The sequence below is a fragment of the Candidatus Sphingomonas colombiensis genome (assembly GCA_029202845.1).
In the GTDB taxonomy this organism is placed as follows: Bacteria; Pseudomonadota; Alphaproteobacteria; order Sphingomonadales; family Sphingomonadaceae; genus Sphingomonas; species Sphingomonas colombiensis.
This window is the reverse complement of sequence record CP119315.1, coordinates 1,606,823-1,700,000: the sequence shown is the minus strand read 5'-3', so window position 1 is coordinate 1,700,000 and position 93,178 is coordinate 1,606,823. Positions and strand designations below refer to the sequence as shown.

The 93,178-nt window shown below is 65.8% G+C and carries 86 protein-coding genes, 1 tRNA gene and 4 pseudogenes (2 of these 91 cut by a window edge); 38 read left to right on the top strand and 53 right to left on the bottom strand.

Annotated features, from left to right (window positions below):
• On the top strand, positions 1–322 hold the 3' end of the coding sequence (locus tag P0Y64_08155) for a lipopolysaccharide biosynthesis protein (GenBank protein ID WEK44742.1). It extends 1,145 nt beyond the left edge of the window; the window shows 322 of its 1,467 coding nt (coding positions 1,146–1,467); the start codon falls outside the window, past its left edge; it ends in the stop codon at positions 320–322.
• Positions 323–518: 196 nt separating this feature from the next.
• On the opposite strand, the gene P0Y64_08150 is transcribed toward P0Y64_08155, so the two are convergent.
• From P0Y64_08150 to P0Y64_08085, 14 genes and pseudogenes are all read right to left on the bottom strand, one after another.
• Positions 519–3,131 carry a DEAD/DEAH box helicase family protein gene (locus P0Y64_08150; GenBank protein ID WEK44741.1) on the bottom strand — a complete coding sequence of 871 codons (2,613 nt, stop codon included), beginning with the start codon at positions 3,129–3,131 and terminating at the stop codon, positions 519–521.
• Between the two features lies 1 nt (position 3,132).
• Positions 3,133–4,548: a site-specific DNA-methyltransferase gene (locus P0Y64_08145; GenBank protein ID WEK44740.1), complete on the bottom strand. Its 1,416-nt coding sequence runs from the start codon at positions 4,546–4,548 to the stop codon at positions 3,133–3,135.
• 211 nt (positions 4,549–4,759) lie between these two features.
• Entirely contained in the window at positions 4,760–5,062 is a 303-nt protein-coding gene (locus P0Y64_08140) for a hypothetical protein (protein WEK44739.1), read from the bottom strand.
• A 554-nt stretch (positions 5,063–5,616) separates the two neighbouring features.
• Positions 5,617–7,200, bottom strand: coding sequence for a YfjI family protein (locus tag P0Y64_08135; protein ID WEK44738.1), 1,584 nt, complete (start codon positions 7,198–7,200; stop codon positions 5,617–5,619).
• Between the two features lie 182 nt (positions 7,201–7,382).
• Positions 7,383–7,550 carry a helix-turn-helix domain-containing protein gene (locus P0Y64_08130; protein WEK44737.1) on the bottom strand — a complete coding sequence of 56 codons (168 nt, stop codon included), beginning with the start codon at positions 7,548–7,550 and terminating at the stop codon, positions 7,383–7,385.
• A 132-nt stretch (positions 7,551–7,682) separates the two neighbouring features.
• Positions 7,683–8,465: a hypothetical protein gene (locus tag P0Y64_08125; protein WEK44736.1), complete on the bottom strand. Its 783-nt coding sequence runs from the start codon at positions 8,463–8,465 to the stop codon at positions 7,683–7,685.
• A gap of 184 nt (positions 8,466–8,649) precedes the next feature.
• A pseudogene (locus tag P0Y64_08120) lies at positions 8,650–9,872 on the bottom strand (integrase arm-type DNA-binding domain-containing protein).
• Positions 9,873–10,053: 181 nt separating this feature from the next.
• Positions 10,054–10,129, bottom strand: a tRNA-Val gene (locus P0Y64_08115).
• Positions 10,130–10,173: 44 nt separating this feature from the next.
• Complete coding sequence (locus P0Y64_08110) at positions 10,174–11,190, bottom strand: hypothetical protein (protein WEK44735.1); 1,017 nt, start codon at positions 11,188–11,190, stop codon at positions 10,174–10,176.
• A 63-nt stretch (positions 11,191–11,253) separates the two neighbouring features.
• Positions 11,254–12,720: an NAD(P)(+) transhydrogenase (Re/Si-specific) subunit beta gene (locus tag P0Y64_08105; protein WEK44734.1), complete on the bottom strand. Its 1,467-nt coding sequence runs from the start codon at positions 12,718–12,720 to the stop codon at positions 11,254–11,256.
• 96 nt (positions 12,721–12,816) lie between these two features.
• Complete coding sequence (locus tag P0Y64_08100; protein ID WEK44733.1) at positions 12,817–13,116, bottom strand: NAD(P) transhydrogenase subunit alpha; 300 nt, start codon at positions 13,114–13,116, stop codon at positions 12,817–12,819.
• Between the two features lie 3 nt (positions 13,117–13,119).
• Positions 13,120–13,491 carry a hypothetical protein gene (locus P0Y64_08095; GenBank protein WEK44732.1) on the bottom strand — a complete coding sequence of 124 codons (372 nt, stop codon included), beginning with the start codon at positions 13,489–13,491 and terminating at the stop codon, positions 13,120–13,122.
• Complete coding sequence (locus P0Y64_08090) at positions 13,488–14,609, bottom strand: NAD(P) transhydrogenase subunit alpha (protein ID WEK44731.1); 1,122 nt, start codon at positions 14,607–14,609, stop codon at positions 13,488–13,490. Before P0Y64_08090 ends, P0Y64_08095 begins: the two co-directional genes overlap by 4 nt.
• 5 nt (positions 14,610–14,614) lie before the next feature.
• A complete protein-coding gene (locus tag P0Y64_08085) occupies positions 14,615–14,740 on the bottom strand; it encodes an aa3-type cytochrome c oxidase subunit IV (GenBank protein WEK44730.1) in 126 nt (41 codons plus the stop codon).
• Between the two features lie 158 nt (positions 14,741–14,898).
• Between P0Y64_08085 and P0Y64_08080 the strand changes: the two genes are divergently transcribed.
• Positions 14,899–16,320, top strand: a complete 1,422-nt coding sequence (locus P0Y64_08080) for a sigma-54 dependent transcriptional regulator (GenBank protein ID WEK44729.1) — start codon at positions 14,899–14,901, stop codon at positions 16,318–16,320.
• A gap of 127 nt (positions 16,321–16,447) precedes the next feature.
• Here the strand turns inward: P0Y64_08080 and P0Y64_08075 are convergent.
• The 6 genes and pseudogenes from P0Y64_08075 to P0Y64_08050 form a co-directional block, all read right to left on the bottom strand.
• Positions 16,448–17,147 (bottom strand): annotated as a pseudogene (locus tag P0Y64_08075) (HAD family hydrolase).
• A 7-nt stretch (positions 17,148–17,154) separates the two neighbouring features.
• A complete protein-coding gene (gene folP / locus P0Y64_08070) occupies positions 17,155–18,210 on the bottom strand; it encodes a dihydropteroate synthase (protein ID WEK44728.1) in 1,056 nt (351 codons plus the stop codon).
• A 47-nt stretch (positions 18,211–18,257) separates the two neighbouring features.
• Positions 18,258–19,382 (bottom strand): site-specific DNA-methyltransferase, encoded by a 1,125-nt coding sequence (locus P0Y64_08065; GenBank protein ID WEK44727.1) that lies wholly within the window; start codon positions 19,380–19,382, stop codon positions 18,258–18,260.
• Positions 19,383–19,716: 334 nt separating this feature from the next.
• Positions 19,717–20,325: a ribonuclease HII gene (locus tag P0Y64_08060; GenBank protein WEK44726.1), complete on the bottom strand. Its 609-nt coding sequence runs from the start codon at positions 20,323–20,325 to the stop codon at positions 19,717–19,719.
• Positions 20,313–21,494 (bottom strand): bifunctional hydroxymethylpyrimidine kinase/phosphomethylpyrimidine kinase, encoded by a 1,182-nt coding sequence (gene thiD / locus P0Y64_08055; GenBank protein ID WEK44725.1) that lies wholly within the window; start codon positions 21,492–21,494, stop codon positions 20,313–20,315. Before thiD ends, P0Y64_08060 begins: the two co-directional genes overlap by 13 nt.
• Before the next feature lie 7 nt (positions 21,495–21,501).
• Complete coding sequence (locus tag P0Y64_08050) at positions 21,502–21,726, bottom strand: DUF1272 domain-containing protein (GenBank protein WEK44724.1); 225 nt, start codon at positions 21,724–21,726, stop codon at positions 21,502–21,504.
• 66 nt (positions 21,727–21,792) lie between these two features.
• Here P0Y64_08050 and P0Y64_08045 point away from each other — a divergent pair, with 66 nt between their 5' ends.
• Positions 21,793–23,082: an amidohydrolase family protein gene (locus P0Y64_08045; protein ID WEK45010.1), complete on the top strand. Its 1,290-nt coding sequence runs from the start codon at positions 21,793–21,795 to the stop codon at positions 23,080–23,082.
• A gap of 55 nt (positions 23,083–23,137) precedes the next feature.
• Here the strand turns inward: P0Y64_08045 and P0Y64_08040 are convergent, their stop codons facing one another.
• Together P0Y64_08040 and glmM are read right to left on the bottom strand one after the other, a co-directional pair.
• Positions 23,138–23,767: a DUF2238 domain-containing protein gene (locus tag P0Y64_08040; protein WEK44723.1), complete on the bottom strand. Its 630-nt coding sequence runs from the start codon at positions 23,765–23,767 to the stop codon at positions 23,138–23,140.
• Positions 23,768–23,793: 26 nt separating this feature from the next.
• Positions 23,794–25,146, bottom strand: a complete 1,353-nt coding sequence (glmM, locus tag P0Y64_08035) for a phosphoglucosamine mutase (protein WEK44722.1) — start codon at positions 25,144–25,146, stop codon at positions 23,794–23,796.
• A gap of 82 nt (positions 25,147–25,228) precedes the next feature.
• On the opposite strand from glmM, the gene P0Y64_08030 reads away from it, so the two are divergent.
• The 4 genes from P0Y64_08030 (at position 25,229) to P0Y64_08015 (ending at position 29,963) form a co-directional block, all read left to right on the top strand.
• Positions 25,229–26,491, top strand: coding sequence for a cation:dicarboxylase symporter family transporter (locus P0Y64_08030; GenBank protein ID WEK44721.1), 1,263 nt, complete (start codon positions 25,229–25,231; stop codon positions 26,489–26,491).
• A 69-nt stretch (positions 26,492–26,560) separates the two neighbouring features.
• Positions 26,561–27,367, top strand: coding sequence for a Coq4 family protein (locus P0Y64_08025; protein ID WEK44720.1), 807 nt, complete (start codon positions 26,561–26,563; stop codon positions 27,365–27,367).
• Between the two features lie 159 nt (positions 27,368–27,526).
• Complete coding sequence (recF, locus tag P0Y64_08020) at positions 27,527–28,570, top strand: DNA replication/repair protein RecF (protein ID WEK44719.1); 1,044 nt, start codon at positions 27,527–27,529, stop codon at positions 28,568–28,570.
• Positions 28,571–28,649: 79 nt separating this feature from the next.
• Positions 28,650–29,963: an MFS transporter gene (locus P0Y64_08015; protein WEK44718.1), complete on the top strand. Its 1,314-nt coding sequence runs from the start codon at positions 28,650–28,652 to the stop codon at positions 29,961–29,963.
• 22 nt (positions 29,964–29,985) lie between these two features.
• Here P0Y64_08015 and P0Y64_08010 read toward each other — a convergent pair whose 3' ends face one another.
• Positions 29,986–30,624, bottom strand: coding sequence for a choice-of-anchor C family protein (locus P0Y64_08010; protein ID WEK44717.1), 639 nt, complete (start codon positions 30,622–30,624; stop codon positions 29,986–29,988).
• A 289-nt stretch (positions 30,625–30,913) separates the two neighbouring features.
• Between P0Y64_08010 and gyrB the strand changes: the two are divergent.
• Positions 30,914–33,401 (top strand): annotated as a pseudogene (gene gyrB, locus P0Y64_08005) (DNA topoisomerase (ATP-hydrolyzing) subunit B).
• A 40-nt stretch (positions 33,402–33,441) separates the two neighbouring features.
• On the opposite strand, the gene P0Y64_08000 reads toward gyrB, so the two are convergent.
• The 3 genes from P0Y64_08000 to P0Y64_07990 are packed head-to-tail and all read right to left on the bottom strand — an operon-like array spanning position 33,442 to position 36,958.
• On the bottom strand, positions 33,442–34,527 hold the full coding sequence (locus tag P0Y64_08000) for a copper resistance protein B (GenBank protein ID WEK44716.1): 1,086 nt from the start codon (positions 34,525–34,527) through the stop codon (positions 33,442–33,444).
• Positions 34,524–36,305 carry a copper resistance system multicopper oxidase gene (locus tag P0Y64_07995; GenBank protein ID WEK44715.1) on the bottom strand — a complete coding sequence of 594 codons (1,782 nt, stop codon included), beginning with the start codon at positions 36,303–36,305 and terminating at the stop codon, positions 34,524–34,526. Before P0Y64_07995 ends, P0Y64_08000 begins: the two co-directional genes overlap by 4 nt.
• 53 nt (positions 36,306–36,358) lie before the next feature.
• On the bottom strand, positions 36,359–36,958 hold the full coding sequence (locus tag P0Y64_07990) for a TetR family transcriptional regulator C-terminal domain-containing protein (GenBank protein ID WEK44714.1): 600 nt from the start codon (positions 36,956–36,958) through the stop codon (positions 36,359–36,361).
• An 82-nt stretch (positions 36,959–37,040) separates the two neighbouring features.
• On the opposite strand from P0Y64_07990, the gene P0Y64_07985 reads away from it, so the two are divergent.
• Genes P0Y64_07985 through P0Y64_07975 form a run of 3 tightly spaced genes read left to right on the top strand, consistent with a single transcriptional unit; the run spans position 37,041 to position 40,515 of the window.
• On the top strand, positions 37,041–38,213 hold the full coding sequence (locus tag P0Y64_07985; protein WEK44713.1) for an aromatic ring-hydroxylating dioxygenase subunit alpha: 1,173 nt from the start codon (positions 37,041–37,043) through the stop codon (positions 38,211–38,213).
• 26 nt (positions 38,214–38,239) lie between these two features.
• A complete protein-coding gene (locus tag P0Y64_07980) occupies positions 38,240–39,850 on the top strand; it encodes an NAD(P)/FAD-dependent oxidoreductase (protein WEK44712.1) in 1,611 nt (536 codons plus the stop codon).
• 2 nt (positions 39,851–39,852) lie between these two features.
• Positions 39,853–40,515, top strand: a complete 663-nt coding sequence (locus tag P0Y64_07975; protein ID WEK44711.1) for a DUF1275 family protein — start codon at positions 39,853–39,855, stop codon at positions 40,513–40,515.
• Here the strand turns inward: P0Y64_07975 and P0Y64_07970 are convergent.
• Positions 40,491–41,762: an amino acid permease gene (locus P0Y64_07970; protein ID WEK44710.1), complete on the bottom strand. Its 1,272-nt coding sequence runs from the start codon at positions 41,760–41,762 to the stop codon at positions 40,491–40,493. The genes P0Y64_07975 and P0Y64_07970 overlap by 25 nt on opposite strands.
• 408 nt (positions 41,763–42,170) lie before the next feature.
• On the opposite strand from P0Y64_07970, the pseudogene P0Y64_07965 reads away from it, so the two are divergent.
• A pseudogene (locus P0Y64_07965) lies at positions 42,171–42,560 on the top strand (cell wall hydrolase).
• Positions 42,561–42,891: 331 nt separating this feature from the next.
• Here the strand turns inward: P0Y64_07965 and fghA are convergent.
• From fghA to P0Y64_07950, 3 genes are all read right to left on the bottom strand, one after another.
• Positions 42,892–43,728: an S-formylglutathione hydrolase gene (gene fghA, locus P0Y64_07960; GenBank protein WEK44709.1), complete on the bottom strand. Its 837-nt coding sequence runs from the start codon at positions 43,726–43,728 to the stop codon at positions 42,892–42,894.
• Between the two features lie 82 nt (positions 43,729–43,810).
• On the bottom strand, positions 43,811–44,917 hold the full coding sequence (locus P0Y64_07955) for an S-(hydroxymethyl)glutathione dehydrogenase/class III alcohol dehydrogenase (GenBank protein ID WEK44708.1): 1,107 nt from the start codon (positions 44,915–44,917) through the stop codon (positions 43,811–43,813).
• Positions 44,918–44,957: 40 nt separating this feature from the next.
• Positions 44,958–46,190, bottom strand: coding sequence for an FAD-dependent oxidoreductase (locus tag P0Y64_07950; protein ID WEK44707.1), 1,233 nt, complete (start codon positions 46,188–46,190; stop codon positions 44,958–44,960).
• 138 nt (positions 46,191–46,328) lie between these two features.
• Here P0Y64_07950 and P0Y64_07945 point away from each other — a divergent pair, with 138 nt between their 5' ends.
• Both P0Y64_07945 and P0Y64_07940 read left to right on the top strand, forming a co-directional pair.
• A complete protein-coding gene (locus P0Y64_07945; GenBank protein ID WEK44706.1) occupies positions 46,329–47,003 on the top strand; it encodes a response regulator transcription factor in 675 nt (224 codons plus the stop codon).
• A 2-nt stretch (positions 47,004–47,005) separates the two neighbouring features.
• On the top strand, positions 47,006–48,352 hold the full coding sequence (locus P0Y64_07940; GenBank protein WEK44705.1) for an ATP-binding protein: 1,347 nt from the start codon (positions 47,006–47,008) through the stop codon (positions 48,350–48,352).
• Between the two features lie 56 nt (positions 48,353–48,408).
• Here the strand turns inward: P0Y64_07940 and P0Y64_07935 are convergent, their stop codons facing one another.
• Complete coding sequence (locus P0Y64_07935; protein WEK44704.1) at positions 48,409–50,832, bottom strand: TonB-dependent receptor; 2,424 nt, start codon at positions 50,830–50,832, stop codon at positions 48,409–48,411.
• A 577-nt stretch (positions 50,833–51,409) separates the two neighbouring features.
• A complete protein-coding gene (locus tag P0Y64_07930) occupies positions 51,410–51,838 on the bottom strand; it encodes a MarR family transcriptional regulator (protein ID WEK44703.1) in 429 nt (142 codons plus the stop codon).
• A gap of 80 nt (positions 51,839–51,918) precedes the next feature.
• Here P0Y64_07930 and P0Y64_07925 point away from each other — a divergent pair, with 80 nt between their 5' ends.
• From P0Y64_07925 to P0Y64_07915, 3 genes are read left to right on the top strand one after another with little or no spacing between them, the layout of a single operon-like run.
• Positions 51,919–53,076, top strand: coding sequence for an HlyD family secretion protein (locus P0Y64_07925; GenBank protein WEK44702.1), 1,158 nt, complete (start codon positions 51,919–51,921; stop codon positions 53,074–53,076).
• Positions 53,073–54,653, top strand: a complete 1,581-nt coding sequence (locus P0Y64_07920) for a DHA2 family efflux MFS transporter permease subunit (GenBank protein ID WEK44701.1) — start codon at positions 53,073–53,075, stop codon at positions 54,651–54,653. The genes P0Y64_07925 and P0Y64_07920 overlap by 4 nt, the downstream gene beginning before the upstream one ends.
• 11 nt (positions 54,654–54,664) lie before the next feature.
• The gene (locus P0Y64_07915) at positions 54,665–56,086 is read left to right on the top strand and encodes an efflux transporter outer membrane subunit (GenBank protein ID WEK44700.1); all 1,422 of its coding nucleotides are present in this window, start codon (positions 54,665–54,667) and stop codon (positions 56,084–56,086) included.
• A 139-nt stretch (positions 56,087–56,225) separates the two neighbouring features.
• On the opposite strand, the gene P0Y64_07910 is transcribed toward P0Y64_07915, so the two are convergent.
• Positions 56,226–57,626, bottom strand: a complete 1,401-nt coding sequence (locus tag P0Y64_07910) for a short-chain fatty acyl-CoA regulator family protein (protein ID WEK44699.1) — start codon at positions 57,624–57,626, stop codon at positions 56,226–56,228.
• A gap of 162 nt (positions 57,627–57,788) precedes the next feature.
• Here P0Y64_07910 and P0Y64_07905 point away from each other — a divergent pair, with 162 nt between their 5' ends.
• Positions 57,789–57,944, top strand: a complete 156-nt coding sequence (locus tag P0Y64_07905; GenBank protein WEK44698.1) for a hypothetical protein — start codon at positions 57,789–57,791, stop codon at positions 57,942–57,944.
• Positions 57,945–58,037: 93 nt separating this feature from the next.
• Positions 58,038–59,633: an isocitrate lyase gene (locus P0Y64_07900; protein ID WEK44697.1), complete on the top strand. Its 1,596-nt coding sequence runs from the start codon at positions 58,038–58,040 to the stop codon at positions 59,631–59,633.
• A gap of 153 nt (positions 59,634–59,786) precedes the next feature.
• On the opposite strand, the gene P0Y64_07895 is transcribed toward P0Y64_07900, so the two are convergent.
• From P0Y64_07895 to P0Y64_07875, 5 genes are all read right to left on the bottom strand, one after another.
• Positions 59,787–61,154 carry an L-serine ammonia-lyase gene (locus tag P0Y64_07895; protein ID WEK44696.1) on the bottom strand — a complete coding sequence of 456 codons (1,368 nt, stop codon included), beginning with the start codon at positions 61,152–61,154 and terminating at the stop codon, positions 59,787–59,789.
• Positions 61,155–61,220: 66 nt separating this feature from the next.
• On the bottom strand, positions 61,221–62,537 hold the full coding sequence (locus P0Y64_07890; protein WEK44695.1) for a HAMP domain-containing sensor histidine kinase: 1,317 nt from the start codon (positions 62,535–62,537) through the stop codon (positions 61,221–61,223).
• Complete coding sequence (locus P0Y64_07885; GenBank protein WEK44694.1) at positions 62,537–63,205, bottom strand: response regulator transcription factor; 669 nt, start codon at positions 63,203–63,205, stop codon at positions 62,537–62,539. The genes P0Y64_07890 and P0Y64_07885 overlap by 1 nt, the downstream gene beginning before the upstream one ends.
• Positions 63,206–63,247: 42 nt before the next feature.
• Positions 63,248–63,517 (bottom strand): hypothetical protein, encoded by a 270-nt coding sequence (locus P0Y64_07880; protein ID WEK44693.1) that lies wholly within the window; start codon positions 63,515–63,517, stop codon positions 63,248–63,250.
• A 99-nt stretch (positions 63,518–63,616) separates the two neighbouring features.
• The gene (locus P0Y64_07875) at positions 63,617–64,129 is read right to left on the bottom strand and encodes a hypothetical protein (GenBank protein ID WEK44692.1); all 513 of its coding nucleotides are present in this window, start codon (positions 64,127–64,129) and stop codon (positions 63,617–63,619) included.
• A gap of 190 nt (positions 64,130–64,319) precedes the next feature.
• Between P0Y64_07875 and rph the strand changes: the two genes are divergently transcribed.
• Positions 64,320–65,033 (top strand): ribonuclease PH, encoded by a 714-nt coding sequence (gene rph, locus P0Y64_07870; GenBank protein WEK44691.1) that lies wholly within the window; start codon positions 64,320–64,322, stop codon positions 65,031–65,033.
• Complete coding sequence (gene rdgB / locus P0Y64_07865) at positions 65,030–65,656, top strand: RdgB/HAM1 family non-canonical purine NTP pyrophosphatase (protein ID WEK44690.1); 627 nt, start codon at positions 65,030–65,032, stop codon at positions 65,654–65,656. The genes rph and rdgB overlap by 4 nt, the downstream gene beginning before the upstream one ends.
• Positions 65,657–65,765: 109 nt before the next feature.
• Here the strand turns inward: rdgB and P0Y64_07860 are convergent, their stop codons facing one another.
• A complete protein-coding gene (locus tag P0Y64_07860; protein ID WEK44689.1) occupies positions 65,766–66,635 on the bottom strand; it encodes a 3-hydroxybutyryl-CoA dehydrogenase in 870 nt (289 codons plus the stop codon).
• A 75-nt stretch (positions 66,636–66,710) separates the two neighbouring features.
• Between P0Y64_07860 and P0Y64_07855 the strand changes: the two genes are divergently transcribed.
• Complete coding sequence (locus P0Y64_07855; GenBank protein ID WEK44688.1) at positions 66,711–66,869, top strand: hypothetical protein; 159 nt, start codon at positions 66,711–66,713, stop codon at positions 66,867–66,869.
• 12 nt (positions 66,870–66,881) lie between these two features.
• On the opposite strand, the gene P0Y64_07850 is transcribed toward P0Y64_07855, so the two are convergent.
• The 13 genes from P0Y64_07850 to P0Y64_07790 all read right to left on the bottom strand — a co-directional run bounded on the left by P0Y64_07850 (position 66,882) and on the right by P0Y64_07790 (position 77,515).
• A complete protein-coding gene (locus tag P0Y64_07850) occupies positions 66,882–67,790 on the bottom strand; it encodes a flagellar motor protein MotB (protein ID WEK44687.1) in 909 nt (302 codons plus the stop codon).
• 2 nt (positions 67,791–67,792) lie between these two features.
• A complete protein-coding gene (motA, locus tag P0Y64_07845; GenBank protein WEK44686.1) occupies positions 67,793–68,656 on the bottom strand; it encodes a flagellar motor stator protein MotA in 864 nt (287 codons plus the stop codon).
• A gap of 125 nt (positions 68,657–68,781) precedes the next feature.
• Positions 68,782–69,672, bottom strand: coding sequence for a flagellin (locus tag P0Y64_07840; GenBank protein WEK44685.1), 891 nt, complete (start codon positions 69,670–69,672; stop codon positions 68,782–68,784).
• Positions 69,672–71,018, bottom strand: coding sequence for a flagellar hook-associated protein FlgK (gene flgK / locus P0Y64_07835; GenBank protein ID WEK44684.1), 1,347 nt, complete (start codon positions 71,016–71,018; stop codon positions 69,672–69,674). The genes P0Y64_07840 and flgK overlap by 1 nt, the downstream gene beginning before the upstream one ends.
• Positions 71,018–71,359, bottom strand: a complete 342-nt coding sequence (locus P0Y64_07830; GenBank protein WEK44683.1) for a rod-binding protein — start codon at positions 71,357–71,359, stop codon at positions 71,018–71,020. The genes flgK and P0Y64_07830 overlap by 1 nt, the downstream gene beginning before the upstream one ends.
• Positions 71,356–72,504, bottom strand: a complete 1,149-nt coding sequence (locus P0Y64_07825) for a flagellar basal body P-ring protein FlgI (GenBank protein WEK44682.1) — start codon at positions 72,502–72,504, stop codon at positions 71,356–71,358. The genes P0Y64_07830 and P0Y64_07825 overlap by 4 nt, the downstream gene beginning before the upstream one ends.
• Positions 72,504–73,190 (bottom strand): flagellar basal body L-ring protein FlgH, encoded by a 687-nt coding sequence (locus P0Y64_07820; protein WEK45009.1) that lies wholly within the window; start codon positions 73,188–73,190, stop codon positions 72,504–72,506. The genes P0Y64_07825 and P0Y64_07820 overlap by 1 nt, the downstream gene beginning before the upstream one ends.
• 17 nt (positions 73,191–73,207) lie before the next feature.
• Positions 73,208–73,996, bottom strand: a complete 789-nt coding sequence (gene flgG, locus P0Y64_07815; GenBank protein ID WEK44681.1) for a flagellar basal-body rod protein FlgG — start codon at positions 73,994–73,996, stop codon at positions 73,208–73,210.
• Positions 73,997–74,008: 12 nt separating this feature from the next.
• Positions 74,009–74,761, bottom strand: a complete 753-nt coding sequence (flgF, locus tag P0Y64_07810) for a flagellar basal body rod protein FlgF (GenBank protein ID WEK44680.1) — start codon at positions 74,759–74,761, stop codon at positions 74,009–74,011.
• 26 nt (positions 74,762–74,787) lie between these two features.
• Entirely contained in the window at positions 74,788–76,050 is a 1,263-nt protein-coding gene (locus tag P0Y64_07805; protein ID WEK44679.1) for a flagellar hook protein FlgE, read from the bottom strand.
• Positions 76,051–76,070: 20 nt separating this feature from the next.
• Positions 76,071–76,757, bottom strand: a complete 687-nt coding sequence (locus tag P0Y64_07800; protein ID WEK44678.1) for a flagellar hook capping FlgD N-terminal domain-containing protein — start codon at positions 76,755–76,757, stop codon at positions 76,071–76,073.
• A 3-nt stretch (positions 76,758–76,760) separates the two neighbouring features.
• Complete coding sequence (flgC, locus tag P0Y64_07795; protein WEK44677.1) at positions 76,761–77,168, bottom strand: flagellar basal body rod protein FlgC; 408 nt, start codon at positions 77,166–77,168, stop codon at positions 76,761–76,763.
• Positions 77,169–77,170: 2 nt separating this feature from the next.
• Positions 77,171–77,515, bottom strand: a complete 345-nt coding sequence (locus P0Y64_07790) for a flagellar basal body protein (protein ID WEK44676.1) — start codon at positions 77,513–77,515, stop codon at positions 77,171–77,173.
• Positions 77,516–77,732: 217 nt separating this feature from the next.
• Here P0Y64_07790 and P0Y64_07785 point away from each other — a divergent pair, with 217 nt between their 5' ends.
• The 8 genes from P0Y64_07785 (at position 77,733) to P0Y64_07750 (ending at position 83,831) form a co-directional block, all read left to right on the top strand.
• Complete coding sequence (locus P0Y64_07785; GenBank protein ID WEK44675.1) at positions 77,733–78,407, top strand: MotA/TolQ/ExbB proton channel family protein; 675 nt, start codon at positions 77,733–77,735, stop codon at positions 78,405–78,407.
• A complete protein-coding gene (locus P0Y64_07780; GenBank protein WEK44674.1) occupies positions 78,404–78,952 on the top strand; it encodes a flagellar motor protein MotB in 549 nt (182 codons plus the stop codon). The genes P0Y64_07785 and P0Y64_07780 overlap by 4 nt, the downstream gene beginning before the upstream one ends.
• Entirely contained in the window at positions 78,949–79,449 is a 501-nt protein-coding gene (locus P0Y64_07775) for a flagella basal body P-ring formation protein FlgA (GenBank protein ID WEK44673.1), read from the top strand. Before P0Y64_07780 ends, P0Y64_07775 begins: the two co-directional genes overlap by 4 nt.
• 63 nt (positions 79,450–79,512) lie before the next feature.
• Positions 79,513–79,815, top strand: coding sequence for a flagellar biosynthesis anti-sigma factor FlgM (gene flgM / locus P0Y64_07770; protein WEK44672.1), 303 nt, complete (start codon positions 79,513–79,515; stop codon positions 79,813–79,815).
• Complete coding sequence (locus P0Y64_07765) at positions 79,802–80,116, top strand: flagellar protein FlgN (protein ID WEK44671.1); 315 nt, start codon at positions 79,802–79,804, stop codon at positions 80,114–80,116. Before flgM ends, P0Y64_07765 begins: the two co-directional genes overlap by 14 nt.
• A 53-nt stretch (positions 80,117–80,169) precedes the next feature.
• On the top strand, positions 80,170–81,021 hold the full coding sequence (locus tag P0Y64_07760; GenBank protein WEK44670.1) for a lytic transglycosylase domain-containing protein: 852 nt from the start codon (positions 80,170–80,172) through the stop codon (positions 81,019–81,021).
• Between the two features lie 6 nt (positions 81,022–81,027).
• The gene (gene flhA, locus P0Y64_07755) at positions 81,028–83,088 is read left to right on the top strand and encodes a flagellar biosynthesis protein FlhA (protein WEK44669.1); all 2,061 of its coding nucleotides are present in this window, start codon (positions 81,028–81,030) and stop codon (positions 83,086–83,088) included.
• A complete protein-coding gene (locus tag P0Y64_07750) occupies positions 83,085–83,831 on the top strand; it encodes a FliA/WhiG family RNA polymerase sigma factor (GenBank protein WEK44668.1) in 747 nt (248 codons plus the stop codon). Before flhA ends, P0Y64_07750 begins: the two co-directional genes overlap by 4 nt.
• Before the next feature lie 175 nt (positions 83,832–84,006).
• Here P0Y64_07750 and P0Y64_07745 read toward each other — a convergent pair whose 3' ends face one another.
• A complete protein-coding gene (locus P0Y64_07745) occupies positions 84,007–84,843 on the bottom strand; it encodes a flagellin (GenBank protein WEK44667.1) in 837 nt (278 codons plus the stop codon).
• A gap of 260 nt (positions 84,844–85,103) precedes the next feature.
• On the opposite strand from P0Y64_07745, the gene P0Y64_07740 reads away from it, so the two are divergent.
• The 8 genes in view from P0Y64_07740 to P0Y64_07705 are tightly spaced (at most 40 nt apart) and all read left to right on the top strand, a layout consistent with a single transcriptional unit that may run on beyond the window.
• Complete coding sequence (locus P0Y64_07740; GenBank protein ID WEK44666.1) at positions 85,104–86,366, top strand: sigma 54-interacting transcriptional regulator; 1,263 nt, start codon at positions 85,104–85,106, stop codon at positions 86,364–86,366.
• The gene (fliE, locus tag P0Y64_07735; GenBank protein WEK44665.1) at positions 86,363–86,725 is read left to right on the top strand and encodes a flagellar hook-basal body complex protein FliE; all 363 of its coding nucleotides are present in this window, start codon (positions 86,363–86,365) and stop codon (positions 86,723–86,725) included. Before P0Y64_07740 ends, fliE begins: the two co-directional genes overlap by 4 nt.
• A 1-nt stretch (position 86,726) precedes the next feature.
• The gene (gene fliF, locus P0Y64_07730) at positions 86,727–88,442 is read left to right on the top strand and encodes a flagellar basal-body MS-ring/collar protein FliF (protein ID WEK44664.1); all 1,716 of its coding nucleotides are present in this window, start codon (positions 86,727–86,729) and stop codon (positions 88,440–88,442) included.
• Complete coding sequence (gene fliG, locus P0Y64_07725) at positions 88,439–89,446, top strand: flagellar motor switch protein FliG (protein ID WEK44663.1); 1,008 nt, start codon at positions 88,439–88,441, stop codon at positions 89,444–89,446. The genes fliF and fliG overlap by 4 nt, the downstream gene beginning before the upstream one ends.
• Entirely contained in the window at positions 89,439–90,191 is a 753-nt protein-coding gene (locus tag P0Y64_07720; GenBank protein WEK44662.1) for a FliH/SctL family protein, read from the top strand. The genes fliG and P0Y64_07720 overlap by 8 nt, the downstream gene beginning before the upstream one ends.
• A 7-nt stretch (positions 90,192–90,198) precedes the next feature.
• Positions 90,199–91,527 carry a FliI/YscN family ATPase gene (locus tag P0Y64_07715; GenBank protein ID WEK44661.1) on the top strand — a complete coding sequence of 443 codons (1,329 nt, stop codon included), beginning with the start codon at positions 90,199–90,201 and terminating at the stop codon, positions 91,525–91,527.
• A 32-nt stretch (positions 91,528–91,559) separates the two neighbouring features.
• A complete protein-coding gene (locus tag P0Y64_07710; protein ID WEK44660.1) occupies positions 91,560–91,979 on the top strand; it encodes a hypothetical protein in 420 nt (139 codons plus the stop codon).
• 40 nt (positions 91,980–92,019) lie between these two features.
• On the top strand, positions 92,020–93,178 hold the 5' portion of the coding sequence (locus tag P0Y64_07705; protein WEK44659.1) for a flagellar hook-length control protein FliK. 458 nt of this gene lie beyond the right edge of the window; only the first 1,159 of its 1,617 coding nucleotides appear in the window; the start codon lies at positions 92,020–92,022; its stop codon lies beyond the right edge, outside the window.

The following is a 93,178-nucleotide window of genomic DNA, read 5'->3' as shown; positions in this document are numbered from 1 at the left end:
GATCGCGGTGCGCTGGGATGCAATCGGGCTCGGATGGGCATGGATTTGCGCTTATCCGATCTATCTCGCCTTCACCTGCTGGCGCTCCCTCCCCATAATCGGCGCGAGCTTCCCGCGAATGGCTGCGGCAATCGCACCGCCGCTCGCCGCGGCCACGGCGATGGCGGCGGCGGTGCTGCTGGTCGATGCGAAACTGCCCCCGCTTGCGCCCGGATTTCATCTGGCGGTGCTCGTCGCGGTGGGCGCGGCGATCTACGGCGGCGCGTTGCTGACCTTCGCGCGCGGCACGATCATCGAATTGGTTGCGTTGATTCGGCACTGATCCGCGCGCCGGCAGGCGCGATGGCGGTGACGCACTCGAAAAGACCGTCGAAAATGGCTGATTTCAGTGGTTGACGGGCGGGAGATATTTCAAAATACCCCCAATCATACCCCCAGATGCGCCGGTTGGGGGTGAACAATAGCGGCCAGATCGCAGCGGGGCGCCAGAACGACCACGGCGCCTTGAGCCATCGCGGCTATCTGCCCGCACCGATCTTGTGCAGGATTTGTTCGGTCACGCCACGGCCAGCGGCATCGCGCTTGACGGCCATGAGGAACAACAGGCCGCCGCCGCTCGTTTCTTCCGCCTTGCGGCCGATATTGTCTTTCTCGGCTGAATCCTCATCCAGCCTGCCCTTGTACTCGATCAGCAATTGCCGCCCGTCCTCCAGCTCGGCCACAAAGTCAGGGTAGAAATAGTCGGTCGACGTCGGCAGCCGATAGGCGCCATAGGTCCGATCGACGTTGCGCACCCAATGCTTGACCGCGCCCAGCCGGTCGATCGCCTGGGCGCATTCGAATTCGTCGCCCTGTGCCTTCAGGTCGCCGATCGCAGCATAATAATGCTTCTGGAAGCGGAAGCTGCCCTGATAGGGGTTTCGGGCATCATAACGGTTCGGATCGAAATAGTGCAGCATGGGGCCGGCGGCTTCAGGAACGCCCATACCGCCAAGGAATAGCTGAACGCCGCGCTTGCCCGTCTCCGCGCGCAGATGCGCCACGCGCGCCACGACAGCGCGCTTGAGCGCATATTTGCCGCGCACCAGCGCCGCCAGCGGAATGCCCCTGTCCTGCACCAGCGCGACGACAACGCGCCGGCAATATTCGAGATAGGTTTCCTGCCCCGTATGCGCCTGCCGCGTCTGCCGATCGAGAAAGCGGGCCAGCGCCGCCTCATTCCAGTTCGTCGCCCCGTCCAGCGCCAGTTCGAGCGTCGTCGCCACATGGCTGTAAACGAGGCGGTCGCCGTCGATATCGAATTCATAGCTGTCGGGCTGTTCGGTGACATTGAAGCCCGGCAGGTCCGCGCCTTGCGACAGCAAATCCCAGCCCGCCAGATCGATGAACGATTCAGGGTAAGCCAGATCGAGTTCGCCCTGCACGACGATTTGCAGTTGCGGCACGGCGAAGGGCACACCGCGCGCGGCCGGTGACTTCGCCGCTTCGGCCTGGACGATATGGCGCTCCACCGCCTCGCGCGCGCCGGGCGCGAGCGCTTCCATCGCCTTGCCGATCTCGCGCTTCACCTCGTCGCTGGCGCCGGAATCGATCACCGCCAGCACCGCGCCTTGCCCGTCATCGGCCATGCGCAGCGCCTGCCGCGCCGCGACACTCCAGCCGCTCGTATCGGGACGTTCCTGCACCGTCAGCCGCACCGGCTCGGGCGCGCGGTAGAGCGGTCCGATATCCCCGCCCTCCAGTGCGAATTGCTCGGGCATTTCCAGAATGGCCTCGCGCGCGCTGCGCTCGTCGAAGCCCATTTCGGTTAGCCGGTCCATCAAGCCGTTGGCCGCCGCCGCGAAGCTCGCTTCGGAAACATGGGCATAGGCCCGGTTCAACTCTTCGGAAGCGCGCCGGGTGGCAAAGGGCATTCGCAGCACGCGGCCCAGCAACTGTTCCACCGCGCCCGCCGCGCGGATGCTGGCGAGCGAGCAGAACACATAGGCATAGGAGCAATCCCACCCCTCTTTCAGCGCCTGCACGGTGATGACATGCTCCACCTTGCAGGCGGCATCGAACAGGTTGACGCCATCCAGCCCGCGCTGATCGCCGGTGGCGATCACGATCGCCTCTTCGGGAATGCGCTCCACCTCGATCAGATGCGCTTTCACCGCATCAACCGTGGCCTCGTTGCCTTCGGCGGCGGGCATCGCCTGATACAGCGTGATCGGGCGGATTCCCGCCGGGTCTTTCGCGGCGATGCCCGCGAGCCAGGCGCGGTTCTGCACGGCATGGGCGATCGCCTGTTGCCAGCTGCCATGCTGCGACAGATGCACCGGCATCTTGATCATGTCCTCCGCCTTCAATTCCATGGCGGTGGCGGCGGCGATGACATTGGAGCGCGGCTTGGGCGTCGCGGTCAATTCGATGATCGCCGACGGATTGAGCCGCGCTTTCGTGCCGCCCGACAGCCCGGTCATGAAATTGTGCGCCTCGTCGAGGATCATCAACGGCCGCTGGCGGTGCAACACATTGGCGAAGGACAGCGCGATTTCGCCCCGGCGTGGCCCCTTGTCCACCACGTCCAGCCCCTCGCCGGCGCGGGCGTCGCGGAAATGATCCTCCAGATTTTCGTCGTCGGCATAGACGTTGCGGTCAGACTTATCCTCCACCCGGAACGCCTGATAGGTGGCGACGATCACCACGGTCTTTTCCAGAAAATCGCGGGGCCGGATTTGCCGCCGCTCGGCAATGTCGAACACGGCCACCGCTCCGCCAAAGGCTTCCTCCAGCGCGATGCGATAGGGGTGGCGCGGCTGCTTGAGCGCGTCCAGCGTCTGCACCTGAATGGCGTTCGACGGCACCAGCCAGATCACCGGCACCACGGGCCGATCCATATAGGAGTCCGCCGCCACCTTGATCGCGTGCGCCGCCAGCAGCGTCTTGCCGCCGCCGGTGGGGAGGCGCAGACAGCAGTACGGCGTGCCCTCCAGCCCCTCCACCGGGGTATAGCCGCCCCGCGCATAACTGCCCAGATCGGCCCTGGCGATGGTTTCGGCATAGGCCTGCGCAGGCGATTTCACCCGCGCCGTGCTCAGAAATTGGCGCAGGGCCTCCAGCGCGCGGCGCTGATATCGCTTCAGTTCCATGTCAGCGCGCCTTCACGTCATAGGGGGTTTGCTTGAAGGTAACGCCTTCCGCTGCCAGCCGCGCTGCGCCGATGCGGCTCGCCTCGCCATAGATGGTCAGCGGCCCATCATGCCCGGCCAACTGACGGATCGACGCCAGCAAGGCGCCGGTCAGCACATTGCCGCCCGACACGCTCTTGTCGCCCAATATGCCGTTATAGAGCAGCGCAAAGCCGCGCCCGCCGTGATTGCCCAGGAAAGGACTGTCCGCCGCGCCCCGGTAGGGCAGGCCGGCTTCGGAAAACCACACATGCGCCGCCAGCGCGGGGAACTTGATGCCGGGGCGCAGACGGCCCTCGTCGTCGAACACTTCTTCGCCCAGCCGGTAAAAGGCAAAGCCGCCGCCGCCCTGCCAGTTCACCGCGCGGGAAATACCGCCCTGTTCGCCGTCGATCACCTTGACCATGCGCGGCGCGCAATGGGTGACGGCATGGTCGCCCATTTCCACGCCGATCCAGCGGCGGCCCATCTTGTGCGCGACGGCGGCGGTGGTGCCGGAGCCAAGGAAGGAGTCGAGCACGAGGTCGCCGGGGTTGGTGGCGATGTGGAGAATGCGTTCAATCAGGCGTTCGGGCTTTGGTGTTCCAAAGCGCTCGTCGGCGAACAAGGCAAGCCCTTCGATCATCGCCTCTTGCGTATGGCCGACGTCGTCGTAACTCCATACGCTTCTCGGCACGACGCGTCCTGCGGAGGATAAGAGCTTCTTGAAGCGGGGCACTGTTCCTCGGCCTTCTCGTCCCCAATAAACGAGATTGTTACGGACATTTTCTTCGTGCCGATCTTTACCAAACGCCCACACGCGTGTCCGTCGCGGCCAAATTTCCTCGCCGGTCGTGGGGTTGATGACGGCATAGTATAGGTTTGGACGCTCATCCGCTGTCTTTGCACACGTGTATGCAGTCGAGTTCCAAGGCCCGCGTGCATCGTTGTCGGGATTTGTATAGTTCCCCGCCTGAGTTGCCGTCATTGGCAAACGATTGGGCCGCCATTCTGACCCATCTCTCGCATAAACTATTACGTTTTCATGGTCGCCGCTGAACCAGATTGCATCATTCGCAGGAGAAACTTTCTTCTGCCAAGCCGCTGCGACGACAAAATTCCGTCGCCCAAACACTTCATCCATGACAACCTTGAGGTAATGTCCCTCATTGTCGTCAATCGATACCCAGATGCTGCCATCCTCGGCCAGCAGATCACGCAGCAATTCCAGCCGGGGATAGATCATCGCCAGCCATTGGGTGTGCTCCAGATTGTCGTCATAATGTTCGAAGGCGCTGCGGGTGTTGTAGGGCGGATCGATATAGATGCATTTCACCCGCCCCTTGTAATAGGGCAGCAGCGCCTTCAGCGCGTCCAGATTGTCGCCCTGAATCAGCATGTTTCCAGCCGCCGGATCACCATGCGACAGCGCCGGGTCCGCCTCCAGCAGCCGATAAGGCACGACGCCCGCGCGCTTCAGATCATCGTCGCGCGTCAACCACGTCAAACTCGGCATTCAGGCACTCCCCGCTGATCGCCACGACCTAGCAGCGCGCGTGGCCGGACGCCAAGGGGCGTGCGCCTCGGCAACGCCGACGCGAAGCCAGGGCCTATGGCATCCCCACCATGCCCGGATAGGGTTCGTCACCACCATAAACGATATGCAGATCCGGCCTTTCGCCGCGTACCAGATCGGCAATCTGGCGCCCGATCCTATCGTGCAGGTCGAACAGGAAGCGCGGTTCCTCGTGCTCGACCTGCCAGCCCAGTTCCTCATAATGCGCCTGCCATGCGCGAAGCGCGAGGCACAGCGCAGGCGACAATCCCAGCGCTTCAGGCTCAAGAGCGCTCCCGCCCCTCGTCCAGAGGCCATCGGCCATGAAATCGCAATCGACGCGCACGAAATTGTCCATGCCCCCTCCCTATCTCGACGAGCACCATAAACGACCCCGCACCGGCGCAGCCGCCCCGTTAATCGAAAGCCGAAACAGCGTATTTCCTCCCACATAATAATGCAGTCGATAAGGCACGGCGCGCGCTTCAGATCATTGTCGGGCGTCAACCATGTCAAACTCGACATTCAGGCATTCCCCGCCGATCGGGGCAGGCCCAGAAGCGGGCGCGGCCGGACGGCAAAGAGGCTACCGCCCACTACTCCCGGCAACCGCCGACGCCAGAAGTCCCGCCTCGATCATGATCCTTCCCGCTCGATCGAGGCACCCTCGTCACGTCATGGAAAAACGACCCAAACCAAAATCGCAAGGCATAAAGACTCAGGTAAAACTTTCACGCGGCGCGCTGCCGCACCGCATACGCCGTCTAACCGTCAGGAGGACCCGAAGGGGGGGAACGGGGGGATGCGAGGTCGATAAGCCAGCAGATTTCTGCGTGAGTATCCCCGGCGGTCACTGACAAAACCGACAAAACCTGTCCGGGAGCGGTTTCGTCAGTTTTGTCGGCTCCTCGCCTAAGCATTTTCGTCCCCGCCACCGCGCTGTCCGGCATAGGAACGGGTCAGCGCCCTGGAGTTCGGACGGTAGAGCTTGGACGGCCTGCCGCCCCCCGGTCCCGCATCCGGCGTGTCGCTCGTCAGCCAGTCCGCGTCGCAAAGCGCCTTTAGCCCGGCTTCCACCCGCTCCTTTTGGGCTAGCCCGCTCCAGCCCTTGCGCTGTATGTCCCGCGCGGTGAACGGCCGGGGCAGGTGGCCCCGCGTCACCCGCCGCCATATCGCACGTGCGGCACTGGCATTATCGAGCGACAAGGCCCCGTAGGCGCGCCGGGCATGGCTTTCGAGATAGTCGCCCCAGCGCACCGCCATGTCCAGCGCGTCACGACTGACCGGCCCCGCCGCGTCACTGGCGATATGACACAGCAGGGCGAGCCGGGGCACAAGCCCGCGATATTTGGCAAGGTGCGCCATCAGCGCCGGCTCCAGATCGCCGCCGCGCAGCTTCTGTTCCAGCCCTTCTATCCATCGCGAAAACAGCGTCTGCGCGTCTGGTGCGAAACGAAGGAACGGGAAATGCCCCGGCCCTGCCGTATCATCCCACTCCGCGCGCAACTCCTGCGTATCGAGGTCGGCAATATCGCGGTGGAAACGCCATGCCACCTGCCTCGCCGCGCTCAATGCCGCACGGTCGCATTCGACATAGGCGCCGGCGAAATCAGGCCACGCAAGCAATTGCAGGCGCTGCACCATGCCATCGTTGAAGCGTTGCAGGCTGTCCGCCATGTAACGAGCAAGCCGGTCAGGCTGCGTGGTGCCGAACAACGAGATATTCACCGCCGGGATGCGGATCGTCCCCCGCGCGATGCGATCGAAGGTGTAGCTTTCGCTTCCGTTCCAGCCGCTCAGGAAAAAGCCGCGCGCGCTGGCCCGTTCCTCGCGATCCAGATCGGCGAACAGACTTAGCAACTCATCACGATGCACCATCACGCCCAGCGGATTTGCGGCGCATATCTCGCCCAGCTTTTCCGCCGTGGCGTCGCTCGTGAGAAAACGCCGCTCGGTCGGGGCATCGGGAGCGGGAGCCGTCCGCATCGCGGCCATGGCGTCACCGCCCGCCTTGATAGCCTTGCGGGCCGCGCTCTCCGCTACCTCGCTGGCCAGCTTGTGCACACGCTTGGCCAACTCATGCTCCGCCATCGCTGCCGCGTTCGCTTGTGCCGCTCCGCTTTCCAGCGCCCTCAACGGCCCCAAGGCTTCGGATGCGGCCGGGCTTTTCTTTGCTCCGGGCGGCGCGACTACACACCCCCAGAGGTTCCCGGCCTCCTGCCAGTCGGTATGTTGTTGCGGACGGATGCCGACGCGGCGGCCGATTAGGCCGCCGGCAGCGACAAGCGCGGGGATCGCCACCATGTCGAGCGGAACATTCATGCGCTCGGCAATGTCGCCAAGCCACGGCCCCAGCGCAGTGGGGAGCATATCGACACAGCACGGCGCGACAGGGAGCAACTCATCCCCCAGCGGCGAAGGTTCCGGCCAATCGCGATCCAGATCGTCAACGACATAGGGCATGGTCGGACGATCGAGGGAGAACCGCCCACTCACTGACGGTCTCCACCAAATACGAGCACGGCGATCATCGCGGCCAGTTCCGGCGGAACTCGGTGCGCCGCGATCAGGAATTGCGCCTGAATGGCGCGAGGATTAAGAGAGTCACGGAAGCAGCCGCCACAGCTATTCCGCGACGCCCCGCCATCGCGCGGGGTTTCGCTTTTATGGGGCATGGCTCACGCCTCCCCATCAACCAGGGCGCGAACGCTCGCAGTCTTGACCAGCGTGCGCTTGCCGATTTTCAGGATTTCGAGCCGGCCGACGCGGATCAATTCATATATCTTGGTGCGCCCAAGCCCGAGCGTCCGACAAGCTTCGTTCACGGTGATGGTTAGGGGTTCCACTGGTTATCTCCTGCGCCCCGAAACTTGAGCGCGACGAGAAAATCAGGGCCGCACTTGCATGGCGCGGTTCACTATTGAGCGCAGAAAATCGCGATTGTCCTTGGAGAAAAATGGAGACCTGCGCGGCGAGTATTATTTCTCCAATCCTTTTGTCGCACCATATTTGCGCTCAAGTCGCCGGGCTGTTGAATCACCTGCCTTCGATCCAGCCGCGTTTGGTGCCACCATTATTGCCGCAGCGTAGACGCTCGTCGCTTCGCCGCGTTTGATTAGGCCGTGCATTTCCTCGATCGCCGCAGCATCGTCTATGCCATTCCCGGCCGGCCGCCCCCGCGGTTTGGGTGCCGGGAACAGCTTTTTGACCTTGTAGCTCGAGAATAGCAGGGTCTGCGCATTCTCGCTGTTGATCGGACCTAATGACTGCTGGCCCAGTTCGATCAACTCGCCAACGCGCAGCTTGGCATTGAGCTTGCCAAGCCCATCATCAATACAACTGCAATAGCTATCTTGTCCCGCATCGCATCGACAATGCCGGTGTGCAATTTCCCAACCTAGGCAAGCCTCGACATTGCGCGCATGGAGCAACGATCGTCCGCCATGTCGATCAATGAAATCGATCGGGCCGGCCAACCGGGCAACCACTGCCAGATTATTGGTCGCGATCCATGCAACCGTTTGCCAGCCATTCCAACGCCCGGCATCCATGGCCTGCGCACCCGCATGGTCCCAAAGCCAGCGGATAAGTTCCGCCGCCTCACCATCGCCGGCGGGACTAACCGCGCCGAACGCCAATGCATGACAAGTTTCGACTGACACGCGCTGCCCATTGAGTTGCTCGATCAATTGTGACGACTGGGGGGCTTCCGGATAGCTGGCGATTGGCGGGTTTTTGCCTTCAGCTATAACTTTGACCATGCGCGCGCGCTCCTCATCGTCTCCGACGGAAAAATGCGGAGAAGCGTGCTGGAGCGTCGTGCTTATCGGCTGGCCAGCCTATCCCCGGCCCAACAGTCTGGACGAAGGCGGCCAACTGCGCAACGGCGCGCCCTCTGACAAATGGTATGGCGAAAACAACGAAGGTCTTCGCGGAGCCGAGTGTTCACGCTCCCACTCGCTTCGAAAACCGCACCACGTCCGCCCCCTTGCGCAACACGTCGAGATAATCGCTCCACCATTGCGCCATCTCAACGCGCTCTTTCCAATGCGCCCCGCGATGATAGGCCGCGCGCACCTTGTCATCGTCGCCGTGAGCAAGCGCCCTCTCGATCGCGTCGGGATGCCACTTGCCGCTTTCATTCAGCAACGTGCTCGCCATGGCGCGAAATCCATGCGCGGTCATTTCATCGCCGGAAAATCCAAGCCGCCGCAGCCCCGCGTTCACGGTGTTTTCGCTCATCGGGCGAGTGCGGGTGCGGATTGACGGAAAGACGAAGCCTACTGGGCCGGTGATCGGTAGCAATTCGCGAAACAGGGCCACCGACTGCCGCGACAGGGGCACAAGGTGCGCCTTGCGCATCTTCATCTTTCCGCCGGAATCGTCCACAGCGCCGCGTCCAGATCAATCTCACCCCATTCCGCGTGGCGCAATTCGCCAGGGCGCACGAACACGTAGGGCGAAAGCTGCATGGCCAGCTTGGTAATCCCCATGCCTTCGTAGGCATCGATCGCGCGGAGCAGTTCTCCGGCGCGCTTGGCGTCCACGATCGCCCCGTAGTGCTTCGGTTGCGGCGCGGTCAGCGCGCCACGCAGATCGCGCGTGGGGTCGGACGCCAGCCGGGCGGTCGCCACCGCGTAACGGAACACGCGCCCCGCAAGCTGCAACACGCGCCGCGCGGTTTCGTAATTGCCGGTGTTCTCGATCCTGCGCAGTACTGCCAACAATTCCGGTGCGGTGATGTCGGCAATAGGCACGCGGGCAATCGCCGTGCCCATGCGGGAAATATAATATTCGCTCTTGTCGGCGGTTGACGTGGAAAGGCCTTCGCGGCGGCGCTTGACGATGAACTCCTGCGCTATTTCGCCAAAGGTGTTGCCGGCGCTGACTTTAGCCCGGTGTTTGGCAAGTTGCTTTTCCCGCGCCGGGTCAGTCCCACCGGCCAGCGCCTCGCGCGCCTTGTCGCGCTCCTTTCGTGCCGCTGCCAGACCGACTTCCGGCCAACTACCCAACGACAGCAGCTTTTCTTTGCCCGCGACGCGGAACTTGACGCGCCAGAGCTTCCCGCCGGCCGGAGACACCAACAGGAAGAGCCCCCCGCTATCGCCGAGCTTGTATGCCCTGTCCTTCGGCTTCGCGTTGCGAATCGTCAGTTCGGTCAGCGCCATGAGAGTATCCCATGCAACGTGGGGGTATTTTATCAGAGGGTTTCGAAATACCCCCAGACACACCCCCAAATTAGACCGGCCGTCAGCGAACGGGATCGAACGCAAGCGGCCTAGCCGTGCTAAAATATGCGAGATTTCCGGGGATTGTCTAGCCGAGAACGAACGTAGCCGGACAACAAAATGGTGGGCGGTGACGGGCTCGAACCGCCGACCCTCTCGGTGTAAACGAGATGCTCTACCAACTGAGCTAACCGCCCTTGCGGTGACGCCGATGGCAGAGCCCGCGCCTTATCGCAAGCGTTCAGACGAGCGGAAGCGCCATTGCCCGCGCCATCCCGACATAAGCGTGCATTCCGTCGAGCGCGGTTTTGCTCAATCCCATGAACGCGCGGCGGCGATCGAACGGATCGGCGCGACGCTCGAACAGGCCCGCGTCGCTCATCCGGCCGATCCAGCGCAGCGCGGTGGTCGGCGGCACGGCGGCGGCGATGCACAGGCTTGATACCGATACATCGGCGCGCTCCAGATGCGCGGCGAACAGATCGAGCATCATGTCCCACGCCGGATCCTCGAACAGCCCCTTGCCGAACTGCTTGTCGCGCAAACGCCGCGCGCGGATGACCTGACGAAGCTCCGTAGGATCGATCGCGATCGGCGCCTCGACGCGTGCGGCGAATGAGGGGCGTACATCGGCAACCGAATCGCGCGGGGTGATCGGCCCCTGCGGCCGGCTCAGTCGGGCCAGCACGTCCGCGATGCGCGCAACCTCTTCGTTGAGGCGGGAAAGCCGCGCGGCCTCGCTCTCCGCGATATGATCGTGCACCGTCGCGCCATTGACCGCGCGCCACACCGAAACCGTGGCGGCCCAATCGCCCGGCTCGGGATCGCACAACAACTCGACCCGGCGACCGATCAGCCCTGCGCCGGCGATATCGAGCTGGTGGAGGCTCAGCCCGGCGACGATGGCGAGATCGCGCCCCGTGGCGATGCCGTCGATCCGGTAAAGCGTCGCGGCGAGCCGCTCATCATCCACATCGCGTGCATCGAGCAGGAGCAGCGGCGCCGTCGCGGTCGCTTCAAGATGGTCCAGCGCGTCGTCCCACCCGACGCTGGCGAGCACGCGGCCGCCCGCCACCTCTACCGCCTCGCGCAACGGACACTCGCGGGAAAATCGCGGCGTCGCGACGATCAGCGCACCGAACCGCGCCTGGCTTTCGGCGGCTTCCGTCATCTCGTGAAACATCCCGGCTCTCCGATCAGCAGTGATCGGCAGCAAATTACGCAAACAACCGAAATGGCGCAGCGTATTCATCTCCATTTCGGATCATGGGTGCCGCGCACAAAGCACGGCTCCCTCCAAAATGGATGTATCGCCCGAACGTCAGTCGAGCGACTTGACGATTTCCTCGACCATTTTCTTGGCATCGGCGAGCAACATCATGGTGTTATCCATGTAGAAGACGTCGTTGTCGACGCCGGCATAGCCGACACCGCCCATCGAGCGCTTCACGAACAACACGGTCTTCGCCTTCTCCACATCGAGCACGGGCATGCCGTAGATCGGCGATGTCTTGTCGGTCTTGGCCGCGGGATTGGTCACGTCGTTCGCGCCGATCACGAAGGCGACATCGGTCTGCGCGAATTCGGAGTTGATATCCTCCAGCTCGAACACCTCGTCATACGGCACGTTCGCTTCGGCGAGCAGCACGTTCATATGCCCCGGCATACGCCCCGCGACCGGGTGGATCGCATATTTGACACGGACGCCATGCTCCTTGAGCTTGTCGCCCATCTCGCGCAGCGCGTGCTGCGCCTGCGCCACCGCCATCCCGTAGCCGGGGACGATGATGACCTGTTCCGCCTGCGACATAAGGAACGCCGCGTCTTCCGCCGAACCGCGCTTCCACGGCCGGTCGACCTTGGCCGCGCCACCACTGATCGCAGCTTCCGCGCCGAACCCGCCGGCGATCACACTGATGAAGCTGCGGTTCATCGCACGGCACATGATGTAGCTCAGGATCGCACCCGACGAACCGACCAGCGCGCCGGTGATGATCATCGCGGTGTTGTGGAGCGTGAAGCCCATCGCCGCCGCCGCCCAGCCGGAATAGCTGTTCAGCATCGACACCACGACCGGCATGTCCGCCCCGCCGATCGGGATGATCAGCAGGAAACCGATCGCGAAGCTGAGCGCGGTCACCGTCCAGAACACCCATGGCGCCTGATCCTGCGTGAAATAGGCGATCAGGATGAGGATGCCGACCAGCACACCGAGATTGAGCACATGGCGCGCCGGCAGCATGATCGGCGCACCGCTCATATTGCCGTTCAGCTTGGCAAAGGCGATGACCGAGCCGGAGAAGGTGATCGCGCCGATCGCGACGCCGAGGCCCATTTCGATCCGGCTGACCGTCAGAATCTCTCCGGCGGCATCGACGATGCCGAACGCGGCCGGGTTGAGATAGGCGGCACAGGCAACCAGCACGGCGGCCATGCCGACGAGGCTGTGGAACGCCGCGACAAGCTGCGGCATCGCGGTCATCGCGATCTTGCGCGCGGTGGTGAGGCCGATCGCGGCGCCCACGCCAATCGCGGCGAGGATTTCCAGCAGGGCGACCGGATCGAGATCCAGCCCGGCGATCGCCTTATGCGCACGGATATCGAGCGACGCGCCAAGGCCGTGGGTGATGAGCGTCGTCACCACCGCAATGCCCATGCCGATCATGCCGAAGCGGTTGCCGCGCTGGCTGGAGACTGGGCTGGAAAGGCCGCGCAACGCGAGAATGAAGCACACGCCGGCAATCAGATAGGCCAATGCCGCCCAGGGATTTACCGCGACGTGTTCCATTCCATTCCCCCAAAACGTCGCCCCGACGAATGCCGGGGTCTTTTCCGCTCACCTACCCTCACGGTACGCGAACCCGGCATTTGCCGGGATAACGGCTTAGTGCTTGGCCGCTGCCGGCCGGTCTTTTTTCTTGTACATCGCCAGCATCCGCGCGGTGACCGCGAAGCCGCCGAAGATGTTGACGCTCGCCAGCGCCACCGCGACCAGCCCGAGCCATTTCGAGCTTGCGCTCCCGGCGGCGGCTGACGCGATCAGTGCGCCGACGATGATCACCGAGGAAATCGCGTTGGTCACCGCCATCAACGGGGTATGCAGCGCCGGTGTGACCGACCACACCACATAATAGCCGACGAAACACGCCAGCACGAAGATCGACAGGATCGCGATAAAGTCCACGGTTCAGCCCCTCACCTTGCGCTCTGCCCGCGCGACGATATCCGCCGCGCATCGCGCGATCTGCGCCTCGCGGCACGAACCGTTGATCGATCCCAGCCGCTGCGACGACAGATTGCTGCCCGGCTCCACCAGATCGACCATGTAATCGAAGCGATCACCCTTTGCCGTGACGTTGCCGAGGATCACCAGCGACAGCCCCGTCCGATCGTCGCCACCCGCCGGTCGCAGCCGCTTCGCGGTCGCCAGGCTCTCGATCAATGCATCGGACAATTTCTGCGTCAGCGCGTCATCGCCGGTCGCGCGGACGTCGACCGGCCGGCGCTCCGCCGGCTGCGACGTACCCACCGCGAGCAGCAGCAGCCACGCAGCGATCATCCGAGCAGCCTCGCGTTGACGACCTTGCCATCCTTCGTCAGCCGCACCGCATCGCCGATTTCCTCGTCGAGCACCGGGCCGCCCTGTTCCTTGTCCCAGAAGGCGGACAGGAAATTATAAAGGTTGCGCGAGAACAGCGCCGACGCATCCGCCGCGAGCCGCGACGGCACGTTGCGATGTCCAACGATCTTCACGCCATGCCGCTCGACCACCTGACCGGCGACCGAACCTTCGACATTGCCGCCCTGTTCAACCGCGAGATCGACGATCACGCTGCCGGGCTTCATCGTCGCGATCTGCGCATCGCTGATCAGGCGGGGCGCCGCGCGACCGGGGATCAGCGCGGTGGTGATGACGATATCCTGCTTGGCGATGTGCGACGATACCAGCTCGGCCTGCGCCTTCTGATATTCCTCGCTCATTTCGGTGGCATAACCGCCCGAACCCTCGCCCTCGATGCCAGCGACATTCTCCACGAAGATCGGCTTGGCGCCGAGCGACAGGATCTGCTCCTTGGTCGCCGAACGCACGTCGGTCGCGGAAACCTGTGCGCCGAGCCGGCGTGCGGTGGCGATCGCCTGAAGTCCGGCGACGCCGACGCCCATGACGAAACATTTCGCCGCGGTGATCGTCCCCGCCGCCGTCATCATCATCGGAAAGGCGCGGCCATATTCCGCCGCCGCGTCCAGCACCGATTTGTATCCGGAGAGATTCGATTGAGACGACAGGATATCCATCGACTGCGCGCGCGTGATGCGCGGCATGAATTCCATCGCCAGCGCCTCGATCCCGGCCGCGGCATAGGCATCGACGCGCGCCCGCTCCCCAAACGGGTTGAGCCCGGCAACGAGCCACACGCCCGGCTTCGCGCCGGCCAGCGTCGCCGGATCGGGCCCCTGCACACCAAGCAGAATATCCGCGCCGGCGATAACGCTGGCGCGATCGCCAAGCGTCGCGCCGGCATCGGCATAGCCCTGATCGGCGATATCGGCGGCGCTCCCCGCGCCATGTTCGACGGCGAGATTCGCGCCGAGCGCGATGAATTTGCGGACTGTTTCGGGCGAAGCGGCAACACGCCTTTCGCCATCCACGGTTTCCTTAAGGACGGCGATCTTCATACAGATCAGCGGTGGATCAGCCAGATGACCAATGCGGCGATCAACGCCACGCCGACCGAGCCCCATTTCAGCAGGCCCATGACGCTTTGATAGGTCGCCACATGCGCCTTCATTTCGGACTTTTCGGCCATTGCGTCCTCCCGCTCCCCCTGATTCGTCCCGCTCCTTATCGACGCTTCGATCAGGCCTCAAGCCCGGAGGCCGTTCATCACGGGTGCTTAAGCCGGCTTTTACCCATCTGGCCTATTTGCCGATTCTGTCCCCGCCGTATCGGAATGGAACAAAAAGAATGACGCGCAACGGGCAGCGGTTGCTGATGCTGATAGATGATGAACCGGGCCAGCGCCGGCTGGTGGCAGCACTCGCTGCGCGTGGCGGGTGGCGCACCGTGTTCGCGGACGACGCCGAGATGGCGATCGCGACCCTCGGCACTCAGGACGGGATGCAACTCGACGCGGTCGTGCTCGATCACCGGGGCGCGGATGATATCGCGAGCGCGCTGATCGGGGAATTGCGCGCACGCCGTCCTGCGCTGCCAGTGCTGGTAACCGCCTCCGACGGATCGGTTTCACACGCTGTCGCCGCGATGCGCGCCGGCGCTACCGACTTTCTGGTCAAGCCGCTCGCGCCCGAACGGCTGCTCGCCGCGCTTGAAGCGGCCGTCGCGGGAACCGAGGCGGGCGAACTCCGCCCGCTCACCGAAAAGATTCCGGCGCTGCTGGGCTTCGACGAAATCGTCGGATCAGCCCCCGATTTCCGGGCCGCGCTGGCGATCGCCGCCAAGGCGGCGCGTGCGCGGGTGGCGGTGCTGATCGACGGCGAAAGCGGGGTCGGCAAGGAAGTCGTGGCGGACGCGATCCATGCGGCGTCTCCGCGCGGACGCAAGCCGATGATTACCGTGGATTGCGGCGCGATCCCGGCAAATCTCATCGAAAGTGAGTTGTTCGGGCATGAGCGCGGGGCCTTTACCGGGGCGTTCGAGCGCAAGGTCGGCAAATTCGTCGACGCCGATGGCGGCACGATCTTCCTCGATGAGATCGGCGAGATGCCGCTCGAGGCGCAGGTGAAGCTGCTGCGCGTGCTGCAATCGAGCGAGTTGCAGCCGATCGGCGCGCGCCACGCCCGCGAGGTCGACGTCCGCGTGATCGCGGCGACCAACAAGAAACTGAGCGAGGAGGTGGAGGCCGGACGCTTCCGCGAGGATCTCTATTACCGGCTCAACGTGGTGCAGGTGACGATCCCGCCGTTGCGCGATCGCACCGGCGATATTCCCGCGCTTGCCAGGCATCTGCTCGCGCGCATCGCCCGCCAGCCGGGGCTGCGCCAGCTCGGCATTACCGACGACGCACTCGCGTTGCTGATCGAATATGACTGGCCGGGCAACGTCCGCCAGCTCCAGAACGCACTGTTTCGCGCCGCCGTATTGTGTGACGGCGACGCGCTGACACGCGGCGACTTTCCCCAGATTGCCGCACTGGCCGCGCGGCGCGATGCCGTGCCGAGCACGCAGCGGATGGCGACATCCGGCGGCGTGACCTTGTTCAGCGCCGACGGCCATCTGCGCCCGCTGGAGGAAATCGAGGCGGATGTTATCCGGCTCGCGATCGGCCATTATCGCGGACGCATGACCGAAGTGGCCCGCCGGCTCGGCATCGGCCGCTCGACGCTCTATCGCAAGCTGGTGGAACTGGGCATCGACAACGCGGCGTAGCGGCGAAAATCGCGCGCTTTATATCCGGCACTCTCCCGGCGGGAATCGCCAAGAGCCGGACTCGCCCTACCCGTTGCTACGGGTATCAGGCTCCTATTCGCATCCCTTGTGACAGCGCCTCGCGCCCCTAAGCCAATTGGTCGATCCAGCCCGGCAAGTCCGCCAGGCGCTGTCACAAGGGATGCGAAGCGCGCGCGGTCTTCGGGTGGCGCGGCCGCCTCATGCACCCATCCGCCGGGTTGTGGGATGAATGCCGCCCATGCGCCGGCAGCGAGCGCGGGCAGCACATCCGAACGCATCGAATCGCCCGCCATCACGCACCGTTCCGGCCGCGCGCCATGTCGCTCGAACAGGCGACGGAAGGTCTCCGACGTCTTGTCGCTGACGATCTCGATCGCTGAGAAGCGGCTGCCCAGCCCGGAGGCGGCAAGCTTCATCTCCTGGTGCAGCAGATCCCCCTTGGTCACCAGCACCAGCCGGCCGCGATCGGCGAGTTCGGCCAGCGTCTCCTCGATCCCGTCAAACAGTTCAACCGGGTGGCCGAGCAACGTGCGCCCGGCGGCGAGAATCTCACGCACCGCGGATAACGGGAGCACGTCGCCGCCCAACTCGAGCGCCGCCTCGATCATCGATAACGTAAAGCTCTTGGCGCCATAGCCATAGAGCGCGAGGTTGCGCAGCTCGACCGCGGCCATCGTCTCACGCGCGATTCCGGCTTCGGCAAAAGGGGCGAGCATCGCCACCAGCGCCTCCTCGGCGGCGGCGAAGAAGCGCATGTTGTGCCACAGGGTGTCATCGGCATCGAGGCAGATCAGATCGACCGGCATGGCGCCATCAACCGACGAGCGCCCGATCACGCAAGCCGCGCCAGACGCGCAACGCCTGCACCGTTTCGGCGACATCGTGAACGCGCAGAATCTGCACCCCGGCGTCCGCCCCCTTCACCGCCAGCGCGATCGAGCCGCCGAGGCGCTCGCCCACCGGCGCTTCGTTCGACAGCGCGCCGATCATCCGCTTGCGGCTCACCCCCAACATGATCGGGCAGCCGAGCCCGTGGAACAGCGCAAGATTGTTGATCAGCGCCAGATTGTCCGCGAGCGATTTGCCGAAGCCGATCCCGGGATCGACCATGATCCGCGCGCGATCGACGCCGGCATCGACCGCCGCATCGACCCGCGCCTCCAGCCAATCGAACACCTCGCCCACCACATCGCCGTAACCGCTGCCGCCGTGCGGCCCCGTCTTGGGATCTGGCGAATGCATCAGGATCACCGGGCAACCCGCGCGCGCCACCACGGCGGCGGAGCGTTCGTCCCACAACAGGGCCGACACGTCGTTGACGATCCGCGCGCCGGCGGCGAGCGCCGCCTCCATCACGACCGCCTTGCGCGTGTCGACCGAAACCAGCGCGCCGGCCGCCGCGAGCCGCTCCGCCACGGGGGTGACGCGCTTCGCCTCGTCGCCCTCCCACACCAGCGGCGCGCCGGGGCGGGTCGATTCACCACCAAGATCGATCAGCGCCGCGCCGGCCGCGAGCATATCGACGCCGGCCGCCGTCGCGCCCGCCACATCGTCGACATGCGCGCCGCCATCGGAGAAGCTGTCAGTCGTAACGTTGAGGATGCCGGCGACGAGCGGCTGATCGAACCGCAACACCCGCTCGCCGAGCGCCAGCGCGGGACGAGGCGTGGTGATGCGTTCGTGGAGCAATGTTGCGCGTTCGCCAAACGCCGCGATATCGGTGACCGGCACGACATAGCGCGCCGCGCCGTCGCGCACCTCATACGCGCCGAACCACATCATGCCCCCGGCGAGCCGCGCGACGCTGCCCTCCGGCAGGCCCACTGGCGTGCCGACGAAATGGATCGGGCGAATCTGGAGGCTGCTCAATTCACGTCACCCCGAACTGGTCGCCGACATGACGCCCGATATTGGCCTTATACCTGTGTCGCGAGCAGATAGGTCTGGCGCAATGCGTCAATCGGCTTGAGCACCCCTTCCGCCTCATAATGCCAGAAGGTCCAGCCATTGCACGCCGGCGCATTCTGCAAAATCGCGCCGAGCTTGTGGATCGAGCCGATCGCGCCGCAATCGCTCGCCAGGCTGCCGTCGGCGCGCACCGACGCGCGGAAGCGACGCTTGGCGTCGGTGACGATGCTGCCCGCCGGGAGCATCGCATTCTCGACGAGCACCCCGAACGCCACCTTGGCCTGCTGGCGCGGCGACTGCATCGTCGCCAATGCGGATTCGTCGAGCGGCAGCGCATCGGTGATGCGCTCGATCGCCGCCGCGCAATAGCCCGGCTCGCGCTCGATCCCGATCCAGCGGCGCCCAAGGCGCTTCGCCACCGCGCCGGTGGTGCCGGTGCCGAAGAACGGATCGAGCACCACATCGCCCGGCTTGGTGCAGGCGAGCAGCAGGCGATAGAGCAACGCCTCCGGCTTCTGCGTCGGATGGACCTTCTGCCCGTCCTTCTTCAGCCGCTCACCGCCGCCGCAGATCGGGAATTCCCAATCCGACCGCATCTGAAGCTCATCGTTGAGCGTCTTCATGCTGCGATAGTTGAAGGTATATTTCGCCTTCTCGCCCTTTGATGCCCAGATCAAAGTCTCATGCGCATTGGTGAAGCGCGTGCCGCGGAAATTCGGCATCGGATTGGCCTTGCGCCAAATGATGTCGTTGAGGATCCAATAGCCCAGATCCTGCACCGCCGTACCGACGCGGAAGATGTTGTGATAGCTGCCGATCACCCAGATCGTGCCGTTGTCCTTCAGGATGCGGTGCGCCTCCGCCAGCCACGCGCGGGTGAACGCGTCATAGGCGGCGAAAGTATCGAACTTGTCCCATTCGTCGGTCACCGCATCGACATGGCTGCCGTCGGGCCGGAACAGCTCGCCACCGAGCTGAAGATTGTAGGGCGGATCGGCAAAGATCATGTCCACCGACTTTGCCGGCAGCGCCTTCATCGTCGCGATGCAATCCCCCATGAGGATCTGGTCGAGCGGCAGAACCGCTTCCTCGGCGCGCTCACGCTTCGCCGCAACCTTCTCGATAACCCCCATGCGTACCCCCTTAGTGAAACGCCAAAAGCGCGAAGGAGATGGAATCCGTCAAGCGTTCAATGGTTAACGCAATTCGTTTCCGATTCGTTAACGCTTCGGAACATTTCGAGACCACGGGCAGATGTAGAGTCTCGCCCGACTCGCTTGACTCAACATCTCGCGGTGTGACGCGAAAGACTCAATGCGGCACGGGACGACGAAAAATTATCGAATTGCCGCCGAATGACTCCGCGGATGAGGATCCGACGACCGTTGCGTGATTCGGCGGCCATCCCGAATCAATGCCGCCAGTGAGTGATTCACGTTTTCCGGCGCGGCGAGGGGCCGCGCAAAACTAAAACGCCAGCGCCGCCTGCGCGACGGGGGCGAAGCTGCGCCGGTGGAGTGGCGTCGGGCCGTGTTCGCGCAAAGCGCTCAGATGCGCCGCACTGCCATAGCCCTTGTTCGAGGCCCAACCATAGTGCGGCCAGGTTTCGTGATGCCGGATCATGATCGCGTCACGGGTGTGCTTGGCGATGATCGAGGCCGCACCGATCGACAGCGACAGCGCATCCCCGCCGACCAATGCGGTGGCGGCATAATCCCAGCGCGGCAGGCGATTGCCGTCGACCAGCACGTGGCCGGGCGCATGGCCGAGCTGCGCGGCCACTTCGTCCACCGCGAGCGTCATCGCCTTCATCGTCGCCCACAAGATGTTGAGCGTATCGATCTCCGCCGCTTCGACCACGCCCACGCCGACGATCGCGCAATCGCTGATCCGCGCGAACAGCGCCGCGCGAGCGGTGGCGGAAAGTTTCTTCGAATCATCGATCCCGCGCGGCACACCCTTCGCCGGGAGGATGACGGCCGCCGCGACCACCGGCCCGGCGAGCGGCCCGCGCCCCGCCTCGTCCACCCCCGCGACCGGGGGCAGGCACAGGCGCTCATGCTTCAATCCGGGCATGTCAGGCGCCACGGCGGAAAACGGCGGTTCTCGCCGGCGGCATAGAGGCACAGCGCATTGCCGGCGGGATCGGAAAGCCTCGCCTCGCGCCAGCCCCATGACTGGTCGATCGGCTCGTCCACCGCGATGCCGTGCACACGGGCTGCCGCAATGGCCGCATCAAGATCCGCGATCTCAAGGAAAACGATAGGGCGGCGATCAATCTCGTCCGCCGCTTCGATTGACAAGGTCGTCCCCCCCGCACTCTCGAACCTGGCATAACGGCCATCGCTATCGACGATCGGCGTCAGCCCGAGCGCCCGATAGAAGGCGAAGCTAGCGGCATGATCGGTGGCCGGCAGCGTGATCTGGTTAAGCGTTGCGCCCCCAAGATCGGTATCGAGCCGCACCCGCTGGTGCCCCATCGGCCCGTGCCCCGCGCCAAACCCCGGCGCTTCCAGCAGCGCGATACGGACGAACAGCCGCGCGCGCGCGATCGCGGCGGGGAGCGTCATGCGCCGCCCCAGCCCCTCCGCGATCGCGCTGGCGAGCGTGCATCCGGTGCCATGGCTATGCCGGGTATCGATGCGCGGCGCGGACCAGCACGCGATCTCGCCGTCGCGACCGACCAGCCGATCGACGATCGTGTCACCCTCGGCATGGCCGCCTTTCACCAGCACGGACGCGCCGGTCTCCCGCGCATAATCGAGCGCCGCCGCCGCCGCTTTATCGGGTGACGAGACATCGCCTCCGGTCAGCGCCGCCAGTTCCGGCAGGTTGGGCGTAATCACCGTTGCGAGCCGCGAAAGCCGCGCCATCCCCGCGATCGTCCGCTCGTCGGCGAGCACCGAGCCACTCGTCGCCACCATCACGGGATCGAACACAATCGGCACGCCATAGCGCCCCGACGCCAATTCATCGGCGACCGCGTTTACCGTCTCGCTGCCGCCGATCATTCCGATCTTCACGGCGTCCACGCCGATATCCCCGGCAACGCACGCCATCTGTTGCACAACGAACGCCGGTGGCACCGCATGGACCGCCGCCACCCCAAGCGTATTTTGCGCGGTGAGCGCGGTGAGCGCGGTCATCGGATGGCCACCGAGCATCGTCACGGCGCGGATATCCGCCTGAATGCCGGCACCGCCGCCCGAATCGGAACCGGCGACGATCAGAACGCGCGGCGTCATCGTCCGTTCAACCCTTGAAATAGCGCTTGGTCGAGGCCGGGTACTTCTTCAGCGCCTCATCAACCCGCGCCGGGCGATCGAGCAGCTCGCCGCCGCAATTCGGGCAATGTTCGTCGAGCCGGTCCGCGCAGTCCGCGCAGAAGGTGCATTCGAACGAGCAGATGAAGGCGCCGCCCTCATCCGCCGGCAAATCGACGCCGCAGCGTTCGCAATCGGGGCGCATCTCTAGCATGAAGGCGTCATAGTGCCGGATAGACGTGGGTGGAAGCGGCGCCACGCCGGTCAGGAAAAAGGGGAGATGGGGATGCGGTGGGTCACAATCGGGCTGGCGACGGTCGCGGCCGGGGCGCTGGCCTGCGCGGCGCAGGCCGAGACGAGCTATGTCCACGCCGGGAGGCTGATCGACACCGAGCACGGCAAGGTGCTGGAGGATCAGCGGATCGATATTACGGACGGACGCGTCGTGGCGGTCGGGCGCTGGTCGCCGCCGCCGGCCGGGGCGACGGTAATCGACTGGTCGACGCTGACCGTTCTCCCGGGGCTGATCGATTGCCACACCCATGTTGCCGACGGCTATGCCGACAGCAGCGACCCGGCGGAGGCGCTGCACCATTCCGCCGCCGCGACGATCCTGAAAGGCGCGCGCCGCGCGCGCGAAACGCTGGAGGCCGGGTTCACCACGATCCGCGATGTCGGCACCTTTCGCGGCCTGTCCGACGTCGCGCTGCGCGATGCGATCGACGCGGGGGACGTGATCGGCCCGCGCATGGTCGTGGCCGGCGCCTATATCACCATCCCCAATGGCGGCGGCGCGGTGACGGGCGCATCGCCCGACGTGGACGTGCCGGCGGACATGCGGCTCGGCTATGTCCGCTCCGCCGATGATGCGCGCAACGCGACCGATCTGCTGCTCGGGCGCGGTGCCGATTTTATCAAGATGATCGCGACCGGCGCGGTGCTTGCGGTCGGCTCGACCCCGGGCGCGCTCGAACTGACGCCGGAAGAAATGAAGGCCGCCTGCGACGCGGCGAAACGGCGCGGCAGCTATTGCATCGCGCACGCCCATGGCGCGGAGGGCGTGAAAGCCGCGATCCGCGCCGGCGCGCGCTCGATAGAACACGCCAGCCTGATCGATGACGAAGGCCTGAAGCTGGCGCGCGATGCCGGCGTATGGCTCGATATGGATATCTTCGACGGCGACTGGATCGACGCGGAGGGCACGAAGAACGGGTGGCCGGCGGAATATCTGCGCAAGAATCGCGAGACGACCGAAGCCCAGCGTCAGGGCTTCGCCAAGGCGGTGAAGCTCGGGGTGAAATTGTCGTTCGGCACCGATGCGGGCGTCTATCCCCATGGCCTGAATGCGCGGCAATTCGCCTATATGGTGCGCTATGGCATGACGCCGATGCAGGCGATCCAGTCCGCGACGATCGTGTCGGCGGCGCTGCTCGGCAAGAGCGCGGACGTGGGGGCGCTATCGCCGGGTCATTATGCGGACATGGTGGCGGTGGCGGGCGATCCGCTCGCCGACGTGCGCGCGCTGGAGAAAGTGGCGCACGTTATGAAGGGAGGCGCCACGATTAGGTAATGTGGCAGGCTCGTACAAAAGCTGATGCGTGGTCGAGCGGGCGGGCTCTCACCCTTTACCGGCTCGATCGAGCCGACGTGCGCCACAGCCAGCCGGCGGAAATCGCCGCGCCAAGCATCGCGATCGCCATATCCTTCTGGGCATCCCACGGATCGCCTTGCTGGCCGTTATAGTCATTGGCCAGATCGGGGGCGACAACGATGGTCAGCAGCCATTCGAACACCTCATATGCGGCGCTGACCGCCCCGACGAACAGGAATGCCATCCAGATCGCGGCTTTCTTGCCGAGGCCGGCGTAGCGGCACATCGCCTCGGCAAACGGCTTCATCCAGAGCATCCCGAAGCTCAAATGGACCAGCCGGTCGAAATCGTTGCGCGTCCCCCCGAAGAAGCTGGATATGTCGTGGCCGACCAGCGACCTCGCCCAATCGTCATAGGGCACGTTTGAGTAGGTGTAGCGCCCGGCCAGCGTGTGCAGCAGGAAAAACGCCGTCAGCAACAGCACCGATCCGTTCGACAGCGGGAAACGCGTCAGCAGAAACGGCGAGAACAAGATGAGCGCTACTGTCGGTACATGCTGCAGCGGCGCAATCTCCGGGAACGGCTGGGCGACATTCGCCAGCCCGACCGCGATCGCGAGGATCAGGATCATCCAGCGCTGCGCGGCGGGCACATGCCCGATCATGCGGAAACGAGCCCCTCGGCGCGCAGTCAAACCGCCGCCTTCACCGCCGCGCACACGCGATCCACCACCGCCTCGACGTGCGCGCGATCGTCGCCTTCGGCCATCACGCGGATCACCGGCTCGGTGCCCGACGCGCGGATCACGAGACGTCCGCGACCATCAAGCTCCGCCTCCGCCGCCGCGATCGCCTGTTTCACCGAGGCTGCGTCCAGCGGCTTTGCCCCACGTTCGAAGCGCACGTTCTTGAGCAATTGCGGCAGCGGATCGAAGCGATGGAGCACCTCGCTCGCCGGCGCACCGGCGCGGCGCACCTCGGCGAGGATCTGCAACGCGGCCACCAGCCCGTCGCCTGTCGTGCCGTAGTCAGACAGGATGATGTGCCCGGATTGCTCGCCGCCGACATTATAGCCGCGCGCGCGCATCGCCTCGAGCACGTAACGATCGCCGACCCCGGTGCGCACCAACCCCAGCCCCTGCGCGGCGAGATGGCGTTCCAGCCCGAGGTTCGACATGATCGTCGCGACCAGCCCGCCCCCCGCGAGTTGCCCGCGCCGCGCGTAGGCGGTGGCGATGATCGCCATCAGTTGATCGCCATCGACCACGGCGCCCGTCTCGTCGACCACGATCAGCCGGTCGGCATCGCCATCGAGCGCGATGCCGATCGCCGCGCCGCTCGCCACGACGGTTTCGGACAGTGTCTGCGGCGCTGTCGAGCCGACGCCATCATTGATGTTGCGGCCGTTGGGGGCGACCCCGATCGCGACGACCTCCGCGCCTAACTCCCACAATGCAGCGGGGGCGACCTGATAGGCGGCGCCATTGGCACAATCGATGACCACCTTCATCCCGTCGAGCCGGAGATCGTCGGGGAAGGTGGATTTGGCGAAGTGGATATAGCGCCCCTGCGCGTCGTCGATCCGCCGCGCGCGGCCGATCTGCGCGGCCGGCGCGAGCGAGACCGCGCCGCTATCCACGCCGTCGATCAGCGCCTCGATCTCCATTTCGGCTTCGTCGGACAGCTTGTAACCATCCGGGCCGAACAATTTGATGCCATTGTCCGCGAAAGGATTGTGGCTGGCGGAGATCATCACCCCCAGATCGGCGCGCATCGACTGGGTGAGCATGGCCACCGCCGGGGTGGGCATCGGCCCGGTCATCACCACATCCATGCCGACGCTGGTGAACCCGGCGACCAGCGCGGATTCAAGCATATAGCCGGATAAACGCGTATCCTTGCCGATCAGCACGCGATGGCGATGATCGCCGCGCTGGAAATAGGTGCCGGCCGCCATGCCGACCTTCATCGCCATCGCCGCCGTCATCGGCGACATATTGGTGAGGCCGCGAATTCCATCGGTGCCGAAATATTTTCTTGCCATCGCCTGCGTCCGCTTCCTCTATCCGCGCGCTGCAATCGGCTGATAGCGTCGCGCAATCGAAAGGGCGAGCCAAAGGAACCGCATGTCGCCATCCACACGTATCCTGCTGGCGCTGATCGCCGGTATCATAAGCGGTATCACCATCGCCGGCCTCGCGCCGCAAGCGGTCGATCCGGTGGCGTCTGTCGCCGGGCCAATCGGGCATGCGTGGCTCAATGGGCTGCAAATGACGATCGTGCCTCTGGTTTTCTCGCTGCTCGTCACCGGGATCGCCGCCACTGCGGAGGCGGCGCAGGCCGGGCGGCTCGCGGGTCGCGCGGTCGGGCTTTACCTGATCATCATGGCGCTGTCGGCGGTCGCGGCCGCGTTCCTGACGCCGTTGTTCCTCAATCTCGTGCCGCTGCCGGTCGAATCCGCCGCAGCGCTGCGCCGTGCGCTGGCGGGCGCCGAGACGGTGCCGCCCGTGCCCCCGGTCGGCGATTTTCTTGCCGGCATCATCCCGGCCAACGCGCTGAAGGCATCCGCAGACAGCAATTTTCTGTCGATGATCGTCTTCGCCCTGATCTTCGCGTTTGCGCTGATGCGGATCGACGCGAAGTTGCGCGATCTGCTCACGCGCTTCTTCTCCGCGATCCGCGATACGATGCTGGTGGTGATCGGCTGGGTGCTGTGGATCGGCCCGCTCGGCGTGTTCGCGCTGGCGCTGGTGGTCGGAGCAAAGGCGGGGAGCGGGGCATTCCATGCTCTGGTCCATTATATCCTCACCGTCTCGTCGGTGGGGCTTGTGGTGTCGCTGCTTGCCTATCCGCTCGCGGTTATCGGCGGGCGGGTCGGCCTTGCCCATTATATCCGCGCCGGATTGTCGACGCAGGCGGTGGCGATCTCGACGCAATCCTCGCTAGCCTCGCTGCCGGCGATGCTGGCGAGTTCGCGCGCGATGGGCGTGCCGGTGGCGACCGCCGGCGTCACGCTGCCGCTTGCCGTCGCGATCCTGCGTGCGACCGGGCCGGCGATGAACTTCGCGGTGGCGATCTATGTCGCGACCTGGTTCGGCGTGCCGCTCCATCCAGCCACGCTCGCGGCCGGCACGTTGGTGGCGATGCTCACGTCGCTCGGATCGGTCAGCCTGCCCGGAACGGTAAGCTTTGTCGGCGCGATTTCCCCGGTCTGCGCGACGCTTGGCGCGCCGGTCGCGCCGCTCGGGCTGCTCGTCGCGGTGGAGACGATCCCCGATATCATGCGCACGCTTGGCAACGTGATGTGGGATCTCGCCACCACCGTCACGCTGGCGCGCGGCCAGCGCGTGATCGAGGATGAGGCCGACACGATCGTTGAGCAGATGTAAGTCTATCGGCGTTATTGACAGCGTTGTGAGCAACGCTTATTGACATGCCTGTCAGTAAGGAGCGATTCGATGGCCGCCACCCTTCCTCCCCTGCCCGGCACGACGGGGCGTCGCGATTGGCGCACTGCGTTCAACGCGATCCGCAAGTTGCTCGCGAACGGCGACGATACGGTTCAGGTGTTCCGCATCATGCGCTCGCTAAACGTCGGGGCGACCGAAACCGGTTATGCGCGGCTCATCGCCACGGAACAGGGCGGCCGGATCGCTTATGATCAGGTCGAGCTGGCGCAGGTTTTCTCGCAACCGGGTTTCGCCAGTCAGTTCGCGCCGGGCACCATCGGCGCAGCCTATCGCGATTTCCTCGAAAGCACCGGCTATTCGGCCGATGGCCTCGCCGATGTGAGCCGCGAGGGGCTGAACAACGAAGACATGCCCCACCCTTATGCGTGGTTTGGCCGGCGCGTGCGCGACACGCATGACATCTGGCACGTCCTGACCGGCTATAAGGCCGATGAGAGTCTGGGCGAAGCCGCGCTCGTCGCGTTCAGCTATGCACAGGTCGGCGGGCTCGGCTGGGCGTTCATCGGCGCCGCCGCCTCGCTCAAGAGCCTGCGCGTGACCAAGGGCACGCTGTTCTCCAAGGCGGTGTGGGAAGGCTATCGCAACGGCCGCGCCGCGAAATGGATTTCGGGCGAGGATTATATGACCCTGCTGCACGAGCCGATCGATGCCGCGCGCGAGCGGCTGGGGATTCGTGTGCCAACCGCCTATCTGAAAGCGCAACGCGAGTTGGGGCCGGAAATGGCCTCCTATCTCAGCGACCGGCGCGAAAAGACCGCCACTGTCGAGGCAGAGCCGCAACGCCTAGCCGCCTGATCGACACCTGACTCCCGCTCCCTCGGGAGAGAGGATGGAGGGGGGCTACGGTGCGCCAATAGTTGCGTGGCGCACCGCCCTCCATCAAAAATAACCCCCGCCTCGCGGGCAATCCGCATGGTGTCGCCAGCGCCGCCTTGAGCCCCTATGGCAGGTGCGATGCTCGACCGGCTGGTTCTCACCGACTTCCGCAATCATGACGCGCTGACGCTCGCGCCGGCGCGCGGTTTCGTCGTGCTGACCGGGCCGAACGGCGCGGGCAAAACCAATGTGCTGGAGGCGGTATCGCTGCTCGCCCCCGGCCGGGGGCTCCGCCGCGCCGCGCTGGGCGAGATCGCGCGAACCGGCGGCGCGGGCGGCTTTGGTGTCGCCGCGACGCTGGCCGACACGACCGAAATCGCCACCGGCACGCTCCCCGCCGCGCCCGAACGTCGCGTCGTGCGCATCAACGGCGCGGCCGCCACCGCAAATGCGCTTGCCGAGCGGCTCTCGATCTTGTGGCTCACACCGGCGATGGATCGGCTGTTCGCGGAGCCCGCATCGGGGCGCCGCCAGTTTCTCGATCGGCTTGCGCTGGCGCTGTTCCCCGGTCACGCCACCCATGCCGCGCGTTATGACGCCGCGATGCGCAGTCGCAATCGGTTACTGGCCGAGGAACGCCCCGACGCCGATTGGCTCGCCGCGCTGGAACGGCGGATGGCGGAGCATGGCGCGGCGATCGACGCGGTGCGACGCGAGACCGTCGCTGCACTCGCCGAACGACTGACGGAGCAACCCGCCGGCGACTTCCCCCGCGCGGCGCTGGCGCTGGACGGGTGGAGCGGCGATGCGGCCACGCTCGCCGAGCAACTCCGCTCCGGCCGCGCCCGCGATATTGCTGCCGGCCGCACATTGGTGGGGCCGCATCGCGTCGACCTGCTGGTGCGGCATCTGGAAAAGGACCGCGCGGCCGCGCTCGCCTCCACCGGCGAGCAAAAGGCGTTGATGCTCGGCATCGTCCTCGCCCATGCCGAGCTGGTCGCGGCGCGCACCGGGGCCCCGCCGATATTGCTCCTCGACGAAGTGGCGGCGCATCTCGATCCAACGCGCCGCGCCGCGCTGTTCGCCCGGTTGTCAGGGCGCGGGCAGGTTTGGGTGACCGGGACGGAGCCGGCACTGTTTGCGGACATCGACGCGCATGCATTCCGGGTCACGCTCGGCTGACGCCTTCGCCGTTCACGCGTGCGGATAAGTTCGCACATCAAGGGGTTTACCCGCGCGATCACGCCGCTACGCTGCGCGCATGGAGCAGGAACGAGTAGCCGACGCGGAACACCGCGGCGAGTGGCGTGGCGGTTGGCGGATTGTCGCCGCGGCGATGATCGGCATCGGCTTCGGCCCGGGTCTGGTGCAAAATCTGTCGAGCTTGTTCGTTCCCGGCCTGAGCGCCACCTTCGGCTGGACACGCGGCGATATGGCGACAGCCGCCGGGATCGGGCTGATCGGTGCGCTGTTCGTGCCGCTCATCGGGCGGCTCGCCGATCGGTTCGGCGCGCGGCCGGTGATCGTGGCAGGCACGTTGCTGCTGGCGGGGGCGCTTGCCGCCTTCACCGTGACGAGCGGCGCGATATGGACCTATCAATTGCTAATCTTCTGCTCGGCGCTGAGCGTCGGCGGAACGAGCGCGGTGGTCTATGGCCGGATCATCGCGCCGCGTTTCGTGCGCCATCGCGGCATCGCGCTGGGCATCGCGACATCCGGGCTGTCGTTGTCGACGCTGCTGCTCTCGCCGGTGATCGCCGGGATCATCGCCGATCACGGCTGGCGCGCGGGCTTTTTGACGCTGGCGGGGCTGGCGGCGCTGATCGGCTTGCCGCTGGTTCTGTTGCTAATGAGCGGCGCAGTGGTCGCGCCGGTGCATCATGCCGGTGTGACCGAGGATCTGGCGCCCGAGACGTTTCTCGCCGGCATGAGCGGGCGTGAGGCGCGGCGCGATTCGCGCTTCTGGCGGCTGGGTGCCGCGGCGGCGCTGATCAATATCGCCAGCGTCGGGCTGGTTACCCAGTTGGTGCCGTTCGGCATCGATCGCGGGCTCAGCCTGGAGCATGCGGCGCTGCTCGTCACCAGCTTCGCCGCCGCGCAGATCGTCGGGCGACTGGCGATGGGGTTGCTGGTCGATCGCTTTCCCGCACAACGCACGGCGGCCGCGTTTGCGGGTGTTTCCGCCATGGCGTTCGCGGCACTGTTGATGCCGCTGCCCGGCGCGGTCGCGATGATCGCCGTCGTGTTTTTCGCGCTGCTGATGCACGGGGCGGAAAATGATCTTCTGCCCTATCTCACCGCGCGTCTATTCGGCCTTCGCGCTTATGGTGAGACCTATGGCGCGCTGCTGACGCTCGCGCTGTTCGGCACGGCGGCCGGCGTCATGATGTTCGGCCGGATTCACGATTCGACCGGCGATTACGCGATCTCGCTGGCAATCGCAGCCGGCGCGCTGGCACTGGCGGCATTGCTGTTCCTGACGCTTGGCGATCGTCGCGCACCCTCGGCCGCGCGGCGCGACCAGACCGGATACGACAACGCCGCCGCCGGTGTTGCACCGACGACGGCGTCATAGACTCGCCTATTTCTGGATCGGATCAGGCGAGTGCAGCACGCGCCGTGTTGCGGCGGCGCATCGCCCCGCCCACCGCGCCGAAGCCGAGGATCATCAGACCCCAGGTCGCAGGCTCCGGCACACCGGCGAAGGTCAACGCGACATTGTCGAGCGCCGCGCCGTAAGGCCCCGCATCCTGCGACGCGAAGGACAGGGTCGTCGACGTGCCCGTCGCGACGAAATTATAGGTATAATTCGCCCAGCCCATGTTCGACTTGTCGAACCCGGCGGAATCGAACGTGTAGAGGCTGGAAGAATTGTCGTTTGCGCCAACCAGCACCGACTTGGTGGTCGGATCGCCATCGGGGTTGCCCGCCAGCCAGAAGCTGACGCTGTACTTGCCGCCGGCGACGGTATCGAACGTCTGCTCGATCCCACCCTGCGAGTTGCCGTTCAGATCGATGCTGCGCTCGCCGTTCTGCGCCGCCCAATAGCTGCCGATATAATCGACGCTTCCGCCGGTCACCGTCCAGCCCGTGATAGAGGTCGAATCGCCACCGTTGACGGTAGTGTAGCTACCTGCCGGCACACCACTTTCGAAGCTGCCGTTGATGAACGCAGCGGCGTTGGCAGTAGCCGGAAGCAGCGCGGCGACCGCGGCCGCGACAAGAAGGTTACGCATGATCACATACCCCTTTGATCTTCAGGTCGCGCCACCCGATCCACATAATCGGCCATGCGGCGACAATCGGGAGGTCAAATAGGGCACCCGGATCAGAAGGTAAACTAGCAATTAACGCTGCCAAGTACCCGGATCGACGCGAAAATCGCGCAACTTGTCTCAACCCGACACAGTGCCTGCGATATATCGTACGCTGCTGTCAGCTGGCCGCATAACCGCGGAATGCCGGCACCGGCCGCGCCGAGCCATTTTGCTTCCGTTGCACCGTCGCCATGCCTATATGATCGGCATGGCAGATCCTCAGAATTCGGAATACGGTGCTTCTTCGATCAAGGTGCTGAAGGGCCTGGACGCGGTACGCAAGCGCCCCGGCATGTATATCGGCGATACCGACGACGGATCGGGCCTGCACCATATGGTGTTCGAGGTTTCCGACAATGCGATCGACGAGGCGCTGGCCGGGTCATTGCGATCGGGTCGATATCCGCTCAACGCGGATGGCTCCGTCTCGGTCACCGATAACGGCCGCGGCATTCCGACGGGCATCCACCCGGAGGAAGGCGTCTCGGCGGCGGAGGTCATCATGACCCAGCTCCACGCCGGGCGGTAAGTTCGAGAATACGTCGGACGACAATGCCTATAAGGTGTCAGGCGGCCTGCATGGCGTCGGCGTCAGCGTGGTCAACGCGCTTGTCCGAATGGCTTGATCTCACCATCTGGCGTGACGGCGAGGAGCATTACATGCGCTTCGCCCACGGCGATGCCGTGGCCCCGCTCAAGGTGGTCGGCCCAAGGCCGAGGGGAAGAAGAGGGACGCGCGTCACCTTCCTGCCCTCGCCCGCGACGTTCAAGATCGTACCGAATTCGATTTCGACAAGCTGGAGCATCGCTATCGCGAACTGGCGTTCCTCAACTCTGGCGTGCGGCTGTTCCTGACCGACGCGCGGCACGAAGAGACCAAGACAGTCGAACTTTATTACGAGGGCGGAATCGCCGCGTTCGTGAAATGGCTCGATCGCGCCAAGCAACCGCTGATCCCCGAACCGATCGCGATCACCGGCGATCGTGACGATGTCGGGATCGAGGTCGCGCTCGAGTGGAACGACAGTTATTACGAAAATGTCCTGTGCTTCACCAATAACATTCCGCAACGCGACGGCGGCACCCATCTCGCCGCGTTCCGCTCCGCGCTGACCCGCACGCTTAACGCCTATGCCGACAAATCCGGCATCCTGAAGAAGGAGAAGGTGAGCCTGCAGGGCGACGATATGCGCGAGGGGCTGACCGCGATTGTTTCGGTCAAGCTGCCTGATCCCAAGTTTTCGTCGCAGACCAAGGACAAGCTCGTCAGTTCCGAGGTGCGCCAGCCGCTCGAAAGCCTGATGGCGGACAAGATGGCGGAATGGCTGGAGGAAAATCCGGCGCATGCCCGCACGATCATCCAGAAGATCATCGACGCCGCGGCGGCGCGCGAAGCCGCGCGCAAGGCGCGTGAGGCCAGCCGCAAATCGGTGATGGGCATCGCCAGCCTGCCGGGCAAGCTCGCGGACTGTCAGGAAAAAGATCCGGCCAAGTCCGAGCTGTTCATCGTCGAGGGCGATTCGGCCGGTGGCTCCGCCAAACAGGGACGCGATCGGCACTTTCAGGCGATCCTGCCCTTGCGCGGCAAGATCCTGAACGTCGAGCGCGCACGGTTCGACCGGATGCTCGGCAGCCGCGAAATCGGCACGCTGATCCAGGCGATGGGCACCAGCATCGGCCGCGACGAGTTCAACGCCGACAAATTGCGCTACCACAAGATCGTCATCATGACCGACGCAGACGTGGACGGCGCGCATATCCGCACCCTCCTGCTCACCTTCTTCTATCGGCAGATGCCGGAGCTGATCGAGCGCGGGCACCTCTATATCGCCCAGCCGCCACTGTATAAGGCGACGCGCGGCCGATCCGAGGTTTACCTCAAGGACGAAAAGGCGCTCGACGATTATCTCGTCGACGCCGGCGTTTCGGCACTGGTGCTGGAGACGGTGGGCGGCTCGCGATCGGGGCAGGATCTTGCCGCGCTCGTCGATCACGCACGGCGGATGCGCACGTTGATGCGCTATGCCCCGCGCCGCTACGATCCGGTAATCATCGAGGCGCTGGCGCTCGGCGGCGCGCTCAATCCCGATATCGATCGCGCGCGGCGCGAGGTAGCCGTCGCGGAAGTGACGCGGCGACTTGACGCCGGCGATCGCGAAGCGCGCTGGACCGCGCGACTGACCGACGAGGGCAGCATCCATTTCGAGCGGCTGTGGCGCGGCGTGACCGACCACCACATCATCGAGGCGGCCTTCCTCGGCTCGGCGGAGGCGCGCAAGCTCCACACGCTCGCTGCCGAACAGGCGGAAACCTTCGCCGCCGCTGGCAAGCTCGTGCCGCTCAAGGGCGCTACGCCGACCGAAGAGATCGCGGATGACGAGGATGAGGGCGATCAGGCCGCAACGATCGGCAAGGGCGAAAGCCTTGTCGCGCGGCCCTCGCAATTGCTCGACGCGATTCTGGCGGCCGGCCGCAAGGGCCTGTCGATCCAGCGGTACAAGGGGCTGGGCGAGATGAACCCCGAGCAATTGTGGGAAACCACGCTTGATCCGTCGAATCGTTCGATGCTCAAGGTGGCGATCGACCAGGCCGACGTGGCCGACGAGATCTTCACCCGCTTGATGGGCGACGTGGTGGAGCCACGCCGCGAGTTCATTCAGGAGAATGCGCTCTCGGTCGCCAACCTCGACGTGTGAGGGCTGGCGTCAGGCCGCACCGGCCTGACGCCGCCGTTCGTCAGAACCAGGTTCGAACGCCGAGCACCAGCGCGGCACCGCCGACATCCTCCGCGCGCGCGCGCGCGAAATCGGCGGTGCGTCCGATGCGGCGCTGCCATGACACACCGACATACGGCGCGAATTCACGCGCTATCTCGTAACGCAGCCGCAAGCCCAGTTCCGCTTCACTCAGCCCTGATCCGATCGCGGCGGCGCGCACGTCCTGCGCCGCGAGATTGAACTCCACGCGCGGCTGGAGGATCAGCCGCTGCGTCACGCGTTGATCGTAATAAGCGCCGACACGGGCAGTCAGCTCGCCCTTGGTCGACAGGAAAGCAGCGGCATCGACCTCGAACCAATAAGGCGCCAGCCCTTCGATGCCGATCGTTGCATAGGTGCGCGGAGCATCGGCGCGGAAATCCTGCCGCGCGCCGGCCTGAAGATTGAAATACGGCCCGATTGCACGGCTATAGAGTGCCTGCACCTCACCGCTGTCGAGCACCCCACCGAACACGCCCTCGCCCTCGCTCTTGATGACGAGGCGGTTGACGTCGCCGCCGAACCAGCCCTCCCCACTCCAGTGATAGCCGTCATGCCCGGCGCCGATACGCACCTCAGCCAGATCGATCATCACCTGCGAGAAATTGCTCCCACCATGCTCCCGACGCAACGCGATCCGCGACGCGGCCATGGCGTCGGCACCCCAGAAGCGATCGGCATAATTCGCCACCACGGCCGACGGCGGCGGCGCATTACCTACGGGCAGCGCGGTGCCGCCCATTGCCGGCATCGCGTGTCCGGCGTGCGGATCAGCCGGTGCGGCTACCTTGCAGTGACCCATCGCCGCGTGCTCCGGCGTACATGCCGCGTCGCTCGCAGGCTTCGCCGCCTCCGGCATCGCGTGGCCGACATGCGGTTCGGCCGGCGTGATGAGCTTGCAATGCCCCATCGCCGCATGTTCCGGCGTACATGTTTGTTTGGCGGGCGGAGCATCGGCGGACGGCATCGCCATGCCGCCATGGCTCGCATGATCCATTGTCTGCGCCGCCGCCGCGCCGCTCCACAACAGCAGCGCCGGCCAGAGCGGATAGGTTAACCGCCTCATGCCGTCGCCTCCGCGCGCGGGCGGACCGACACGACCTGCATCATCCCCGCATGCATGTGATAGAGCAGATGGCAGTGGAACGCCCAGTCGCCCACAGCGTCTGTCGTCACATCGAACGTCACCGTGCCCCCGGGCTGCACCTGCACCGTGTGTTTGCGCGGCGCATATTCGCCGTGCCCGACGACCAGTTCGAAGAAATGCCCGTGAAGATGGATCGGATGACCCATCATCGTATCGTTGACCAAGGTCACGCGTACACGCTCGTCCTTAGTGAAGGGGATCGGCGCCTTCACCTCGCTCAGCTTCTCGCCGTCGAACGCCCACATATAGCGTTCCATATTGCCGGTGAGGTGGATGCGCATCGCGCGGCCCGGCGCGCGCACGTCCGGATTGCGCTCGGCCGCGATCAGATCGCGATAGACGAGCACGCGGTGTCCCGCATCCGCCAGCCCCTGCCCCGGCTCCCCGGTGCGGTCGACCGGCATGGGGGAGATCGACTGGACGGTGGGAGTTTTCTTCACCTCCGGCGCCATCGCGAAATCGCGCATCCCGTGTTTCATCGCCGGCGCGTCATGCGTCGCCGGGGCGCCGGGGGTGCAATGCCCCATCGCGGCGTGTTCGGGCGGACATGGGGCGTCGGCCGCCGGCATCGCCGCCATCGCGCCGTGATCCATGCCCCCCATCCCCATATCGCGCATCGTGGCGAGCGGACGCGGGCGCAGCGCGGGGACTTCCGCCACCATTCCGGCGCGCGGGGCGAGTGTGGCGCGCGCCATGCCGGAACGATCAACGCTCTCGCCGACGATCGTATAGGCGCGATCGTCACGCGGTTCGACGATCAGATCATATGTTTCCGCCACCGCGACCTGCAATTCATCGACCGTCACGGGCCGCACGCGCAGCCCGTCGGCCTGCACCACCGTCAACTTCAGCCCCGGAATGCGCAGGTTGAACGTCGTCATCGCCGAGGCGTTGATGATGCGTAGCCGTACCCGCTCGCCGGGCGCGAACAGCGCGGTCCAATTATCCTGCGGGCCATGGCCATTGACGAGATAGGTGTAAGTGGTGGCGGTCACGTCCGAGATATCGGTCGGGTCCATCCGCATCTTGCCCCATGCCAGGCGCTCGCTCGCGCGCTGATCACGCCCCGCGAACATCCCGGCAAGCGTCTGCTGCTGGCGGTTATAATAGCCGCCCTGCATCTTGAGCTTGCGGAACAGGGCATGCGGATGAAGCGCGCTATAATCCGACAGCACGATGACATGTTCGCGATCCGAGCGGATCGGGTCTTCACCCGCGGGATCGATCACGATCGGGCCATAATGGCCGAGCTGCTCCTGAAGCCCCGAATGGCTGTGATACCAATAGGTGCCCGATTGAACGATCGGGAAGCGATAGGTGAAGGTTTGCCGCGCCTTGATCCCCGGGAAACTGACGCCGGGAACGCCATCCATCTCGGCCGGCAGGATCAGCCCGTGCCAGTGGATCGAGCTATCCTCATCAAGCGCGTTCTCGACATGCAGCCGCACCTGCTGCCCCTCGGTTAGCCGGATCAGCGGCGCCGGCACCGTGCCGTTGACGCCGATCGCGTGGCGCTCACGCCCGTCGATCGTCAACATCTGATGCGCGATACGCAGGTGGATATCCTCGCCAGACAAGGACGGCAGCGGTCGCACGATGCCGGGCGATACGGCGCGCGCCCATGCTGGAAAGGCAGCCGCTGCACCCAGTGCAGCGCCACCGCGCAACAGCGCGCGGCGATCGAGGGCGATGGTCATCGTTTCTCCCGGGGCAAACTCCGCCGGACAAGTAGGGATGCGCAAGCCCACTGTCATCCCATTCGCAGCAACGCGGCGATCTGCATCTCGGCGATCGCCTGCGCCTCGCCCGCATCGAGCACGTCGGGCGACAGGCACAATTCCAGCCACAGGCCGTCGACCAGCGCGGTGATCGCGATCGCAGCACGGCGGCATTCGGCGGCCGCGATTCCACAATCGGCGAGCAATCGCTCCAGCCCGGCGCGGAAATGGGCATATTGCTCATCATGCAGCCGCGCCACATCGTCACGCGCGATGACGAGGCTCCAGAACGCCACCCATGTCGCGAGCAAGGCGCGATCCGCGATCGGTGGAGCAAAGCTCGCCGCGACATAGGCCGACAGTCGCGCGCGCGGATCGTCGGCCGCCGCCGCCACCGCCGCGTCCAGCGCCGCCGTCACCTCCGCCCCGACCTGCGCATAGGTGGCGGCGATCAGCGCATCCACCCCGCCGAAATGATGCGTGACAAGGCCGGGCGACACCCCGGCCTCCAGCGCGATCGCACGCACCGACGCGCCGCTCGCGCCCTCGCGCGCCAGCACCCGCGTCGCCGCCGCGATCAGCAGCTTGCGGCGTTCATCGGCATCGGTGCGGGTGAAGGCGGCTTTGGTCACATCGCGTCGCTATCACGGACAGGGATTGTCCGCGCCACTTTCTTATTATACGATCGTATAGCAAGCAACCGGAGTCGCGCGCATGGCCACCCTCGCCCAGCCCCTTGTCGATCCCGATGCGGATTTCTCGCTGCCGGGCTGGATCTATACCGACGCGGAATTCTTCGACGTGGAGATGGCGCGGGTGATCCGCCCATCGTGGCAGATCGTGTGCCACGAAAGCGATCTCGCACAGCCCGGCGGCTGGCGCACTATCGCCTATCTCGGCGAGCAGGTGGCGGTGGTGCGCGGCGAGGACGGCGCGATCCGCGCGTTCCACAACGTCTGCCGGCATCGCGCGATGCGGATTCTGGAGGGCGATTCCGGCTGCGCGAAGAAATTGGTCTGCCCGTATCACGCCTGGACCTATGAACTCGACGGGCGGCTTTCGGGCGTGCCGATGAAACGCGATTATCCCGCGCTGAAGCTGGAGGACAATGGGCTGGTGCCGATCGAGGTATCGACCTGGCGCGGCTTCGTCTTCGTCCGGCTGGAAGATGATGGCGGGCCTTCCGTGGCGGAGATGATGGCGCCCTATGACGCGGAGGTCGCCCCCTATCGCTTCGAGGACATGCGCCAGATCAGCGACGTGCGGCTGCGTGAGCGCGCGGTGAACTGGAAGAACGTCGGCGACAATTATTCCGACAATCTTCACATCCCCGTCGCGCATGACGGGCTGACACGGCTGTTCGGCAAAAGCTATGCGATCGAGGCGGCCGGCTGGGTCGACAAGATGTCGGGCCAGCTCGTCGATCGCCCGTCGGACAATGTGTGGGAACGCTTCTACCAGAAGCATCTGCCGCGCGTGGATCACTTGCCGGAACAGAATCAGCGGCTGTGGCTCTATTACAAGCTGTGGCCGAACATGGCGTTCGACATCTACGCCGATCAGATCGATTTCATGCAATGGCTGCCGACGTCGCCGACGACATGCGTATTGCGCGAGATGTGCTTCGCGCTGCCCGATGATCGGCGCGAGATGAAGCTGGTGCGTTATGCCAATTGGCGGATCAACCGCGTCGTCAACGCGGAGGACACCTGGCTGATCGAGCGCGTCCAGCAGGGCATGGCCTCGCAAAGCTATACGGTCGGGCCGATCGGCGCGAGCGAGGTGTGCCTGCGCAGCTTCGCGGGAAAGATCAGGGATCGCATACCCGAAGCGCGGCTGCATCGCGCGCCTGCTGCGGGATGGTCACGCCGGCCGCGCGCGGCTTGAGGGACGACAAGATTTAGGGGACGGGCATGACGAAGAAATACGACGCGATCATCATCGGCGGCGGGCATAACGGCCTGGTCTGCGCTTTCTATCTCGCCCGCGCGGGCCTCAAGGTGCGCGTGCTGGAGCGGCGGGATATCGTCGGCGGGGCGGCGGTGACGGAGGAATTCCACCCCGGCTTCCGCAATTCGACCGCGAGCTACACCGTCAGCCTGCTCCGCCCCAAGGTGATCGCGGACATGAAGCTGCACGATCACGGCTATCGCATCATCGAACGGACGATCAGCAACTTCTTCCCGTTTGAGAACACCTATCTGAAGCTCGGCGGCGGCACCGCGCGGACACAGGCGGAATTCGCGCGCTTCAATCAGAAGGATGCGGACGCCTATCCGCATTATGACGCCGCGCTGGAAAAGGTGGCGCAGGTGCTGCGCGATATCTCGCTCAAGGTGCCGCCGAATGTCGGCGGTGGCCTGCGCGCGCTGATGTCCGGCGCGACGCAAGGCTGGCCGCTCGCCAAGATGGGGATCGAGGCGCAGCGCGACCTGCTCGACGTGTTCACCAAATCGGCGCGCGATTTCCTTGATGGATGGTTCGAGGACGATCACGTCAAGACCGCATTCGGTTTCGACGCGGTGGTCGGCAATTTCGCCGGCGTCTCCACCCCCGGATCGGCTTATGTACTGCTCCACCACGTCTTCGGCGAGGTTAACGGCAAGCTCGGCGCATGGGGCCATTCGGTCGGCGGGATGGGCGCGATCACGCAGGCGATGGCGCGGGCGTGCGAGGAAGCTGGCGTCGAGATCACGCTCGAAGCCCCGGTCGATCGCGTGCTGACCAATAATGGCAAGGCCGCCGGCGTGCGGCTGGAAAGCGGCGAGGAGATTGCGGCGAACATCGTCGCGGCGAATGTCGGCCCGGCTGTGCTCTATCGCGGCATGGTCGAGGCGAGCGAGCTGCCGGCCGATTTCCGGCGGCGGATCGACAATTACAAGCTCGGCTCGGGCACGTTCCGCATGAACGTGGCGCTGTCCGAGCTGCCCGATTTCACCACGCTGCCGGGCAAGGACAAGGCCGAGCATCACACCGCCGGCATCATCATCGCGCCGGGCATGGATTATATGGACCAGGCGTTCGACGATGCGAAGAAATTCGGCTGGTCGAAGAAGCCGATCGTCGAGATGAAGATTCCGAGCACGGTCGACGACAGCCTCGCCCCGCCGGGCCAGCATGTCGCCAGCCTGTTCTGCCAGCAATTCTCGCCGGTGCTGTCGGAAGGCCGTTCATGGGACGATGTGCGCGAAGAAGTGGCGGACCTGATCATCGATACGGTCAACGATCATGCGCCCAACTTCAAAGCGAGCGTGATCGCGCGGCAGATTCACTCCCCGCTCGATCTGGAGCGCAAGTTCGGGCTGATCGGGGGCGACATCTTCCACGGCCATATGAGCCTCGATCAGCTGTGGGCGGCGCGCCCGGTGCTCGGCCATGGCGATTATCGCTCGCCAGTGAAGGGGCTCTACATGTGCGGATCGGGCACGCATCCCGGTGGCGGCGTCACCGGCGCGCCGGGCCACAATGCAGCGCATGAGATATTGCGTGATCGCTCGCTCGTCGGGCGCTTTCTGCCGATCTGACGGTGTTCCGCTATGACCGCCGTCGCCAGATGCTCGCCGCCGCGCTGGCGGCACTGGCGGGCTATGTAGATGCAATCGGCTTCATGAAGCTCGGCGGCCTTTTCGTCTCGTTCATGAGCGGCAACACCACGCGAATGGCGGTGGGGCTGGCCGGTGAGACGGCGGTGGCGGCTATCGCGGCAGCGCTGATCGTCGCGTTCGTGGCGGGCGTCACCGGGGGGGCGCTGGTCGCGGCGGCGACGGGCACGGCGCGCAAGGCGGCGGTGCTGTCGCTGACCGCCATGCTGCTGGCGGTAGCGGCGGCGCTCGATCGTTTCGTCGCGGGGAATTGGACCGCGCTCGCGATGGCGGCGGCAATGGGCGCGGCGAACAATGTATTCCTGCGCGATGGTGAGGTGGCGGTCGGCGTCACCTATATGACAGGCACGCTGGTGAAGCTCGGTCAGCGCATTGCGACGGCGCTCATGGGCGACGGGGCGGGCGGCTGGCTCGCTTATGCTTTGTTATGGCTGGGGCTGCTCGCCGGGGCGGTGAGCGGCGCGATACTTTATCCGCGCATCGGCTCGTTCAGCGTCGCGCTGGCGGCAGTGGTGGCGGCCACGCTGGCGCTGATCGCGCGGTGGATCGGGCCGTCCGATCCCTATCCACGCCGCACCCACCAATAAACGGGCAGGCCGAGCCCAAGCAGTGCCAACCCCCAAAAATCGGCCTTCAGCCCCAGTCCGTAGGTCATCCACGCGACGAACCCCGCCGAGATCACCGCCGCGATCTTCGCTGGCAAATCGCCTCGCAGCAGCTTCAGCGCCGCCAGCGCACTGGCGAAATAGGCCAGCATCCCGGCGGCCAGACTGATCGAGGCGATCTCAGCGAACAGGTCGCCGGTCTTGCCCGTATAATTGAGCACCATCACCAACGTTACCAGCACGCCCGACACGAGATGCGCGCGCGCCGGGGTGCCGTTCGCGCTTTCCTTGCCAAACCACGCCGGAAACACACCACCGCGCGCCATCGCCCATGGCATTTCGCCTTGCAGCAGGATGAAGCCGTTGAGCGCGCCGAACGCGCTGACCGCGGCGAACAACGCTACCAGTTCGCCCGTTCCCTCACCAAAAGTGCGCCCGAGGAACGCCGCGACCGGCGCGGGCGACGCGGCGATCTCCCCACTTGGCATCATCAGCGCGATGGCGGCGGCGACCGCGAAGTAAACCACGCCGGTAAGCGCGGTGCCGGCCAGCGTGACCAGCGGCACGACCCGCGTCGGGTTTTCCACCTTGTCCGCCGGCACCGTCGCGGACTCGACGCCGAGAAAGCCCCAGAAGGTGAGCGCTGCCGCCCCCGCCACCGCGTTCGCGCCGATGGGTACCGGCGGGTTGGCGGCCAGCGCGCCGCTACCATCGCGTAACAACAGCCAGGCCGCGAGCAGCACGACGCCGGCGAGCGGCACAAGCTTCACCCCGGCCGTCACCATCTGCACACGGCCGGCAAGCCCGACGCCGTGGATGTTGATCGCCACCAGCCCCCAAATCAGCGTCAGCGCGACAAGGATCGCTGGCAATCCGCTGCCGAGCGCCGGGAAAGGCACGCTCAGCGCGCTCACCACTGCCACCGCCACCGCCCCGTTACCGGCCCACACCAACACCCAGTAGCTCCACGCAACCGCGAAACCGATCGTCGGGCCGAAAGCAGCATTGGCGAAAGCATAGGGGCCCCCCGCCGCCGGCACCGCCACGGCCAGCCGCGCGAAAACGAAGGCGAGGCACATCGCGCCCGCGATCGTCACGCCCCAGCCAATCAGCGCGTTGGCACCGAGCGGGGCGAGCGTCGCGGGCAGAAGATAAATGCCCGAACCGATCATATTGCCGACGACCAGCGCCAGCGCCGCCCAGATCCCAAGCGCGCGCTTGTCCTGCATCCCCGGTCATCCTCTCAACATTGGCGCGGCAGAAGGCGCTCATAGTTTGTGGGGCAAGAGGGCGCGCGCGGCAAGCGGCCGCAGTTGGCTGCGTTAACCGTGCCTTAGCCCCTCTCCTTTACCCCGGCCGCAGTACAACTCGCGCCGGAGCCGATGCTGAGGCCCATTCTTCTCACCGTGCCCGCCCTCGTGCTGGCGACGTCGTGCGTGCCCCAGGCGGGGCCGCCGACCTACGCCCCGGCGGCGACGGCGGCGGCGCGCCCGATCAAAAACCCGCGCGAGTTGCTTCAGCGACTCGATCTCGATGTGCCGATGGACATCGTCGAGGAAGCCGCGCTGGCAAAGCTCGCACGCCCGGCGGTCCTCAATGCAGCGCCGGCATTCGAGGTGGGCGGGCAATCGCCGGACGATGCCGCTCGCGCGCTCGATTGCCTGACGCAGGCGGTTTATTACGAGGCACGTTCCGAGCCGATCGATGGCGAACGCGCGGTGGCGCAGGTGGTGCTCAATCGCGTGCGTGATCGCGCTTTTCCCAAGAGCGTCTGCGGCGTGGTCTATCAGGGATCGACGCGGCGCACCGGCTGCCAGTTCACCTTTACCTGCGACGGATCATTGCTGCGCCCGCGCGAACCAATCGCCTGGGCGCGCGCCGGTGCCGTCGCGGCGGCGGCGCTGGCGGGCGAAGTCTATGCGCCGGTCGGCTCCGCCACGCACTATCACGCCAATTACGTGCTACCATGGTGGGCATCGAGCCTCACGCGGATCGGCGCGGTCGGCGCGCATATCTTCTATCGCTGGCGCGACGCGATGGAGAATGCGCTCGCCTTTCGCCAGCGCTACGATGGCGCGGAACCCGATATCGCCACCTCGCTCGGTACCGCGAGCGGCAATGATGGCGTGACGGTGCATCGCGATGGCGACAATCAGAGCGAACTCGTCGGCTCGGTGACGATTCATCGCAGCGGCGCGGTGATCGCCGTTGCCGCGCCCGTTTCGCCGGGCGCACCGATCGTGGCGAAACCGGCAGTCGCGCGCTCAACGACGAGCGCGGGGGTACGTGTCCATCGCGACATCGCACCACCCGAAGGCGCCGGGCCGGAGGATATGGATCAAAGCGCGAGCTGAACGCTCAGCCCAGCCGCTCCGCGTGCCAGCGCAGGTGATCCGCCATGAAGCTGGAAATGAAATAGTAGCTGTGGTCGTAGCCTGGTTGGATCCTGAGCGTCAGCGGGATGCCGGCCTTCTCACATGCCGCCGCAAGCAATTCCGGCTTCAGCTGGCTCTCAAGAAATTGGTCCGCGCCGCCCTGATCGACCAGCAACGCGGGTGCCCGCGCGCCATCCCCGATCAGCGCGACCGCATCATGGGCGCGCCACGCAGCGCGATCCGGCCCGAGATAGCCGCCCAGCGCCTTTTCGCCCCATGGCACCCGCGATGGCGCAACGATCGGCGCAAAGGCGGAAATCGCACGATAGCGATCGGGGAAGGTAAGGCCGATGGTCAGCGCGCCATGCCCGCCCATCGAATGCCCCATGATCGATTGCCGCGCCGGATCGGTCGGGAAATTCGCGGCGATCAGCGCCGGCAATTCCTCCGTTACATAGGACCACATGCGATAATGCGTCGACCACGGCGCCTCGGTCGCATCGACATAGAAGCCCGCGCCGAGCCCGAAATCATAAGCGCCATCCGCGTCATCTTGCACGCCGTCGCCGCGCGGACTGGTATCGGGCGCGACGAGGATCAGGCCGAGTTCGGCGCAAGCACGACGAAACTCGCCCTTTTCGGTGACATTGGCCTGCGTGCAGGTGAGGCCCGAAAGATACCATACCACCGGCAGCTTCGCGCCCTCGGCATGCGGCGGGACATAGACCGAGAAGGTCATCTCCGTGCCAGTGGCCGAGGAGACGTGACGATATACGCCCTGCGTGCCGCCAAAGGCACGATTGGTAGAGACGGTTTCCATTGGTCCTCCGTTGCGGCCGACGGGCGCGCGGACTCGTGACGCGATCATGTGGCGGCGGCGCGAACCCCGCCGCCCACGATGATCAGTAAACCACCACGCTGCGGATACTCTCGCCAGCGTGCATCAGGTCGAAGCCCTTGTTGATCTCGTCCAACGACAACCGGTGCGTGATCATCGGCTCGATCTGGATCAGCCCGTTCATATACCAGTCGACGATCTTCGGCACATCGGTGCGTCCGCGCGCGCCGCCAAACGCGGTGCCTTTCCACACGCGCCCGGTGACGAGCTGGAACGGGCGGGTGGAGATTTCCTTACCCGATTCCGCCACGCCGATGACGATCGATTCACCCCAGCCGCGATGCGCGCTTTCCAGCGCCTGCCGCATCACGACCGTATTGCCGGTGCAATCGAACGTATAATCGCCGCCGCCATCGGTCATCGCGACAAGATGCTGAACGATATCGCCGACATTGTTCGGATTGACGAAATCGGTCATGCCGAACCTGCGGCCCCATTCCTCACGGTCCGGGTTGATGTCCACGCCAACGATACGCGCGGCGCCGGCGAATTTCGCGCCCTGGATCACGTTCAGCCCGATCCCGCCGAGCCCGAACACGATGACGGTTGCGCCCGGCTCGACCTTGGCGGTGTTGACCACCGCGCCAACCCCGGTGGTGACGCCACAGCCGATATAGCAGCTCGTATCGAACGGCGCGTCGGTGCGAATCTTCGCGACCGCGATTTCCGGCAGCACGGTGAAGTTCGAGAAGGTCGAGCAGCCCATATAGTGATAGATGGTCTGGCCCTTGTAGCTGAACCGGCTCGTCCCGTCCGGCATCAGCCCCTTGCCCTGCGTCGCGCGGATCGCGGTGCACAGGTTGGTCTTGCCGCTGAGGCACGATTTACACTGGCGGCATTCGGGCGTGTAGAGCGGGATGACGTGATCGTCCGGCGCGACGCTCGTCACGCCCGGCCCCACTTCGCGCACGATGCCACAGCCTTCGTGACCGAGAACCGAGGGGAACAACCCTTCGCTGTCGAATCCGTCGAGGGTATAGGCATCGGTGTGGCAGATGCCCGTCGCCATGATCTCGACCAGCACCTCGCCCGCCTTCGGGCCTTCGAGATCGAGTTCGACGATTTCCAGCGGCTTCTTCGCCTCGAACGCGACGGCGGCACGGGTCTTCATCGGGGGTGAACTCCTGTCGTTATCACTTCGCGCCGGTCGATCAGCCGGCAGCAATTTCCTTGAGCGGCGCGCTCGCATCCGCAAGCCGCTCGGGCGCAATCGCCGCCCGGGCGAGCACCAACGCGCGGCCCTGCACATAATCCTTGGTGGCGTTCACGCAGTCGAGCGCGATCACCTGTCCCTGTTTCAGATACAGCACGCTGAACGAGCGAGCGAGCGGATCGCCGCGCAACACGACCTGATCGTGCCCGATCGAAAGGCCAACGGTCTGAAGTTTCAGATCATATTGGTTCGACCAGAACCACGGTACGGCATCATAGCGCTGCGGTTCACCCATGATCGACTTGGCCACCGTCGTCGCCTGATCATTGGCGTTCTGGACCGATTCGAGCCGGATGCGCGCGCCATCGGCGAAGCCGTTCTCGTGCGCGGCGCAATCGCCGATCGCATAGACATCCGGCAGGTTCGTGCGGCACAATTCGTCAACCTCGACACCGTTGCCACCCGCCGCGCCCGCCGCAAGCAGCGGCTCCACGGCCGGCACGATGCCGATGCCGACGATCACCATCTCGCATTCAAGCAGCTCGCCATCGGCCATCCGCACGCCGCTCACCGCACCGTCGCGCTCTTCGATCCCGGCGACCGCCGCATCGAGCCGCACCTCCACGCCGTGCGCGCGATGCTCCGCCTCATAGAAGCGCGACAGCGGCTCCCCGGCAACGCGCGCGAGGACGCGGGGCAGCGCCTCCAGCACCGTGACCCGCTTGCCAAGCTTGGACAGCACGGCCGCCGCCTCCAGCCCGATATAGCCGCCGCCGATCACCACGATGCGGGTGGTCGTTTCCAGCTCGCCCATCAGCCGATCGACATCGGCGCGGGTGCGCACCGCGTGGACGCCGGCAAGATCATGGCCATCGCAGGTCAACCGGCGCGGGCTGCCGCCAGTCGCCCAGACTAGCGTGCCATAGCCAATCTCCGCGCCGTCCGCCGTCGTCACCTGATGCGCCGCCGGATCGACCGCCGTGACGCGCCGGCCGAGCAGCATCGTCACCTGTTTGTCGGCCCAGAAGCTCGCCGGGCGGATCAGGATGCGCTCAAACTCCTTTTCGCGCGACAGATAGTCCTTGGAAAGCGGCGGGCGTTCATAAGGCAGTTCCGGCTCGTCCCCGACGATCGCGATCGTGCCGGCGAATTTGCGCTGCCGGAGCGCCACCGCCGCCTGGGCACCGCCATGGCCGCCCCCCACGATCAACACGTCGAAATGTTCGGCCATCACGCGCTCTCTGCCCTCGCCACATCCATGCCGCTTCCCACCACGCGAAAGCGCCGCGCGAGTCAATGACAGAACTGTCACTTGGTATGGCGGCGCAACGATCATATGTCGGCGCCAAGGGGGACGTGGAGAACGGCGATGAACCTGCTGCTGGTGGAAGACGACGAAGGCTATGCCACTACGCTGGCGGAGGAACTGCGCGCGCTCGATCACGAGGTGACGGTCGCGCCCAATGGGGCGATCGCGCTCCAGATCGCCGATCGCGAGCCGTTCGACGCTGCGATCATCGATCGCATGCTGCCGCAAATGGATGGCACCGCCGTGCTGCGCCGGCTGCGCGAAAGCGGCAAGATGCTGCCCGTGGTGATGCTGAGCGCGCTCGGCCGCTCGAACGAAAAGGTCGAAGGGCTCGATGCCGGTGCGGACGATTATGTCGTCAAACCCACCCCGGCGGCCGAGCTGGACGCCCGGCTGAAGGCGCTGATGCGCGGGCGGCAATGGACTCATGGCGCGAGCGACACGGTGCGCGCCGGCGATATCACCGTGAGCCCGGCACGTTTTCGCGCGTGGCGCAACGACCGCCCGCTCGATCTCGTCCGGCTGGAACTGCAATTGCTGGCCGAACTCGTCCGCAACGCGGGCACGGTGCTGACCCGCGCGATGCTGATCGAGCGCGTCTGGGGGTATGATTTCGAGCCGACCACCAACATCGTCGACGTTCAGATCCGCGCGCTGCGCCGCAAGCTGACGGCGGATGGCGAGGACGATCCGATCGTCACCCTGCGCGGCATCGGCTATATGTTGCGCGATTGAACGTGCCGACGCTGCGATCACTGCGATCGCTGACGCTCACCTTTCTTGCCGCGTTTTTCGTCGCGGTGTCGCTGACAGGCATCGCCACCTATAGCGCGATCCACCGTTCGATCGCCGAACTGGTCGACAAGCGTATCGCCGGGCTGAGCGAAGACGTGTTGAGCGAATCGCAGCCGGGCGACGCCCCCGCGATCCTCGCGCATCTCGCCGCCCTGTCGCGCGATCGCGACACCGCCGATGTCGGCTTCGCGCTCACCGATCGGCAAGGACGGTGGCTCGGCGGCAATCTGCGGCTCACCCGGCCCTTACCGCAGGGCTATTCCTCGCTTACCCCGGACGATCGCATCGCCGGCCTGACGGCGGGACGCGCGCTGGTGCGCGACGCTGGCGGCGGCCTTTCCCTGACAACGATCGCCGAAACCGAGCCGATCGACAAGGAAGGCACCGCGCGCAACCGGCTCTATCTGTTCGGGTTCGGCTCGATCGTCGCGATCGTGGTGGCCGGCGCGATCCTGTTCGTCGCGCTCGTCAGCCGGCGCATCGGCGAAGTGCAGGAAACCGCGCGCGCGATCATCGATGGCGACATGCAGCGCCGTCTGCCGGTGGATCCCGCCGGGGGGGCCTTCGCGGAACAGGCCGCGACCTTCAACCGCATGCTCGATCGCATCGCCGGCTTGATGGTGGAGATCAGCAACGTCAGCAACGACATCGCGCATGACATGCGCACGCCGCTCGCGCGGCTGCGGAGCCGGCTCGCGCTGATCGCGCAACGACCGGAGGCGCAGGGGCTGAGCGACGAGATCGCCGAGACGATCGCACAATGCGACGCGCTGCTGGCGATGTTCGCGGCGGCATTGCGCATCGCGGAGGTGGAGGGCGGCGACCGTCGCGCCGGCTTCGCGATGCTCGATCTGGGGCAATTGCTGGCCGAGTTCGGCGAGATGATGGCGCCAGTCGCCGCCGAAAGCGGGCATGAACTGATCGTCGGCCGCTGCGACATGGTGCGGATCGAGGGCGACCGACAATTGCTGAGCCAGGCGCTGATCAACCTTGTCGAAAATGCCCTGCGCCATACGCCGACGGGATCGTCGATCACGCTGTCGCTGACCGCGCGAAGCACCGCCGCCGAACTGTCGGTGCGCGATAACGGGCCAGGCATCCCCCCGGCCGACCGCGAGCGCGCATTGCGCCGCTTCGGCCGGCTGGAGCCCAGTCGCAATCGCGCCGGCCACGGCCTCGGGCTCCCGCTGGCGGACGCCGTGGCGCGACTGCATCGCGGGGCGCTGACGCTGGACGATGCCAGGCCGGGGCTGATCGTGACGATGCGGTTGCCACTCGCCCGCGCATAAAAATGGGGCGGAAGGCCAATCGCCTCCCGCCCCATTTTCTGACCGTGAAAGCCGGATCAGAAGTTAATCGCACCCTCTACGCCGAAGGTGCGCGGCGGATTGAAGTTCGCGTAATAGCCCAGCGTCTTCGCGTTCTCGTTGCTGACGCGATACATATGCTGTTCGTTGAGCAGATTGCGGCTCCACACCGAAACGGTCAGCTTCTGGCCGTTGCCCGACAGCGGAATGTCGGCAAGCGCGATGCGGCCGTTCACGACGAAGCTCGAGTCAGTCTTCAGGTTCTGGTCCTGGAAGCTGTACTGAGCGTCGGCGTAATTGGCGTCGAGGTGGAAGCGAAGCTGGCTCTCGTTACCGACCGGGATCGAATAATCGATGTAGCCCGACGCGGCGTTTGGCGGCGTATAGACCGTGAACACCTTCGTGATCACGCCGAAGGTCGCGCCGGGAAGCGGGTTCGGCGTCGCCGGCACATGGGTGTAGGTATAAGCGTAGGAGGCGCCGAGCGTCAGGTTGTCGACCGGCTTCACCGTCAGATCGGCCTCGATACCGCGAATGCGCGAGATGCCCGGCGCATTGGCCGTGTTCTGCGTATGCAGGTTGAAGGTCGGGTTCGGCGTGGTCGTGCCCGGCAGATACTGATTGGGATCGACATAGTCGAAATCGATCTGCGTGCCCGAGCGATCCATCATATAACCGGCGAGGTTCAGACGGACGCGATTGTCGAGCATGTCCATCTTGGCGCCGATCTCATACGCCTTGACCGTTTCCGGGCCGAACGCCTGGAAGTCGTTCGAGCGGCCGTTCGCGCCGCCGGCACGATAACCGGTCGAATATTTGGCGTAGAGATTGACGCCCTGCGCCGCGTCGAACGCCAGCGTGATCATCGGATCGAACCGATCCTTCTTGTAGTGCAGCTGCCAGTTCGTCGCCACGTTCGACACGAGGTAGAGCGTGCCGTCGCGCTTGTCGTGCGTGAAGCGGCCACCGGCCGTCAGGTGCAGCGCGGGCGCCCAATCCGGCGTATAGGTGAACTGGCCGAATGCGGCATAGCTGCGCGCGCGGGCGAAACTGCCGCGTTGCAGGAAGCGCGAATTATAGTCCCAGCCCTGATTGCCCGAGGTGATCGGGCCGAACACCTGCGACGGCAGGATGGTGTAGGCGGTGCCGTCCGCATTCCACTGGTTCGACGTCGGCGTGGCGGCGGATTCGCGCGCCTGTTCGTAGAAATAGTAGAGACCGGCGACGTAATCGAGCTGCGGGATGCTGCCCACCGCCTGCAATTCCTGGCTGAACTGGCTCTGATAGAGATCCGACAGCGAGTAGCGGCTGAACTTTCCGTTGGGCGAGAAGGCCACGCGCTCCGGGCCGCCCGAATTGTCGAACTGGTTGGTCGCGACCTTGCGCCACGCGGTGATCGAGCGCAGCTCCAGCCCTGGCGAGACATGGTATTTCAGGTTGACCCCGACACCCTGCGTCCGATCGACCGACCATTGCTGCGGCACGCCGACATCGGCGATTTCCTGCCGCTCGGTATGCACGCCGACCAGCTTGGGCAGCGGATTGATGCACGGCGCGGACGGGCAGGTCAGCGTGCCATTGGCGAGCGTGGCGACGGTGTAGCCGAGCGGGTTGTAGTTCACCAACTGGCTGAAGAACGGCGTGTTCTTGTCGGTCGCCTTGTCGAAGGTGAAATCGGCGGTGAAATCGGCGGTAGGCTTCCAGCGCGCCGAAATACGGCCGCCGACGCGGTCATAAGCGTTCCAGCCGAGCTGCCCGGCGAGCCGGTTCTTGGTTGTGGCGTCCTGCCGCTGAAGAACCCCATCGACCTTGATCGAGATGTTGTTCCATTCGGGGAGGTCGATATGCGCCTCACCGGTATAAGCGCCATAATTGCCCACGCCCGCGCTCACGCGGCCGCCAAACTCACCCGACGGGCCCTTGGTGACGATGCTGACCGCGCCGCCTTCGGTGTTACGGCCGAACAGCGTGCCCTGCGGGCCCTTGAGCACCTCAATCCGCGCGACATCGAACAGCGCGGCGTTGAGGCCCTGCGAGCGGCCGAGATAGACGCCGTCGATATAGACGCCGACGCCGGGCTCACGTGCGGTCTGGTTCTGGTCGAACGGCACGATGCCGCGAATGCCGACGGTGAGCGCGGACTGGCGCGCCTCGAACGTCGCCACGCGGAGCGACGGGATACCGCCGTCGGCGAAATCGAGCATGCTCTGAATGTGGCGATCCTTGATCACCGTGGGATCGACGACGGCCATCGCGATCGGGGTCTTCTGCAGGCTCGTCTCGCGCTTGGTGGCGGTCACGATCACGTCCTGCAGGCCATTTTGCGACGAAGCAGCCGGATCGACGGGCGCCTCGGCGGCAGCGTCGGCAGCGGCGGTCGGCGCGGCATGGGCTACTGCCGGCAGCGCGAACAGCGCCGCACCAGCGAGGAGACGCAAACGCGCCCGCGAAAGAATCGTCATGTGTTGTATCCCCAAACACGGGCTGCTTCGGCCCGCCGGTGGCCGCCCTATGTCGGCAGCGCGGCAGTGCGGTGACACTTCGATGACGGCGACTGACCGATTGAGTTCATTTTCACTTCACGTTCGTCGTATCGACCATGCCGGACCGTTACGCCGACAGGGCACGCGGCGACCAAAAATCCACCAATGGCAGAGAGATGACCCGCGCGCAGCACAGTCACCGGCAGGCGGACCACGCATCCCGCAGGGCGGCGATCACGCGTTAATTTTGATTATCTAAAAATAAACCGGCCGCGAAAAACGGTGCTCAGCGGCACCCGGCACGAATCATCGCGCTATAGAAAGGCGGTGCGCCATCGCGCCAGCGTCAGCCGAGCAGGGCGAAAGCGGCGCCGAAGATCGCCAACGCAATGCCGCTGGCACAGGCCAACAGGCCTATCTGGCATTGGCAGATCCCGGAATTGATCCGTTCCATCATCCATCTCCTGTCTGTCGCGACGCTCTGGCGGCATCTTGCAACAGGAATGATGGAGCTTATCACGTACGTGCGCGGACGCAAGCGCATGGTGAGGGGCGATTATGTTTCCTTCAGCGACTCGACCAACTTGCCCAGCAAAGCCGCCAGAAGCACATGTTCGTCATCGCTGAGCGCGGTGAGTTGCTCCGCGAGCAGTCGCTGGCGCAACGGTTCGCTGGCGGCGAGCGCGCGCGCGCCCGCCGCCGTGATCGCGACTCGCTTCACCCGGCGATCATCAGGATCCGCCGAGCGCTCGATCAACTGATCGCGCTCCATCCCGTCGAGCGCCTCCGTCACGGTGCGCGGCGCGAGATCGAACAACTCGGCGATATCCGCCGCGCGCGCCGCGCCCTCCTGCGCCTGGACGAACATCAGCATCTTGGTCCGCGCGAGCGACGTGCCTTCGCGCGCAAGCTCACGATTCAGGCGGCGATGGATCTGCAGATAGACGGCCGCGAGGTTCTTGATGAGTTGATCGTCGCATTTCATGAGGAACCTCAATACATGGTATTGCATTATGCTGCAACTGCGAGCATTTGAGCGCCCGACAACCGAATTCAGGAACCACCATGGTCGACCAGACGCCTGACAATAACGCGACGCAGCCGGCCGAGGAACGCTCCTCCCCGCTGAAGAACCCGCGCGTCCGCCTGATCCTCTTCATCGCCCTGGTGGTGGTGGTGGCTGGCGGAATCGCCTGGTTCGTCCGGTACGAAAGCTTCGGCAAGTTCCAGCAATCGACCAACGACGCTTATGTGCAGGCCGATGCCGTGACGGTATCGCCCAAGGTTTCCGGCTATGTCGACAAGGTGTTCGTCGCGGACAATCAGGCGGTGAAGGCCGGCGAGCCGCTGCTCCAGATCGACTCGCGCGACTATAATGCGCAGGCCGCGCAGAGCCAGGCGCAGATCGACGTGGCAAAGGCCAATGCCGCCGGGGTGCAGGCGCAGATCAGCGAGCAGCAGGCCGCGATCACCCGCTCCCGCGCCGATCTGGCGGCGGCGCGGACCGCCGCGGCTTTCGCGCACGCCGAGGTGACCCGTTATCAGCCGCTCGCCGCATCCGGCGCCGAAACCCGCGAGCGCCTGTCACAGCTCCGCAACGATGCGACGCAGGCCGATGCCAAGGTCGCGGCGGCGCAGGCGGCGCTGGTGAGCGCCGAACGCCGCATCGGCACGCTTCAGGCGCAGGTGAAGCAGGCACTCGCGCAGGGCGAGGGCGCGCGGGCGCAGCTCGCCGCCGCCAACACCAATGTCGGCGCGACGCTGATCCGTGCCGCGATCGATGGGCGCATCGGCAACAAGACCGTGCGACAGGGCCAGTTCGTGCAGGCCGCGACACGGCTGATGACGCTCGTGCCGGTCACCGATCTCTATATCAATGCGAACTTCAAGGAGACGCAGCTCGGGCTGATGCGCGTCGGCCAGCCGGTCTCTGTGCGTGTCGATGCGCTCCCCGGCGTGGAGATTCCGGGCCGGGTCGCCAGCGTTTCGCCGGGCACGGGCGCGCAATTCTCCGTGCTGCCGCCGCAGAACGCGACGGGCAATTTCACCAAGATCGTCCAGCGCGTGCCGGTGCGGATCGCGATCAGCCCGGGGCCTGAGACACGCGCGCTGCTCGTTCCGGGCCTGTCGGTAGACGTCAGCGTCGACACGCGCTCGGCGAAGGGCGCGGCGAGCCGCATCAAGCACGAGCAGGAACAGCATAACGAGCGGATCGGGCAATGAGCGCCACCACCGCCGAGGCGCCACACGGCGCTGCGGCAGCGCCCGGCCTGGCCGCGCCGGAACGCGCCGACGCCGCCGCCTGGCTGGCGGTAGGCGCGGGCAGCCTTGGCGCGATGATGGCGACGCTCGACATTTCGATCGTCAACTCGTCGCTCCCCACGATTCAGGGCGAGATCGGCGCGAGCGCGACCGAGGGAACCTGGATCGCCACCGCCTATCTGGTGGCGGAAATCGTCATCATCCCGCTTTCGGCATGGCTGGAGCGGATGCTTGGCCTGCGCACTTTCCTGCTGATCGCGACCGTGCTGTTCACGGGTTTCTCGATGCTGTGCGGCATCTCGACCAACCTGACGATAATGATCATCGGCCGGGTCGGTCAGGGTTTCACCGGCGGCGCACTGATCCCCACTGCGATGACGATCATCGCCACGCGATTGCCCCGATCACAACAACCGATCGGCAACGCGCTGTTCGGCGTCACCGCGATTCTCGGGCCGGTGCTAGGGCCGCTGGTCGGCGGCTGGCTGACCGAGAATGTCAGCTGGCATTATGCGTTCTTCATCAACCTGCCGATCGGCATCATGCTCGTCACGCTGCTGCTGGTCGCGATGCCGCATCGCAAGCCGCATCTCGGCGAACTGCTCAACGCGGACTGGATGGGCATCGCCGGCCTCGCGCTCGGCCTCGGTGGGCTGACCGTGGTGCTGGAGGAAGGCCAGCGCGAACAATGGTTCCAGAGCAGCGAGATCGTCACGCTGTCGCTGGTTTCGGCGTTCGGCTTCATCCTGCTGTTCGCCGGCCAGATTTTCGCGCGGCGGCCGGTGATCAAGCTCAGCCTGCTGCTCGATCGGCAGTTCGGTTCGGTGGCGATGATGGGCATCGTCGTCGGCATGGTACTGTACGGCACCTCTTACGTGATCCCGCAGTTCCTTGCCGCGATCGCCGATTATGATGCGCTTCAGGCGGGCAAGGTCGTGCTGCTGTCGGGCATCCCCAGCCTGATGCTGATGCCGTTCACGCCGCTGATGATCCGGCATATCGACATCCGCTTCGCGGTGGCGGCGGGGCTGTTGATCATGGCCGCGAGCTGCTGGCTCGACACCACGCTCACCGCGCAATCGACCGGCAGCGCCTTCGTCGAATCGCAGCTGCTACGTGGCGTCGGCACGATCCTGTGCTTCCTGTTCCTCAATCAGGCGGCGATCGCTTCGGTTTCGGCCGAGGATGCCGGCGACGCGGCGGGGTTGTTCAACGCGGTGCGTAATCTCGGCGGCTCGTTCGCGCTCGCCGGGATCGCGACGATCCAGGATCAGCGGATGTGGCTGCACAGCCGGCGGATGGAGGAATCGCTCGATGCCAATTCCGGCATGGTGCAGGATTATCTCAACGGCCTCGGCCAGATGCTCGGCAATGCGGACGCCGCGTTGCGCACCATGGCCGGCTCAATCCAGCGCGATGCACTGGTGATGACCTTCAACGATATCTTCTGGCTGCTCGCGGTCGGCATAGCGATCGTGGTTCCCCTCGTCCTCTTCCTGCGACCGCTGCCCCAGGGGCAGGCGATCGCGATGCACTGAGGTTTCCGGCAATGCGTATCCCCCTCACCCTCCTGCCGCTCGTCGCGCTTGCCGCGTGCACGGTCGGCCCCAATTATGCCGGCCCGACTTCGGCCGGCGCGACCAAGCCCCCGGCCGGGTTCGTCCGCGCCGCCGATGGCACGATCAACGCCGCCCCGAGCGTCGCGCAATGGTGGACGACGCTGGGCGACGCGACGCTCGACGAGCTGGAGCGCCGCGCGCTCGCCGCCAACCCCAATATTCAGGTCGCCGAGGCGCGGCTGAAGCAGGCTCGCGCCGGGCTGCGGCTGGAGCGCGCCAACAGCCTGCCGAGCGGCAATGCGCAGGCGACGTTCGTCCACGCCGAGCTTCCGGGGATCAACTTCGGCGGATCGAGCGGCGGCGGATCGACCGCGCTTAACCTCTATAACGTCGGCTTCGACGCGAGCTGGGAGATCGATCTGTTCGGTGGCCAGCGCCGCAAGGTGGAGGCGGCACACGCCTCGATCGGTGCGGCCGAGGCCAATCTCGCCGATGCGCAGGTTAGCCTGACGGCCGATATCGCACAGGCCTATATCAACCTGCGCGATCGCCAGCAGCGCATCGTGCTGGCGCGGCAGGCAGCCGAGCGCCAGCGTGCGATGCTGAAGCTCACCGAACAGCGCGAGGCAGCGGGCACCGCATCGGCGCTCGATGTCGAGCGGCTACGCACCCTTGCCGAACAGAGCGACGCCGCGATCCTGCCGCTCACCGCCGAGCGCGATGCCTATCTCAACGCGCTCGCCACGCTGATCGGTGAAGCGCCGGGCGCGCTGGATACGACGCTGGGCGATATGCGCGCCGTCCCGCTGCCCCCGGCGGAGGTCGCGATCGGCGATCCCGCAGCGCTGCTCCAGCGCCGCCCGGACGTGCGCGCCGCCGAGCGTCAGCTTGCCGGGGCGACCGCGAAGATCGGCGTGGCGGAAGCCGCGAAATTTCCACGGCTCAGCTTCATGGGGCTGATCGGCATCGGCGGCAGCAAACCCGGCGATATCTTCGATCTCGGCAATCTCTCCGCGATCGCCGCACCACAGCTTTCGTGGAACTTCCTCGATTTCGGGCGCAATGCCGCGCGGGTCGGACAAGCCGAAGGCGCGCGCGACGAAGCGGCGGCGCAATATCGCGGCGCCGTGCTCAACGCACTGCGCGACGCGGAGGATTCGCTCTCGCGCTACGCCGCGCGGCGACAGACCGTGGGCAGCGCCGCGCGCAGCCTCGCCTCGGCAAACCGCTCGGCGAAGCTGATGCGCCAGCGCTTCGATGCCGGCACCGCGACGATGATCGACGTGCTCGACGCCGAGCGCCAGCGCGCTTCCGCCGAACAATCGCTCAGTCAGGCGACCGCCGCGATGACCGGCGATTATGTCGCGATCCAAAAGGCGCTTGGGCTCGGCTGGCAGGAGGCCAAGCCCTAGGGCGGATCGCCGCTGAGTTCTGGCGGGCTGCAAATGGCGGCTTTCCGCGCTTCCCGTGCTCGCGGACGTGTTGTCCGCTGCGCTCGGGGTCACGGAAAGCCGCCATTTTGCTCCACCATCTTCTGAACGGCGATCCGCCCTAATCCTCCGCGAAGCTGAGCGCGGAAAGCCCGCGCTCGCGATCGTTGACCAGCAGCGCACGGCCATCGGGAGCGGCGGAGCGTTGCGGACACGCCGCGCGCAGACACGCGCGACAGCCGAGCCCGATCGGGGTCGCCGCGCCGCTAAGATCGAGCCCGCGCGCGGCGGCCAGCCCGGCCGCGTGATCCGCCGCGACCCCCAGCCCGATCGCGAATTCCGCCACCACCTCATGCGGCGCGGCATCGGCCCGGCCACCCGGCGCACCGACAGCGCGCGCCTGCGTGAACCAGCGTGCGCCGTCCTCCAGCTCCACCAATTGCACCGCGAGCGCGCCCTGCCGATCGAAGGCGCGATGCAGCCGCCACAATGGGCAGCGCGCGTTCGCCTCCACCAGCGCCGCGCCGCTCGCCCCAGCGTAACGCTTCGACGCCTGCCCCGCGCGGTCGATACGGATCATGAAGAAGGCCAGCCCGCGCGCGCCGACGCGCTGCAGCGTCGTCAGCCGGTGCGCGACCTGTTCGAAGCTCGCGCCGAAGCGGCGTTCGAGCACGCTCACGTCATAGCCGGTCGCCTCGCACGCGCGCAGGAAACGGGCATAGGGCATCATCACGGCGGCGGCGAAATAGCTGGCGAGATGGCGGCGGAACAGCCGCTCGGCATTGCGATCGGCGAGCGCGGCGCCACGTGCCAGCGCATCGATCTCCACCCGCGCCTCAAGCTGCGCGAGTTGCGCCGCCAGCGCGAAGGTCCGCGCGGGCGGATCGAGCATCTCATTGAGCTGCAGCTGCCGCGCGTGGAGATCGAGCCGGCGCAGAAGATCAGGCATCACGTCCGCCGGCAGGATGCGGATCGACAGGCCGTGCTTGACGCGCAACCGCTCGACCAGCCCGGCGTACAGATCCGCACCGACCAGCCGCAGCTCGTCGGCGAGCGCTTCGGCCGCCGCGTCGAGATCAGGAAAATGATTGCGCCAGCGTTCGATCTCGCGGCGCACCGCGGTCATGGCGTCATCACGCGCCTCCCCCGCCGGCGCGGCCCCGCCGCCGGCACGATCGAAGGCGCGCGCGAATGCCTCCGCGCCGCCGGGAGCCGCGGCGAGCCATTCTTCCACCTCGTGCCGGTCGATCTCCAGATCCACGAACAACGGGTCCGCCAGTCGCCGTCGGATCGCCGCCGCCCCTCCGCCCGGCTCGCCCGCCGCCAGCGCACGTGGATCGAAATCGAACTGCTCCGCCATCCGCACCAGCAAGGCCGCGGGCAGAGCGCGTTGATTGCGCTCGATCAGGTTCAGATAACTCGGCGAGATCGCGAGCATCTCGGCCATCGCCGCCTGGGTCAGCCCGGTACGCCGCCGCAGCCGTCGCACCGCATGGCCCGCCAGCAGCTTATCCCGCGCCATTACCCCGCCTTTCTGTAAAATATTTTACAATAACACTCATATTAACGCGTTTATCGTCACCGTGCGACACGATTCCGATGCGATCCGGGCTCTTACAGTGCGTTTTCGTGGATTATCACACTTCCATCCGGCGGCCACGCCGAACGAAGCAGGAGCCACGACATGACCAAGGAGCCACAGCGCGCCCGCGCCGTGTTTTCGACCGAAGACTTCGATCTGATGAAGGAAGCGGTCGCCAGCTACGTGAAACAGATCGCTGACGATCCCCGCTCGGCCAAATTCTCGAACCTTTATCACCGCCTCGGCCGCCTCGGCTGACGTCCAGTTCCTGGGGAGGAAAGGTGTCCGCCGGCGCGCGTCGTCGGCGGACATTTCCATCGCCCGGCCAGAATAATCGAAGGAGCAATATCCGTGACCTATCAGGACAAGATCGCCGGCGCCGACACGCTGATCCGCAGCTTCAACGGAAGCTGGGACGGGATCGACGCGGAGGCGGTCGCGCGGATGCAGTTGCAGAACCGCTTCCGCACCGGGCTGGATATCGCACGCTATACCGCCGCGATCATGCGCCGCGACATGGCGGCTTATGATGCCGATCCGGCCGCCTACACCCAGTCGCTGGGCTGCTGGCACGGGTTCATCGGGCAGCAGAAGCTCATCTCGATCAAGAAGCATTTCGGGACGACCAAGGGGAAATACCTCTATCTATCCGGCTGGATGATCGCGGCGCTGCGTAGCGATTTCGGCCCGCTGCCCGATCAGTCGATGCACGAAAAGACCAGCGTTCCCGCGCTGATCGAGGAACTCTACACCTTCCTGAAGCAGGCTGATGCGCGCGAACTGGGCATGATGTTCCGCGATCTCGATTCCGCACGCGAAACCGGCAATGAGGTGGAGACGCAGCGGCTGGTCAACGCGATCGACAATTACGAAACGCATGTCGTGCCGATCATCGCCGACATCGACGCGGGCTTCGGCAATGCCGAGGCGACCTATCTGCTCGCCCGCAAGATGATCGAGGCCGGGGCTTGCGCGCTCCAGATCGAGAATCAGGTGTCCGACGAAAAGCAGTGCGGCCATCAGGACGGCAAGGTCACCGTGCCGCACGAGGATTTCCTCCAGAAGGTCCGCGCCTGCCGATATGCCTTCCTCGAACTCGGCGTTGAGGATGGGATCATCGTCACGCGCACCGATTCGCTCGGCGCGGGGCTGACCAAGCAGATCGCATACAGCACGGCGAAGGGCGATCTGGGCGATCAGTATAACGCCTTCCTCGATTGCGAGGAGGTGACCGACCTCTCCACCTTGCGCGGCGATGTGGTGATCGAGCGTGACGGCAAGCTGATGCGCCCGAAGCGCCTGCCGTCGAACCTCTATCAGTTCCGCGAAGGCACCGGCGCGGATCGCTGCGTGCTCGACTGCATCACCTCATTGCAGAACGGCGCGGACCTGCTGTGGATCGAGACGGAGAAGCCGCATATCGAACAGATCGCCAGCATGGTCGATCGCATCCGCAAGGTCGTGCCCAGTGCGAAGCTGGTCTATAACAATTCACCGAGCTTCAACTGGACGCTCAATTTCCGCCAGCAGGTCTATGATCGCTGGGCATCGGAAGCGAAGGACGTGTCAGCCTATGACCGCGCGCGCCTGATGAGCGTCGATTACGACGATACCGATCTGGCGCGCGAGGCGGACGAAAAGATCCGCACCTTCCAGAAGGACGCGGCGGCGCGGGCTGGCATCTTCCACCACCTCATCACGCTGCCGACCTATCACACGGCCGCGCTCAGCACCGACAATCTGGCCAGGGAGTATTTCGGCGACGCGGGGATGCTGGGCTACGTCAAGGGCGTGCAGCGGCAGGAAATCCGCCAGGGCATCGCCTGCGTGAAGCACCAGAACATGTCCGGCAGCGACATCGGTGACGATCACAAGGAATATTTCGCCGGGGAAGCCGCGCTGAAGGCCGGCGGCAAGCACAATACGATGAACCAGTTCGCGGCCTGACCCGCACGCGGGTAGCCAAGGCTACCTGCGAGACGGGACAGGCCCGGCCGGCGGCGGGTGCCCTGTCACCCGCCGACCGACGGCGCGGCTTTGCCGCGACGCCCCTCCTCGCCGCCTCCCCCCAGGGCCACTGCCGGGGAGGCGGCACCTATCTCAACATTCCACGACGTTCACCGCCAGCCCGCCAAGGCTCGTCTCCTTATATTTCGACCGCATGTCCTCGCCGGTCTGGCGCATCGTTTCGATCACCTGATCGAGGCTGACGATATGCCGCCCGTCGCCATGCAGCGCGAGATAGGCCGCGTTGATCGCCTTGATCGCGCCCATCGTATTGCGCTCGATGCACGGGATTTGCACCAGCCCGCCGATCGGATCGCAGGTGAGACCGAGATTGTGCTCCATGCCGATCTCGGCGGCATTCTCGATCTGCGCATTGCTGCCGCCCAGCGCCGCGACCAGACCGCCCGCCGCCATCGAGCAGGCGACGCCGACCTCGCCCTGACACCCCATCTCCGCCGCCGAGATCGAGGCGCGCTTCTTGTAGAGCATCCCGATCGCCGCCGCCGTGAGCAGCAAGGTGCGCACGCCTTCGCGCGTCGCGCCGTGGACGAACGTCTCGTAATAGCGCAGCACCGCCGGGATCACTCCCGCCGCGCCATTGGTGGGCGCTGTGACCACGCGGCCGCCGGCGGCATTCTCCTCGTTCACCGCCAGCGCCCACAGGCTGACCCATTCGAACACGACGCTGGGATCGCTACGGGGCCCGCGTTCAAGCAGTTTCTCGCGGATTGCGCGCGCGCGGCGCTGCACTTTAAGGCCGCCGGGCAGCTCGCCGGTCGCCGCGCAACCGCGCTCGATCGAGCTGGTCATCGCATCGCGCACGCGATCGAGGAATGCGTCGGTATCCGCGTTTTCGCGCCACGCGCGTTCGTTGGCGCGGACGATATCGGCGATCGCCAACCCTTCGGTCGAACCGATCGCGAGCAATTCCACCGCCGATCCGAACGGATGGCGCGGCTGGCGGTTGGCGCGTTCCGGCTCCGCCCCTTCCTGCCGGATCACGCCGCCGCCGATCGAATAATAACGCCGCACGACTTCGCTGCCGTCATCGAGCGACGCGGTGAAGACCATCGCATTGGGATGCGCGGGCAGGAAGCCGGGACGGAACAGCAGATCGCCCGCAATGTCGAACGCGATGGCCTCGCGCCCGTCGAGCGCCAATCGCCCCTCCGCGCCGATCGCCGCGATCAGCCCGTCGATCGCCGCCGGATCGACCCTCTCCGGCGTCTCGCCCGACAGGCCGAGCAGCACCGCGCGATCGCTATGGTGCCCGCGCCCGGTGAGCGAGAGCGATCCGAACAATTCGCACTGCACCCGCACCGGAATCAGCCCCGCGTCGACGATCTCCTGCGCGAAGGCCTTGGCGGCGCGCATCGGGCCAACGGTGTGCGAACTCGACGGGCCGATCCCGATCGTGAACAATTCGGTGACGCTGACCGCAGACGGCTGGTCGGAAGGCATGAAACGCTTTCTTTGGGAACAAAGACGCGTCTTAGGGCCAGAGCCGGGCCGGTGGAAGGGCGCGCCCTACGGCAGCGGCGTCGCATCCAGCCGCAGCCGGAGCAATGCTCCGCCGGCCGCGCTGCTGCCAGTTTCGAGGCGCCCGCCGCACACGCCGAGGATGCGCTCGACAATCGACAGACCCAACCCCGCGCTGTCGCTGCGCGCGGTATCCCCCCGGCGGAAACGGCGTGCGGCCATGTCGCGCGCGTCCACCGCTAGGCCGGGGCCATCATCCTCCACCGTCAGGCAACCGTCCGTCGCCGCCGATACGACGATCGCCGAGCCGGGCGGGGTATGGCGCACCGCATTGTCGATCAGATTGGTGACCGCGATCTGCAACAACTCCGCGACGCCGCGCACGCGATGCGTCGGCTCGTCGGGCTCCTCGAAAGCGATACTGTGGCCGGAGCGATAGACGATCGGCACCATCGCCTCCACCGCATCGCGCGCCACCGACACCGAATCGACCATGCCAAGCTGGGGATGTAGCCGATCGATCGCGGCAAGATCGATCAGCTGGCGGATGACATGATTGGCCTGATCGACCGCGCGCCCGATCTGATCGCGCTCCGGCGAGACTGGCAGTTGCTCCAGCCTGAGCGAGATCAGCGCGAGCGGGGTGCGCAGCTCATGCGCGACATTGCCGATGAAATCGCCCTGCGCGCGATAACCCGCCTCCAGCCGGCCGAGCGCGCGATTGGTGGCATGAACCAGCGGCATCGCCTCGCTTGGCATCCGCGCTTCCTCGATCCGCGCATCGAGGCGGGGGAGGCCGATCGCATCGGCATCGGTCGCCGCGTCGCGGAACATTCCGGTCACATGGCGCAGCACGATGAACGACAGCAGCAACGAACCGAACAATGCCGCGCCGATCACCCAGGCGAAGCGCCGCAAGAAGGAACGCACGACATCGTCGACGATCTCTTCCGGATGGGTACGATCCTGCGCCACCACCACCCAGCCGGATCTGCCGCCGGACAAATTAACCGGGCGGGTCAGCACGTCATAACGCCCCCAGGTGCCGAACGCCCGCGCCGCGCCGTGCGGCAGATCGGAGAGGTCGAACGGCAGCACCTCCGGCCGCGCCACCAGCGCATTACCCTGCGCATCGAATAACGCGAAGAATCGGTTGCCGCGTTCACGCGCAAATTGGCCGCCACCCACCGCGCTGCCATGGGCAAAGGCGGTGGCCTCGCGCTCCAGCCGGGCGGAGACGAACGCATCGGCGGTGTCGTTCAACATGCGCGACAACAACAGCGGCAGCGCGATCGCCACGATCAGGACGATCGCGATCTGCCCGAGGAGCAATTTGCCAAAGAGGGAGCGGGGAAAGCGCAGCATCAGGCGGTGGATAGCATGTAACCTATACCGCGCACCGTCTGCACCTTCACCGCCGCGCAGTCTTCGAGCTTGCGGCGGACGCGGTGGACATAAACGTCGACCGCGTTCGAGCCGAGCGCGTCGCCCGCGCCGAACAATTGATCCGCCAGCACCCGCTTGGGCACGACATGCCCGGTGCGGCGCATCAACAGTTCGAGCAGTTCGATCTCACGCACCGAAAGCGGCACCGGCGCGTCGCCGGCCCGCACCTCGCGGCTGCGCGTATCGAGCGTCAGATCGGCGGTGCGCAGCACATCCTCGACATACCCCCCCTGCCGCCGCAGCACCGCCGCGAGCCGCGCGTGCAGCTCGACGAACAGGAACGGCTTGACCAGATAGTCGTCCGCGCCGCTTTCCAGACCGAGCACGCGCATCTCGCCCGCGCCGCGCGCGCTGAGAACGATAACCGGTATGTTGCGACGCTGCGCGCGCAGCCGGCGGAGCAGCACCAGCCCGTCCTCGTCCGGCAGGCCGAGATCGAGCACCATGGCGGCATAATCGGTGGTGGTGACAAGCTGTTCGGCATCCCGCGCGGTGGTGGCGATGTCGCAGCGGATATCTCGGCGGAGAAACGCCGCCGCCAGCGCCTCGGCCAGCTCGGCATTGTCGTCGACGATCAACAGGCGCACCTGATCACCTCCTGGATCGAAGCTCGATCCACTTTTGCGCGGCTAAATCCACAACAGCGACACCGCGCCCAGCAGCAGCAATTGCGCCGCAAGGAACAGCCGATCGGCAATCTGCTCCCACCAATCCGGGCCGCCGCGGATCGACTGGTAGGAGAAGAAGCAGCTCGCGGTGAGCAATATCGCCGCACCCAGGGCCACCTCGTCGGCGAAAGATCGGTCCCCATAAGCGGTGAGCTTCAGGCCGGTAATGATGACGAACGTCACCCCCAGAAGATTGGAGGCACCGTTCAGAATATGATGACTCTTGGCCATCGGCGGCGGGACGGCGGCGGACGAAGCCGCCGGCCGTTGTGCGTCGTCGGGTCGCATCGATCTGGCTGTACTCACGCATCAAAGGGCGCCAGGCCCCGCTCATCGCGGCGCAAAGGTCGCGTTCAGCGTGCCGCCGCCGGGAAGCTGGCACTGGCCTTCGCCGCCGCCACCCATCCCGTATGACGGGCGGATCAGCGTGAAGCGGCAGCGCATCCTGCCGTCCGGGCCGACGAGATTGGCCAGCACCTTACCCGAATAGTGCGTCAGGAAATCCTGTGACGGGCCCCAATAGCCCCAGCCACCCCAGCCACCGCCCCAGCCGCCGCGCCGGAAACCGCGACCGCCGTAAAAGCCGCCCCTCGGGCCCCAGCCATCCCAGAGCGGACCGAGATCGTCGACGCGGGTCTCGCTGGTGATCTGGAAGAAGGTGCCGGAATAATTCTGACCGCTGCTGAGCTGTGCCATCATCTCGCCGGTGCGGGCGCCCTGCGCCTTCCAGCTGAACGTCGCGGTCAGGCCCGATGCATTTGAATCGCCCACCCCGGTGCCGGTGGTGGTGCATCCGGCGAGCGCCCCGGCGGCGATCAGCGCCACCAGGGGGAGGGCCGACATTCTCGAAACCGTGGTCATGGCAATCACTCCTGCAACCCCGGTGACGCACATACCGCGCGTCAGTAGCCACATTCTTCCAGACGATGCTGACAGGCGCCTTACGCGCTACGGGTTTTCGCACAGGGCCAGCCATTGCCACCGCCCGGCGCACCTCGTAGGGCCGCTCGCCGGAACTACAGGAGACTAAGGGATGCGTCCCAGCGGCCGCGCGGCAGATCAGATGCGCGCAATCACCATCGAACCCCGCTTCACCCGCCATGCGGAAGGATCGGTGCTGATCGGCTTCGGCGACACGAAAGTGATCGTCACCGCGAGCATCGAGGAGCGCGTGCCCCCGTTCCTGCGCGGCAAGGGCCAGGGCTGGGTCACAGCCGAATATGGCATGTTGCCCCGCGCCACCCACACGCGCGGCAGCCGCGAAGCGGCGAAGGGCAAGCAATCCGGCCGCACGCAGGAAATCCAGCGGCTGATCGGCCGCAGCTTGCGCGCCGTGACCGATATGGCCGCGCTCGGCGAGCGCCAGATCACGCTCGATTGCGATGTGATCCAGGCGGATGGCGGCACCCGCACCGCCGCCATTTCCGGCGCGTGGGTCGCGCTGCGGCTGGCGGTCAACGGGCTGTTGCGCGACGGCAAGCTGACCAGCGATCCGATCACCCAGAAGGTCGCGGCGGTCAGCTGCGGGATCTTCCAGGGCAATCCGGTGCTCGATCTCGATTACGACGAGGATTCGAACGCCGATGCCGACGGCAATTTCGTGCTGCTCGAAAACGGCCATATCGCCGAGGCGCAGGCCACCGCAGAACACGCCACTTATGATGAGGAATCGCTGCTGCGCCTGCTGCGCCTCGCTCGCATCGGCTGCACCGAAATCTTCGCGGCGCAAGCGAAGGCCGTCGCGTGAGCGGCGAGGGCCGGGAGCCGCAGGCGATCCGCAAACTCGCCGCCGGTAAGCTGGTGATCGCCAGCCATAATCCGGGCAAGGTGCGCGAGATCGCCGAGCTGCTCGCCGGCCACGGGCTGGAGGTCGTTTCCGCCGGCTCGCTCGATCTGCCCGAGCCGGAGGAGACCGGCACCACCTTCGTGGCGAATGCGGAGCTGAAGGCGCGCGCGGCGGCGGACCTTTCGGGCCTGCCCGCGCTGGCCGACGATTCCGGGCTGTGCGTCACCGCGCTCGGCGGCGATCCCGGCATCTTCTCCGCGCGCTGGGCCGGCGAGACGAAGGATTTCGGCGAAGCGATGCGCCGGATCGAGGACAATCTCGCGCGGATCGACGATGCGCCGCGCGACGCGCATTTCGTCTGCGCGCTGGCGCTGGCGTGGCCGGACGGCCATGTGGAATGGTTCGAAGGGCGCGTCGATGGCACGCTCGTCTGGCCGCCACGCGGGACCGCCGGGTTCGGCTATGACCCGATGTTCCTGCCCGACGGCGGGCGCGAGACGTTCGGCGAGATGGATCAGACGCGCAAGCACGCCATCAGCCATCGCGCGGATGCGTTCCGCCAACTCGTCGCGGCGGTATTCTGACTTTTTGAGGCTAGAGCGGTTCCGGCCCGCTCCCCCGCCCCGCGTCCCATTCACAATATTGTCGTGGGAGGCAAAGCGAGGGAGCGGGCTGGAACCGCTTCACCCAGGTTCAGCGCGTCGGAACCGGCGCGGCGCCCGAATAATCGTAGAAGCCGCGCCCGGTCTTGCGACCGTACCAGCCCGCCTCGACATATTTCACGAGCAGCGGCGCCGGGCGGAACTTGGGATCGCCGGTGCCCTCGAACAGCACGCGGGTGATCTCAAGGCACGTATCGAGCCCGATGAAATCGGCCAGCGTCAGCGGCCCCATCGGATGATTCAACCCAAGCTGGCAGGCGAGATCGATGTCGCGGATCGTCGCGACGCCCTCGCCGAGCGCAAAACACGCCTCGTTGAGCATCGGCATCAGAATGCGATTGACGATGAAGCCCGGCGCATCATTGGCGTGGACGACCTGCTTGCCCAGCGCCTGCGCGAACTCCTCGACCCGCTTCACCGTCGCGTCGGTGGTGGCGAGCCCGCGAATCACCTCGATCAGGCCCATGACGGGAACGGGGTTGAAGAAATGCACGCCGATGAAGCGCGCCGCATCGGGCGATGCCTGCGCAAGCCGCGTGATCGGGATCGACGAGGTGTTCGACGCCAGCACCGCATCCTTGCCCAGCACCTTGCCGACTTCCGCGAAGATCGCGCGCTTGATCTCTTCGCGCTCGGTCGCCGCTTCGATCACCAACGCGCAGGGGGCCATCGCCGCCACGCCGTCGACCGGCTCGATCCGCTCCAGCACGCGATCGCGCGTCTCGGCGTCGATCTTCTCTTTTTCCACATCGCGCGCGAGCCGCTTGGCGATACCCGCCTTGCCTGCCTCGGCACGCGCCTTGTCGACATCGGCGAGCAGGACGCGATAGCCCGCCTGTGCGGCAACCTGCGCGATCCCCGCACCCATCTGCCCCGCACCGATCACGCCAACTGACTGCATTACCGCCTCCATGAATTTCGCCCGGTCGAATAGCGGGTTTCACGCCCGGCGCCAGCCGGCTAGAAGCGAAACGTGATGCGCCGATCGTCGATCCTGCTGCTGCTCGTGCTCGCCGGTTGCTCGACCGAGCCCGCAAACGTCACCTCGCGTACCGGCACTGCGGAGGTACGCTCCCGCGCCGGCGCCATCCCCGATAATGCGGCAATGGAGAACAGCCCCGCGCCCGCGCGCTGATCGCGGGCTGCCTCAGCGCCCGAACACACCCGCGCGATAAAGCAGGGTGATCGCCACACGACGGTTGCGCGGATCACTGGGATTATCGGTGATGATCGGTTCGCGATCGGCGACGCCCTCGATCCGATTGAAGCGCGCTTCCGGAATCCCCGCGAGCGCAAGCCGGCGGCGGGTCGCCTCGGCGCGGCCCGTGGCGAGCGTCCAGTTGTTCATCGCGCGCGGATCGCCATAGGGCACCGAATCGGTGTGGCCCCGGATCATGACCGGATTGCTTGTCTTGTCGATGCTATCCCCAACCATCCCGATCAAATCCGACGCCGCCGGCTCCAGCACCGTAGTGCCGAGCCCGAACATCGAATAATTGGCATCGTCGATCAGATCGATGCGCATCCCGTCCTGCGTCATCACGAAACGGATGTGGCGGGCGAGCTTGGCGAGATCCTTGCGCGCGGCAATCTGCTCCAGCACCTTGCGACGCAGATCGGCAAAGTTGCGCCGGTCCTCCGCCGCGACGGATTCGGGGCTGCGCAGCGAGCCCTTCTTGCCCGTACCCATCTCCTGTCCGCCCGACTTGTCGTCGATCCGCGCGACCAGTGTGGGGAGACGCGAATTGCCATCTTCCGGCCCGGTCTTGTCCTTGCTGTTGATCGACTTGCCGCCGAACAGGCCAGCGCCGCCGATTCCCAAGGATTTGGTGTTGAGGATGGTCGGGGCGAAATAGTCCGCAATGCCCTTGCGCTGCTTCTCGGTCGTCGCGCCGAGCAGCCACAATAGCAGGAAGAACGCCATCATCGCGGTCACGAAATCGGCATAAGCGACCTTCCACGCGCCGCCGTGATGGCCGCCGTGACCTTCGATATAGATCTTCTTGTAGATGATCTTGGGCGGCTGATTCGTGCCGTGCGGCGCGCGCGCGGCCATCGTTACCTACCCCTGAGCCCGTCGAACACCTCGGCGAAGCCGGGCTGGTTCTTGTGCGCGATGCCGGAGCGCGCAGCCTCGATCACCAGCGGCTGCGGGTGGCCGTGGAGCGACGCGATAATGATCTGCTTCACCACATTATAGATCGCGGCATCCGCCTCGATCACCTGTTTCAGCCGGTTGGCGAGCGGATTGACGATGCCATAAGCGAGCAACACGCCCATGAAGGTGCCGACCAGCGCCGAGCCGATCATCGCACCGAGGATCGACGGCGGCTTGTCGATCGACCCCATCGTCTTCACGATGCCGAGCACCGCCGCGACGATGCCGAGCGCGGGAAGCGCGTCGGCCAGGCTGCTGAGCGTGTGTTGCGGCCCTTCAACCTCATGATGGTGGGTCTTGATGCTGTTATCCATCACCTCCTCCACCGCGTGCACGTCGAGCGTGCCGGAGGAGACGACGACAAGCCGCAGCGTGTCCGCAATCAGATTGACGAGCGTATGATCGGCGAGAAGGCGCGGATATTCGGCAAAAACTGCCGAAGATTTCGGATCCTCGACATGCGGCTCCAGCGCGATCGGGCCTTCCATCCGCAGCATCTTCATCAGCTTCGACACGAGGAAGATCGTATCGAGATAATCCTGCTTCTTATATTTAGGGCCCTTGAAAACCTTGCCCAGGCCCCCGCCCATCGCCTTCAGTTCCTTGCCCGAATTGCCGATGATCAGCGCGCCGGCTGCGGCGCCGCCGATGATCAGCATCTCGTGCGGAATAGCTTCGAAGACCGGCCCCAGCGCGCCGCCCGTGATGGCGAAACCACCGAAAACCATGCCGAGGAGAACAACAAGGCCAATGGCCGGAAACATCGAAAAACCCCCCGGGCAAACGAACACCTGAGCCGTGGTTACCGCGCGTTCGTCGCCATCCGGTTAACCACCGTTGTTTTTAATTGGCCGCTGCCGACAAACCGATTGGACGCCATGCCCCAGGCTCAGCGCAGATAATCGAACAGCGACATGCCGGAGAGCTTGGAAAAGCTCGCCTGCGTCGCCTGCAGCACGGTCATCGTCTTTTGCAATTCGGTGATCGCGGTCGAATAATCGAATCCGTCGACGTCAGTGCGTGCCGCCGAACGATCGATCTTCGCGCTTTCGATCTGCCCCGCGACGATATCGACTCGCGCGGCGCGCGCGCCGACCGACGCCTGTGTTCCGATCACCTGATCCGACACTTTCTTCAGCGTATCGGTAGCGCTGGCGGGAATGTCGGTATTGGTGTTGAGCGCAGCCATAATCGCAGCGATCGCGGTCCCAAGATCGCTCGTGTCGGTCTTCAGGAAGCCCGCGGCGTTGTTGCTCGACTGGACCGACTGGCCGTCGCCGATCGGGATCGACGCCGCCTCGCCGGTGCCGAAGCTGAGCGATCCATCGCTGTTCTGCACCACCGCCATTCCACCGGCGCTGCCGCCGAAAAGCGGTCCGCCGCGAATATCGTTGGCGTTTGCTGTGGTGACGATCGTGGTCAGGATGTCGGAAAGCTGGCTGGCGATCGCGGCCTTGCCCGACGGCGTGATCGTGCCGCTTGCCGCCTGGACGAGCAGCGTCGACACCTGCTGTAGCTGGTCACCGATCTGGCCGAGCGCGGTATCCGATTGCGCGAGCACCGATTTCGCGATCGACACGTTCCCGGTATATGCCGCGTCATTGGCATCGGCGCGCGACAAATCCTGCAAACGCTGCCACGCGACGCTGTTGTCGGACGGCGCGAGGATGTTCGTCTGCGCGGTAATCTGCTGGTTGGCACGGGCGATCTGCGCGGTGAGCGAACTCATCGACGACGCCGAGCGATCATAGAACAGATTGGTGGAAGGTGCGATTGTCATCAGCGAATATCCAGAATCGACTGGAACGTGTCCCGCGCCACCTGAATGATGCGGCTCGACGCGGAATAGGCTTGTTGAAACCGCAGCAGATCGACCGCCTCGGTATCGAGATCGACGCCCGATACCGCGTCGCGCGCCGAAATCGCGCCATCGTGGATCGCGGTCTGCGCGGCAGCCACGGTGCTGCGGCTTTGCAGCGCAGCGGCGTTCGAGGAGATGATCGTCGTCACCTTGTTCTCGAACCCGCCGGTGGTGCGCAGGCTTTCGAACTGAAGAATATTGCTGTTGTCGCGCGTGCCGCCGCCAACCGCCGCCGCCGCGATGCCCGAGGGATCGGTGAGCGCGAGCGATATGTCGGTCGGCGCAGCGCCGACGGCGAACATCGGCTGGCCGGCATTGTTGTTGAGATCGCGGCCCTGCGCCTGAAGGGCGTTGACCCCGTTGACGAAACTGGTCGCGAGATTGTTGAGCTGATCGCGCGTGTCGGCGATGCGCTGCGCACCATCTACGATGCCGCCCAGCGCCCCGCCATTCGGCACGAGCGTGGCATAATCGCCGTTGCGTTGCACCGCGAAGGATACCGTGCCGGATGCGTTGCGCGCATAAGTGACGGTTGCGGCGTCATTGCCCGAGACGAGCAGCGGGCCGCCTGAACCACCCGCGCGGACGGAAGCGCGGCCCGCCGCATCGAACGTCACGTTGACATCGACCAGCGCGCTCATCTGATCGAGGATCGCGTCACGCTGGTCGGACAGAGCAGCGGACTGCGCGCTGTTGGCGCCGACGCGGCCCAGCCCCTCATTCACCTTCGCAAGCGATGTGGCGAGCGCGTTGAGGCTGGCGGTCGCCTGATCGGCGGTCGCGTCGAGATCGGCGGTCACCTGTGCCAGCGCATTGCCGGTCGCGGCGAAAGCGCCGGCGACGGTGGTGGCATTTTCGAGCATCGTCGCACGCGGCGCGCTCGATCCCGGATCGGCGGCAACCGCCTTGGCGGCATTGAAGAAGCTGGTCAGGCTGGTGGAGAGATCAGGCCCGGTCAGCGCGGACTGGATGCGATCGAGCCATACCGATCCCGCCTGTGTCCGCGCGAGATCCGCGCCGGATGCGCGCACCGCAGCGGATTTGAACATGTCCGACGCGCGATTCACGCCCGCCGCGATCGAACCATAGCCGTTCATCGCCGAGGCGGCGGTGAGCAGCCCCGCCGGCGCAGCGACCTCCTTCACGGTGATCGAGCGCCGCGCGTAAGACGTATTGCCGACGTTCGCGATGTTCTCCGACACCGTCGAAAGCGCCGTCTGATACGTGCGCACGCCCGAAGCGCCGATGGAGAGCAGGTCGGCCATCAGCTGTCCGTGGACGCGCCATGGTTAAGATCGGGTTGCGACCGCGCGAGGAAATCGGTCATCGCCTTGCCGATGCCGATCGGCGCGTGTTGCGCCATCTGCTGCACGACCTTTTGATCCTGCATGTCGCGGAATGTATCGAGCGCCTTGCTGTCGAACAGCGGATCGGCGAGCTTCGCCGCCCTCATCGATTTCAGCATCATGCCGGTGAACACCGATTCGAACTGCTGCCCGGCCTTGGCGAGATTCTCTTTCGAGGCGGTCCGCGACAGGCCGGTATCAAGCCCGGTCGCGCCCGTGATCTGCGTCTTGGCGACGGCGCTGGCGATATTGTCGGTCATAGCACGATCAGCTCCGCCTTCAGCGCGCCCGCTTCCTTCAGCGCCTCGAGAATGGCGACCAGATCGGCCGGCGACGCGCCGATCGCGTTCACCGCCTTCACCACGTCGGCCAGCTTCGGCCCCGGCGCGAGCAAGAACATCGGACGGTGCTCCTCATCGACGGCGAGGCGCGACTTCTGCTGCGTCGCGGTCTGGCCCTGGCTGAACGGAGCAGGCTGGCTGATCCGCTGGCTTTCATCGATGCGCACGGTCAGCTTGCCATGCGTCACCGCGGCCGGACCCACCCGAACCGCAGAGTTTATAACGACCGTTCCCGTCCGGGCATTAACAATTACTTTCGCGGACGGCTCGGCGGCGACCACATCGAGGTTCTCGATCGTGGACATCAGCGTCGCACGCACATCGGCGCCGGCCGGCGCGCGCACCGAGACGGATACCGCGTCGGTCGCCTGCGCGGTGCCGAAGCCGAGGCGCTGGTTGATCACCGCCGCGACGTTCTGGGCGGTGGTGAAATCAGCGCGCGCCAGGTTGAAGGTGAGCGTCGGCGTCTGATCGAAACCGGTGGCGACCGCGCGTTCGACGGTCGCGCCCTCGGGGATGCGCCCGGTGGAGGGGATGTTGACGACAATCTGCGATCCGTCCTTGCCCTCCGCGCCCAGCCCGCCGACCGCCAGATTGCCCTGCGCCATCGCATAGACCTGCCCGTCCGCGCCGAGCAGCGGGGTCAGCACCAGCGCGCCGCCGCGCAGCGATTTCGCCTTGCCGACCGAAGCGACGGTGATGTCGATCCGCTGACCGGGCTTGGCGAAGGCGGGCAGTTCGGCGGTGATCATCACCACCGCCGCGTTCTTCAGGCCCGGATTGACGTTCGACGGCAATTGGAGGCCGAAGCGCGAGGCCACCGCCTTCACCGATTGCACGGTGAATTCCAGATTGTCGTCCCCCGTGCCGGGCAGGCCGACGACGATGCCGTAACCCGTCAGCTGGTTGGAGCGGATGCCCTGAAAGCCGCCGAGATCCTTGATGCGATCGGCGCCGGCCGGATTGGCCGACAGGATCGCGACAAGGAGCGCGATCAACGCGAGCCACCAGCCGCCATGGCTGGCGCGGCGCACGGAAAGCGAGGGAAAAGCGAGGCTGGTCATCAGAACGGACTCACCACCTGGAAGAAGCGGCTCAGCCAGCCCTGACGGCTGGCGCGGGCGACGTCGCCCTTGCCGGTGTAAGCGATCTGCGCGTCGGCCACGCGGGTCGACAGCACGTTATTGTCGAGATCGATATCCGCGATGCGGACGATGCCCTTGATCTGGACGACCTCGTCACCGCGGTTGAGCGTGACGTGTTTCTGCCCCTGCACCAGCATCGTGCCATTGGGGAAAACCTGCGCCACCGTCACCGAAATCGCGCCGGTGAGCGAATTGGCCTGATCGGTCGTGCCGGTGCCCTTGAAATTGCGCGTGCCGCTCGCCGAGGCGTCGGTCGACTTGAACAGCGAAAGCGGGCCGGTGGTCGGCGGGGTGAGGCCGAAGCCGCCACCCGAATCGAGCTTCGACGACGCGGATTTGGACGCGGCGGTGCGCTCGACCAGCACGATCGTCAGCGGATCGCCGACACGACGCGCGCGCCATCCCTCGTGCAACGCCGCATAGCCGCCGGATACCTGGAAAATCGAGCCGTTGGGCTGCGCGGCGGCTTCGGGTTGGGCCATCGGCGCAAGACGGGCGGCGGAGAAATCCTCCGTCGGGCCCTTCTTGGCGAACAGCTTGGCATCGGCCGGCGAGATCGCGGCCAGCGCGACCGCGAGGCCGACGAAGGAAAGTGAAGCGCGCATCATGTCCGATCCCGGCATCAGAGGTTCTGGTTGACGTATTTGAGCATGTCGTCGGTGGCCGAGATCATCTTGGAATTGACCTCATAGGCGCGCTGCGTCTCGATCATGTCGACGAGCTCCTCGACGACGTTGACGTTCGATGCCTCCAGCATGCCCTGTCGCACGGTGCCGCGTCCGTCCTCGCCAGGCACGCCCATGTTGGCGGCGCCCGATGCGGCGGTTTCCTTGACGTAATTGTCCCCGGCGCTCTGCAAACCCGCCGCATTGGGGAAGTTCGCGACCTGGATCTGCCCCAGCGTCTGCGCGTTGGTCTGGCTCGGCAGCGTGGCGGAGACGGTGCCGTCGGTGCCGATCGTGATCGAGGTCGCGCCTTCCGGCACGGTGATCCCCGGCATCACCTGATAGCCGTCACTCGTGACGAGCAGCCCTTCGGGCGAGCGCGAGAAATTGCCCGCGCGGGTATAGCCAAGCTGGCCGCCGGGCATCTGCACCTGGAAATAACCGTCGCCGTCGATCGCGAGATCGAGGCTGTTGCCCGTGGTGTTGAGCGATCCCGCCGTATCCATCCGCGCGGTGCCCTGAATGCGCACGCCGGTGCCGAGATTGAGCCCGGTGGCATATTGCGTCGACTGGGTCGATTGCGCGCCCGGCGCGGTGACCGTCTGATATCCCAATGTCGCGAAGGCGGCGCGATCGCGCTTGAACGCGGTGGTGTTCACGTTCGCGAGATTGTTCGAGATGACGCGCATGCGCATGTCCTGGGCATCGAGCCCGGTGCGCGCGATATGCATGGCGGCGGTGGTCATCGTTCAGTTTCCTCAGGCTGGAAGGCGCATGATCGACGCAGCGCCCTCATCCATGTCTTTGGCGTTCTTGAGCAGGTTGGCCTGCACTTCGTAGCTGCGCTGGTTCTCGATCATGTCGACCAGCGCCTGCGTCATGTTGACGTTCGATCCCTCGAGCGTGCCGGAAACGACCTGCGCATCGAGATTTTCCGGCAGCGCGCCGCCGCCGCGAACATGGAGCAGATTATCCACCCCCTTCACGGTATTGGCGCCGTTGTCGGAGACGAGCTTGATCTTGTCGATCACCTCGGGCTTGCCGCTGGCATCGCCCTGCGCGACGATCGAGATCGAGCCGTCCGCGCCGATCGAGAGCGAGTTATACGGCGGGATGGTGATCGGGCCGCCCTGGCCCATCACCAGAAACCCGTCGCCGGTCTGCAACGTGCCCGATGCCGAAACCGACAGGTCGCCGCGCCGCGTATACGCCTCGCCGCCTTCCGGCGCCTGTACCGCGATCCAGTCGTTACGGCCCGAAACCGCCACGTCGAGGCTACGCCCGGTGGAGATCAGCGTGCCCTGCGAGCGATCCGCATCGGTAACTTCGGACGAGGTGGGCGAGCGTGCCATCAGCTCCGCGCCGCCGCCCCGCATCTGGATCTGATCGAACACGACCCGATCCGCACGAAAGCCGGTGGTGGAGGCGTTGGCCATATTGTTGGCGATCGCGGCCTGGGCCTGCATATGCGCCCTGAGCCCCGTCGCCGCCGTATAGACCAATTTATCCATTTACGCCTCCCGCCCGTCTTTCGCGATCACGACCGGATGTTGAAGATCGTCTGCGAAATCTGGTTCGCGGTATCGAGCGCCTTGGAATTCGCCTGGAAATTGCGCTGTGCCGCGATCAGATTGACCAGTTCCTCGGTGATATCGACGTTCGAGCGCTCGATCGTGCCGGTCATCAGCGTGCCGAAGCCGTTCTCGCCGGCGGAACCCGCCATCGCGGCGCCCGACAGACCCGTCGCCGTCCAATAGCTCGAACCGACCTGTCGCAGCCCGGCGGGATTGGCGAAGTTGACCACGGCCACCTTGCCGAGATTGACGATGTCGCCGTTCGAGTAGCTCGCCTTGACCAGGCCGCCCTCATCGATCGTCACGCCTTCGAGCTGGCCGACCGAGGTGCCGTCCTGCGAACGCGCGCTGACGTTGAAGGGCGATGCGACCTGCGTGGTACCAGCGTTGAAATCGAGCTTCACGGTCTGCGCCACGCTCGCGCCCGCCGGGGTGACCGGATCGAACGTCGTCGAATTGCCCGAGGTGAGCTGGCCGCTGCTGTCGAACGTCATCGTCACCGCGCCGGAACCGCCCGATTGCAGCGCCTGATCGCCGATGAAGCTATAGGCCGACCAGGTGGTGTTGCCCGCCGCATCCGGCGTCGTCTCGCGCCGGAAATAGGTGGTCATGGTCACGGCATTGCCGTTGCCATCGTACACCGTGCTCGAGGTCGAATTGTTATAGCTCGACGGATCGAAGCGATCGAACGTCGCGGTCGCCGGAATGCCGGCGCTCGACGAGAGGTTCATGGTATATTTGACGTTGCCCGTGGGCACCGCGACGCCGCTGGTGGCCGGCAGGTTGAGTGACACCGTCGAATCAAGTCCGCTGGCAACCACCGCGCCCGAGCCGTCCACCGGATAGACCTGCAGATAGCCGCCGTTCCCATCCACCACATTGTGGTTGGCATCGACGCTGAAGCCGCCGTTGCGGGTGAAATTGACCTTCGAGGAATCGGGGTTGGTCTTGACCGCGAAGAACCCGTCGCCCGAAATCGCGAGATCGAGCACGTTGGTCGACTGGATGAAGCTGCCCTGCCCGAATTGCTGGACGTTGCCCTTCACCGTCACGCCCGAGCCGACCATCGAGGTGGGCGAGGTGGAGACGTTGCTGGCGATCACGTCGGCGAATTCACTGCGCGACTTCTTGAAACCGTTGGTGGCGACGTTGGCCAGATTGTGGCTGATTACCGACAGATCGGTCTGCGCCGCCTGAAGGCCGGTGAGCGAGGTGTAGAAGGACATCTGGATTACTCCTGTTAAACTCAGCCGATCTGGCGGACGGTGGAAGCGTCGACATCACCGATGCCGGGAAGCGAGAGCATCGCCTTGCCGCTGGTGGTCGACACCGATTGCACCGGCGCCCAGACGAGCCCGGTGGATGGAATGGTGACCCCGCTGTTCTGGGCGGTGACGGTGACGGTGAACGGGCCGGTTCCGGCATCGGCGCCCTGATCGGTCGTGCCGTCCCAGTCATAGAGCGCGGTGCCCTTGGCATGGGCGCCGAGCTTCATCGTCTTCAGCACCTGCCCGTTCTGGTCGGAGATGGTCACGTTGACGTTGGTGGCATCGCCACTCAGCTCTACCCCGCCAGTGAGGCCGCCGGAGGTGCGGCCATAGGCCGTGCTGCCGGGCACCAGCACCGTTTTGCCGATATAGCTGACGGCATCCGCGGTGGTGGTCGCACCCAGCTTGTCGGAAATCGCCTTCAGCGTCGTCGACATATCGGTGATGCCGGCGAGCGAGGAGAATTGCGCCATCTGCGCGACCATCTGGGTGTTGTCGACCGGCGCGAACGGATCCTGGTTCTGCATCTGCGCGGTCATCAGCTTCAGGAAGTCGCTTTGACCGAGCGTGGTCGAACCACTGGTCGTGTTGCTGGTCGCGGTGTTGCTCGTGGTTCGGTTGATGCCGAGCGACGCGAGCGTCGAATCGAAGGTGCTAGCGGTCATTTATCAGCGCCCCATCTTGATGGTGTCGAGGATCAACGACTTGGCGGTGTTCATCACCTCGACGTTGTTCTGGTAGCTGCGAGCCGTTTCCATCATGTCGACCAGCTCACGGGTCTCATCGACGGCGGCCTCGTAGATATTGCCGTCCTTGTCCGCGATCGGGTTGGTCGGATCGTAACGCTTGGTCGGCGTGCCGCCGGCGGTCACGACCTGCTCGACATCGACGGTGGACATGCCGGACGCCTTGTCGAAGCTGGTGCGGAACACCGGCTTGATCGTGCGATAGGCTGTGTCCTCCGACCCGGAGACCCCGCCGGCATTGGCGAGATTCGACGCGGTGGTGTTCATCCGCACGAGCTGCGCGGACATCGCACGCCCCGCGACCTGGAAGATCGTCATCGGCGTGGCCATGCTTATTCTCCTCTCAGCGCGCGGGTGATCTGGCTGATCCGCCCGTTCAGAAAGGAAAGCGTCGTCTGATACTGGACGGCGTTTTCGGCAAAGGCGGTCTGCTCCTGACTCAGATCGACGGTGTTGCCGTCCATCGAGGTTTGCAGCGGCACGCGATATTTGACGCTCGCATCAAAGCCGCCGGCGCCGGTCTGCTCGACGGCCGACAGCGCCTGATGGAAATTGACATCGCGCGCCTTGAAATTGGGGGTGGAGGCGTTGGCGATGTTCGACGCGAGCAACCCCATGCGCTGCGAGCGCACCTCCAGGGCTGATCCGTGAACTCCGAACAACGTGTCGCTGGCCATCGGCCGGGTCTCCTGCACGGGAATGTGCGCGAGAAGATCAGCAAGGCGCGTGCCAATTGCCGATACCGCCGCAACGGAGCCAGTGGCGCCACGCCAAACGGCAAGATCTTGCCGGGCGGCCGGCAACGCTTGCCGCACTGCCGCGGCGATCCGGCAAACGCGTGGCGATCGATTGACGCGACCGCGCAATTGGCCCGCCCCTTGCAATGACAGGCGCATGACCCCCGGCACGTTCCTTGATCCTTATGCGGCGATCATCGTCGGCGGCGGCACGATCGTCGCGGCGATGCTGCGCACACGGTCCGCCGATCTGACGCGTGCGCTGCACGCGCTGATCACGCTGCCACGCCGAGATTTCTCCGCCGAGCCGCTGCTGGAACAGGTGAACGCTTTGTCGCGCATCGCGCGACGCCACGGCACGATCGCGCTCGATCGCTCGGTGATCGTCGACAGCGATGTCGCCACCGCGATCGCGCTGATCGTCGACGGCGAGGGCGCGGAAGGGATCACGCGCGAGTTGCGCCACCGCCGTCGCGCGCGAATCGAGCGGCACGCCGCCGCCGCCGACGTGTGGACCGGAATGGCAGAAGTCGCGCCCGCGATGGGCATGGTCGGTACGCTTGTCGGGCTGGTCGCGATGTTCACGCAGATGAGCGATCCGCGCGCGATCGGGCAGGCGATGGCAGTGGCACTCCTCGCTACGCTTTATGGCGCGCTGATCGCCAATCTCGTCGCGATGCCGATCGCCACCCGGCTCCGCGCCGCCGCGCGCATCGAGGCGTTCGAGCGCGCCCGGCTGGAGGCGCCGCTCGCCGCGCTCGCCGCGCGCGAGGCGCCGCGCAATCCCGTCGGCCCCGTCAGCTTCTCCCCCATGCGGGAGGACGTATCGTGACCGACGACACCGCGTTCGACGAATTTCCCGTGGCAGCCCCCGCACGCCCGCTGTGGCTGATCACGCTCGCCGATCTGGCGCTGCTGCTGATCGGCTTCTTCGTGCTGTTGCAGGCGAACCACCAGCTTGATCCGCGCCAGCTTGCTGACGGGTTGCGCGAAGGCTTCGGCGGCAGCGCTGCGACCCCCGACCCGGCCGCACGAGCGCCGTTGCCGATGCCGCTCGCCGCCAATGCGATGCCGGGATTCGCGCCCGGAAGCGCCGCTTTGCCCGCGTCACCCGATGCGCTGATCGCCTGGGCGACCGAGGCGGCGCGCGATCCGCGTATCGCGCTCACCGTCACGGGGAGCAGCGATGGCTCCCCCGCCGACGTCGATGCCGCGACCGGAAGCGCCGTGGTGCTCGCCACCGATCGCGCCCGCGCGGTCGCCGCCGCGCTGGGGCATGTCGCGCCCGGCCGCATCCTCGTCACCACCACTAATCGACCGGGCCACCGCCAGGTCACCGTCACGTTCGCTTTCGCGGGCGAAGGAAACTCCCGATGATCGCTCTCGCTCTTCTCGCCGCCGCCTCGTTCCAGGATATCGCCGCGCTCGATCGCGGAATCGCCGCCTTCACCGGGCGCGCGATCGGGCAGGAAGGCGGCCCGCGCGCGACGATCGATCCGCGCCTGCGCCTCGCGCAATGCCCCACGGTATCGATGGCGTGGCGCACCGATGCGCATGACGCGGTGGTCGTTTCCTGCACCGGGCCGGAATGGCGCATCTTCGTACCGGTCGTGATGCCGGCACGCACCACAGTCATCCCCGCTCCCGCCGCCGGTGCCGTCGCACGCGTCGCGGAAAAGGTGATCAAGCGCGGCGACCCGCTGACGATCGAGGCCGGATCGGATGGCTTTTCGATCACCCGCGATGGCATTGCGATGGCCGATGCCGCCCCCGGCGAGCGGCTGATGGTGAAGGTCGAAAACGCGAAGGCGCCGGTACAGGCGGTCGCGGTCGAGGCCGGTCGCGCCACCCTTCCGGGCTGGGCCGAACAATAATGCTAAAACTTTTCCGGCGACGGTCGTTTAGCCCCATGTCAGCGAAACCGGAAAGGTGCGGACATGGTGGATTCGATCGGTGCAAGGCCAGTCACGACAAGCGACCTTCCGGTCGCGCCGATCGTGCGCGTGCAAAATACCAGCGCGGTTCCGGCGGTTTCGAACCAGCCCGACGCGGCGGTGAACTCGAACCTGCAGTCGCAGACACTCGCGTCGCGGCTCGCGGCCACCCCACCCGTCGATTCAAATCGCGTGCAGCGGATCAAGGATGCGCTGGCCAACGGCACTTTCCCGCTTTCTCCCGCGACGCTCGCCGACCAGCTGATCGCGCTGCGCTACGACTGGATGGCGAATGACAAGGCGTGACGCGCTGATCCGCGTGATCGACACGCTCCATGCCGAGATCGCGGCGCTGAAGGCGAACGATATCGCCGGGCTCGAACGCGCGACGGCCGAGAAACTTAACGCCATCGAAACGCTCCGGGCGCTGGGCGATGGCCCCGCCGGCCCCGAATTGCGCGAACTGGCAAGCGAGGCGGATCGCCTCAACGACACTTGCCGCATCTACGTCAACCTGATGGCCGCCAATGTCCGCCGCCGGTTGCAGATGCTGTCCGGCGAGGGTGGCAACGCTTATAGTCGCGGGCCGGTCGTCGCCTACGCATAATTCTGGCACAATTATTGCTGCGTTATCCCTGAACAGGGGACCGAACGCAGCAAATGACCGTCAACGCTATCACGAACGTCGGCCGCATACAGTCCGCGATTCAGCGGGCGGCGGCGCGTACGGGGATCGATTTCGACTATCTGATGGGTCAGGCCAAGGTCGAAAGCGGCCTGAACGCCAACGCGCGCGCCACGACCTCCTCCGCATCCGGCCTGTATCAATTCGTCGATCAGAGCTGGCTGTCGGTGATGAAGCGCCACGGCAGCGAATATGGTCTCGGCTGGGCCGCAGATGCGATCGGCCGCAACGCTTCCGGCCGCATGACGGTGAACGATCCGGCCACGAAACAGGCGATTCTCGCGCTGCGCAACGATCCGGAGATCGCCTCCGCGATGGCCGCCGAGCACGCCTCCGACAATAAGGACGCGCTGGAAAGCTCAACCGGGCGCACCGCCAACGGCACCGATCTCTATATGGCGCATTTCCTGGGGCTGGGCGGTGCGCGCCGCTTCCTGAACGGGATGCAGAACAATCCCGATGCCACCGCCGCCAACATGTTCCCGGCCGCCGCGCGCGCCAATCGCGGGGTGTTCTACGATAGCGACGGCAGCGCGCGATCGCTGTCGGAAGTCTATCAGCGTTTCGCGAGCAAGCTTGGCAATGGCGCCGGCAATGCCGGCAACACCGGCAATAATTTGCCGTCCATGCAATTCGCGGCGCAGGCGCTCGACATGGACGGAGCGACCGTCATCACCGGCGCGTACCAGACCGCGACCGACGCGCTAGCCTGGGCGAGCAACGCGCTCAGCGCACGATCGGGCCAAGCGCAAACGGCCAGCCTGATGCGCCCGACGCCGGATACCGCGCGACTGGCCTATCTGATGCTCGCGAAGATGGGGGGCTAAGGCCAGATGAAGTTCCTCACCAGCGTGCGCGGCGCGGCGCTCCCACTGGCGATCCTGCTGCTCATGGTCGTGCTGGTCGTGCCGATCCCGGCGGCGCTGCTCGACGTTTTCTTCGTCGCCAATATCGCGATCAGCCTCGCGGTGCTGATGGTGGCGCTGAACGCGCAGAAGCCACTCGACTTCTCCTCCTTCCCCACCGTCCTGCTGTTCGCCACCCTATTCCGCCTTGGCCTCAACGTCGCCTCGACCCGCGTCGTGCTGGTCCATGGGCATGAGGGCGAGGCGGCGGCCGGCCATGTGATCGAGGCGTTCGGCACCTTCCTGATCGGCGGCGATTATGTCGTCGGTATCTTCGTCTTCGCGATCCTGATGATCATCAACCTGATCGTGGTGACCAAGGGCGCCGGCCGCGTCTCCGAAGTGTCGGCGCGTTTCACGCTCGATGCATTGCCCGGCAAGCAGATGGCGATCGACGCCGATCTCAACGCCGGCCTGATCACGCCGGACGAAGCCAAGGCGCGCCGCGTCGAGGTGTCGACCGAGGCGGATTTCTACGGATCGATGGACGGTTCGTCGAAATTCGTGAAGGGCGACGCGATCGCGGCGATCCTTATCCTCGCGGCGAATATCATCGGCGGCCTGATCCTCGGCCCCGTCAGCCATGGCATGTCGATCGGCGCGGCGGCCAAGGGCTACACCCTGCTCGCGATCGGCGACGCGCTGGTGGCGCAGCTCCCCAGCCTGATGCTCTCGATCGCCGCCGCCGCGATCGTTACTCGCGTCTCGTCCGAAAAGGATCTCGCCGGCCAGATCGGCAGCCAGTTCGGCTCGTGGCGGACCTGGGCGCCGGTCGCCGCGATCCTCGGGCTGCTCGGCATCCTGCCCGGTATGCCGCACATGGTGATCCTGCCCGCCGCCGCCATCGCCGGTTTCACTGCGTGGAAGCTGCGCCAGATTTCCACGCGCCCCGCCCCCGTCGCGGAAGTGAAGGCCGAGCCGGTCGATCAATCCCGCATCAGCTGGGATGAGGTGACCGATGGCATGATGGTCAACCTCGATATCGGCTACGGGCTGGTTCCGCTGGTCGACGAACGCAAGGGCAGCCCGCTGATGTCGCGCATCACCGGGGTGCGCCGCCAGCTCTCCAAGGAACTCGGCTTCGTCGTGCCGCAGGTGAAGGTGCGCGACGATATCAACCTCGCGCCCTACACCTATCGCCTGCTGGTCGGCGGCGTGGTGCTGGGCGAGGATCAGGTGTCGCCCGACGAGATGCTCGCGCTCGATACCGGCACCGGCTTCGGCGAGCTTCACGGCAAAAAGGCGAAAGACCCCACCTTCGGGCTCGACGCGACGTGGATCGCCCCCGGCGATGCCGATGCCGCGACCGGCGGTGGCTATCTGGTGGTCGATTCAGGCACCGTCATCGCGACGCATCTTAACCATGTGCTCGGCGCGAATGCCGCCGACCTGTTGAGCGCGGACGAGGTGCAGGCGTTGCTCGATGGCCTGAAGGAGCGCAATCCGCAGCTCGTCGCCTCGCTCTCGCCGCAACCGTTGCCGCTGACGACGCTGACGACGGTGCTCAAGAGCCTGCTTGCCGAGGGCCTATCGCTCAAGGAATTCCGCCGCATCGCCGGGGCGATCGCGGTGGTCGCGCAAAAGACCCAGGACGCCGAGGAGATCGTCGAGCTGATCCGCCCCGAGCTTGGCCCGCTGATCATCCAGAAATTGTGCGGCGTGCGCGAGCCGCTGCGCGTGATGACGCTGGAAGGTCAGCTCGAAGGATTGCTCGGCCAGGCGATGCGCGGCGATCCGTCGCGCCGCCACGTAATCGAGCCCGATCTCGGGCGCCGCATCGTCGATGCGCTGCAACGCGCGGCGCAACCACTGGTCAATGAAGCGAAGCCGTTCGCGCTGGTCGTCCAGCCCGCGATCCGCATCGCGATCCGTAAACTCGTCAAAACCGTGCTGCCGGATACCCCTGTCATGAGCTTCTTCGAAGTACCGGAAGACAAGGCCGTCGAGGTTGTCGCCGTGATCGGCGCGCCAGAGGCACTTCCCGCATGAGCGCCGAGCCGCATCGCGACGCATTCGCGAATGCCACCCCGCTCACTTATAGTCCGCGCGCGCGCGCGACGGACGAAAGCGCACTCGTGCGTGAGCATCTGCCGCTGGTCCGGCGGCTGGCGTGGCATGTCCACGGCAGCCTATCGACGGCGGTGGAGGTGGAGGATCTCGTGCAGGTCGGCCTCGTCGCACTGGTGGAGGCGGTCGCCGGGTTCGAGGATCGCGGGCAGGTGACGTTCAAGCAATATCTCGCGACGCGGCTGCGTGGCGCGATGATCGACGAACTGCGACGTCATGCCGCCATGACGCGCGGTGCGATCCGTCGCCGGCGCGACTATCGCCGCGTGACCGCGCAACTCTCGAACGAGTTGGGCCGCACGCCGAGCGATAGCGAAACCGCCGAACGACTGGGCGTGACGATGGAAAAGCTGCGCAGCGATTATGTCACCGCAGAGGCGGTGCGCTTCGATCCGATCGACGAAGTTTATGCCGACGATCAGCCCTGGTTCGCCAGCGACGAGCCCAATGCGTTCGATCAGCTTGCCGAGGGCGAGGTGCGCGATCTGTTGATCGCCGCGATCGAAGCGCTGCCCGATCGTGAAAAGACGGTGATCCATCTTTATCACGTCGAGGAACTGAACCTTGAGGAAATCGGCCAGGTGATCGGCGTGGGCGCCGCGCGCGTCTGCCAGATCAAGGCCGCAGCGCATGCCCGGCTGAAGAAAGCGCTCGCACCGCGCTGACACCACGCAGAGAGAAAGCAATGGCGGCCCCGCGATCCGCGGTGGCCGCCATTTTTCGTTCACCACCGGCGATCCCGCGCGGACAAATGAAAACCCCGGCCGCCTTATCGGCTGCCGGGGTTCGCAATCGGCTCCGACACCCTTGGGGGGGGCGGTGCCGAAGCCGATCTCGCGCTTACTGGAGCAGCTTCATCACGCCCTGCTGCGACTGGTTCGCCTGAGCGAGCATCGCGGTCGAGGCCTGTGCAAGGATCTGCGCCTTGGCGAGGTTCGTCGATTCGGTCGAAAAGTCAGCGTCTTCGATCCGGCTCTTTGCGTCGGACAGGTTGTTGACGTTCGAGGTCAGGTTGTTGACCGCCGATTCGAGCTGGTTCTGCGACGCGCCAAGGCCAGCGCGAGTGTTCGCAATTTCGGCGATCGCATCGTCGAACTGCTTCAGATCCGTGATCGGCGTGGTGGCGCTCGCTGCGGCGGTGACCGTGGTGGTCTTGCCGGCGGCCGCAGTCAGGTCCGTGGACAGATCAAGCGTCACGGTATCGGCGGCGTTGGCGCCCGCCTGGATCGTGACCTTGCCGTCGCCCGCCGCACCGGCCTTGGCGTCGAACAGCGTCTGGCCGTTGAACGTGGTGTTCTTCAGCACCGAATCGATCTGCGTGGCCAGCGCCTTCTGCTCGGCGGCGATGTTCTTCTTGTCTTCGGTCGAATAGGTATCGTTGCCGGCCTGCACACCGAGTTCGCGCATGCGCTGCAGCATGTTGGTCACTTCGTCGAGCGCGCCTTCAGCGGTCTGCGCCATCGAAATGCCGTCGTTGGCGTTGCGGATGCCCTGGCTCATGCCACGGATCTGCGAGGTCATCGACGCGGCGATGGCGAGGCCGGCGGCATCGTCCTTGGCCGAATTGATGCGCTTGCCGGTCGACAGGCGATTCATCGCCTCCGACAGGGCGCTGTTGGCGGTGTTCGAAGCCGCGGTGGCGCGCATCGCGGCGGTGTTGGTTGCGATAACCGTCATGTTTGTTCTCCGTCTTGTCTGACGGGTCCGCCGCCCCCCGAAGTGCGGATGGCCGGGCCGTCATCACTCGAAACGGCCGGTCGGCGGCGCGATTTAGCGGTCGATGTAAAAAATTGCGGATTTTGCCGGCGTCAGCACGCGCGATCACCCACGCCCATATACGCACGCGCGCGCCCGGAAAAAATCTGCCGGCCGGCAATTTCCTATACTTGCCGTTAACCTTTTTCCCTCATTCCGGTCTCACAGAAAAGAGGGGGAAAATGCGCTCGATCGTTCCGTCCGCGGCAGTTGCCGAACGCCATGTTGCGCTCGTCTCGTCGCTGCGCGCCCAGGGTTTCACCGTTGAGGGCCCTGGCGCCCGTGCCACCGCCGCCATGACGTGGCTTGCCGCGCCCGGCGAACCGACTCCGGCGCCCGCGCGTACCGTGGTGCTCGGTGAGGGCGCGCGTGCGGTCGTTCCGGCGCGGGACGGCGCCCCGGCGCGAATCACCTTCGGCCGTGAGGATGCGGTGGTCGGCAATGCTTTCGCCCGCGCGCTGATCGCTGGCGCAGACGCCCCCACCGCCGCCGACCCGGAAAGCCTCGCGCTGTTCGCGCTGGCCGAGCGAGTCGCGGAGGCCGACATTACCGTGCTCATCAACGGGCCCACCGGCACCGGCAAGGAAGTGTTGGCGCGGACGATCCATCTCAATTCGGTGCGTCGCGACGGCCCGTTCATCGCGATCAACTGCGCCGCCCTCCCCGAAACCATGCTGGAAGCGATGCTGTTCGGCCACCAGAAGGGCGCCTTCACCGGTGCCTCATCCGGCGGCGAAGGCTTTTTCCGCGCAGCGCATGGCGGGACGATCCTACTCGACGAAATCGCCGAAATGCCGCTCGCGCTGCAGTCGAAGCTATTGCGCGTACTGCAGGAGCGCGAGGTTGTGCCGATCGGCGCGACTCACCCCGTGGCGGTCGACGTGCGCGTCATCGCCTGCGCCAACCGCGATCTCCAGACGGAGGTGGCGGAGGGCCGTTTCCGCGCCGACTTGTACTATCGCCTGTCGGTATTTCCGCTCGCCACCAAGGCGCTGTCGGAGCGCCCGCAGGACATTCCGGCGCTCGCCGCGACGATGATTCTGCGCCACGCACGCAACCGCGCGACCGTGCCATGGCCAACGGCCGAGGCGATCGCGGCACTTGCGGCGCATGACTGGCCGGGCAACGTCCGCGAGCTGGAAAACGTTATCCAGCGCGCCCTGTTGTTCGCCAGCGGTGACACGATCGACGCGAGCCACATCCTGTTCGACCGCCCGGCCGCCGCACCGCGCAGCATCGGTGACGAGCCCGCGACGCTGGGCAAGGTGGTGCAGCTTTCCGAGTTCACCGCGATCCGCGAGACGCTGCAAGCCTGCAACGGCAGCCGCATCGAAACCGCGCGGCGACTCGGCATTTCCGAACGCACGCTGCGTTATCGTCTGGCCCGCGCCCGCGAGCAGGGCGAGGATATCGCGGCTCCGCATAGCAGGGTAGCTTCGGCATGAGCGGCATCGACAGCCTCGGCGGCATCGATCGGGTGATGGCGCTCCGCGCGCAGATCCTCGAACGCAATGCCGCTCTTTCGAGCGCGAGCAACGCGGTCGGCGCGGCGAAACCCGCGAACGTTTCCGGTGCGGCGCAGGGCGCGAATTTCGCACAGTCGATGGAGACCGCGCTCTCCAAGGTGAACGACACGCAGCAGAAAGCGTCCGCGCTTTCAGAAGCTTATGAGCGTGGCGAAACGGTCGATATCGCCAAGGTGATGCTCGCCCGTCAGGAAGCCTCGGTCGGCTTCGAAGCGACGCTGCAAGTCCGCAACAAGATCCTGTCCGCCTATAAGGACATCATGAGCATGCCGGTGTAATATGGCCAACGCACTCGCTCCCACAAATCCGGTGATCCCAGAACGGTTCGCCAATCCGCTGCGACAAATCCAAGGGATGCTCGCGCAGCCCGCGGTGCGTCGCGCCGGACCGATGGCATTGCTGATCGGGCTGGTCGGTGCCGCGGCGCTCGCCTGGGCGATGCTGTCGAGCCCGCCGCAGAAGACACTGTTCGCCGGATTGGCCGACAGCGACAAAGCGGCGGTAACCTCCGCGCTCACGGCGGCGAACATCAAGAGCCGAGTCGATAGCGGCACCGATTCGATCACCGTGGCGGAAGACGATTTTGCCCGCGCGCGGATGCTGCTGGCGAGTCAGGGTCTGCCGAAAGCGACGCCCGCCGGCTATGCGATCCTGGATCAACTGCCGATGGGCGTATCGCGCGCTGTGGAGGGCGAACGGCTGCGTCAGGCGCGTGAGACCGAACTCGCCCGCTCGATTCAGGAAATCGACACGGTGGCAGAGGCCCGCGTTCACCTCGCGATGCCCGAATCGAGCGTGTTCGTACGCGACAATGCGGCGCCATCCGCCTCCGTCGTGCTGAAGCTGCAACCGGGGCGCTCGCTCAGCGACGCGCAGGTCGGCTCGATCATCAACCTCGTCGCCTCATCGGTGCCGGGGATGAAGCCCGACAACGTCACCGTCGTCGATCAGATGGGCGGCCTGCTGTCCAAATCCGGCGGCCAGGACGGGAATGGCAGCGAGCAGCGCATCCGCGTGCAGCGCCAGCTTGAGGACAAATATCGCCAGCAGCTCGTGCAATTGCTCACGCCGCTGGTCGGCGCGGGGAATTTCACCGCCGAGGTACAGGCCGACGTCAATCTGGACGAAACGCAGGCGACCCGCGAAAGCTATGATAAGCAGGGCGCGTTGCGCGCCGAAGCCGGCAATTGGACGGGCAATCAGGCGCCCAACGGATCGCCGATGCCCGGCGGCATCCCCGGTGCGCTCAGCAACACGCCGCCGCCCGCCAGCACGCTCCAGAAGGCGCAGCCGGCGACCGGCGCTCAGCCCACCCCTGCCCCGTCGCCGGTGGCGGGTGGCCCCGCGCCCGATGCCAACAAGCAATCCGATCAGTTCCAGCGCGCTTACGATCTGGGCAAGGAAGTCTCGGTCACGCGCGCCGCACCGGGCGGCATCAAGCGCCTGTCGGTCGCCGTCTTGCTGCGCGAACCCGAAAAAGGTCGCCGCACCGCGATGGAGGTGGGGCAGATCACCGATCTGGTGAAATCGGCGGTCGGATTCGATGCGACGCGCAACGACAATGTGACGGTCATCAGCAAGAAGTTCGCCGATGCCACGACGGCCGCGAGTGGCCCGAAATGGTATGACAACAGCTGGCTGCCGGTGATCGCGCGCAACCTGACCGCGATCGTGATCGCGCTGCTCGTGCTGCTGCTGGGCGTCCGCCCGCTGGTCAAAGGGCTGATGAAGAAGCGCGAGGAACCCAGCGACGGGCCGCGCGCGACTCTCGGCGCACCGATGGGCAGCGCCAGCGGTGAAGGCAGTGGCGAAATCGGTGAAGGCGGCGAAAACGCGGTCGCCGGCATCCAGGTAACTGATCCGGTCGGGATCGAGGATCTCGATCGGGCACGGGGTTATGAGGAGCGGATCGGCGCGGTGCGCGGCTTCACGCGCGACAATCCGGCCCGCGCGGCGCTCGCGGTGCGCGACATGATCAAGGCTGACGCACGGTGAACGCCATCGTCCGCAGCTTTAGCGGTATAGAGCGCGCCGCCGTGCTGATGATGCTCGTCGGCGAGGAGGAGGCTGCCGCCATCCTCCAGAAGCTCGAACCCGATGAGGTGCGCCAGCTCGGCAAGGCGATGTTCACCGTCGCCGACGTCAGCGAGGTTGAGGTGGAGGACGTGCTCGACGATTTCGTCGATCGGGCGCGCGAACGCACCGGCATCACCTTCGACCCGCGCCCGAAGATCGAGGCGGTGATGCACCGCGCGCTCGGGCCTGAAAAGGCCGACAGCGTACTGGCCCGCATCACCCCGCCGGAAGCGGCATGCGGTATCGATCTGCTCGACTGGCTGGACGCTACCGAGATCGCCGCGATGATAGAGAAGGAACATCCGCAGATCGCCGCCGTGCTGATCGCCAATCTCGATCCGTCGGTGGGCAGCCAGGTGCTCGAATTGTTGCCGAGCATGGTGCAGCCGGAAATCCTGCATCGCATCGCCAAGCTCGGCCCGATCACGCCCGAAGCGGTGGACACTTTGCGGACGATGCTCGCCAATCGCAGCGCTTCGAAACAGCAGGGCACGCAGGTGCAGCTCGGCGGCACGCGCGAGGCGGCGAAGATCCTGCAAAGCGCGCGCAAGGCGACCGAGCAGCGCGTGATGCCGAAACTGTTCAAGCTCGACAAGGAAACCGCCAAGGCGATCGAGGAGGCGATGTTCGTCTTCGACAACCTGCTCGACATGGACGACAAGAATCTCGGCACGCTGATCCGCAATATCGATGGCGACATCCTCACCCGCGCGCTCAAGGGCGTGGACGAAGCGGCGCGCACGCGCTTCCTCGGCTGCATGTCGGCGCGCGCCGCCGACGGCATCCGCGACGAGATGGAGGCACGTGGCCCGATGAAGCTCAGCGAGGTGCTGGAGGCGCAGAAGGCGATCATCCAGATCGCCCGCAATCTGGCGAAGGACGGCACGATCATGATGGGCGCGGGCGAGGACGATTATGTCTGAGCCGGCACGCGATTTCGTCGCCGGCCTGTCCGCGCGCCACAATGATGCGGCGGTGCGGTTGCGCCGCGTGCTTTCGGAGCGTCCGGCTGGCTTCGCGCCGGCCGATCTCATCGATCGGATCGAACATGCGTTCGGTGGCGTGCCCAATCCGCGCCAGCCTTGCAGCTACGCCCCCGCCAATAACGATGTGATGCCGGACGATCATTGGGACCCGATCGAGCCCGATGCCGAGCCGGCACCGTTCGTCGATCCGGTCGAGGTCGCGCGGCAGGCCGGTTATGATCAGGGCCTCGCCGCCGCCCGCGCCGAACAGGGCGATGCGGCGGAGCGCGATCGCGCGATGCTCGCCCGGCTGGTCGAGGCACTGCGCTCGGATGCACGGATCGACCGCGAGCGGCTGGCGCGCAACCTGCGCCAGACGGTGTTGCATCTGGTGACGCGGATCGTGGGCGAGACGGGCGTCTCGGGCGAGTTGCTCGGCGCACGCGTCAATGCCGCACGCGATCTGATCGCCGATGCCACCGAAAGCGCGGTGCTGCGCGTCAACCCCGCCGATATGGCGCTGGTCGCCGGGCATCTCCCCGCGACGATCGCACCAATGAGCGACGCCGAAATTGCGCGGGGCAGCTTCGTGCTGGAAGCTGCATCGACGATTGTGGAGGACGGCCCCGAGCTGTGGCTCGAACAGCTTACCCGGACGCTCGACAAGGTCGCGGTGCCGGCGTTCGCCCCGCCGATCGACTGACGCGGCGATGCTAAACAGCTTCACCGACGATTATCTGGCGGCACTGGCCCCCGGTGATTTCCATCCGACGCCGAAAGTATCGGGGCGGCTCGCCTCTTTCGACGGGCTGCTGATGGAAGCGATCGGGCTCAATCTGCCGGTCGGCACCGTTTGCCAGGTCGGCGAGCGCACCGCGTCGGTCGAGGCCGAGGTGATTGGTTTTCGCAACGGCCGCACCCTGTTGATGAATCTCGGCGGCCCGGCGCCGCTGCTCCCTCATGCGCCGGTGCGCCCGATCGGCCCTCCCGGCGAGGCGGAGGTGGGCAAGGCGCTGCTCGGCCGCGTGGTGGACGGCGCGGGTCGCCCGATCGACGGGCTCGGCGCGATTCGCGGGGCCGGTGCGTGGCCGCTCGCGGGCAAGCTGCAATCGCCGCTCGATCGCGGACGTGTTCTCCAGCCGCTCGATGTCGGCGTCCGCGCGATCAACGGCTTGCTCACGATCGGCAAGGGTCAGCGCATCGGCATCATGGCCGGCTCTGGCGTCGGCAAATCGGTGCTGCTCGGCATGATGGTCCGCGCCGCGAAAGCAGACGTGATCGTCATCGGCCTGATCGGCGAACGCAGCCGCGAAGTGGCTGACTTCCTCGAAACCAAGGTGGCCGGCGAGGCGCGCGCCAAGAGCGTCGTGGTCGCGGTGCCCGCCAATCACTCGCCCGTGCTGCGCATTCGCGGCGCGCTGCGCGCCACCGCGATCGCCGAAGCATTCCGTGCCGAGGGCAAGGATGTGCTGCTGATCATGGATTCGCTGACCCGCGTCGCGCACGCCGGGCGCGAGATCGGGCTGGCGCTGGGCGAACCGGCATCGGCGCGCGGCTATCCGCCGTCGGCGATCGCGATGCTGCCCAATCTGATCGAACGCGCGGGCACCGACGTGACCTCGGGCGGATCGATCACCGCCATCTATACGGTGCTTGCCGATGGCGACGACGGCAACGATCCGGTGGTCGATTCGGCGCGCTCGATCCTCGACGGACATATCGTGCTGAGCCGCCAGCTCGCCGAACGCGCCGTCTATCCCGCGATCGACGTGTCGAAATCGGTGAGCCGGGTGATGACCGACATTGCCGTTCCCGCGCATCTCCATGCCGCGCGCGTGCTGCGCCGCCACCTCGCCACTTATGAAGAAAATCGCGATCTCGTGCTGATGGGTGCCTATCGCAACGGTAGCGATCCGGAGATCGACGCCGCCATCGCCTATCACCCCGCCGTGATGGAATTCGTGCGGCAGGATGCCGACGCGATCATCCCGCTGGAGGATTCGGTGGCTGAGCTTACCGGCGTGTTCGGCGATGCCTGACGCTGATTTTGCCGCGATGCCGCGCTTCAATCATGGCTGATGCGAAGAAACTCACGCGCGTCCTGCGGGTGCGGACGCTGCAACTGGGGCTGGCACAGGCGCAGGAAATGCGGATGCGCGAGACGCACGCGAATGAAACCGCGCTGTCCTCGCGCATCGCGCGGCTCGCCGCCGATGTCGCGCCGACAGCCGATAGCGCCGCCGGCGTCTCGCTCGCCGCCGCGGCATATTATCGCGATCGGTTACACCGTTCCGCCGAAACCGCCGCCAACCGCGTCCGTACCGCCGAGGTGGAGGCTCAGCGCGCCGCCGAAGCGACCCGCGCGGCAAAGCGTGATCAGAGCGCGGTGGAGAAACTGATCGCCCGCGCGGAGACTGAGGCGGCGCTCCTCGAAATCCGCAAGCTGCGCGATGCGCCGCCGACGCGAAAGGTTCGGCACGATCCTTGCTGAATGATCGGCGGGGAACAGACCCACCGAGATGCAGGGGCTCATGACCGCAGTTTCAAACCTGGCGCTAGCCACCGTAAAGCCCGGAAATCCCGTGGTGCCGCCCGGCGTCGCGCCATCGGGCGCGGCGTTTCTGGCGCTGCTCGGCCCCACGCCGGAAACGACGGAAGACACGCTGCCCGCCCGGCAGGACGATGCCGCCCCCGGCAAGGATTTGCCGGATGCGGGCGATCTCGCCTGGGTTGCCCCGGCGCTGATCGCGCTTCCCGCGATCGCGATCACGCCGCCGACCGCCCCTGTCCCGGACGCGACAACCGCCGGGTCGGCCGCCAACGCATCGTCCGCGACTCGCGAACCGGCGATCCTTGCACTCTCCGCCATCCCTCAACCGGCTAGCGATCCAGCGTCGGCGGTCGAGGCGGGTGCGACGCGCCCGACAATGACTACCGAATCGCCGGCTGGTGATTTGCCTCGCCCGGCCACTGCGGCGCCCGACCCGACGGTCGCGCGGCCCGTGCCCGCAGCTATTTCGCAGGATACCGCCGCGCAGCCTATCATAGTCACCATGCCGGCTGCGGGCGCGGATTCGAGTGCCGCGCCGTCCGTGCACGCTGTCGCCTCGCGGACTATCATCGCGCCAGCGTTGCCCACCACCCCGGCAGCCGTAAGCGCGGACCGAATCGCCACGCCGATCGCGCAATTTTCTCCCGCGATCATTTCGCGTAGCGCCGCCACGCCGACCGGCGCGGTCGCTGCGGGCGGCGTGCCCGTGCCGACAATCATTGCCGCCAGCGCGCCATCGACGCCGCCGGAGCCACAACCTGCGCCAGCGGCAGCGCCGCCCGCCACTGCGGGAGTCGCGGCGGCACCACAACCCGCTCCTCCGACACCTTTCGGGGCCGACGTCGCGACGGCCTCCACCCCATCCGTCCCGGTGCCGCCGCTCGCAACGGGCACGCCACTCGCGCCGGTCACCCCCGGCGAGCCGCCACGTCCAGCGACGCTACCCCAGCCACCCGCAAGTGCGGCCGTGGCTGGATTGCCGATCGCCCCGGCCACGCCGTCCGCATCGACGACCCCGCCGCTCGCGCGAATCGCGCCCGCCGCGCAGGTTTTCGCCGCCGCGATCCAGCGCGCCACCGCCGATGATCGGGCCGCGGCCGCCCCTCAGCCTGCACTCGTCGGCATTCCGCTTGGCACCG

Bases quoted from the DNA above. Each gene is read 5' to 3' on its own strand.
- P0Y64_08150 (WEK44741.1), bottom strand. From the start codon at position 3,131: ATGGAACTGAAGCGATATCAGCGCCGCGCGCTGGAGGCCCTGCGCCAA.
- P0Y64_08145 (WEK44740.1), bottom strand. From the start codon at position 4,548: ATGCTGATTCAGGGCGACAATCTGGACGCGCTGAAGGCGCTGCTGCCC.
- P0Y64_08140 (WEK44739.1), bottom strand. From the start codon at position 5,062: ATGGACAATTTCGTGCGCGTCGATTGCGATTTCATGGCCGATGGCCTC.
- P0Y64_08125 (WEK44736.1), bottom strand. From the start codon at position 8,465: ATGGTCAAAGTTATAGCTGAAGGCAAAAACCCGCCAATCGCCAGCTAT.
- P0Y64_08110 (WEK44735.1), bottom strand. From the start codon at position 11,190: ATGGAGATGAATACGCTGCGCCATTTCGGTTGTTTGCGTAATTTGCTG.
- P0Y64_08105 (WEK44734.1), bottom strand. From the start codon at position 12,720: ATGGAACACGTCGCGGTAAATCCCTGGGCGGCATTGGCCTATCTGATT.
- P0Y64_08095 (WEK44732.1), bottom strand. From the start codon at position 13,491: ATGATCGCTGCGTGGCTGCTGCTGCTCGCGGTGGGTACGTCGCAGCCG.
- P0Y64_08090 (WEK44731.1), bottom strand. From the start codon at position 14,609: ATGAAGATCGCCGTCCTTAAGGAAACCGTGGATGGCGAAAGGCGTGTT.
- P0Y64_08085 (WEK44730.1), bottom strand. From the start codon at position 14,740: ATGGCCGAAAAGTCCGAAATGAAGGCGCATGTGGCGACCTATCAAAGC.
- P0Y64_08080 (WEK44729.1), top strand. From the start codon at position 14,899: ATGACGCGCAACGGGCAGCGGTTGCTGATGCTGATAGATGATGAACCG.
- P0Y64_08065 (WEK44727.1), bottom strand. From the start codon at position 19,382: ATGGGGGTTATCGAGAAGGTTGCGGCGAAGCGTGAGCGCGCCGAGGAA.
- P0Y64_08060 (WEK44726.1), bottom strand. From the start codon at position 20,325: ATGCCCGGATTGAAGCATGAGCGCCTGTGCCTGCCCCCGGTCGCGGGG.
- thiD (WEK44725.1), bottom strand. From the start codon at position 21,494: ATGACGCCGCGCGTTCTGATCGTCGCCGGTTCCGATTCGGGCGGCGGT.
- P0Y64_08050 (WEK44724.1), bottom strand. From the start codon at position 21,726: ATGCTAGAGATGCGCCCCGATTGCGAACGCTGCGGCGTCGATTTGCCG.
- P0Y64_08045 (WEK45010.1), top strand. From the start codon at position 21,793: ATGGGGATGCGGTGGGTCACAATCGGGCTGGCGACGGTCGCGGCCGGG.
- P0Y64_08040 (WEK44723.1), bottom strand. From the start codon at position 23,767: ATGATCGGGCATGTGCCCGCCGCGCAGCGCTGGATGATCCTGATCCTC.
- glmM (WEK44722.1), bottom strand. From the start codon at position 25,146: ATGGCAAGAAAATATTTCGGCACCGATGGAATTCGCGGCCTCACCAAT.
- P0Y64_08030 (WEK44721.1), top strand. From the start codon at position 25,229: ATGTCGCCATCCACACGTATCCTGCTGGCGCTGATCGCCGGTATCATA.
- P0Y64_08025 (WEK44720.1), top strand. From the start codon at position 26,561: ATGGCCGCCACCCTTCCTCCCCTGCCCGGCACGACGGGGCGTCGCGAT.
- recF (WEK44719.1), top strand. From the start codon at position 27,527: ATGCTCGACCGGCTGGTTCTCACCGACTTCCGCAATCATGACGCGCTG.
- P0Y64_08015 (WEK44718.1), top strand. From the start codon at position 28,650: ATGGAGCAGGAACGAGTAGCCGACGCGGAACACCGCGGCGAGTGGCGT.
- P0Y64_08010 (WEK44717.1), bottom strand. From the start codon at position 30,624: ATGCGTAACCTTCTTGTCGCGGCCGCGGTCGCCGCGCTGCTTCCGGCT.
- P0Y64_08000 (WEK44716.1), bottom strand. From the start codon at position 34,527: ATGAGGCGGTTAACCTATCCGCTCTGGCCGGCGCTGCTGTTGTGGAGC.
- P0Y64_07995 (WEK44715.1), bottom strand. From the start codon at position 36,305: ATGACCATCGCCCTCGATCGCCGCGCGCTGTTGCGCGGTGGCGCTGCA.
- P0Y64_07985 (WEK44713.1), top strand. From the start codon at position 37,041: ATGGCCACCCTCGCCCAGCCCCTTGTCGATCCCGATGCGGATTTCTCG.
- P0Y64_07980 (WEK44712.1), top strand. From the start codon at position 38,240: ATGACGAAGAAATACGACGCGATCATCATCGGCGGCGGGCATAACGGC.
- P0Y64_07970 (WEK44710.1), bottom strand. From the start codon at position 41,762: ATGCAGGACAAGCGCGCGCTTGGGATCTGGGCGGCGCTGGCGCTGGTC.
- fghA (WEK44709.1), bottom strand. From the start codon at position 43,728: ATGGAAACCGTCTCTACCAATCGTGCCTTTGGCGGCACGCAGGGCGTA.
- P0Y64_07955 (WEK44708.1), bottom strand. From the start codon at position 44,917: ATGAAGACCCGTGCCGCCGTCGCGTTCGAGGCGAAGAAGCCGCTGGAA.
- P0Y64_07950 (WEK44707.1), bottom strand. From the start codon at position 46,190: ATGGCCGAACATTTCGACGTGTTGATCGTGGGGGGCGGCCATGGCGGT.
- P0Y64_07945 (WEK44706.1), top strand. From the start codon at position 46,329: ATGAACCTGCTGCTGGTGGAAGACGACGAAGGCTATGCCACTACGCTG.
- P0Y64_07935 (WEK44704.1), bottom strand. From the start codon at position 50,832: ATGACGATTCTTTCGCGGGCGCGTTTGCGTCTCCTCGCTGGTGCGGCG.
- P0Y64_07930 (WEK44703.1), bottom strand. From the start codon at position 51,838: ATGAAATGCGACGATCAACTCATCAAGAACCTCGCGGCCGTCTATCTG.
- P0Y64_07925 (WEK44702.1), top strand. From the start codon at position 51,919: ATGGTCGACCAGACGCCTGACAATAACGCGACGCAGCCGGCCGAGGAA.
- P0Y64_07920 (WEK44701.1), top strand. From the start codon at position 53,073: ATGAGCGCCACCACCGCCGAGGCGCCACACGGCGCTGCGGCAGCGCCC.
- P0Y64_07915 (WEK44700.1), top strand. From the start codon at position 54,665: ATGCGTATCCCCCTCACCCTCCTGCCGCTCGTCGCGCTTGCCGCGTGC.
- P0Y64_07910 (WEK44699.1), bottom strand. From the start codon at position 57,626: ATGGCGCGGGATAAGCTGCTGGCGGGCCATGCGGTGCGACGGCTGCGG.
- P0Y64_07905 (WEK44698.1), top strand. From the start codon at position 57,789: ATGACCAAGGAGCCACAGCGCGCCCGCGCCGTGTTTTCGACCGAAGAC.
- P0Y64_07895 (WEK44696.1), bottom strand. From the start codon at position 61,154: ATGCCTTCCGACCAGCCGTCTGCGGTCAGCGTCACCGAATTGTTCACG.
- P0Y64_07890 (WEK44695.1), bottom strand. From the start codon at position 62,537: ATGCTGCGCTTTCCCCGCTCCCTCTTTGGCAAATTGCTCCTCGGGCAG.
- P0Y64_07880 (WEK44693.1), bottom strand. From the start codon at position 63,517: ATGGCCAAGAGTCATCATATTCTGAACGGTGCCTCCAATCTTCTGGGG.
- P0Y64_07875 (WEK44692.1), bottom strand. From the start codon at position 64,129: ATGTCGGCCCTCCCCCTGGTGGCGCTGATCGCCGCCGGGGCGCTCGCC.
- rph (WEK44691.1), top strand. From the start codon at position 64,320: ATGCGTCCCAGCGGCCGCGCGGCAGATCAGATGCGCGCAATCACCATC.
- P0Y64_07860 (WEK44689.1), bottom strand. From the start codon at position 66,635: ATGCAGTCAGTTGGCGTGATCGGTGCGGGGCAGATGGGTGCGGGGATC.
- P0Y64_07855 (WEK44688.1), top strand. From the start codon at position 66,711: ATGCGCCGATCGTCGATCCTGCTGCTGCTCGTGCTCGCCGGTTGCTCG.
- P0Y64_07850 (WEK44687.1), bottom strand. From the start codon at position 67,790: ATGGCCGCGCGCGCGCCGCACGGCACGAATCAGCCGCCCAAGATCATC.
- motA (WEK44686.1), bottom strand. From the start codon at position 68,656: ATGTTTCCGGCCATTGGCCTTGTTGTTCTCCTCGGCATGGTTTTCGGT.
- P0Y64_07840 (WEK44685.1), bottom strand. From the start codon at position 69,672: ATGACAATCGCACCTTCCACCAATCTGTTCTATGATCGCTCGGCGTCG.
- flgK (WEK44684.1), bottom strand. From the start codon at position 71,018: ATGGCCGACCTGCTCTCCATCGGCGCTTCGGGCGTGCGCACGTATCAG.
- P0Y64_07830 (WEK44683.1), bottom strand. From the start codon at position 71,359: ATGACCGACAATATCGCCAGCGCCGTCGCCAAGACGCAGATCACGGGC.
- P0Y64_07825 (WEK44682.1), bottom strand. From the start codon at position 72,504: ATGACCAGCCTCGCTTTTCCCTCGCTTTCCGTGCGCCGCGCCAGCCAT.
- P0Y64_07820 (WEK45009.1), bottom strand. From the start codon at position 73,190: ATGCGCGCTTCACTTTCCTTCGTCGGCCTCGCGGTCGCGCTGGCCGCG.
- flgG (WEK44681.1), bottom strand. From the start codon at position 73,996: ATGACCACCGCCGCCATGCATATCGCGCGCACCGGGCTCGATGCCCAG.
- flgF (WEK44680.1), bottom strand. From the start codon at position 74,761: ATGGATAAATTGGTCTATACGGCGGCGACGGGGCTCAGGGCGCATATG.
- P0Y64_07805 (WEK44679.1), bottom strand. From the start codon at position 76,050: ATGTCCTTCTACACCTCGCTCACCGGCCTTCAGGCGGCGCAGACCGAT.
- P0Y64_07800 (WEK44678.1), bottom strand. From the start codon at position 76,757: ATGACCGCTAGCACCTTCGATTCGACGCTCGCGTCGCTCGGCATCAAC.
- flgC (WEK44677.1), bottom strand. From the start codon at position 77,168: ATGGCCACGCCGATGACGATCTTCCAGGTCGCGGGGCGTGCGATGTCC.
- P0Y64_07790 (WEK44676.1), bottom strand. From the start codon at position 77,515: ATGGCCAGCGACACGTTGTTCGGAGTTCACGGATCAGCCCTGGAGGTG.
- P0Y64_07785 (WEK44675.1), top strand. From the start codon at position 77,733: ATGACCCCCGGCACGTTCCTTGATCCTTATGCGGCGATCATCGTCGGC.
- P0Y64_07775 (WEK44673.1), top strand. From the start codon at position 78,949: ATGATCGCTCTCGCTCTTCTCGCCGCCGCCTCGTTCCAGGATATCGCC.
- flgM (WEK44672.1), top strand. From the start codon at position 79,513: ATGGTGGATTCGATCGGTGCAAGGCCAGTCACGACAAGCGACCTTCCG.
- P0Y64_07765 (WEK44671.1), top strand. From the start codon at position 79,802: ATGACAAGGCGTGACGCGCTGATCCGCGTGATCGACACGCTCCATGCC.
- P0Y64_07760 (WEK44670.1), top strand. From the start codon at position 80,170: ATGACCGTCAACGCTATCACGAACGTCGGCCGCATACAGTCCGCGATT.
- flhA (WEK44669.1), top strand. From the start codon at position 81,028: ATGAAGTTCCTCACCAGCGTGCGCGGCGCGGCGCTCCCACTGGCGATC.
- P0Y64_07750 (WEK44668.1), top strand. From the start codon at position 83,085: ATGAGCGCCGAGCCGCATCGCGACGCATTCGCGAATGCCACCCCGCTC.
- P0Y64_07745 (WEK44667.1), bottom strand. From the start codon at position 84,843: ATGACGGTTATCGCAACCAACACCGCCGCGATGCGCGCCACCGCGGCT.
- P0Y64_07740 (WEK44666.1), top strand. From the start codon at position 85,104: ATGCGCTCGATCGTTCCGTCCGCGGCAGTTGCCGAACGCCATGTTGCG.
- fliE (WEK44665.1), top strand. From the start codon at position 86,363: ATGAGCGGCATCGACAGCCTCGGCGGCATCGATCGGGTGATGGCGCTC.
- fliF (WEK44664.1), top strand. From the start codon at position 86,727: ATGGCCAACGCACTCGCTCCCACAAATCCGGTGATCCCAGAACGGTTC.
- P0Y64_07720 (WEK44662.1), top strand. From the start codon at position 89,439: ATGTCTGAGCCGGCACGCGATTTCGTCGCCGGCCTGTCCGCGCGCCAC.
- P0Y64_07715 (WEK44661.1), top strand. From the start codon at position 90,199: ATGCTAAACAGCTTCACCGACGATTATCTGGCGGCACTGGCCCCCGGT.
- P0Y64_07710 (WEK44660.1), top strand. From the start codon at position 91,560: ATGGCTGATGCGAAGAAACTCACGCGCGTCCTGCGGGTGCGGACGCTG.